At 61.1% G+C, this 110,799-nt stretch carries 116 protein-coding genes (2 of these 116 cut by a window edge); 53 read left to right on the top strand and 63 right to left on the bottom strand.

The features are described from left to right. The 4 genes in view from dapE to rnr are tightly spaced (at most 46 nt apart) and all read left to right on the top strand, a layout consistent with a single transcriptional unit that may run on beyond the window. Positions 1–138: the 3' end of a succinyl-diaminopimelate desuccinylase gene (dapE, locus tag Q5Y75_RS13855; protein WP_306198329.1), read on the top strand. Its footprint begins 1,008 nt before the window's first position; 138 of the gene's 1,146 nt are visible here — the last part of the coding sequence; the start codon falls outside the window, past its left edge; the stop codon is at positions 136–138. Continuing rightward, positions 135–560 (top strand): GNAT family N-acetyltransferase, encoded by a 426-nt coding sequence (locus tag Q5Y75_RS13850; protein WP_306198327.1) that lies wholly within the window; start codon positions 135–137, stop codon positions 558–560. The genes dapE and Q5Y75_RS13850 overlap by 4 nt, the downstream gene beginning before the upstream one ends. After that, on the top strand, positions 557–1,132 hold the full coding sequence (locus Q5Y75_RS13845; RefSeq protein ID WP_306198325.1) for a TIGR04282 family arsenosugar biosynthesis glycosyltransferase: 576 nt from the start codon (positions 557–559) through the stop codon (positions 1,130–1,132). The genes Q5Y75_RS13850 and Q5Y75_RS13845 overlap by 4 nt, the downstream gene beginning before the upstream one ends. Positions 1,133–1,178: 46 nt before the next feature. Next, entirely contained in the window at positions 1,179–3,437 is a 2,259-nt protein-coding gene (gene rnr, locus Q5Y75_RS13840; protein ID WP_306198323.1) for a ribonuclease R, read from the top strand. On the opposite strand, the gene Q5Y75_RS13835 is transcribed toward rnr, so the two are convergent. Next, entirely contained in the window at positions 3,428–3,814 is a 387-nt protein-coding gene (locus Q5Y75_RS13835) for a DUF1801 domain-containing protein (protein WP_306198321.1), read from the bottom strand. The two genes, rnr and Q5Y75_RS13835, sit on opposite strands and share 10 nt — an antisense overlap. Beyond that, positions 3,811–4,509, bottom strand: coding sequence for a glutathione S-transferase family protein (locus Q5Y75_RS13830; protein WP_306198319.1), 699 nt, complete (start codon positions 4,507–4,509; stop codon positions 3,811–3,813). Before Q5Y75_RS13830 ends, Q5Y75_RS13835 begins: the two co-directional genes overlap by 4 nt. Positions 4,510–4,622: 113 nt before the next feature. Between Q5Y75_RS13830 and Q5Y75_RS13825 the strand changes: the two genes are divergently transcribed. Next, positions 4,623–5,342, top strand: a complete 720-nt coding sequence (locus Q5Y75_RS13825; RefSeq protein WP_306198318.1) for a helix-turn-helix transcriptional regulator — start codon at positions 4,623–4,625, stop codon at positions 5,340–5,342. 62 nt (positions 5,343–5,404) lie between these two features. Beyond that, on the top strand, positions 5,405–6,715 hold the full coding sequence (locus tag Q5Y75_RS13820; RefSeq protein ID WP_306198316.1) for a lytic murein transglycosylase: 1,311 nt from the start codon (positions 5,405–5,407) through the stop codon (positions 6,713–6,715). Between the two features lies 1 nt (position 6,716). Here the strand turns inward: Q5Y75_RS13820 and Q5Y75_RS13815 are convergent, their stop codons facing one another. From Q5Y75_RS13815 to Q5Y75_RS13780, 8 genes are all read right to left on the bottom strand, one after another. Further along, the gene (locus tag Q5Y75_RS13815; RefSeq protein ID WP_306198313.1) at positions 6,717–7,925 is read right to left on the bottom strand and encodes an ABC transporter permease; all 1,209 of its coding nucleotides are present in this window, start codon (positions 7,923–7,925) and stop codon (positions 6,717–6,719) included. Between the two features lie 5 nt (positions 7,926–7,930). Beyond that, complete coding sequence (locus Q5Y75_RS13810; protein ID WP_306198311.1) at positions 7,931–9,202, bottom strand: ABC transporter permease; 1,272 nt, start codon at positions 9,200–9,202, stop codon at positions 7,931–7,933. Further along, on the bottom strand, positions 9,199–9,489 hold the full coding sequence (locus Q5Y75_RS13805) for a DUF1330 domain-containing protein (protein ID WP_306198310.1): 291 nt from the start codon (positions 9,487–9,489) through the stop codon (positions 9,199–9,201). Before Q5Y75_RS13805 ends, Q5Y75_RS13810 begins: the two co-directional genes overlap by 4 nt. A 49-nt stretch (positions 9,490–9,538) precedes the next feature. Further along, complete coding sequence (locus Q5Y75_RS13800; RefSeq protein ID WP_306198309.1) at positions 9,539–10,642, bottom strand: extracellular solute-binding protein; 1,104 nt, start codon at positions 10,640–10,642, stop codon at positions 9,539–9,541. A gap of 112 nt (positions 10,643–10,754) precedes the next feature. Further along, positions 10,755–11,855 carry an ABC transporter ATP-binding protein gene (locus Q5Y75_RS13795; protein ID WP_306198307.1) on the bottom strand — a complete coding sequence of 367 codons (1,101 nt, stop codon included), beginning with the start codon at positions 11,853–11,855 and terminating at the stop codon, positions 10,755–10,757. 165 nt (positions 11,856–12,020) lie between these two features. Next, positions 12,021–12,884: a phosphotransferase family protein gene (locus Q5Y75_RS13790; RefSeq protein WP_306198305.1), complete on the bottom strand. Its 864-nt coding sequence runs from the start codon at positions 12,882–12,884 to the stop codon at positions 12,021–12,023. Positions 12,885–12,932: 48 nt separating this feature from the next. Further along, positions 12,933–13,616, bottom strand: coding sequence for a flagellar hook capping FlgD N-terminal domain-containing protein (locus Q5Y75_RS13785; protein ID WP_306198303.1), 684 nt, complete (start codon positions 13,614–13,616; stop codon positions 12,933–12,935). Then, positions 13,613–14,980, bottom strand: coding sequence for a flagellar hook-length control protein FliK (locus Q5Y75_RS13780; protein WP_306198301.1), 1,368 nt, complete (start codon positions 14,978–14,980; stop codon positions 13,613–13,615). The genes Q5Y75_RS13785 and Q5Y75_RS13780 overlap by 4 nt, the downstream gene beginning before the upstream one ends. Positions 14,981–15,091: 111 nt before the next feature. Between Q5Y75_RS13780 and Q5Y75_RS13775 the strand changes: the two genes are divergently transcribed. The 6 genes from Q5Y75_RS13775 (at position 15,092) to Q5Y75_RS13750 (ending at position 18,819) form a co-directional block, all read left to right on the top strand. Further along, entirely contained in the window at positions 15,092–15,376 is a 285-nt protein-coding gene (locus tag Q5Y75_RS13775) for a rod-binding protein (RefSeq protein WP_306198298.1), read from the top strand. Between the two features lie 4 nt (positions 15,377–15,380). After that, positions 15,381–15,728, top strand: coding sequence for a flagellar biosynthesis protein FlgN (locus tag Q5Y75_RS13770; protein WP_306198296.1), 348 nt, complete (start codon positions 15,381–15,383; stop codon positions 15,726–15,728). 202 nt (positions 15,729–15,930) lie between these two features. Continuing rightward, positions 15,931–17,184 (top strand): flagellin N-terminal helical domain-containing protein, encoded by a 1,254-nt coding sequence (locus tag Q5Y75_RS13765; protein WP_306198294.1) that lies wholly within the window; start codon positions 15,931–15,933, stop codon positions 17,182–17,184. 69 nt (positions 17,185–17,253) lie between these two features. After that, positions 17,254–17,625 carry a flagellar biosynthesis regulator FlaF gene (gene flaF / locus Q5Y75_RS13760; RefSeq protein WP_306198292.1) on the top strand — a complete coding sequence of 124 codons (372 nt, stop codon included), beginning with the start codon at positions 17,254–17,256 and terminating at the stop codon, positions 17,623–17,625. Position 17,626: 1 nt separating this feature from the next. Next, positions 17,627–18,031, top strand: a complete 405-nt coding sequence (flbT, locus tag Q5Y75_RS13755; protein WP_306198291.1) for a flagellar biosynthesis repressor FlbT — start codon at positions 17,627–17,629, stop codon at positions 18,029–18,031. 47 nt (positions 18,032–18,078) lie between these two features. Next, positions 18,079–18,819, top strand: coding sequence for a DUF1217 domain-containing protein (locus tag Q5Y75_RS13750; RefSeq protein ID WP_306198288.1), 741 nt, complete (start codon positions 18,079–18,081; stop codon positions 18,817–18,819). Between the two features lie 46 nt (positions 18,820–18,865). On the opposite strand, the gene Q5Y75_RS13745 is transcribed toward Q5Y75_RS13750, so the two are convergent. From Q5Y75_RS13745 to Q5Y75_RS13735, 3 genes are all read right to left on the bottom strand, one after another. Next, positions 18,866–20,443 (bottom strand): DUF427 domain-containing protein, encoded by a 1,578-nt coding sequence (locus Q5Y75_RS13745; protein WP_306198287.1) that lies wholly within the window; start codon positions 20,441–20,443, stop codon positions 18,866–18,868. An 83-nt stretch (positions 20,444–20,526) separates the two neighbouring features. Next, positions 20,527–21,228 (bottom strand): winged helix-turn-helix domain-containing protein, encoded by a 702-nt coding sequence (locus tag Q5Y75_RS13740; RefSeq protein WP_306198286.1) that lies wholly within the window; start codon positions 21,226–21,228, stop codon positions 20,527–20,529. Continuing rightward, entirely contained in the window at positions 21,200–21,490 is a 291-nt protein-coding gene (locus Q5Y75_RS13735; RefSeq protein WP_306198284.1) for a hypothetical protein, read from the bottom strand. The genes Q5Y75_RS13740 and Q5Y75_RS13735 overlap by 29 nt, the downstream gene beginning before the upstream one ends. 175 nt (positions 21,491–21,665) lie before the next feature. Between Q5Y75_RS13735 and Q5Y75_RS13730 the strand changes: the two genes are divergently transcribed. The 4 genes from Q5Y75_RS13730 to Q5Y75_RS13715 all read left to right on the top strand — a co-directional run bounded on the left by Q5Y75_RS13730 (position 21,666) and on the right by Q5Y75_RS13715 (position 25,604). Continuing rightward, the gene (locus Q5Y75_RS13730) at positions 21,666–22,118 is read left to right on the top strand and encodes a hypothetical protein (RefSeq protein WP_306198281.1); all 453 of its coding nucleotides are present in this window, start codon (positions 21,666–21,668) and stop codon (positions 22,116–22,118) included. Positions 22,119–22,234: 116 nt separating this feature from the next. Then, positions 22,235–22,852, top strand: a complete 618-nt coding sequence (gene rnhB, locus Q5Y75_RS13725; RefSeq protein WP_306198756.1) for a ribonuclease HII — start codon at positions 22,235–22,237, stop codon at positions 22,850–22,852. 107 nt (positions 22,853–22,959) lie between these two features. Next, the gene (locus Q5Y75_RS13720) at positions 22,960–24,063 is read left to right on the top strand and encodes a site-specific DNA-methyltransferase (RefSeq protein WP_306198279.1); all 1,104 of its coding nucleotides are present in this window, start codon (positions 22,960–22,962) and stop codon (positions 24,061–24,063) included. A 158-nt stretch (positions 24,064–24,221) separates the two neighbouring features. Then, positions 24,222–25,604: an adenylate/guanylate cyclase domain-containing protein gene (locus tag Q5Y75_RS13715; protein ID WP_306198278.1), complete on the top strand. Its 1,383-nt coding sequence runs from the start codon at positions 24,222–24,224 to the stop codon at positions 25,602–25,604. 6 nt (positions 25,605–25,610) lie between these two features. Here Q5Y75_RS13715 and Q5Y75_RS13710 read toward each other — a convergent pair whose 3' ends face one another. Then, entirely contained in the window at positions 25,611–26,744 is a 1,134-nt protein-coding gene (locus Q5Y75_RS13710) for an alkane 1-monooxygenase (RefSeq protein WP_306198277.1), read from the bottom strand. 58 nt (positions 26,745–26,802) lie between these two features. Next, complete coding sequence (mutY, locus tag Q5Y75_RS13705) at positions 26,803–27,861, bottom strand: A/G-specific adenine glycosylase (RefSeq protein ID WP_306198276.1); 1,059 nt, start codon at positions 27,859–27,861, stop codon at positions 26,803–26,805. 81 nt (positions 27,862–27,942) lie between these two features. On the opposite strand from mutY, the gene Q5Y75_RS13700 reads away from it, so the two are divergent. Further along, positions 27,943–28,449, top strand: a complete 507-nt coding sequence (locus Q5Y75_RS13700) for a DUF721 domain-containing protein (RefSeq protein ID WP_306198274.1) — start codon at positions 27,943–27,945, stop codon at positions 28,447–28,449. Positions 28,450–28,464: 15 nt separating this feature from the next. Further along, a complete protein-coding gene (locus Q5Y75_RS13695) occupies positions 28,465–29,112 on the top strand; it encodes a DsbA family protein (protein WP_306198272.1) in 648 nt (215 codons plus the stop codon). A 59-nt stretch (positions 29,113–29,171) separates the two neighbouring features. Here Q5Y75_RS13695 and lpxK read toward each other — a convergent pair whose 3' ends face one another. From lpxK to Q5Y75_RS13665, 6 genes are all read right to left on the bottom strand, one after another. Further along, positions 29,172–30,170, bottom strand: coding sequence for a tetraacyldisaccharide 4'-kinase (gene lpxK, locus Q5Y75_RS13690; RefSeq protein WP_306198270.1), 999 nt, complete (start codon positions 30,168–30,170; stop codon positions 29,172–29,174). Beyond that, positions 30,157–31,386 carry a 3-deoxy-D-manno-octulosonic acid transferase gene (locus Q5Y75_RS13685; protein ID WP_306198268.1) on the bottom strand — a complete coding sequence of 410 codons (1,230 nt, stop codon included), beginning with the start codon at positions 31,384–31,386 and terminating at the stop codon, positions 30,157–30,159. The genes lpxK and Q5Y75_RS13685 overlap by 14 nt, the downstream gene beginning before the upstream one ends. A 4-nt stretch (positions 31,387–31,390) precedes the next feature. Beyond that, positions 31,391–31,633, bottom strand: coding sequence for a DUF4170 domain-containing protein (locus Q5Y75_RS13680; RefSeq protein WP_306198267.1), 243 nt, complete (start codon positions 31,631–31,633; stop codon positions 31,391–31,393). 92 nt (positions 31,634–31,725) lie between these two features. Then, positions 31,726–32,511, bottom strand: a complete 786-nt coding sequence (locus Q5Y75_RS13675) for an inositol monophosphatase family protein (protein ID WP_306198265.1) — start codon at positions 32,509–32,511, stop codon at positions 31,726–31,728. Beyond that, positions 32,498–33,844: a TldD/PmbA family protein gene (locus tag Q5Y75_RS13670; protein WP_306198263.1), complete on the bottom strand. Its 1,347-nt coding sequence runs from the start codon at positions 33,842–33,844 to the stop codon at positions 32,498–32,500. Before Q5Y75_RS13670 ends, Q5Y75_RS13675 begins: the two co-directional genes overlap by 14 nt. A 124-nt stretch (positions 33,845–33,968) precedes the next feature. Then, positions 33,969–35,495 carry a DUF2125 domain-containing protein gene (locus Q5Y75_RS13665; RefSeq protein WP_306198261.1) on the bottom strand — a complete coding sequence of 509 codons (1,527 nt, stop codon included), beginning with the start codon at positions 35,493–35,495 and terminating at the stop codon, positions 33,969–33,971. A gap of 141 nt (positions 35,496–35,636) precedes the next feature. On the opposite strand from Q5Y75_RS13665, the gene Q5Y75_RS13660 reads away from it, so the two are divergent. The 3 genes from Q5Y75_RS13660 to Q5Y75_RS13650 are packed head-to-tail and all read left to right on the top strand — an operon-like array spanning position 35,637 to position 37,710. Next, entirely contained in the window at positions 35,637–36,380 is a 744-nt protein-coding gene (locus Q5Y75_RS13660) for an SDR family oxidoreductase (RefSeq protein WP_306198754.1), read from the top strand. Continuing rightward, complete coding sequence (locus Q5Y75_RS13655) at positions 36,377–36,985, top strand: enoyl-CoA hydratase/isomerase family protein (protein WP_306198259.1); 609 nt, start codon at positions 36,377–36,379, stop codon at positions 36,983–36,985. Before Q5Y75_RS13660 ends, Q5Y75_RS13655 begins: the two co-directional genes overlap by 4 nt. Continuing rightward, a complete protein-coding gene (locus tag Q5Y75_RS13650) occupies positions 36,982–37,710 on the top strand; it encodes a VOC family protein (protein WP_306198257.1) in 729 nt (242 codons plus the stop codon). The genes Q5Y75_RS13655 and Q5Y75_RS13650 overlap by 4 nt, the downstream gene beginning before the upstream one ends. Here Q5Y75_RS13650 and Q5Y75_RS13645 read toward each other — a convergent pair whose 3' ends face one another. Next, positions 37,711–38,001 carry an HNH endonuclease gene (locus Q5Y75_RS13645; RefSeq protein WP_306198255.1) on the bottom strand — a complete coding sequence of 97 codons (291 nt, stop codon included), beginning with the start codon at positions 37,999–38,001 and terminating at the stop codon, positions 37,711–37,713. Positions 38,002–38,069: 68 nt separating this feature from the next. On the opposite strand from Q5Y75_RS13645, the gene Q5Y75_RS13640 reads away from it, so the two are divergent. After that, the gene (locus Q5Y75_RS13640) at positions 38,070–39,254 is read left to right on the top strand and encodes a TIGR03862 family flavoprotein (protein WP_306198253.1); all 1,185 of its coding nucleotides are present in this window, start codon (positions 38,070–38,072) and stop codon (positions 39,252–39,254) included. Here the strand turns inward: Q5Y75_RS13640 and Q5Y75_RS13635 are convergent. From Q5Y75_RS13635 to Q5Y75_RS13615, 5 genes are all read right to left on the bottom strand, one after another. Continuing rightward, a complete protein-coding gene (locus Q5Y75_RS13635) occupies positions 39,251–39,841 on the bottom strand; it encodes a glutathione S-transferase family protein (protein WP_306198251.1) in 591 nt (196 codons plus the stop codon). The two genes, Q5Y75_RS13640 and Q5Y75_RS13635, sit on opposite strands and share 4 nt — an antisense overlap. A gap of 66 nt (positions 39,842–39,907) precedes the next feature. After that, entirely contained in the window at positions 39,908–40,936 is a 1,029-nt protein-coding gene (gene holA / locus Q5Y75_RS13630) for a DNA polymerase III subunit delta (protein ID WP_306198249.1), read from the bottom strand. Further along, on the bottom strand, positions 40,933–41,418 hold the full coding sequence (locus tag Q5Y75_RS13625) for a hypothetical protein (protein WP_306198247.1): 486 nt from the start codon (positions 41,416–41,418) through the stop codon (positions 40,933–40,935). Before Q5Y75_RS13625 ends, holA begins: the two co-directional genes overlap by 4 nt. After that, positions 41,405–43,957 carry a leucine--tRNA ligase gene (gene leuS, locus Q5Y75_RS13620; RefSeq protein ID WP_306198245.1) on the bottom strand — a complete coding sequence of 851 codons (2,553 nt, stop codon included), beginning with the start codon at positions 43,955–43,957 and terminating at the stop codon, positions 41,405–41,407. The genes Q5Y75_RS13625 and leuS overlap by 14 nt, the downstream gene beginning before the upstream one ends. A gap of 75 nt (positions 43,958–44,032) precedes the next feature. Next, positions 44,033–44,527: a DUF3576 domain-containing protein gene (locus Q5Y75_RS13615; RefSeq protein ID WP_306198243.1), complete on the bottom strand. Its 495-nt coding sequence runs from the start codon at positions 44,525–44,527 to the stop codon at positions 44,033–44,035. Positions 44,528–44,806: 279 nt separating this feature from the next. On the opposite strand from Q5Y75_RS13615, the gene Q5Y75_RS13610 reads away from it, so the two are divergent. Then, complete coding sequence (locus Q5Y75_RS13610; protein WP_306198240.1) at positions 44,807–45,772, top strand: porin; 966 nt, start codon at positions 44,807–44,809, stop codon at positions 45,770–45,772. Positions 45,773–45,879: 107 nt separating this feature from the next. Next, positions 45,880–46,539 (top strand): YggS family pyridoxal phosphate-dependent enzyme, encoded by a 660-nt coding sequence (locus tag Q5Y75_RS13605; protein ID WP_306198238.1) that lies wholly within the window; start codon positions 45,880–45,882, stop codon positions 46,537–46,539. Here the strand turns inward: Q5Y75_RS13605 and Q5Y75_RS13600 are convergent. Both Q5Y75_RS13600 and ribA read right to left on the bottom strand, forming a co-directional pair. Next, positions 46,523–47,023, bottom strand: coding sequence for a L,D-transpeptidase family protein (locus Q5Y75_RS13600; protein WP_306198236.1), 501 nt, complete (start codon positions 47,021–47,023; stop codon positions 46,523–46,525). The two genes, Q5Y75_RS13605 and Q5Y75_RS13600, sit on opposite strands and share 17 nt — an antisense overlap. Then, the gene (gene ribA / locus Q5Y75_RS13595) at positions 47,020–48,114 is read right to left on the bottom strand and encodes a GTP cyclohydrolase II (RefSeq protein ID WP_306198234.1); all 1,095 of its coding nucleotides are present in this window, start codon (positions 48,112–48,114) and stop codon (positions 47,020–47,022) included. Before ribA ends, Q5Y75_RS13600 begins: the two co-directional genes overlap by 4 nt. Before the next feature lie 162 nt (positions 48,115–48,276). On the opposite strand from ribA, the gene Q5Y75_RS13590 reads away from it, so the two are divergent. Then, positions 48,277–48,963 carry a response regulator transcription factor gene (locus Q5Y75_RS13590; RefSeq protein WP_249710740.1) on the top strand — a complete coding sequence of 229 codons (687 nt, stop codon included), beginning with the start codon at positions 48,277–48,279 and terminating at the stop codon, positions 48,961–48,963. 172 nt (positions 48,964–49,135) lie between these two features. Here Q5Y75_RS13590 and Q5Y75_RS13585 read toward each other — a convergent pair whose 3' ends face one another. Beyond that, positions 49,136–49,447: an NHLP leader peptide family RiPP precursor gene (locus Q5Y75_RS13585; RefSeq protein WP_306198230.1), complete on the bottom strand. Its 312-nt coding sequence runs from the start codon at positions 49,445–49,447 to the stop codon at positions 49,136–49,138. A gap of 167 nt (positions 49,448–49,614) precedes the next feature. Between Q5Y75_RS13585 and Q5Y75_RS13580 the strand changes: the two genes are divergently transcribed. The 4 genes from Q5Y75_RS13580 (at position 49,615) to Q5Y75_RS13565 (ending at position 52,284) form a co-directional block, all read left to right on the top strand. After that, a complete protein-coding gene (locus Q5Y75_RS13580; protein ID WP_306198228.1) occupies positions 49,615–50,403 on the top strand; it encodes an exodeoxyribonuclease III in 789 nt (262 codons plus the stop codon). A gap of 97 nt (positions 50,404–50,500) precedes the next feature. Then, positions 50,501–51,418 carry a thioredoxin gene (gene trxA / locus Q5Y75_RS13575; RefSeq protein ID WP_306198226.1) on the top strand — a complete coding sequence of 306 codons (918 nt, stop codon included), beginning with the start codon at positions 50,501–50,503 and terminating at the stop codon, positions 51,416–51,418. A gap of 27 nt (positions 51,419–51,445) precedes the next feature. Further along, the gene (locus tag Q5Y75_RS13570) at positions 51,446–52,087 is read left to right on the top strand and encodes an LON peptidase substrate-binding domain-containing protein (protein ID WP_306198224.1); all 642 of its coding nucleotides are present in this window, start codon (positions 51,446–51,448) and stop codon (positions 52,085–52,087) included. Further along, positions 52,084–52,284 (top strand): Trm112 family protein, encoded by a 201-nt coding sequence (locus Q5Y75_RS13565; RefSeq protein WP_306198223.1) that lies wholly within the window; start codon positions 52,084–52,086, stop codon positions 52,282–52,284. Before Q5Y75_RS13570 ends, Q5Y75_RS13565 begins: the two co-directional genes overlap by 4 nt. A gap of 3 nt (positions 52,285–52,287) precedes the next feature. Here Q5Y75_RS13565 and Q5Y75_RS13560 read toward each other — a convergent pair whose 3' ends face one another. Both Q5Y75_RS13560 and Q5Y75_RS13555 read right to left on the bottom strand, forming a co-directional pair. After that, entirely contained in the window at positions 52,288–53,070 is a 783-nt protein-coding gene (locus tag Q5Y75_RS13560) for an SDR family NAD(P)-dependent oxidoreductase (RefSeq protein WP_306198220.1), read from the bottom strand. 49 nt (positions 53,071–53,119) lie between these two features. Next, positions 53,120–53,422 (bottom strand): DUF1330 domain-containing protein, encoded by a 303-nt coding sequence (locus Q5Y75_RS13555; RefSeq protein ID WP_306198218.1) that lies wholly within the window; start codon positions 53,420–53,422, stop codon positions 53,120–53,122. A gap of 132 nt (positions 53,423–53,554) precedes the next feature. Between Q5Y75_RS13555 and Q5Y75_RS13550 the strand changes: the two genes are divergently transcribed. Together Q5Y75_RS13550 and Q5Y75_RS13545 are read left to right on the top strand one after the other, a co-directional pair. Then, the gene (locus Q5Y75_RS13550) at positions 53,555–54,475 is read left to right on the top strand and encodes a LysR family transcriptional regulator (protein WP_306198217.1); all 921 of its coding nucleotides are present in this window, start codon (positions 53,555–53,557) and stop codon (positions 54,473–54,475) included. Positions 54,476–54,536: 61 nt separating this feature from the next. Continuing rightward, positions 54,537–56,063 carry an MFS transporter gene (locus Q5Y75_RS13545; RefSeq protein ID WP_306198215.1) on the top strand — a complete coding sequence of 509 codons (1,527 nt, stop codon included), beginning with the start codon at positions 54,537–54,539 and terminating at the stop codon, positions 56,061–56,063. Between the two features lie 10 nt (positions 56,064–56,073). On the opposite strand, the gene Q5Y75_RS13540 is transcribed toward Q5Y75_RS13545, so the two are convergent. Beyond that, positions 56,074–57,300: an FAD-dependent monooxygenase gene (locus tag Q5Y75_RS13540; RefSeq protein ID WP_306198213.1), complete on the bottom strand. Its 1,227-nt coding sequence runs from the start codon at positions 57,298–57,300 to the stop codon at positions 56,074–56,076. Positions 57,301–57,384: 84 nt separating this feature from the next. Between Q5Y75_RS13540 and Q5Y75_RS13535 the strand changes: the two genes are divergently transcribed. The 4 genes from Q5Y75_RS13535 to Q5Y75_RS13520 all read left to right on the top strand — a co-directional run bounded on the left by Q5Y75_RS13535 (position 57,385) and on the right by Q5Y75_RS13520 (position 63,536). After that, positions 57,385–58,713 (top strand): amidase, encoded by a 1,329-nt coding sequence (locus tag Q5Y75_RS13535; RefSeq protein WP_306198212.1) that lies wholly within the window; start codon positions 57,385–57,387, stop codon positions 58,711–58,713. 108 nt (positions 58,714–58,821) lie between these two features. After that, complete coding sequence (locus Q5Y75_RS13530) at positions 58,822–60,003, top strand: aminotransferase class I/II-fold pyridoxal phosphate-dependent enzyme (protein ID WP_306198210.1); 1,182 nt, start codon at positions 58,822–58,824, stop codon at positions 60,001–60,003. Between the two features lie 15 nt (positions 60,004–60,018). Then, positions 60,019–62,898: a DNA translocase FtsK gene (locus tag Q5Y75_RS13525; RefSeq protein WP_306198208.1), complete on the top strand. Its 2,880-nt coding sequence runs from the start codon at positions 60,019–60,021 to the stop codon at positions 62,896–62,898. A gap of 38 nt (positions 62,899–62,936) precedes the next feature. Then, positions 62,937–63,536 carry a LolA family protein gene (locus Q5Y75_RS13520; RefSeq protein ID WP_306198206.1) on the top strand — a complete coding sequence of 200 codons (600 nt, stop codon included), beginning with the start codon at positions 62,937–62,939 and terminating at the stop codon, positions 63,534–63,536. Positions 63,537–63,546: 10 nt separating this feature from the next. Here Q5Y75_RS13520 and Q5Y75_RS13515 read toward each other — a convergent pair whose 3' ends face one another. Beyond that, the gene (locus Q5Y75_RS13515) at positions 63,547–64,125 is read right to left on the bottom strand and encodes a transglycosylase SLT domain-containing protein (RefSeq protein WP_306198204.1); all 579 of its coding nucleotides are present in this window, start codon (positions 64,123–64,125) and stop codon (positions 63,547–63,549) included. A 365-nt stretch (positions 64,126–64,490) separates the two neighbouring features. Here Q5Y75_RS13515 and hspQ point away from each other — a divergent pair, with 365 nt between their 5' ends. Beyond that, a complete protein-coding gene (hspQ, locus tag Q5Y75_RS13510) occupies positions 64,491–64,817 on the top strand; it encodes a heat shock protein HspQ (RefSeq protein WP_249710719.1) in 327 nt (108 codons plus the stop codon). Positions 64,818–64,838: 21 nt separating this feature from the next. On the opposite strand, the gene Q5Y75_RS13505 is transcribed toward hspQ, so the two are convergent. Then, the gene (locus Q5Y75_RS13505) at positions 64,839–66,416 is read right to left on the bottom strand and encodes a gamma-glutamyltransferase family protein (protein ID WP_306198201.1); all 1,578 of its coding nucleotides are present in this window, start codon (positions 66,414–66,416) and stop codon (positions 64,839–64,841) included. 35 nt (positions 66,417–66,451) lie between these two features. Next, a complete protein-coding gene (locus Q5Y75_RS13500; protein ID WP_306198199.1) occupies positions 66,452–67,477 on the bottom strand; it encodes a LacI family DNA-binding transcriptional regulator in 1,026 nt (341 codons plus the stop codon). Positions 67,478–67,614: 137 nt separating this feature from the next. Here Q5Y75_RS13500 and Q5Y75_RS13495 point away from each other — a divergent pair, with 137 nt between their 5' ends. The 11 genes from Q5Y75_RS13495 to Q5Y75_RS13445 all read left to right on the top strand — a co-directional run bounded on the left by Q5Y75_RS13495 (position 67,615) and on the right by Q5Y75_RS13445 (position 76,635). Next, positions 67,615–67,800: a hypothetical protein gene (locus Q5Y75_RS13495; RefSeq protein ID WP_306198197.1), complete on the top strand. Its 186-nt coding sequence runs from the start codon at positions 67,615–67,617 to the stop codon at positions 67,798–67,800. A gap of 23 nt (positions 67,801–67,823) precedes the next feature. Continuing rightward, complete coding sequence (locus Q5Y75_RS13490) at positions 67,824–68,969, top strand: TRAP transporter substrate-binding protein (RefSeq protein WP_306198195.1); 1,146 nt, start codon at positions 67,824–67,826, stop codon at positions 68,967–68,969. A 113-nt stretch (positions 68,970–69,082) separates the two neighbouring features. Beyond that, positions 69,083–69,595, top strand: coding sequence for a TRAP transporter small permease (locus Q5Y75_RS13485; RefSeq protein ID WP_306198192.1), 513 nt, complete (start codon positions 69,083–69,085; stop codon positions 69,593–69,595). Positions 69,596–69,606: 11 nt separating this feature from the next. After that, entirely contained in the window at positions 69,607–70,935 is a 1,329-nt protein-coding gene (locus Q5Y75_RS13480; RefSeq protein ID WP_306198190.1) for a TRAP transporter large permease, read from the top strand. 12 nt (positions 70,936–70,947) lie between these two features. Next, positions 70,948–72,255: a histidinol dehydrogenase gene (hisD, locus tag Q5Y75_RS13475; RefSeq protein WP_306198188.1), complete on the top strand. Its 1,308-nt coding sequence runs from the start codon at positions 70,948–70,950 to the stop codon at positions 72,253–72,255. Next, a complete protein-coding gene (locus Q5Y75_RS13470) occupies positions 72,248–73,009 on the top strand; it encodes an SDR family NAD(P)-dependent oxidoreductase (protein ID WP_306198186.1) in 762 nt (253 codons plus the stop codon). Before hisD ends, Q5Y75_RS13470 begins: the two co-directional genes overlap by 8 nt. Next, a complete protein-coding gene (locus Q5Y75_RS13465) occupies positions 73,006–73,986 on the top strand; it encodes a zinc-dependent alcohol dehydrogenase (protein WP_306198184.1) in 981 nt (326 codons plus the stop codon). Before Q5Y75_RS13470 ends, Q5Y75_RS13465 begins: the two co-directional genes overlap by 4 nt. A 30-nt stretch (positions 73,987–74,016) precedes the next feature. After that, entirely contained in the window at positions 74,017–74,433 is a 417-nt protein-coding gene (locus Q5Y75_RS13460) for a universal stress protein (RefSeq protein WP_306198182.1), read from the top strand. 44 nt (positions 74,434–74,477) lie between these two features. Next, positions 74,478–74,984, top strand: coding sequence for a sulfopyruvate decarboxylase subunit alpha (locus tag Q5Y75_RS13455; RefSeq protein WP_306198180.1), 507 nt, complete (start codon positions 74,478–74,480; stop codon positions 74,982–74,984). Further along, positions 74,981–75,535, top strand: a complete 555-nt coding sequence (comE, locus tag Q5Y75_RS13450) for a sulfopyruvate decarboxylase subunit beta (protein WP_306198179.1) — start codon at positions 74,981–74,983, stop codon at positions 75,533–75,535. The genes Q5Y75_RS13455 and comE overlap by 4 nt, the downstream gene beginning before the upstream one ends. Continuing rightward, entirely contained in the window at positions 75,535–76,635 is a 1,101-nt protein-coding gene (locus tag Q5Y75_RS13445; protein WP_306198177.1) for an alpha-hydroxy acid oxidase, read from the top strand. The genes comE and Q5Y75_RS13445 overlap by 1 nt, the downstream gene beginning before the upstream one ends. A gap of 15 nt (positions 76,636–76,650) precedes the next feature. Here the strand turns inward: Q5Y75_RS13445 and Q5Y75_RS13440 are convergent, their stop codons facing one another. From Q5Y75_RS13440 to Q5Y75_RS13410, 7 genes are read right to left on the bottom strand one after another with little or no spacing between them, the layout of a single operon-like run. Then, positions 76,651–78,282, bottom strand: coding sequence for an alpha-D-glucose phosphate-specific phosphoglucomutase (locus Q5Y75_RS13440; protein ID WP_306198175.1), 1,632 nt, complete (start codon positions 78,280–78,282; stop codon positions 76,651–76,653). After that, positions 78,279–80,270: a 4-alpha-glucanotransferase gene (gene malQ, locus Q5Y75_RS13435; RefSeq protein ID WP_306198173.1), complete on the bottom strand. Its 1,992-nt coding sequence runs from the start codon at positions 80,268–80,270 to the stop codon at positions 78,279–78,281. Before malQ ends, Q5Y75_RS13440 begins: the two co-directional genes overlap by 4 nt. Then, positions 80,267–82,372, bottom strand: a complete 2,106-nt coding sequence (gene glgX, locus Q5Y75_RS13430) for a glycogen debranching protein GlgX (protein WP_306198171.1) — start codon at positions 82,370–82,372, stop codon at positions 80,267–80,269. The genes malQ and glgX overlap by 4 nt, the downstream gene beginning before the upstream one ends. Continuing rightward, entirely contained in the window at positions 82,369–83,805 is a 1,437-nt protein-coding gene (gene glgA / locus Q5Y75_RS13425; protein ID WP_306198170.1) for a glycogen synthase GlgA, read from the bottom strand. The genes glgX and glgA overlap by 4 nt, the downstream gene beginning before the upstream one ends. Position 83,806: 1 nt before the next feature. Beyond that, entirely contained in the window at positions 83,807–85,066 is a 1,260-nt protein-coding gene (gene glgC / locus Q5Y75_RS13420; protein WP_306198168.1) for a glucose-1-phosphate adenylyltransferase, read from the bottom strand. Between the two features lie 24 nt (positions 85,067–85,090). Further along, positions 85,091–87,307, bottom strand: a complete 2,217-nt coding sequence (glgB, locus tag Q5Y75_RS13415; RefSeq protein WP_306198165.1) for a 1,4-alpha-glucan branching protein GlgB — start codon at positions 87,305–87,307, stop codon at positions 85,091–85,093. Further along, a complete protein-coding gene (locus tag Q5Y75_RS13410; RefSeq protein ID WP_306198163.1) occupies positions 87,304–89,679 on the bottom strand; it encodes a glycogen/starch/alpha-glucan phosphorylase in 2,376 nt (791 codons plus the stop codon). Before Q5Y75_RS13410 ends, glgB begins: the two co-directional genes overlap by 4 nt. A 429-nt stretch (positions 89,680–90,108) precedes the next feature. Between Q5Y75_RS13410 and Q5Y75_RS13405 the strand changes: the two genes are divergently transcribed. Beyond that, positions 90,109–91,215: a mandelate racemase/muconate lactonizing enzyme family protein gene (locus Q5Y75_RS13405; protein WP_306198161.1), complete on the top strand. Its 1,107-nt coding sequence runs from the start codon at positions 90,109–90,111 to the stop codon at positions 91,213–91,215. A 36-nt stretch (positions 91,216–91,251) separates the two neighbouring features. Here the strand turns inward: Q5Y75_RS13405 and Q5Y75_RS13400 are convergent, their stop codons facing one another. Then, positions 91,252–91,707 carry an Lrp/AsnC family transcriptional regulator gene (locus tag Q5Y75_RS13400; protein WP_306198158.1) on the bottom strand — a complete coding sequence of 152 codons (456 nt, stop codon included), beginning with the start codon at positions 91,705–91,707 and terminating at the stop codon, positions 91,252–91,254. A gap of 115 nt (positions 91,708–91,822) precedes the next feature. Here Q5Y75_RS13400 and Q5Y75_RS13395 point away from each other — a divergent pair, with 115 nt between their 5' ends. After that, positions 91,823–93,022 (top strand): methionine gamma-lyase, encoded by a 1,200-nt coding sequence (locus Q5Y75_RS13395; protein ID WP_306198156.1) that lies wholly within the window; start codon positions 91,823–91,825, stop codon positions 93,020–93,022. 14 nt (positions 93,023–93,036) lie between these two features. Continuing rightward, positions 93,037–95,430, top strand: coding sequence for a thiamine pyrophosphate-binding protein (locus Q5Y75_RS13390; protein ID WP_306198154.1), 2,394 nt, complete (start codon positions 93,037–93,039; stop codon positions 95,428–95,430). A gap of 103 nt (positions 95,431–95,533) precedes the next feature. On the opposite strand, the gene Q5Y75_RS13385 is transcribed toward Q5Y75_RS13390, so the two are convergent. Beyond that, positions 95,534–96,343, bottom strand: coding sequence for a division plane positioning ATPase MipZ (locus Q5Y75_RS13385; protein ID WP_306198152.1), 810 nt, complete (start codon positions 96,341–96,343; stop codon positions 95,534–95,536). 339 nt (positions 96,344–96,682) lie between these two features. Between Q5Y75_RS13385 and Q5Y75_RS13380 the strand changes: the two genes are divergently transcribed. Continuing rightward, a complete protein-coding gene (locus tag Q5Y75_RS13380) occupies positions 96,683–98,122 on the top strand; it encodes an alanine/glycine:cation symporter family protein (protein ID WP_306198150.1) in 1,440 nt (479 codons plus the stop codon). A gap of 24 nt (positions 98,123–98,146) precedes the next feature. Here the strand turns inward: Q5Y75_RS13380 and Q5Y75_RS13375 are convergent, their stop codons facing one another. The 6 genes from Q5Y75_RS13375 to trmD form a co-directional block, all read right to left on the bottom strand. After that, positions 98,147–99,130 carry a bestrophin family protein gene (locus Q5Y75_RS13375; protein WP_306198148.1) on the bottom strand — a complete coding sequence of 328 codons (984 nt, stop codon included), beginning with the start codon at positions 99,128–99,130 and terminating at the stop codon, positions 98,147–98,149. 247 nt (positions 99,131–99,377) lie between these two features. Then, positions 99,378–99,599, bottom strand: a complete 222-nt coding sequence (gene rpmE / locus Q5Y75_RS13370) for a 50S ribosomal protein L31 (RefSeq protein ID WP_249710580.1) — start codon at positions 99,597–99,599, stop codon at positions 99,378–99,380. An 11-nt stretch (positions 99,600–99,610) separates the two neighbouring features. Next, the gene (gene rplS, locus Q5Y75_RS13365; RefSeq protein WP_306198144.1) at positions 99,611–99,994 is read right to left on the bottom strand and encodes a 50S ribosomal protein L19; all 384 of its coding nucleotides are present in this window, start codon (positions 99,992–99,994) and stop codon (positions 99,611–99,613) included. A 273-nt stretch (positions 99,995–100,267) separates the two neighbouring features. Continuing rightward, complete coding sequence (locus Q5Y75_RS13360) at positions 100,268–100,600, bottom strand: YegP family protein (RefSeq protein WP_306198142.1); 333 nt, start codon at positions 100,598–100,600, stop codon at positions 100,268–100,270. A gap of 129 nt (positions 100,601–100,729) precedes the next feature. Then, on the bottom strand, positions 100,730–101,146 hold the full coding sequence (locus Q5Y75_RS13355; protein ID WP_306198140.1) for a hypothetical protein: 417 nt from the start codon (positions 101,144–101,146) through the stop codon (positions 100,730–100,732). A gap of 151 nt (positions 101,147–101,297) precedes the next feature. Further along, entirely contained in the window at positions 101,298–102,092 is a 795-nt protein-coding gene (gene trmD / locus Q5Y75_RS13350; RefSeq protein WP_306198138.1) for a tRNA (guanosine(37)-N1)-methyltransferase TrmD, read from the bottom strand. Between the two features lie 56 nt (positions 102,093–102,148). Here trmD and Q5Y75_RS13345 point away from each other — a divergent pair, with 56 nt between their 5' ends. After that, positions 102,149–103,177, top strand: coding sequence for an aminoglycoside phosphotransferase family protein (locus Q5Y75_RS13345; protein WP_306198136.1), 1,029 nt, complete (start codon positions 102,149–102,151; stop codon positions 103,175–103,177). Here Q5Y75_RS13345 and rimM read toward each other — a convergent pair. From rimM to ffh, 10 genes are all read right to left on the bottom strand, one after another. After that, entirely contained in the window at positions 103,169–103,672 is a 504-nt protein-coding gene (rimM, locus tag Q5Y75_RS13340; protein ID WP_306198134.1) for a ribosome maturation factor RimM, read from the bottom strand. The two genes, Q5Y75_RS13345 and rimM, sit on opposite strands and share 9 nt — an antisense overlap. Beyond that, positions 103,665–103,814, bottom strand: coding sequence for a hypothetical protein (locus tag Q5Y75_RS13335; RefSeq protein WP_306198133.1), 150 nt, complete (start codon positions 103,812–103,814; stop codon positions 103,665–103,667). Before Q5Y75_RS13335 ends, rimM begins: the two co-directional genes overlap by 8 nt. A 6-nt stretch (positions 103,815–103,820) precedes the next feature. After that, positions 103,821–104,456: a 5,6-dimethylbenzimidazole synthase gene (gene bluB, locus Q5Y75_RS13330; protein WP_306198131.1), complete on the bottom strand. Its 636-nt coding sequence runs from the start codon at positions 104,454–104,456 to the stop codon at positions 103,821–103,823. Between the two features lie 11 nt (positions 104,457–104,467). Continuing rightward, positions 104,468–104,845: a 30S ribosomal protein S16 gene (gene rpsP / locus Q5Y75_RS13325; RefSeq protein ID WP_306198128.1), complete on the bottom strand. Its 378-nt coding sequence runs from the start codon at positions 104,843–104,845 to the stop codon at positions 104,468–104,470. Positions 104,846–104,927: 82 nt separating this feature from the next. Then, positions 104,928–105,224, bottom strand: coding sequence for a chorismate mutase (locus Q5Y75_RS13320; RefSeq protein WP_306198126.1), 297 nt, complete (start codon positions 105,222–105,224; stop codon positions 104,928–104,930). Between the two features lie 40 nt (positions 105,225–105,264). Next, entirely contained in the window at positions 105,265–105,843 is a 579-nt protein-coding gene (locus tag Q5Y75_RS13315; RefSeq protein ID WP_306198124.1) for a GNAT family N-acetyltransferase, read from the bottom strand. Further along, complete coding sequence (locus tag Q5Y75_RS13310) at positions 105,840–106,382, bottom strand: GNAT family N-acetyltransferase (protein ID WP_306198122.1); 543 nt, start codon at positions 106,380–106,382, stop codon at positions 105,840–105,842. The genes Q5Y75_RS13315 and Q5Y75_RS13310 overlap by 4 nt, the downstream gene beginning before the upstream one ends. Continuing rightward, the gene (locus Q5Y75_RS13305) at positions 106,379–106,927 is read right to left on the bottom strand and encodes a GNAT family N-acetyltransferase (RefSeq protein ID WP_306198119.1); all 549 of its coding nucleotides are present in this window, start codon (positions 106,925–106,927) and stop codon (positions 106,379–106,381) included. Before Q5Y75_RS13305 ends, Q5Y75_RS13310 begins: the two co-directional genes overlap by 4 nt. Continuing rightward, the gene (locus Q5Y75_RS13300) at positions 106,924–107,445 is read right to left on the bottom strand and encodes a GNAT family N-acetyltransferase (protein WP_306198117.1); all 522 of its coding nucleotides are present in this window, start codon (positions 107,443–107,445) and stop codon (positions 106,924–106,926) included. Before Q5Y75_RS13300 ends, Q5Y75_RS13305 begins: the two co-directional genes overlap by 4 nt. A 1-nt stretch (position 107,446) precedes the next feature. Further along, the gene (ffh, locus tag Q5Y75_RS13295; RefSeq protein WP_306198116.1) at positions 107,447–108,955 is read right to left on the bottom strand and encodes a signal recognition particle protein; all 1,509 of its coding nucleotides are present in this window, start codon (positions 108,953–108,955) and stop codon (positions 107,447–107,449) included. 266 nt (positions 108,956–109,221) lie between these two features. Here ffh and Q5Y75_RS13290 point away from each other — a divergent pair, with 266 nt between their 5' ends. Further along, positions 109,222–109,752, top strand: a complete 531-nt coding sequence (locus Q5Y75_RS13290) for a prolyl-tRNA synthetase associated domain-containing protein (RefSeq protein ID WP_306198114.1) — start codon at positions 109,222–109,224, stop codon at positions 109,750–109,752. Here the strand turns inward: Q5Y75_RS13290 and Q5Y75_RS13285 are convergent. After that, positions 109,749–110,504, bottom strand: coding sequence for an aspartate/glutamate racemase family protein (locus Q5Y75_RS13285; RefSeq protein WP_306198111.1), 756 nt, complete (start codon positions 110,502–110,504; stop codon positions 109,749–109,751). The two genes, Q5Y75_RS13290 and Q5Y75_RS13285, sit on opposite strands and share 4 nt — an antisense overlap. Before the next feature lie 108 nt (positions 110,505–110,612). After that, positions 110,613–110,799: the 3' portion of an FMN-dependent NADH-azoreductase gene (locus tag Q5Y75_RS13280; RefSeq protein WP_306198109.1), read on the bottom strand. It continues 395 nt past the right edge of the window; the window shows 187 of its 582 coding nt (coding positions 396–582); its start codon lies off the right edge, out of view — the gene reads right to left on this strand; it ends in the stop codon at positions 110,613–110,615.

Raw genomic sequence — 110,799 nt, 5'->3', positions numbered from 1 at the left:
ATCAAGGACCACTGCCCGGTGGTTGAATTCGGCCTTGTCGGGCGCACCATGCATCAGGTGGATGAATGCGTCGAGGTGGCGCAGATCGAACAGCTCAAACAGGTCTATGCGCGTATCCTGCGGGATTATTTTGCATGAGTTTCCAATTAGAGGTGGTCGAAAACCCGGCCCCCTGTTTCGCGCTGCGCCATACGGTCTTTGTTGAAGAGCAGGGCATACCGGTCGATCTGGAACAGGACGAACTGGATGCGGTTGCCGTGCATTTGCTCGCCCGCGAGGGCGCGCATCCCATCGGTGCGGCGCGCGTGGTCTTCAAGGATGACCTCGCCAAGATCGGGCGGCTTTGTGTGCTGGCACAGGCACGCGGCACCGGGCTTGGCGCGGCGCTGGTCCGGCACGCCGTCAAGGTGGCACAGGCGCAGGAGCGGATCACCAAGGTGAAGTTGGGCGCGCAGGTCACGGCCATCGGGTTCTATGAAAAGCTGGGGTTTAGCGCCGTCGGGCCGGTCTATCTCGATGCAGGCCTGGATCACCGCGACATGGTAATGGAACTCCCGTGAGGCCTACTCTGGTCATCATGGTCAAGGAACCGCGCCCGGGCCGGGTCAAGACCCGGCTGGGTCGCGATATCGGCATGGTCGGCGCGGCATGGTGGTTCCGGCATCAAACGCGCCGCCTGATCCGCCGCCTGCGCGACCCGCGCTGGCGGATCGTGCTGGCAGTCTCGCCGGACCGCGAGGGCATGCAAAGCCGTATCTGGCCCGCTGATCTGTCGCGCGCGCCGCAGGGGCGCGGCGATCTGGGCGTGCGGATGGGGCGCATGCTCCGAGTGATGCCGCGCGGTCCAGTCTGCGTGATCGGCGCTGATATTCCGGGTATAGACCGCGCTCATATTGCCCGTGCCTTCCGCGCGCTGGGCCATCGGGACTGGGTTTTTGGTCCGGCCCCCGATGGCGGCTACTGGCTGGTGGGCGCGCGGCGGGTGGCGGCGATTCCGCCCACGGTTTTTGATGGTGTCCGCTGGTCCAGCGCTGATGCGTTGCAGGACACGCTCGCCACGCTGCCGGGTCAGCGCATTGCACTGATCGACAGCTTGCGCGATGTGGATACGGTGGCTGATCTGACAGGCTGATCGTTTTGTCCATGACGTTGCCATCTGGCCGTGCTAGGCCGAGGGCATGACGCGAATTCCCTCCAAGCAGGAGATCCTCGACTGGATCTCGGCGCATCCGACCCTCACCTCGAAACGCGATATCGCCAAGGCTTTTGGCATCAAGGGAACTGATCGGATCGACCTCAAGCGCGTGCTGAAAGAGCTTGAGGCCGAGGGTCATCTGGAGAAGCGCAAAAAGACCTATCGCGACCCTGACCGGCTGCCCCCGGTCAGCGTTCTGCAGGTCAAGGCTCCGAACCACGATGGAGACCTTTTTGCGCGCCCGCTGGAATGGCATGGCGAAGGGGTCGAGCCAGTGGTTCTGATCCTCCCGCGCGCCTCTGATCCGGCGTTGGGCGAGGGTGATCGCATTCTGGCGCGGTTGAGCGTCGTGCATGAAGAAGACCACAACTACGAGGCCCGCCTGATCCGCCGGATCGGTACCAACCCGCGCCGGGTTCTGGGCGTCTTCTGCAAAGGTGCCGAGGGCGGGCGGATCGTGCCGATCGACAAGGCGTCGGGCACCGATTGGCTGGTGTCCGATGGTGCGACGCTCAGCGCTAAGGATGGCGAACTGGTCGAGGCCGAACAGGCCGGTCCAAAGGGGCGGCTGGGTCTGCCCAGGGCGCGTATCGTCGAACGGCTGGGCGACCCCAGCGCACCCAAGGCGGTGTCGCTGATCGCAATCCACCAGCATGGCATCCCTGATGATTTCCCCGATGCGGTGATCGCCGAGGCCGACAAGGCCAAACCCGTGGGCCTGAGCGGGCGCGAAGATCTGCGCGACATGCCCCTGTTAACCATCGATCCGGCGGATGCGCGCGATCATGACGACGCCTGCTATGCTCATGGTGATGATGATCCCGAGAATCCCGGCGGCCATGTGATCTGGGTCGCGATTGCCGATGTGGCGGCGTATGTGCGCCCCGGCAGTGCGCTGGATCGCGAGGCGCGCAAGCGCGGCAATTCCAGTTATTTCCCCGACCGCGTCGTGCCGATGCTGCCCGACCGTCTGTCGGGTGACCTCTGTTCCCTGCATGAAGGCGTTCCGCGTGCCTGTATCGCGGTGCGGATGCAGATCGATGCGGAGGGCAACAAGATCGGGCACCGCTTCGTGCGTGGGCTGATGCGCTCTGCCGCCTCGCTGCATTACGGCGAGGTGCAGGAGGCCATTGATGGCGATCCCAATGGCCGCACTGGGCCGCTGCTGGAGCCGGTCCTGAAACCACTCTACGCCGCCTACAAGGCGCTGGTCGCGGCGCGTCAGGCGCGCCAACCGCTGGATCTGGACCTGCCCGAACGCAAGATCGTGTTGAATGACGACGGTCAGGTGGAAAGCGTGGCCTTCCGCGACCGGCTGGACGCACATAAGCTGATTGAGGAATTCATGGTTCTGGCGAACGTGGCCGCCGCCGAAACGCTGATCGACAAACGCGCGCCTCTGCTGTTCCGGGTGCATGAGGAGCCCGCGCCCGAAAAACTGGAATCTTTGCGCGAAACGGCGCAGGCGGCGGGCTTGAACCTAGCCAAGGGGCAGGTGTTGCAGACGCGACATCTGAATGCGCTTCTCAACGCTGCTGCGGGAACCGAAGACGCGGAACTGATCAATCTCAGCACGCTCAGATCGATGGCGCAGGCCTATTACAGTCCTGAAAATTTTGGGCATTTCGGCCTCGCGCTCAGGAATTACGCGCATTTCACCTCGCCGATCCGGCGCTATTCCGACCTGATCGTGCACCGCTCGCTGATTTCGGCCCATGGCTGGGGCAAAGACGGGTTGCAACTGGACGAGATCGACCGGCTGGAAGAGACCGCCAACCACATCTCAGACACCGAGCGCCGCTCGATGATGGCCGAGCGCGACACCACCGACCGCTACCTGGCCGCCTATCTGAGCGAGCGGGTGGGCAATGAATTCACCGGTCGGATCAGCGGTATCGCGCGGTTTGGGGCGTTCGTGAAGCTGGATGAGACCGGCGCGGACGGGCTGGTGCCGGTGCGCTCTCTGGGGCGCGAGTTTTTCCATTTCGACCGTGAGGCGGGGACGCTGATGGGGTCGGATACCGGGCTGATCATCGCCATCGGCCGGCGGGTGAGCGTGCGACTGGCGCAAGCCACACCGGTGACCGGCGGGCTGGAGCTGGAACTGCTGTCGATCGAGGATCAGGCGATGCCGCGCACGCGGGCTCCTGTCGGGCGTGGCGCGCGGCGCAATGCAGTCAAGAGCAAGAGAAAGCGCGACAAGCTGGAGCGTAAACTGACCCGCAAACGCCGTCAGACGTGATAGGTCAGCGCGCGGGCGATCAGCCAGCCATGCCGTTCGGGTGAAATCTCACCCACCTCATCAAACAGCACTGCGCGGGTGCCCTCAATCCGGTCGGTGCCCGGAAAGGTCTGGGAAAACTCCGAAATCAACCGCGTCTGGCAGTGTACAAACAGCCCGAACTGCGCCTGTTTCGGGACGCCAAGCCGGATCGTTGTGCCTTTGCGTGTGAGATAGGCGGGCTGACCCCATTTCAGCTCTTCGCTGAGCGTCGCAGGCTCCGGCAGTTGTGCCGCCGTATCAAAGATCAGATCACGCAGCCGCAGCAGGCCGTCCTGCGCCGATGGGGGGAAGGCGGCAAAGGCATCCTCGACCTTGGGGGATTGAAATTGTGTCACGGCAAGCCAATCGTCTGATCCACACGATCCACATATCCCGCAAGAAGCGGGTCATTGGCAATGCGCAGACGCAGTTTCGTTTCGATAGGCGTGGCGCGCATGGCGCCCAGAATGGGTGCAACGCTCAGATCGGCGGAACTGGGCGCCTCGCCCAGCAAAAAGGGGCTGTCCGCCAGAAACACGCTGATCGCCTGCAGGTCCTGTTCGACCCGGTCCAGCCGCTCCGGCTCGGAAAAGCGGGCGACGCCCTGACTGTCGAGCCCTTTCAGTACCGACTCGCGCACCGCGCCCGAGACAAGGCCCCGGATCAGGGCCGGAACTTCGCCGAAGAAGGTCTCGCGTAGGATCGGCCAGACCTGATCATTGCCCCAGCGGTCCAGCACGATGTGAAAGTAGATGTGATCTTCGGCCATCCGGCACAGGGCGCGGGACTGGCCTTTTTGCACATCGCTCAGCCCGGCGTCGAAATCTGTGCCCTGCGTTTCGAGCCAGCCACGGATGCCGTCACTGTCGGGCAGCAGCCGCTGCGGCGTGCGCAGCACCGGCAGCTTGCGGTGGGGCATCTTGCCAGGGTTCAGCAGATCAGAGCGCTGCCAGCACTGCCCCGAAAGGTGCAGCATATAGGCTGCCTTGACGCAGAACGGGCTGGCGCTGAACTGGCCGAACGCGGCGGGGTAGGTGAGCAGGGTCAACATCGAGGCACTCCAAAACGGGTCATACCGGCAGGTGTAGAGTAACCTGATGACAGTTTCTGACATCAGGCATAAGGTAATCTCGATCATCCCAGCATGCGGAGTTGCGCAGCCCGATGTCCCGAACTGCCCGCCTTTTTCAACTGATGCAGGCTCTGCGCTCTGGCCCGGCGCCTCGGACATCGGTGCAGCTCGCTCAGGATCTGGACGTGTCGCCGCGAACCGTGCATCGCGATATCGACGCGTTGCGTGGGCTGGGGGCGGTGATTGATGGCGAGGCGGGGTTCGGCTTTACCCTGATTGAGGACGCGACCCTGCCGACGCTGGGCTTCACCGATGACGAACTTGAGGCGTTGGTTCTGGGGCTGCGTGAGGTCGAACAGATCGGCGATCCGGCGCTGTCCTCGGCTGCCTCACACGCGCTGCGCAAGCTGCAGGGCCGTCTGCCCGCGCGGCAATCCCATCGACTGAGCCATGCGGTGCTGACGGCGACCCGGTTCGACCGGCCAGCACCGCCCAGCATCGACGTGGGCATCCTGCGGCAAGCCACGTGGGACGAGCAATCGGTGGCGTTCGGCTATACGGATGTGCATGGCAGTCAGACCGAGCGCAGCGTCGACCCTTTGTCGATCGTCTATATGGACCGCTCCAGCGTGTTGATCGCATGGTGCCACCTGCGCCGCGACTTTCGGGTCTTTCGGCTGGACCGCATGCGTGATCTGGTTTTGACTGGCCAATCCTTCCGTCCCAGGCGCATTGCGTTGTTGCGCGATGCGCTGGCGTATCTGCGTGCCCAGCCCTTCCAGACAGCGGAAGATTGCAAAACCGCAGACTGATGCTTTGTCCATGGCCGGTTTCGCGGTACACTTCTCGCGAGCAGGCAAACGGGATAATTCAGATGATAAACTGGAAATCGGGCGCCGTCGGAACCATTATGGCGGCATTTGGGTCAACACATGCGTCGGCGGAAGCGCCACATGACCCCGACAAACAGGCATCCTTTCAACTGGCCTCGGTTACCACATCGCTGCGGCCCGTGGCCCGACCCGCGCCCGAGATCGGGCGGGAGGTTGTGCAGGTGGCCGCGTCAAATGATCCCTTCGCGCTGTGGTTATCGGGCTTTCGTGGCCGGGCGCTGGAGCAGGGTATCAGTGCCGGAACGCTCGACGTGGCGTTTGCCAATGTGACCATCGACCCGGATGTGGTGCGGCTTGACCGCAACCAATCGGAATTCAGCAAAACGATCTGGCAGTATCTCGATAGCGCGGTCTCGACCTCGCGGGTTAAGAACGGGCGCGCGGCATTGGCCAAACACGCGACAGCGCTATCGCAGATCGAAGCGCATTATGGCGTCGAGAAAGAGGTGGTTACCGCGATCTGGGGGCTGGAAAGCTCGTTCGGCGCGTTTCGCGGTAGCAACAACACGATCCGCTCGCTGGCCACGCTGGCCCATGACACGCGCCGATCGGCGTTTTTTGAGGCAGAGCTTGTGGCGGCGCTGCAGATTCTCGAAGCCGGCGATGTGTCCGCGCGCGGTATGAAAGGCAGTTGGGCCGGAGCGATGGGGCATACGCAATTCATGCCCAGTTCCTACCATCGCTACGCGGTGGATTTCACCGGTGACGGCAAACGCGATATCTGGTCCGACGATCCGCGTGATGCGCTGGCCTCGACGGCAGCATATCTGGCCGGGTTCGGCTGGACCGAGGGGCAGCCCTGGGGTGTCGAGGTGCGTTTGCCCAAAGGGTTCGACTATGCCCAAGCGCGCCGCGACCTGACCCGGTTTCCGTCTGACTGGGCGGCGGCAGGTGTGGTGGATGTATCCGGCAAGCCGGTGCCCGATCACGGCGAGGCGTCGATCCTGCTGCCTGCGGGGTCTCAGGGCGCGGCCTTTATGGTCTTTGACAACTTCGCGGTGCTCGAGAAATACAATACCGCCGATGCCTATGTGATCGGAGTCGGGTATCTGGCGGATCGTATTGCAGGTGGCCCGGTGATCGCAGCAGACTGGCCGCGCGGCGACCGCGCGCTGACTTTCTCGGAACGTAAGGAGTTGCAGCGCCGTCTTACCGGGGCAGGGTTCGACACGCAGAAGATCGATGGGCGGGTTGGGCCGCTGACCATCAATGCCGTGCGGTCCTACCAGACGGCCAATGGGCTTGTGCCGGACGGCTACGCCTCACCCCGGCTGCTGGAGCGCCTGCGCTAGTTCAGCTTGGGGTGATGCCACGCAGCCGTTCAGACCGGCGGCGTAGCAGTTCGACCGTGGTCAGCAGCGCGATGGAGATCACGACAAGGATCGTCGCCACCGCGAGAATGGTTGGTGAGATCTGCTCGCGCAGGCCAGTGAACATCTGCCAGGGCAGCGTTTTTTGCCGGGCCGAGCCGACAAACAGCACCACGACCACCTCGTCAAATGAGGTGATGAAGGCAAAGAGTCCGCCCGAGATCACGCCCGGCAGGATCAACGGCATCTGCACCCGAAAGAAGGTGGTGACAGGCCCTGCACCCATATTTGCGGCTGCACGCGTCAGCGACCGGTCAAAGCCCACCAGCGTGGCGGTCACGGTGATGATGACGAAGGGGATACCCAGTACCGCATGGGCCAATACGACTTTCACATATCCAACAAATGTCTTGGAAAGGCCCAGATTGTTCTCAAGAACTTGACCGATCTGCGAGTAGAAAAAGAACATTCCGGTGGCCGAGATGATCAGCGGCACGATCATCGGCGAAATCAGGATGGCCATGATCGCGCGGCGTCCGGGCACATGGCTCTGGCTGAGGCCGATGGCGGCTAGCGTGCCCAGCGTGACCGAGATCACTGTCGCGATGGGCGCGATGATGAGCGAATTGCGGAACGAACGCTGCCAGTCCTGATTAGTGAAGAAATCGCGATAGTGCTTCAGCGAATAACCTTCGGGGTCGAGCCGCAGCATCTCGGGCGTAAAGGTAAAGAAATCCTGCGCGTTGAAGGACAGCGGCAGCACCACCAGAATGGGGGTGATCAGAAAGACAAAGATCGCGCCGCAGATCACTCGGAAGCCGTAATGCCACAGCACCTGCCCCGGTGTCAGATAGGGCACCAGCGTCGCGCGGTAGCGGGTTTCGCCGATCCAGAAGATGAACCAGCCAAAGAACCAGCCGAACAGCACGCCGATGATCCCGGCGGACAGCCCGCCCATGAGGAACCCGGCCAGCGCGAACCCGGTGAGGATGATCCAGCGGACGGGTTTTTCGCGCTCACGCATCTGCAGCGCCACAAAGGTAACTGCAGCCAGCAGTGCCGCGCCGATGACAACGCCCAGAAACGCATTGCCCTGGGAGGTGCCGACAAGCAAGCCCGCAATGGCACCGGCGACGGCGGTTGTGCTCGCGGTGAACGAGGTCGAGCTTGGTGTGACGGGGGTAAGTGCCATTCCGGTTATCCCAGCTTTACGTTGTCGATGCCGACGATCTTGTCATAGGCCCAGTAGAGGATCAGGACCGCGACCAGCAGGATGGTGCCAAGCGCGGCGGCCAACCCCCAGTTCAGCGATGACGAGATGTGGAAGGCGATCCGGTTCGAGATGAAGACACCTTTGGTGCCGCCAACCAGTTCGGGCGTGATATAGTAGCCAATGGCCAGAATGAAGACCAGGATCGAGCCCGCCCCGATGCCCGGCACCGATTGCGGGAAATAGACCCGCCAGAAGGCGGTCCAGTTGGTGGCGCCCAGCGACTTTGCCGCGCGCAGGTAGGAGGGCGGGATGGTCTGCATCACCGAATACATCGGCAGGATCATGAAGGGCAGCAGGATATGGGTCATCGCCACGATCGTGCCGAACTGGTTGTTGATCATCACCAGCCGTGACTCGTCGGCCACAAGGCCCAGCCAGACCAGCGTGTCGTTGATCACGCCCTGCTGCTGCAACATCACTTTCCAGGCCGATGTCCGCACCAGCAGCGAGGTCCAGAACGGCAACAGCACCAGGATCAGCAACACATTTGCCTTGGCAGAGGGCAGGTTTGCCAGCAGCCAGGCCACCGGGTAGCCCAGCAGGATGCATGCCCCCATGATGACCAGCGACATGAACAGCGTTCGTTTGAACAGCGTGATATAGATCTGCTGGTTTTCGGGCCGGAACTCGACACCGTCATCGCCCAACTGCATATCGGCGGCATTCAGGAAATACCCGCTGGTGACCGGGGGTGAAAATTTCTGGATCGTGCGCCATATTGCGGGGTCACCCCAATCCTCGTCGATATCAAGGAACTGTTCCTTGAAGGGCCCATCGGTTTCGAGGTCCCATCGCTTGGCTTTTCGTCCGGCCTTTCTGAACAGCGACGAGATACCGGGGGTCTCATAGTTCAAGCGACTGCCCACACGGGTATGGGTCTTGTTTTCAACGGCGATCTTGAAGTCGGCGGCAAGGGCGGCAAAGGCGGCCTCGTCGGGGGCTTCGCCGCTGGTCGCATCCCAGTCCTGGATCGCGATCACCGTCTGCGGCAGCGTATTTTGCACGATATCGTTTTGAACCGAGCGGAACAGCATCTGTCCGATCGGTACGATGAAGGTGAGCAGGACAAAGGCCAGCAGCGGCAGGATCAGGGCCATCGCCCGCATTTTCTGCCGCCGGAGCGCACGGTTCAGACTATGCTTGAGCGGCTTGCCATCGGCTGCAAGGACGGGACCTGATTGGGTGATATCGCTCATTCTGCACCTTCGACCAAAATGACGACGCTCTCGGCATTGGCGCGCCGGATCTCGGCCACTTTCTGATATTCGGGGTCGTTATAGGCGGCTTTAGCAGCCTCGTAAGAGGGGAACTCGATCACCACATGCCGGTCCAGACTAGACCCTTCGGATGTTTCACTCTGCCCGCCGCGCACCACGAACCGCCCTCCCAGACGGTGCAGGATCGGCGTGTCCAGACGGACGTATTCCTGATAGGCGTCCGGGTTGGTGACCGTTACATGGGCGATGAGGTATCCTTTGGGCATAGTCTTTCCCCTGATCGGCAAAGCGGGCCTTGTCAGGCCCGCTTTGGATTTACTTGGCTAGCCAGGCCTGGAATTTGGCTTCGATATCGTCGCGGTAATCCGCCCAGAATTCGTAATTGTAGAGGAACGTATTCTTGGCGTTCTCGGGATCAGTCGGCATATGCGGTGCCATGTCGATGCCCAGATCGGCATGCTGACCGACCAAAGGCGCAGACGAGGCGCGCGCCGGACCGTAGGAGATCCATTTGGCCTGATCTGCCAGACGCTGGGTGTCGGTCGCGAACATGATGTAATCAAGCGCGCGTGCCTGACGCTCTGGGCTCAGACCTGTCGGGATGATCCAGCCATCCAGATCAAAGATCTGCGCGTCCCACAGCATGGCAACGGGCTGTTTCTGCTCTTCGATCACGCTGAATAGTCGGCCATTATAGGTCGAGCCCATGACCACTTCGCCATCGGCGAGCAGTTGTGGCGTATCGGCACCGGCAGACCACCAGATCACATCATCCTTGATCGTATCGAGCTTGGCGAGAGCCTGTTCTTGTCCTTCGGGCGTTTCCAGCACGTCGTAGACGTCTTCCTTGGCAACCCCGTCACACAGAAGCGCCCATTCCATATTGTTGATGGCGCGCTTTTCCAGGCTGCGCTTACCCGGATAGGTCTCGGTGTCAAACACCGCGCAGATCTCGGTGGGCGGGGTGTCTCCCACCAGGTCGGTGCGATAGCCGAAGGTGGTCGAATAGACGATCTGCGGGATGAAGCAGTCGCTGACCAGCAGGTCGCCGAAATCTTCGGAAGCCGGTGTTCCGTCGGGGGCTGCCGCCAATTGCGTGTCGGGATCGATTTCCAGCGCGAGGCCTTCGTCACACAGACGAATTGCGTCGGCGGCGACAACATCGACCACATCCCAAGTCACATTGCCCGCCTCATTCATGGCGCGCAGCTTGGCAACCGCTTCGGCCGAGCTTTCATCATTGATGATGGTCACGCCGGTATTCTCGGAATAGGGCGTATGGTAGGCGTTTTGCTGTGATGCGGAATAGGCACCGCCCCAGCTTACAATCGTCATCTCATTCGCCATGTCTTCCGCCGAGACCAGACCAGCGGTCATGCTCAGGGCTGTGGTGGCGAGAAGAGTTCTCGTGAGTGTCATTAGTCTCTCCCAGTTTTTCCCGTTCTTGCTCTGGAGGAACCGGCCGCACGGGGTCTCGAATTCCGGCTTCCATGTTCATCGCTCCGGATGCCCGGATACGACAAAAGGGGTGTCACGCGTCCAGCGCGCGACAATCTTCGGGCAGCCAGCCGATTTCGATCTGCTGTCCCGGCTGCAAGCGGACCTGATCGGGCGCGTTGCGGGTCTTGATGATGAATTCGTCATTTCCGGCGACCCGTAACCGGGTGCGGAAGATGTCGCCCATATAGATGAATTCAAGTACTTCGGCTTTTAGGGTATGGGCACCGTCGCTCAGGCGGTCCTTGTTGTATTCGACGCGTTCGGGCCGGATCGACACCCGCGTCCGCTCGCCGGGTTTATCGACATTGACCGGCTTGCAGTCGATCAATTCTCCATCGTCTAGTTGAACCACCGCAATGCCGTTGGCGATTTCCTTGACCTGCCCCTCAAGCGTGTTGTTCTCGCCGATGAACTGCGCGACGAAGCTGTTATCGGGCGATTCATAGAGCTGGTCGGGTGGCGCCAGTTGCTGAATCACACCATCGTTGAACACGGCAACGCGGTCTGACATGGTCAGCGCTTCGGTCTGGTCATGGGTCACATAGACCACGGTGATCCCGAGATTATGCGCCAGATGGGTGATTTCGAACTGCATCTTTTCGCGCAATTGCTTGTCCAAAGCGCCCAGTGGTTCATCCATCAGAACCAGTTCCGGTTCGAACACCAGCGCGCGCGCCAAGGCGACACGCTGCTGCTGACCCCCCGATAGCTGGGCCGGTCTGCGACCGCCAAAAGCGCCCATCTCAACCATGTCCAGCGCGCGTTTCACCTTCTCTTCGCGCTCGGATTTGCCCAATTTGCGCACTTCCAACGGAAAGCTGAGGTTTTCTGCGATGGTCATATGCGGAAACAGGGCGTAGTTCTGAAACACCATCCCGATGCCGCGTTTGTGCGGGGGGATGTTGTTGATCGAGATTCCGCCCAGCCGGATATCGCCATGGGTGGCGGTTTCAAATCCGGCCAGCATCATCAGGCAGGTGGTCTTGCCGGACCCCGACGGCCCTAGCATTGTCAGGAATTCGCCTTTCGGCATGGTCAGGTTCAGGTCTTTGACGACAAGCGTTTCGCCATCATAGCTTTTCTGGACGCGTTCGAATTCAACGAACGCGTCGTTGCTGTTTGATGCAGCCAAAGCAAACTCCCCAGTTTTTTGCGGTCTTTGCCGCCTTTCCCGCAAGGTTAAGCGGGCAATCCCGCTTTATGCAACACAATTGCGACAGAGTGCGGGTGGATTGATTGGATTTGCATCGCCTTGCAGCAGGTCGCAGGTCGGGTCGTCGGTTTTGGACGTGCAGGGTCAGTCCGTGCCCAAATTGGCGCATTCAAGAGCCAGGCCCTGCGCATATTCCTGCGAGCCGTTTTCAGCGCGCCACAGGCAATAGGCAGCCATGCGCCAGGCGAACCAGGGCTTCAAAGCCGCATATCGCTCGGTGGTTTGCTGGTGCGGATAGGCTGCGAGAAAGGCGCAGGTTTCATCCGGACTGAGCGGTGCGCCGCGATAGACCTGCATCATGGCGGGCGACAGGAACAACGCGAGATCCTCGGTTGGGTCACCGATGGCCGGGCATTGCCAGTCGATCAGAACCAGCGACGCGCCGTTCACAAGAATGTTTCCAGCCACCGGATCGCCGTGGATCAGGCAAGTGGCGGCGGTGGCGCGCACGTTCCCAGACGGTTTCAGGTCCAGAAGCCGCGCGCGCTCGGACGAGTGGCAGAGTGACAGAATTCTCTGCGTGGTCGCGTCAAGATCGGCGCTGCCATTGCACCCTTTAGGCAAAGCAATCGGAGGGCGGAGCGTGTGAAGTTTGGCAAGCAACCCGGCGACCGAGGCTGTATCCGAGGTCCATGGGGTTCCCGCCGCATGTTCATAAAGCACCCACACAGCATTCGGGATGTCGCCCGAAGCACGGAATTTCGGGCTCAATCCGGTTGGGGCCAGGGCGTTCAGACACAGCGCTTCAAGCTCTGGATCATTGCCGAAAAGCGGGTTGGGACGCGTCCGCTGATAGAGCTTCAGCACCCGGTCCGGCCCCGGCCCGACCAGCTTCCACACCTTATTCGTACGCCCACCCTGCAAAGGCTCGAACCTGACTGAGCGTGCCATCAGCCCACGGCGGAGTAGATCGGCCTGTAGGTCTTGGGGCGGGTCGTCTCGTGGCATCGGGTGGGCGAACTCCGGCAAGAGGGGCGCGCCCGGTCACGACGAACCCTAGAGAGGTTGCGGGTCGCCGGATCGAACCGCGGTGACCAGTGGCGCCAAAATCGCCTGTCCGCCCTCAAGGATCAAGATCACATCGTCACGTTCAAGCTGCGCTTCGCTCACCCGGTTATAGGTCGCCGCGCTCTCCTCGCTCAGCAGGTCCACACCTCGATAGTGTTCGACCGAGAAAGAATACTGCCCGGCTGCCATCGGCAGGCCATTCGAATCCAGACCGTTCCAGATCGCGGTTCGGTGACTCACGGGCAGCGATTGCCGGTCAACAATGTCCCCCGATCCGTTGCGCACAACCAGAATGGCGCTATCTGCCTGATCATTCTGCGGGGGTGAGACCCGCACCGGATCGCCATCAAAATATGCCGGAGCCAGTGCGCGAACCTCTGACCCGATCCACCCGGACAGCTGCGACATCTGTGGCCCGCCAAGAAGTGCGGATAACTCCGATAGCGTCTCATTGGTGCGCACCTGCTGTTCGACCATCGAAAACTGTGCTAGCTGGGCAGCGTATTCCGAGGAATTTATCGGCTCCAGCGGATCTTGATTGCGGGCCTGCGCGGTCAGCATCTTGAGAAAGGTCTCAAAGTCGGACGCCAGCGCCGAGGGGTCGCTCGCCGTGCTGGCCACCGGTTTGTTCTGCGATGACGAGGCGTTTGAAATGGGTGTGGTTTCGGTCACAGTCTCATATCCAATCCGATTGCAAGATCATGGATCATCGGCGTAGACGCGTTGGCTTCGGGCGCTGGCGCAGCCAGATCACCGTCATCACCTGATGCGCCTGCATCCGGGCCATGTCCGGTCTGGTTGTCGCCCTTGCCATCCCCAGCCCCGGACAGATCGACATGCACGGCGCTATAGCCCATGTCCCGAAACTCCGAGGCAAGCTGGTCGATGTGGCGTCGCATCAGGTCGAGCGTTTCGGGTCGTTCCGCGATGATTGTCAGCGTCATGGCACCCTCGATGGGCTTCATCAGGACCCGCACGCGACCCAACTCTTCGGGGCGCAGCGCAAGTTCGAAGCTGCCATTGCCGCGTCTTATCAGGACATCGTTGATTTGTGCGGCGATTGCCCGCGCAGTCTCAGCCTGGGCTGGCTTTGGCATGTCGCGCGCAAGCTCTAATCCAAGGCTCGCGGCCTCCAGGCGGGTTTGGGCCGGAAACAGGTCCTCACGCACAGATGAGATCGGCCTGGTTGGCAAATCACCGTCCGGTGACATGGCTTCGGACGGGGTCGGGAACGCCGGGCCGGATTGGTCAGCCACCATCTCGCCCGGGTTCTGAGCGGCCTGCGAGACCTGAGCCTGGCGCAGGGCAATCTGAGGGGCCGGGGCGTTTGCCGCCTCGCGCGGTGTCTGGGCCCCGCTGCCCGCCTCTGGAACCGGCGCAGGTTTTGCGGTCTGCGCAAGCCAGATTGCGCTATTTGATCCTGATGCGGTTCCCGTCAAAGCCGACACACGCTGCTTGTCCAAGCTTGCGCTATGTGGCGCGCGCGCTTCCTCCGTCGGGACCCTGGCCAAAGCTGCTTGCGCGGTTTCATCAGACTTTCCGAAAGCTGGGTTTGTCAGGCGCTCACTCCCGGTTTTTCGAACTGCATCAGGGTGAACTTGCGCCCTAGCTGTGGATGCGGGGTCATGAGGGGAGAGTGGCGCGGTTCCGCCAGTGACAGCATCCCGTCCGGTTGCCCCTGGCTTGGTGTCGGTCCGGTCGGGCGCGATGTCGTGGCGCAGACGCAGCTCGGCCTTTGCGTCTTCTGCTTGCGAGGCGGCAAATGCCGCTTCCGGTTCTGAACCCGCGTGCGTGGGTTCGCTCTGCTCCACCGTTGCTGCTGTATCTTCCGGTCTCGCTTCGGCTTCGGGGTCGCTATCCGGTGGCGTATCTGGGTTTGAGGTAGCCTCTGGGCTCTCTTCGCCAGCCTCGCCATGAGGCACCGAGGCCACCGCATCGGCAAAATCTGCCGCACCCGAGTTGGGTGAACCAGAGCTGTTAACTCCGGCCCTTGCGGGAGTGCCAGCGGTGAGCGACGTCAGACTTTCTATCAGCATGTTGCACCAGACCCTTGTTGTCGCCGACGACAGTGAACTGGATTCGGTTGCGTTTTTTTTAACGCTTTCGCGCCAGTCTGGAAAAGACGCTGTCAATTTGAGGGAATGAAAATGGACGCTGCAAATCTGCACACCGTTCGGCACGACTCGTCGAGACCACCGCAGTCACGCGCCTCGGCGAAAGAGGCGGCGGTACAGATGGAGGCGACGTTTCTGGCCGAAATGCTGAAATCGGCGGGCTTTGGGTCTGCGCGCAAGTCCTTTGGTGGCGGTGCGGGCGAGGATCAATTCTCGTCGATGCTGGTGCGCGAACAGGCGCTTCAGATCACGCGCGCTGGCGGGATCGGCCTGACGGAGATTCTGCTGCAGGGATTGGTGGCCGATCATGAGGGGTAAGCAAATGCGGAAATCAGCCCTAATGAAGCTGAATGAACTGCTGGATCAGGAGCGTCAGTTGCTGATCTCGGGGGCGCTTGATCAGGTGGCCGCTTTGGTGCCCGAAAAAGAATCACTGCTGGACGAGGTCGCGCGAGAGGGTGCAGCAGCGGTCGCGGATCTGGATATCATCAAACACAAGGCGGATCAGAATCGGGCCCTTTTTGATGCGGCGCTGGCTGGACTGAAGTCTGTTGTCGAGCGTCTGTCAGAGCTTAAGCGGCTTCAGTCGGGCTTTGATACTTATGACAAGGCCGGGCAGCGCCTGCAGCACGAACCGGGCGAGGCCTCGAAAATGGAGAAACGGGCTTGAGGCAGGTTTGTCTCAAAGTCGATCCATTCCGTGTGCCGGGTTTAGCAAAGCATTAGGACATCCCGGGCGAATGTTGCAGCGCACCTTCCGAAGGTGGCGCGACACTCCGGTTCCCGGATGCCGCACCCGTCAGAAAGACGTTTTCAAACCACCCGCAAGGGTGACGTGAACCGGGCAAATGCCCGCATAGAGAGGATATGCTATGTCCAGCATTCTGACGAACAACGGCGCAATGGTTGCGCTGCAGACCCTGAAAATGGTCAACAAGAACCTGGGTGCCACCCAGAACGCTATCTCGACCGGCAAATCGGTCGCCAATGCCAAAGACAACTCGGCGGTCTGGGCGATTTCGAAGGTCATGGAATCTGATGTACAGGGCTTCAAGGCAATCAAGGACAGTCTGAGCCTTGGTGAATCGTCGGTGTCCGTTGCGAGGAACGCGTCGGAGACCATTACCGATCTGCTGACCCAGATGAAGGGGAAGATCGTTGCGGCCCAAGAAGAGAACGTTGATCGGGCTAAAATCCAGGCCGACGTTGTGGCGCTGCGCGATCAGATCGGCACCGTAGTTGGCGCAGCTCAGTTCAACGGGCTGAACCTAGTCGATGGCTCGACCACTTCTACCTCGTTTCTGGCGTCTTTGGATCGCGATTCGACGGGTGGTGTGACGCCATCATCGATCAATGTGGCAGGACAGAACCTGTCGACAGGTGGATATGCGGCAAAGAACGTTTTCGCCGGATCGCAGGGTGTGTCGGGGCTTGGTGATGTCGCTGCATTCAGCCTCAATGGCGGCGGCGGTACAGCCGACCTTGTCACAGATGAGGCTGGCGCTGCAGTTGCTGGTCCTCCTGCTTCGGCGGCCGGTACCTTTGCTGCCGGTGATCAGATTACGGTGAACATCAACGATCAGTCCGTTTCCTATACCGTGACGGCAGAAGATGCGGCGTCGACCACCACAGGTGACATCGTTGCCACGGCGTTGAAGACCCAGATTGATTCGCTGGGGATTGCGGATGCAGGGGGCACGTTGGACGTTGATTATGATTCCGGCACGGCTGGCACGATCTCGTTTACCAACGGCACCGATCAGGATCTTGTGATCACCGCGCAATACACCAATGCCGGATCCGGTGGGCTGGGCGCACTCTCGTCGATCGATGTCTCGACCGGTAGCGGGGCAAGCGCGGCTCTTGGCACCGTTGAAACCCTGATCGGGACCGCCATCGACGCATCGGCGGCCTTTGGTTCGGTCGAGGGGCGGATTTCCACCCAGAAGGACTTCATCAGCAACCTGTCCGATTCGCTGAAATCGGGAATCGGCGCGATGGTGGATGCCAATATGGAAGAAGTCTCTGCCCGGCTGCAGGCGCTGCAAACCCAGCAGCAATTGGCGGTTCAATCGCTGTCGATCGCCAACCAGGCGCCGCAGACGATCCTGTCGCTGTTCCGTTAAACCTCTGACGGCCGGGGCGGCTTCCGCCCCGGTCGCTTTTCTCAGAACATCATCAGGTAAGGATCGACAGTGAACGCGCTTGCAACTGCCCAACAGGCCTATTCGAGCAATTCGGCCGCGACCCGCACTCCGAGAGATACGGAATATGAAACACTCGCACGGATCACGCACCGCATTCGCGCCGCTGCGGAAGGTGACGCCGCGGATTACCCCAAGCTTGCTCATGCCTTGCATGACAACAAGCGGCTCTGGACGGTTTTCGCCAGTGATGTGGCCAGCCCCGAAAATGGCTTGCCCACCGATCTGCGGGCGCGTCTGTTCTACCTCGCCGAGTTCGTGGACCATCACACCAGCCTTGTCCTGGTCCGAAAGGCGAGCGTCGTGCCGCTACTTGAGGTCAACACGTCCATCCTGCGCGGGCTGCGCAGCGGGGCGTCCTGATATGGCGGGCCTTGTTTTGAAACTCGCCCCCAAGGAAAGGGTGCTGATCAACGGTGCGGTGATCGAGAATGGGGACCGGCGCGGGCGGCTTTCCATCGTCACGCCCGATGCGAATATCCTGCGCCTGCGGGATGCGATCCACCCGACTGATGCCACGACCCCGGTCCGGCGGGCCTGTTACGCGTTGCAACTGGTTTTGTCCGGCGATTGCGATCCGGATGACGCAAGACAGGCATTGCTGTGCCGGATCGAGGAATTGAGCCAGGTCTTTACCGACCATGACAGTCGCTCGGCCCTGGCCGAGGCCACGGATGCGCTGATCGGCGAGCATCATTACCGCTGTCTGAAGGCCTTGAGGGCGCTGTTGCCACGTGAAGACCGCGTGCTGGCGTTGCGCCAGCAGTGAGCTTTCGCCCGGTCGTTCCCCTAGGCGGGATTGCCGGATGGCAGTTCTTGCAAAGAACGCAGACGCAGCAGCGCGAGGCCCTTTCTGCCTCGCCGCTATTGCAGCGGGAAACGCAGCACTTTCTGAAGGAAATCGGTAATGTAACCTCAGCGCAGGAACTGGTTGCGGATCGAACACTGCTGAAAGTAGCGCTTGGTGCCTTCGGACTCGAATCCGACCTGAACAACCGGTTTTTCGTGCAGAAGATCCTCGAAGATGGGACCTCGGCCCAGGATGCTCTGGCCATTCGTCTGGCAGATAAACGCTACCGCGCTTTCAGCGATGCCTTTGGTTTTGGACCCAATGATTTTCCGAAAACCTCGTTGCCAGCTTTCATGGAAGATGTGGTGGGAAAATATCAAACCCAGGCGTTTGAGACCGCGATTGGCGAAAGTGACGAGGCCATGCGCATCGCGCTTTATGCGCAACATGAACTGGCCGAAATTGCCAGTGGCGACGGGTCCGACACCACAAAATGGCTGAACATCATCGGGTTGCCACCATTGCGGACGATGTTCGAAACGGCGCTGGGCCTGCCCCGCAGTTTTGCCTCGGTTGATCTCGACAAACAGGTCGAGGTGTTTCGGGACCGGTTTTCTTCGGCAACCGGGTTGAGTGATCTGTCCGAGCTTTCAGACCCCGGTGCGATGGAAAAGACAACGCATCTTTATCTGGCGCGGTCGCAGATCGCGTCTTTTGCCAGCCAGCAATCCCCGGCTGCAATCGCGCTCAGCCTGCTGCAGTCCTGACCGGGCCGCCGCCATCCTCCGCCGCCTGTTCGCGCCAACCCGCAGCCTATGCCTGTGCGCAGCAGGCGGCCGCGTCCTCCGGCGCGTAGGCATAAGACACCACCGGCTGGGACACATTATGCAGTTGCAGCGCACCCAAAGGCTGGCAATCCGAATCTGGCACCAGCATATCTTCGGCGACCACGATGCGATGACCGATGGTCTTGCCGTGATCCCCCAGCCGCGCAGCGACATTGGCCGCCTGTCCGATAACCGTAAAATCCAGCCGCTCGCGCGAGCCGACATTGCCATAGGTCACCCGCCCATAGGCCAATCCGATGGCACAATCATAGGTGAGGTCGGTCTCGGCAACGCTGTCGCGGGTCACGCAGCCGACAATCTCGGCCGCAGATCGCAGCGCGTTGCGGCGCGCAAGTTCGGCGTCGTCGCCTGCGGGAAACACCGCCAGTACAGCATCGCCGATGAATTTCAGAACTTCGCCACCCTGTTGATGCACCACCCCCGAGACGGTCTCGAAGAAGGTGTTCAGCAGTGCAATATAGGCGTCCCGCTCCATCTGTTCTTCCAGCCGGGCAGAGCCGCGCAAGTCGCAGAACATGATCGCCGCATCAATCTCGTCACCATCACCGCGCCGGATCTCGCCGCCCAGCACACGTGCGCCCGAGCGTTTGCCGACATAGGTTTCTAGCAGCGCCTGTGCATTTTCGCGCTGCATGAAGACTTCGTAATAGCGCCCGATCACCGTCGAACATTCGAACACCAGCCCGAGATTGGCGGTGGTCAGGCCATCGGGATGATCGCTGGTCAGGGTCAGCACATTGGTCCGACCATCCGAAAACGGCATCGGCATTGCCACATAATCGGTCGCGCCCTTGCTGCGCAGATCCTCCATGATCGGGAATGAGTTTTCCAGATGGGTATCGGTCAGCCGCTGACGCACCCCGCCCGCCCCGTTGGACACATGGCGCAGCGGGCTGTTCTGATAGGCGGGGTGGTCGTAGATTTCATAGGTGGGCGCATAGGTCGAGATTTCGTCCTCGTCCTTGTCCCAGATGTAATGTTTGCAGGCGATCAGCGGATGCAGCGACCAGACGAGGATGCTCAGCCGCGAAACCGCGATACCGTGTTCGCACATCTTTTCCGCCAGTTCGCGAGTGAAATCCTCGGGCGTTTTCAACGTCGAAGCCCCGCGCATCAACCAGTCGATCAGCGGCCCGCTGATGTTGCCATCGTTGTTATTGCTAAGGCTGTTGTCACCTAGATCGACCTTTGTATAGGCCTCGGGCATGAAGCCAACGCACCCCTGAATGTCCCGGCTTTCGGGCAGCGCATCCTCGTAGGCCCAGACCGAATTGAGCAGTGTCTCGCCAGGCAGCAATATGTCGTTATAGGTGGCGGTTCCCTTAAAGGGGCAGAATGTCTGCAACGTGGTTGTAGCGCTCAGCGGCACCTTCACATCTTCGCGCGGAAAATAGATCGTCGGCGGCAGGCGCGTTTCATACATCACCCTGGCGCGGGTGCTTGACGCTAGTTCGACATCGTCACGCCAGAGGGTGACCCGGCCCGACAATTCCTGCAACTCGATGCGGTATCCGTCAACTTGCGGCGAGGCATGCACGTTCATAATTCGTTCTCCCTGTCGCCTAGGCCCATAAGGATGGGGGCAGACGGGCGGGAATCCAAGTGCGAAGACCGGTTTTTTGTCGCTCAGACCATCTGGATCACGTCTTTTTCGATGGCCAGCATATAACCGCGTCGCGCGATGTTCTTGACCAGCAATGCGCTGACCATCTGGTTGCCCAGCGTATCGCGCAGCCGCTTGATGCGGGTGGCGCCGGCGGCCTCTTCGCAATCGCTTGCGTCGCGGCCCGAAATCACCGCCTCGATCTCGGCACCTGACAGCACGTCGTCATCCAGCCGCGCCTCGGCCAGTACCGACAGGGTTTCGATGGCTGCGGCGGTCAGTTTGAAATCCATGTTGTTGAGGTAAACGGTGTTTTCCTCGCGGCTGATCAGCAGCGAATTGACCTGGATGCCCGCCCGCTCGATCTGCACCATGCGGCGATTGAACTGGGTCAGCATGACCAGAAAGACCAGTGCGGCGATCAGCATGGCGCTGGCGAACACAAGTAGCACAAAAATCACCACCCGGTAGCTGGCCAGCGTGTCGCCAAAGGCTGTGCCGGATTGCGCCAGTATTTCGAGCAATTTGATCTCGGCCTGCGTGGTCAGATCGTTTTCGACAAAGACCCTCTCAACCCGCGCGTTGAAGGCGTTGGCATCGGGCAGGGTCAGGATCAGGAAGAGCGCGGCGGTGGCGAGGATCACGACGATGGCGGCGATCCCGAACCCGACGAGGCGTGCCCCCGATCGCCGAGTTTCAGAAACGGAGATAGTAGGGTCCGGCATCAGCCTTCCTTTGTTGCAGCCCATCGGGGCCGAAAACGGATATCACGTTGAGCAGCGTCCAACCATTGGCGGACAGGCGCTGCGACAATTCACTCTGTGCCTGCGCGGCAGAACAGGCGCCACTAACCTGCATCACACCGTAATGCAGCTTCAGCGGGGCGTCCTGCTTGGCTTTGTAATCCGCATAACATTCAGCGGCGAGACCATACCGGGGCAGGGTGGTCAGGGCCAGAATGAGGGTCAGGAATGCAATCTGTTTCATGAGGCTCATCCTGCGTGCGACCGTGCGGTTATTCAATAACAACAAGGCGCTGGGCCCAATGATATCGGATAACACGCCAGCGATATTGCTTGGCCGCGCCCACCCGCCCCAGTTTCAGGACATCACAGCCCGCACCTGCCGGTATGGGCATGGACATACTGAAAGGACCCCTCTTATGCACCGCAAGTTCATTGCCCTGATCGTTTCGCTCGCCATCGCCATTACCGCAATTTCCGCCGCCCCTGCCCGAGCCAACGACACCGCAAAGATCCTCGGCGGGCTGGCTGCGCTGACCATTTTGGGTGTGGTTGTGCATCGCAACAACAAGAAGAAACGCGAACGCGCTCAGGTCACCCGGAGCCATATCCCTCAGGCTCCGCAGATCCATTCGGTTCGACCCCTGCCGCCGCAGGTGGCGAAATACGATTTGCCACGTCATTGCCTGAAGGCGGTCAAAGGCTATCCCGCGAGCGCCCCGCTGATGAAACGGAAATGTCTGAAGCGCCACTATAAGCACGCGGACACGCTGCCGCAGCAATGCCAAATCACCTATTGGAACGGCGAGCGTTCCCGCAGGGCTTATGAGCCGCGCTGCCTGCGCCGCAACGGGTACCGCTTTGCAGGCTGACTCAGGGTTATCGAGCAGTGACGGTCTGGAACAGTGGGCCGCACAGGTGGAGAGAGGGGGCGACCCCTCTCTCCATTTTGCTTGCGTCCGGGGGACAAACGCGCTTTTCCATGGGCATGTCATTGCCGGATTATCAGTTGGAAGAGTTCCTGCGTGGGCGTGGATATCGCCGCATCGCGGGTGTGGATGAGGTCGGGCGCGGCCCGCTGGCCGGGCCGGTCATGGCCGCTGCCGTGATTCTGGACCCATCAGACATTCCCGAGGGGTTGAACGATTCGAAGAAACTGACCGAAAAGCGCCGCGCTGTGCTGGAGGAACAGTTGCTCGCCCGCGCCGAAGTTGCCATCGCAGAAGCCAGCGTCGAAGAGATCGAGCAGCATAACATCCTGCGTGCGGCGCATTTTGCGATGATCCGCGCGATTGCGGTGCTGGACCCGGCGCCCGACTATCTGCTGATCGACGGCAATCTGGTCCCCAAGGGCCTGGACTTGCCCGCGCAGCCGGTGATCAAGGGCGATACCCGCTCGGTGTCGATCGCCGCTGCCTCGATCGTGGCAAAAATGCACCGCGATCGGATCATGGTGGATTTGGCGCAACAGCACCCGGAATACGGGTGGGCGCGAAACAAGGGATATCCGACGCTGGAGCACAGAACGGCGCTCCGAAATCTTGGGCCAACCCCACATCATAGACGTTCCTTCAAGCCGGTACACAATATCTTGTATCAAGAGTAAATCGTAAGCTCTTGATTCAAAAAAGAATTTGACGCCGAATCCGCTTTGACTCATCCTGATCACAACCAGATGAGCGCAAAAATGCGCCGCGGAACTTGAGGCAGAAAATGACGAAAACCAAGACGAAGGGCGCAGTTGCGCTCCCTTTAAACTCGATCATTGCCGGGGACTGCATCGATGTGATGAACAGTCTGCCGGAGGGGTGTGTCGATCTGATTTTTGCAGATCCGCCCTATAACCTGCAGCTCAAAGGGCAGCTGCACCGCCCCGACAACTCTCAGGTTGATGCAGTCGATGACGATTGGGACCAGTTTTCCAGCTTCAAGGCCTATGATCAGTTCACCAAGGCCTGGCTCAAGGCAGCGCGGCGTCTTTTGAAACCCAATGGCGCGATCTGGGTGATCGGGTCGTATCACAATATCTTCCGCGTCGGCGCAACGCTGCAGGACGAAGGCTACTGGATTCTCAACGACGTGGTCTGGCGCAAGTCGAACCCGATGCCGAACTTTCGCGGCAAGCGTTACACCAATGCGCATGAGACGATGATCTGGGCCTCCAAGGCCGAGGGCGCGAAATATACCTTCAATTACGAGGCGCTGAAGGCGCTGAACGAAGGCGTGCAGATGCGCAGCGACTGGGTGCTGCCGATCTGCACCGGGCATGAACGGCTGAAGGACGACAAGGGCGACAAGGCGCACCCGACGCAAAAGCCGGAATCGCTGCTGCACCGGATTCTGGTCGGCTCCACCAACCCCGGTGATGTGGTGCTGGACCCGTTCTTTGGCACGGGCACGACCGGGGCCGTGGCCAAGATGCTGGGCCGTGAATTCATCGGGATCGAACGGGAAGAGGCCTATCGTAAGGTGGCCGAGAAACGCATCGCCAAGGTGCGCAAGTTCGACCGCGACGCCCTGCAGGTCAGCGCTAGCAAACGCGCCGAGCCGCGCGTGCCCTTTGGCCAACTAGTCGAACGCGGCATGCTGCGCCCGGGTGAGGAGCTGTTTTCGATGAACCAGCGTCACAAGGCCAAGGTGCGGGCTGATGGCACGCTGGTGGGTGACAATATCAAAGGCTCGATCCATCAGGTCGGGGCCCATCTGGAAAACGCGCCCTCCTGCAATGGCTGGACCTATTGGTGTTTCCGTCGCGAGGGCAAGACCGTGCCGATCGACGTGCTGCGCCAGCAGATCCGCGCCGAGATGCAGAACTGACCAATCCACACAGATAGAATACCGCCGGTGCCTGTGGCCTGACACGAGGCACTAAACCTTGCCCCGCCGTTCCCGGCGGGGCCTTTTCTTTTGTCGCAGAGACCATCGGCTGGCAGGATGGTAGCCATAATTTGGCCCGACGTGAGGAGCCCGGAAACATGAGCCAGAGCAGTGCCGACATAACGGGTTTGAGGCGCTTGTCCTTCACGCTTCCAGATGAGGTGGAGCTGGACAACAAATACACGCAGGCGGCATTGGAACGGCACAAGCGCGAAGGGCTTGAACTTGCGGTCCGCGCCCGTTGGATCGCTATGGCGCTTACAGCAGTGCTGCTTGTGTTTCTGAATCCGAATTGGGATGTCCTGTATTACCACTTCATCCTGCTGCTGATCTGCGCCAATGGCTGGCTGATCCGGCGCGCAGGCCGGGTTGGACAATCGCGAACCGAATTGCTGCTGATATTCGTCGATCTTCTGATCATGACGCTGGGGATGGTGGTCCCCAACCCGTTCAGCGATGATGTCCGGCCGTTGGCAATGCAGTATCGGTTCGACAACTTTCAATATTTCTTCATCATCCTTGCGGCAGGGACGCTGGCCTATTCGTGGCGCACGGTTGTCGCAATCGGGACGTGGACAGCGGGGATTTGGACGGTTGGCTGGCTGGTTGCCTGGTGGGTCGCGAAGCCGATACCCGGATTGACCGAGCGCGTGAACGAGGCGCTGGCAGGATTTCCCGACGTGGCCGAACTGCTTGATCCCAACAGCTTCATGATCCCGCAGCGCATTCAGCAGGTCATCGTATTTGTGATGGTTGCCGTGACCCTTGGGGTGTCGATGCGGCGTCTGAACCGGTTGCTGATGACAAATGCGGGTCTGGAACGTGAGAGGGCCAATCTGTCCCGCTACTTCTCGCCCAATGTTGTCGACCAGCTTTCGCAGAATGATGAGCCGCTGAAACAGGTGCGCAGCGAGGATATCGCGATCCTGTTTGTGGATATCGTCGGCTTCACCCGGTTTGCCGCATCGCGGGACGCCTATGAAGTGGTGGAGATGCTGCGCGCCTTTCACGCAAGGATGGAGACCGAGGTGTTCCGCCATCACGGCACGCTGGATAAATATCTGGGCGACGGGCTGATGGCGACCTTCGGCACGCCGGTTGCGGGGGAGCGGGATGCAACCAACGGCTATCAATGCGCCATGGCGATGCTGGCAGAGATGGACCGCTGGAACATCCAGCGGCGCCGGTCCGGCTTGCCGGAGATCGAGATTGGTATCGGGCTGCATTACGGCCCTGTGGTGATGGGCGATATCGGGGCGAACCGCTTGGAATATGCGGTGATCGGGACAGCGGTGAACGTGGCGTCGCGGCTTGAGGCGCTGACGCGTCAGCTGCCCAAACCCTTTGCGCTCAGCGAAGAGGCGCGCGCGCAGATCATCGCGGAAACCGGCGGATCAGAACGGGTCGTCGAGGGATTGGTGGAATACCCAGATCAGACCATCCGGGGTCTCGACGGGCCGGTCACGGTCTGGGCGTGTTGATCTGCCTCAGCGCGGCAAGGGGTTCTGCCCTTTGTTATAGGGTGTCCAATCGGTGATCTCAGGGTAGTGCCGCCGCCGCCAGGCCCGCACGCGCGGGTTCATCACGCGCCGCCAGAGTGGCGGGATCATTGCGGCAAGTGTCATCACCGGATAGCCATAGGGCAATTGTGGCGCATCATTATTGTCGTAGTTTTGCAATAGCGGAAAGCGGCGGTCGGGTTTGTAGTGATGATCCGAATGGCGTTGCAGGTTGATCAGCAACCAGTTGGAGGCCTTCTGCGCCGCGTTCCAGGAATGGCGCGGTTTGACATGTTCGTACTTGCCGTCACCCAGATGCTTTCGCGTCAGACCATAATGTTCCACATAATTGACCAGCTCCAGCTGCCAGATCGCGACCCCGGCCTGCAGCAGGAACAGGCCCAGACCTGACCGCCCCCCCAACAATAGCGCCAGCAGCAGCATGCCCGCCTGCAAACCCCAATAGCGAAAGAACGGGTTTTTGAGGTTGGTCCAGGGCTGCCCCCTACGGGCAAGCTGGGCCTTTTCCGCACCAAAGGCCGATTTCAGCGATTGCAGCAAAACGCGCGGATAGAAACGGTGAAACCCCTCGTTGTAACGCGCGGTGACCGGATCGCGAGGGGTGCCCACATGGCGGTGATGGACCAACAGATGCTCGGAGCGGAAATGTGAATAAAGCACCATCGCCAGCAGCAGATCACCGAGCCAGCGCTCACCCCGGCTTTTCTGGTGCATCAGCTCATGGGAATAATTGATGCCGATCGTGCCTGTGATCACGCCCACCCCGATGAACAGCGCGATTTTGCTGCCACTGCCCAGATGGTCGCTATGCGCACTATAGGCGATCAGGCCAAAGAGGGTGAGAAACTGCAGCGGCACCCAGATCTGGGTCAGCACGATGTACCAGCGCAGATCGCCATCCCCGGTTTGCGGGTCGGCATTTTCCAGGTTGAGGCCCAGAACCCGGTCCAGCACTCCAAAGGACCACCATGTAGCCAGAGGAACCGCCAACAGCCACAGGCCACCCTGAATCGCCGCCACCCAGACCAGCGGGATCAAAAGGAAAGAGATCCAGAAGGGCAGGGCACTTTGCCAGCGCGACAGGGTTTCGTTTGGGATCATCATCGCCTCCGAACTTATGGGCAAAAACTAGCGTTTTGGGCGCGACCCGCAACTCCCGCTATTGCGCCTGCCAGAGGGCATGCGCCTTTCGCATCACGGTAGGCAAGTCGCCGGGACGGAACTGGTTCTTGGCAATCACCTCGATCCCTTCGACGGAGGGGGCTTGTGCAAGCGTGGCGGTGCGCAGACGCAGGATCAGGTGGAAATGGGTGAAGGTGTGGCGCACCTCGCCGGGCAGGTCGATCCATGTACCCGCAAAGGGCGGCGCGTCATTGGGTGCCTCTGACCAGTCGGGTCCAGGCCAGCCCAGCATGCCGCCCAGTAACCCCTTGTCGGGACGCCGTTCTAGCACCCATGCGCCATCCTCAAGCCGTGCAAGATAGGCGTATCCGTAACGCGTTGGTTTCGCCTTCTTGGGGGATTTGCGCGGTAGGTCAGCCGCCGTCCCGGCGCGGCGGGCAGCGCAGGCATCCATCACCGGGCAGATGCCGCAGGCAGGTGATCTGGGCGTGCAGATGGTGGCCCCCAGATCCATCACCGCCTGCGCATAGTCCCCAGGCCGCTCGCCCGGGGTCAATGCGGTTGCATATGCCTTCAGGGCGGGTTTGGAGCCCGGCAGCGGGTCATGCAGGTCATGCAGCCGCGCCATGACCCGTTCCACATTGCCGTCCATGACGGTTTCAGGTTGGTCGAATGCGATCGAGGCGATAGCGGCCGCTGTATACGGCCCGATGCCCGGTAGTTTCAGCAGATCGTCATGGAAATCCGGAAAAACCCCGCCCAGCTCGTCGGCGACAACGCGCGCGCATTTCAGCAGGTTGCGGGCCCGCGCGTAATAGCCAAGCCCGGCCCATTCACCCATCACATCGCCATCCTCGGCAGCGGCCAGATCGCGTATCGTGGGCCAGCGTCGCGTAAACCGCTGGAAATAATTGGTAACGGCGGCCACAGTGGTTTGTTGCAGCATCACCTCGGACAGCCACACCCGATAGGGATCGGGCCGGATACCCGCCGCCCGGTCCGCAGGGCCGACCCTCCAGGGCATCTCGCGAGCATGGATATCATACCAGTCGAGCAGCGCGCGGCTCAGCTCTGTCTGTGGCTTTAAGTCACGCAAGTTTTATGCCTCCGAATGTCCGGTTTCGCTGGCGCGCCCACGCGCGGGCCTTACAATAGGTCACAAGGAGGCGGATACCAGATGCCGGCCAGACGTTCCACGACCCGTGGCTTCAAACGCACTTCCAACCTGCTCAACGACCAGATTCGCCGGGCAGGCGAAAGCCGTGGTTTTGCCGTCTCGCGGGTAATCACCCATTGGGCCGAGATTGTCGGACAGGATATCGCCGCAATCTGCCGTCCGGTGAATGTCAGCTATGGGCGCGGTGGCTTTGGCGCGACGCTTTCGGTGCTGACCACGGGCGCGCAGGCGCCGATGCTGGAGATGCAGAAAGAACACCTGCGCGAAAAGGTGAACGCGGTCTATGGCTATAACGCGATTGCCCGCATCCGACTTACCCAGACCGCGCCGACCGGATTTGCCGAAGGGCAGGCCAGTTTCGCACATCAGCAGACACCAAAGACCAAAGAAATCCCCGCCGAGATCGTCACTAAGGCGAGCAAGGCCGCGCAGGGCGTCAACAATGACGATCTGCGCGATGCGCTCGAACGGTTGGGGCGCAACGTATTAACCAGGCAAAAACGCTAAGGAAGGGCCTAAAAAATGACCCGTATCGCACCCGCAATTTGCGCCGCTGTGGCGCTGGCCGCCGGAGGGCTGTTGCTGAGCCAGACATCAAATGTCTCGCTGATCGGCGCCGCCGAGGCGCAGGAGGTCGACACATCGACCATCGTCGAGATGGTACAGGGGGCTGAGGACGCGCCCGTCGAGATCATCGAATACGCCTCTTATACCTGCCCGCATTGCGCCAGTTTTCACGAGGGGCCATACAAGCAGCTCAAGAAGGACTTCATCGATACCGGCAAGGTCAAGTTCGTCTATCGGGAGGTCTATTTCGACCGTCCGGGACTCTGGGCCTCGATGGTTGCGCGTTGCGGTGGGCCCGAGAAGTTCTTTGGCGTCACCGATCTGATCTTCGAGCGGCAATCGGGCTGGGCACGAGCAGGGGGCCCGTCTGAAATCGTCGAGGAACTCAGCAAGATCGGGCGTTTGGCTGGCCTCGAAGACGCGCAATTGCAGGCCTGTTTGCAGGATGCCAACAAGGCGCAAACGCTTGTTGAATGGTATCAGGAAAATGCCGAGCGCGACGATGTCCAGGCCACGCCCAGCTTCGTTGTGAACGGCAAGAAGGTGAGCAATCAATCCTATTCCAGTTTTAAGCAGCTGATCGAAGAAGAACTGGGAAGCTGAGCGCGCCCCCTTCGCGGTATGAACGCAAAACCCCGGCGATGGTCCGGGGTTTTTGTCATTCAGGGGCGCGGGGCCTTTTCCAGCATCCGGTCGCGCACCTCTTGGCCCGCCTCCACCTGCAGCCGGACCGGCAGCGTGATCACCTTGCGACGAAAGGCAGCGGGCAGCCGCGCGGCGTCTTTTTCGGTGGTGACAAGCTGCGCACCCAGATGCCGCGCCTCTTTTTCCAGCCGGGTCAGCAGGGCCATGGTGAGCGGCTGATGATCGTCCAGCGCCTCGCCGCGTTTCAGGTCGGCACCCTGCGCGCGTAGCGAGCGAAAGAACTTCTCGGGATGCCCGATACCCGCAAAGGCCAGTACTGGCAGCGCGGTCCAGTCCATGCCGGTCTGCAGCGGCTTCAGTACACCGCGCGCATGTGGCACGCTCACGGCCGCGCCCCAGTTGGCAGTGAACCGGTGCTGCGCCACTGCCTCGCCGATCGACAGCACCAGATCGGCGCGCTTCAACCCCTCAGCAACCGGTTCGCGCAATGGCCCGGCAGGCAGGCAGAGGCCGTTGCCAAAGCCGATGCCGGCATCCACCACCATGATTGAGAAATCCTTGGCCAATGCCGGGTTCTGGAACCCGTCATCCAGCACGATGACGGTGGCCCCGGCAGCGGCAGCTGCCTGTGCCCCGGCGACCCGGTCGCGGGCGACCCAGACCTCGGCAAAGGCGGCAAGCAGCAGCGGCTCGTCGCCCACCTGACGCGCATGATGGCGGGCAGGCTCGACCCGGATTGGTCCGGTCTCGCTGCCGCCATAGCCCCGGCTGACCACATGTGGTTCGTGCCCGGCATCGCGCAATTGTTCCACAACCCAGATCACAGTCGGTGTCTTGCCGGTGCCGCCTGCATTCAGATTGCCGACGCAGATCACCGGGACACCGGCGGTCTTACCCTCGTTCTGGGCCAGACGACGCGCGGTCATCCCGCCGTAAATCGCACCCAGAGGTGACAACAGCCGGGCCCGCCAATCCAGCGCGTCAGGGCGCGTGTTCCAAAACTCAGGCGCTCGCATGGTCGGGTCTGCTTTCGTCCAGCTTGTCTTCGATCAGGTCGATCAACTGATCGGTCAACTGTGCCCCTTCGGTGACCACCTGCCACCCGGCCAGCGCCATTTCAGCGGCTTGATCGGGTGCCAGCAGTCGGACAATGCCATCGGCCAGCGCGGTGGCATCCTTTACAGATTGCGCGGCACCCGCTGCGGCCAGCCGGACATAGCTGCTGCGCTGGGTGCCGATATTTGGGCCGTGTAAAACGGCGGATCCAAGCGCCACCGCCGTCAGCGGGTCGCGCCCGCCCGCGCCAGAGACCAGCGAACTGCCCATGAAGGTCAGCGGTGCGATCCGGTACCATAGACCCAGATCCTCGGGTTCCGAAGTCAGGATGACCTGCACGTTGTCTTCGATCTCGTCGCCCGCATCCCAATCGGCGCAACGCAGGCCTGCCGCTTCGAGTTGGGCGCGCAAGGCTGGCGTTTCTTTCGGGTTGGCCAGATGCAGAACCAAAAGCAGCCGGTGCAGCAGTCGCAGCGCGTTGCGATGGGCGGTTTCAACATAGGGAAACTCGCTTTTCTGGGTCCAGGCCGACAACCAGATCGGGCGCCCGGCCAGGGTCTGCGTGGTCTTGACCAGTTCCTCTTCGGGCCAGGGGCTGGGGTTGGGGCTGGCGCGCAGTTCGGCTGAGACCGATACTTTCGACCCGGCGACACCCAGCTTTCGGATATCACGCGCGGCGCGTTCCCCGTTGGCCAGGATACTGTCAAAACATTCCAGTGTGGTGCGCATCAGGTCGGGCACCCATTGGTGCTTGCGTAGGGTCAGTTCGGCCTCGTTGACATCCAGCAGCACCAGCGCCACCTGGCGCGTGGCGGCGAGGCTGATCAGGTTGGGCTGCAACCCGCCCCCGGACCAGAGGCACATATCCGGCTGCCAATGGTCCAGAAACGCGCGCGCCGCCGCAGGTTGGTCGGAAGGCAGTGCGATCATATTCGCGCCGACACCGCCCCAGGCGCGAATCTCGTTCTCGGTGGGGGCGGTGAACAGCACATGCAGTTCCGGCCGCTGCGCCAGCAGCCTGCGGCACATCTCTGCCAGCACCGTAAAGCGGTTGCGTGTCGTGACATGCACCCATAACAGCTCACCTCGGGGCCGGGGCGGCAATTCACCCTCGGGGACCGGTCCGCCGCGCCAGGACAAGACGCGGTAGGCTGCAAGGCTGAGCGAGCGGGCCAAGAACTTATCCCAGTTCTTCCGTTGACGAGGCCTCGGCTGCTTCGTCGCGCAGGCGGTGAATATGGGCGATGAAATAGCGCATATGGGCATTGTCCACGGTGCGCTGTGCCTCGGCCTTCCAGGCGTCATAGGCGCTTTGGTAGTCGGGGAACATGCCCACGATATGAATGTCGTCGACATCCTTGAAGACGCTTTTGGTGGGGTCGACAAGCTCGCCGCCAAAGACGAGATGCAGTCGCTGAGCCATGCGGAATTCCTTGTGTCATGGTCACGGGGTCGCCCGGCAACCTACGGAAATCATGCTGCGGGTCAAGCGGATGGCCCGTTTACGGGCAGGCGTCAGGTTACCGGTTTCAGCGCGCCGGTCAGTTGTTGCTGCACCGCGATGCCGCCTGCGACAACCCCGTCAACTTGTGCTGATGGGTTGTTGAACCGAAGCGGCGCACCATTGCGGTCGGTGCAGCCGCCACCCGCTTCGCGCAGGATCAGATCGCCTGCCGCGATGTCCCATTCCCAGCTGCGGCGCAGGGTCAGCATCCCGTCAAACCGCCCCTGTGCCACCAGTGCCAGACGATAGGCCAGCGAGGGGCGATAGCTGCGCCTGAACCCCGGCGGCTGGCCCTCTTTCCAATGCCGGCCGTCCATGTTCGGGCGCGCCGACAGGATCTCTGCCAAATCCAGCATTTGTGTTTGAGATGCTGAGATCTGCTCACCATTGAGCGTCGCGCCATGACCGGCGGCGGCGCAATACATCAGGTCGCGCAGCGGCAGGTAGATCACCGCCGCCGTGATGATCCCGTCCCGCGCGACCGCAAAGGAATGCGCCCAGGTGCGCGAGCCTTCGGTAAAGCTGCGCGTACCGTCGATCGGGTCGAGGATGAAGACATGCGACTTGTTCAGCCGGTCGCTGCTATCCTCGCTCTCTTCGCTCAGCCAGCCATAATCGGGCCGGGCCGCGGGCAGGGTTTCCTCAAGCATCTTGTTGACGGCCAGATCGGCCTCGGTCACCGGCCCGGCACCACCGGGCTTGTCCCAGCTTTGATGGCCGCGCCTGAAAAAGCGTGTCGCGATCTGCCCGGCCTCGCGGGCGGCGTCCATCAGCAGCGGCAGGTCAGTTCCCGGCAAGGGTCATCCCTTCGATCAGCAGCGAGGGCACCACGCGCGACAGGTAGGTGCGCGCGTCATTGGCCGGGATGATCCGCAACAGCATGTCGCGCAGGTTGCCCGCAATCGTGCATTCATTGACCGGATAGGCAATCTCGCCATTCTCGATCCAGAAGCCTGACGCGCCGCGGGAATAGTCGCCGGTATTTGGATTGATGGTTGAGCCGATCATCGAGGTCACCAAAAGGCCCGTGCCCATATCGCGCATCAGATCGGCGCGGCTGGCTATCCCTTGCGTCAGCGACAGGTTCCAGCTGCTGGGCGAGGGCGGTGACGATACACCGCGCGTGGCATTGCCGGTGGAGGGCATGTCGAGCTTGCGCCCGCTGGCCAGATCAAGCGTCCAGCCCATCAGAACGCCCTTGTCAACCACCACGCGGCGGCGCGTGGCCAGACCTTCGGCATCAAAGGGGCGCGAGCTGGAGGCGCGGGGCCGATGGGGATCTTCGATCAGCGACAGGCCCTCGGGTAGCACCTGCGTATGCAGCCCGTCGCTGAGCCATGAAGAGCCGCGCGCCACAGACGCGCCGTTGCAGGCCGCCATCAGATGCCCGATCAGCGAGGATGAAATCCGCTCATCAAACAGAACCGGGAACGTGCCGGTCTGCGGCTTGCGCGCGCCCTGGATGCTGACCGCGCGCTCAGCGGCAAGACGCCCGATCTCTTCGGGCTTGCGCAGATCGCTCTGGTGGGTGCGGCTGTCGCCATCATAGTCGCGCTCCATCCCGGTGCCGCTGCCCGAGATCGCCACGCAGGACAGTGAGCGGCCGGTGCGGGCATAGCCACCGGAAAACCCGTTGCTTGCGGCGAGATGCACGTAATGCTCGCCATAGCCTGCCGCCGCATCCGAGACCTGAGTAACGCCTTCGACAGCCATCGCGACGGCCTCAGCGGCCAGCGCGTCCTGCATCAGCGCTTCTGGCGTCGGAGGATCGGTGGGATCGGCCAGATCGAGCGCCTCTGCCGAAACGTCCGCCGCCAGCTCGCTTGCCTCTGCCAACCCGCAATAGGGGTCTTCGGGTGCTTCGCGGGCCATGGCAACCGCGCGTTCGGCCATCTCTGTCAGCGCTTCGGGGCGCATGTCCGAGGTTGACACCAGCGCCTGGCGCTGGCCCAGCAGAACCCGCAGGCCCAGATCGGTATCCTCGGAACGTTCCGCATGTTCCAGCGCACCCTTGCGCACCTCGACCGAGACCGAGCTGCCCTGCAGCACGATAGCATCCGCCGCATCGGCACCGGCGGCGCGCGCGGCTTTCAGCAGGTCCTGGCAGATATCTCCGGGATGGTGTGTCATGCGGGTCTCAATTCCTTTTGTCTTCCCCGGACCTAGCCCTGCGGTCGTTCCGCTTCAAGGCGGGCCGGTGTCCGGAACAAGAAACGGGCCGCATATGCGGCCCGTCCGGTGTCTTTATGGCAGGTTACTTGATGCGCTGCCCATTGGCCGTGATATGGCCCTGCTTGTTGATCTCGATCTCGGAGGTCAGCGTATCGGGCGCATCGCCGGGTACGGCCAGCATGCCCATCATCATTCGCGCACCCATGGCGTCGGAATCGGCCATCAATCCCATGCCGATCAGCTTGTCGATCAGAGCGTTGGCGCCGGTCAGTTCCAGGTTGGCCACACCGGACGGCGCGGGCATACCGCCAAATTCCTCGGTGTTTTCGTTGTCAAACGCAAACGCACCGGTGCCCGAGAGTTTGGCGCCGACCATCGACACCAGCAACTGCTTGATGTTCAGCGTCTCAAGCTGACCCGGCATCGCTTCGGTCGCCTCCAGGGTTTCCGCCACAGCCGGGTCCATGAAGTCGACCAGAACCGTTGCCGTGCCTTCGGTGTCCAGAACCACGGTGGCAGGGTCACGAGGCAGGGCGCCGGCAGGGTCGAACATGCTCCACAGAATGTCGGACATGGTGAAATCGGTGAGGCTCATGCCAAAGGCGAAGGGCTGCGGCGTGTCGCCAGCCTGAACCGGGAATTCAAAATTCACTCCGGCCCCGGTCATTTCCATTTCCAGCGGGAAGGGCAGATCGCCGGATGTGACGGCCAGTTTCGTATCATTCTGCTTCACGTCATATTTGACCTGCGAACCCGTCATCGCGATATCGAATGCGCCGCCCTGAGAGCTGCTGGCGAGCGTGAACGGGCTGCCTTCGGCGACGCCGCTGATATTGGTGCTGCCCTTCGCAAAGGTGAAGCCGCCCGCGAAGTTGAACCCCGATTCCATGAGGCTCTGGTAATCCGCCGCGTCCCATTCCTTGGGCAGCACACCGCTGCCGGTAAAGCCCAGCCCCTCCATCTCACCGGCGATCAAGGCATTCTCGCCATTATCGGGGTCTTCGAACTCGATATTGTAGCTCAGCGTCGCCGCTTTCATGGTTTGAGCGACGTCGCGCATCTCGCCGATCTTCATCTGGGAGGTGCCAGTGACGCCGCTGACCGTCATCAGCATCTTGAGCGCATCGGGGGGCAGGGCCTCGTCCGCGTCGGTCAAGGATGCCAGCTCAACCGTGACCGAGTCGGCGGCATAGTCGTAATTCATGTCATCGGGATCGCCGGACACCGTCATCGCCAGATTGTCATGCGAATAGGTCAGCTCGATCCGTACATCGCCCGCATCGGGGCCGTCGAAATCCACGGTCAGCGGGAAAGAGGCGGGCAAGTCGACCGCAACCGTGCCGTCGCCGTTTTCGGTCAGCGTCATCTCAGGGATGGTCATGACGACGCTGCCCTCTTCTTCGGGCAGCTCCATCGTCATTGCCAGGTCCGTAATGGTCGTCACGTCACCGGAGGTCGCCTCGGAGGCGTTCACCTCGTAGCCCATGCCGCTCATATAGGCCTGCCAGTCGGACCAGACGTCCTGAGCTGTCAGATCCGCCGCCGCGCCCTGCACGGCGATGACGTAAACAAAAGCGGCTCCGCAGGAGCGGCGCAAAAAAGTAGACATCGGGGAACCTTTCCAAATCAAATTTGCGCGCATCGTCCGTTCTTGTCGGGCGGGCGTCAAGGGGGGCTGGGGCTGGACCGTCCGGTGCCGGTCACGTAAGTGTGCGTCAGACGTCGCGAGCAGGAGGATAGCGTGCCCGAAATGCAGGACAAAACCGTTTTGATAACTGGTGCCAGTAGGGGCATCGGCGCTGAAACTGCGCGTGTTTTTGCCCAAGCGGGGGCCAATCTGGTGCTGGCGGCGCGGACCGGCCAGCATGTCAACGAACTGGCCGCTGAAATCGGTGAACAGGCAGTGCCGGTGGTCTGTGATGTGTCGGATTATGCGCAGGTTCAAATGGCCGTGAACACGTGCATGCAAAGCTTTGGTCGGCTGGATGTCCTGATCGGAAACGCTGGCGTGATCGACCCGATCTCACACCTTGCCGGGGCCGAGCCCGCGGCCTGGGGTCACATGATCGACGTCAATCTCAAGGGCGTCTTTTACGGTATGCGAGCAGCGGTTCCGGTGATGCGCCAGACTGGAGGCGGTACGATCATCACGGTCAGTTCGGGGGCGGCGCATAATGCGATCGAAGCCTGGAGCCACTACTGCGCCTCCAAAGCGGGCGCTGCAATGCTGACCAGTTGCCTGGATCTTGAGGAGCGTCACAACGGCATCCGCGCCATGGGTCTTTCGCCGGGCACAGTGGCCACTCAGATGCAGCGCGAAATCAAGGCCTCGGGCATAAACCCGGTCAGTCAGTTGGACTGGGACGTGCATATTCCCCCGGACTGGCCGGCACGTGCGCTGCTTTGGATGTGCTCGACCGACGCCGACGAGTTCATGGGGGCCGAGATTTCGCTTCGGCAGGAGGCGATCCGAAAGCGGGTTGGTTTGATATGATTGAAGTCGAGCGCAATGACGGGCTCTGGACGGTCACGCTGGACAGGCCGGAAAAGGCCAACTCTCTGACCACTGCGATGCTGGTTGATCTTGTGGAAATTGCCGAGGCCGCGCGTGACGCGCGGGCACTGATCCTGACCGGCAAGGGCAAGGTCTTTAGCGCGGGCGCCGATCTGGACGAGGCCAAGGCCGGGCTGGCCACCTCTGATCTGTGGGAAAAGCTGTCGGGCGCGGTTGCGGCGCTGCCCTGCCTGACGGTGGCGGCGCTTAACGGTACGCTGGCGGGTGGAGCCAACGGGATGGCGCTGGCCTGCGATCTGCGCATTGCGGTTCCATCGGCCAAGTTCTTTTACCCGGTGATGAAACTGGGCTTCAAACCTCAGCCTTCTGATCCCAAGCGCATGGCGGCGCTGATCGGCCCGGCCCGCACGCGGCTGATCCTGATGGCCGGGCAGAAGATCACCGCGCAGGAGGCCTATGCCTTCGGGCTTGTGGACCGGATCGTTGAGCCGGATGCGCTGATGCAGACCGCGCAGGATCTGGTGGCCGACAGTGTGGCGGCGGACCCCGCCATCGCCGGGGCTATTGCAGAGCTTTGCCCATGAGGCTGTCGGGCCTGCATCTGCGCTGCGCTGATCCTGCAGCTCAGGCCGCGTTCTATACTGATGCGTTGGGGATGCAGACACTTGACGGCAGTCGCGTCGGCTATGCCGGGCAGGATGCTGATCTGGTGCTGCACCCCGGCGGCGGTGGCTACGCCCATGACCCCGCCCAGCGCTATTGGAAGATCGGGATCACCCTGCCCAATCTCGACCACGCCGTGCGTGCACTCAGGGACAAAGGCGTCGCGGTGAGCGAGCCCAAACAATTCCTCGATATCGGCTACATGGCGCATCTGAGCGACCCTGAAGGCTTTGTAATCGAATTGCTGCAATGGGACTTCGAGGATAACAGAGTGTCGGATGCAGGCGATGCGGATGCGCCCCTTGCTGAGGCGCGGATCGGCCAGATCACCCTGCGCAGCGGCGATATTCAGGCCGATACCGCCTATTGGAAAGAGCAGGGCATGCAACTGCTGTCGCTACAGGATGTCAGCGCCTACGGGTTCGATCTGCATTTCCTGGCCTTTACCAATGAACAACCGCCGCTGCTCGATCTCTGGGCGGCGGGCAATCGCGAATGGCTGTGGCGGCGGCCCTATACGCTGCTTGAATTCCAGCATATCGAACAGGCGGTTTTTGCGCCGGTGCCCGATCTGCTGGGGATCGAAGTTTCGGGGCAGGACAGCGCCGAAACCGATCCCTCGGGCATACCTGTCCTGCCGGGTTGATCAACGCACCCGGCGCTTGCCCGGCACTTTTGAGCGAAAACCGGGCGGGCGTTTGCCCACCCAGTTGATGAACCTGGCCAACCGTGGATGGGCGCGCAGAGCGGCGATGGTGTCAAAGGAGCGTGCGAGTTTGGCTTCGCTCAGCGTAGCGTGGATTTCGCGATGGCAGATATCGTGCAGGAAAACCGTCGGTCCGCCCTTGCCCCCTTTCAGTTTTGGGATCAGATGATGCAGGCTGCCGGAACCGGGTGGTATCGGACGCGCGCACAGGGGACAGACGGGATCAGACATGAAGGCTCAACTGACTGGCTTTGAACATGCAGCATCCGCGAGCCGGGGATATCGCGCAAGGGGGTGGCATGGCTGACGCCGTGGTGATTGGAGCGGGTCCTGCCGGGCTGATGGCGGCCGAGGAACTGGCGCGCGCGGGCCATGCAGTGCTGCTGGCTGATGCCAAGCCCTCCTTCGGGCGCAAGTTTCTGATGGCGGGTAAATCGGGCCTGAACCTGACAAAGGACGAACCACTGGAGACGCTTTTGGCGGCCTATGGTGAGTCAGCGGGCTGGCTGCGCCCAATGATCAGCGAGTTCGATGCTGCATGTGTAATCGAATGGGCTCGGGGGCTGGATCAGGAGGTCTTCACCGGCTCCACCGGTCGCGTCTTTCCAACCGCGATGAAGGCCTCGCCGCTGTTACGGGCCTGGCTGGCGCGGCTGGACGGGCTGGGCGTGACCCGCCGCACCCGCTGGCGCTGGACCGGATGGCAGGACGGGCAGGTTGTTTTTGAGACATCGGACGGCCCGCAGATGGTCCCAGCTGATGCGGTAGTCCTGGCGCTGGGCGGGGCAAGCTGGGCACGGCTTGGCTCTGATGGCTCCTGGGCGGATATTTTGCGAGACCATGGTGTCGCGCTCAGCCCCTTTGCACCGGCAAATGCCGGGCTGCGGGTAGACTGGTCGCCGCATATGGCCGCCGTCCTGGGGCAACCCTTGAAAGATGTGGCATGGCAAGCGGGTGAGACCATCTCGCGCGGCGAAGCGGTTCTGTCGGCGCAGGGGCTTGAGGGTGGTGGAATCTACACAATCTGCAAACCGGTGCGCGAGGGCGCCGCGTTGCGTGTCGACCTGTTGGCGAATTCCCCTTTAGAGGCCATTCAAAAGCGGCTTTCGGGGCCGCGCGGCAAAGCCAGCCTTCGCAATCACTTGCGCAAACGGCTGGGGCTGGACGCGGCCAAGCTGGCGCTGCTGATGGAATTCGGACGCCCGCTGCCGGATGATCCGCAGCTGCTTGCGGGGTTGATCAAGGCGTTGCCGATCCGGCATGCGGGGCTGCGGCCCATGGATCAGGCAATCTCCACAGCCGGTGGGGTGCGCCGCGATGCTCTGGACGAAACGCTAATGCTGACCCGCATGCCCGGCGTTTATTGTGCCGGAGAAATGCAGGATTGGGAGGCCCCCACGGGCGGCTACCTGCTGACCGCCTGCCTTGCCACGGGGCGCTGGGCGGGCTGCGCCGCTGCCGCGCAGCTTGATGCGCAGGCTTAAGAGACCACCGCCTTGACCCGCTGAAAGGCAGCCCGCGCGCGGATAGGTTCGGCATAATCCGCGAGTATCTGGTTCTCGAACGGGAATTTCGCGCTTACCGCCCAGTCCAGGCAATGCACGCAGATGATATCGGCAATCGTCATCTGATCCCCGCAGAGATAGGTACCATTGATCCGTTCGGCCAATCGGGTCGTATTGCGCTCGAACTCCCATTTCAGACTGTCCTTGACCTCCGGGGTCCGCCGCTCTTGGGGCAAAACGAAGGAGTGCCGTGCGGCGGTCCAGAGAACCGCGTCCAACTCATCGAGCAGTAAATGCGTCACCGCATCCTGCTTGGCTCGTTCAATCGTGCCTGCCGGGTGAGTCAATGCGCCATGCCGATCCGCCAGAAAGGTCAGGATCGCTGCGGAGTCGCTGATAAAAGCCCCGTCGACCCCAAGAACCGGCACCTTGCCGGACGGGTTCACCGCCGTGACCTCGGGGCTGCGGGATGGGGCGGGGATCAGCTCATAATCTGCGCCGATCTCTTCCAACATCCACAGAACCCGGAAGGCTCTGGTCGTCGGTTTTCCATAAACCTTGTACATGTCGGTTCCTATTTTCAGTTGAGCCGATTCTGGCCTGTTCCGGGCCGGATCATGCCTAAATCCGATTTATCGCGCCCGCGCTAGCATCGCCAGCCGGATCAGGGCACGTTCCACCAAGGCCATGGCCGGGGCTGTCTGCCCGGCTGAGCGCAGCTGCAGATCGGTATCAGTCAGCAGCGTCAGCGCGGTTTCCAGCCTCGGCGCACCCCAGCTCTGGGCCTGCCGCAGAATGCGATCGCGACGCTTGCCATAAACCGGCGGGCGCAATCGACCAATCCCTTGCGCGGGGCCTCCGGGATCGGCGGCGCAGGTATAAAGTGTGCGGAAATGCCGGGTCGCTCCAATGCACAGCGAAACAGCGGTGGTTCCCTGCGCGACAAGCCGCCGCATCAAAGGGCCGATCTCGCCCGGGCGCCCTTCGGCCACAATATTGAGCACATCATCCAAACCCGCCTCGCTGGATTGCGGCGCGCAGGTCTGGATATCGTCCAGCGACAGCTCAGCCTCGTCGCCGCGTTTGTAAAGCGCCAGCTTTTCCACGGTGCGGGCAAAATCGCCGGGTCCGAGCTCGCCCGCCAGATCGACCAGCGCCGACATCGGTTCACGCGGGACGTTGCGAATCCCGGCCTCGGACAGGATGCGCTCGATCTCGGAGCGTGTTGGCGGGTCGTCATAGATGCCAACCGCATAGGCGTTGGGATGGGTCTCAAACGCCTTGCGCAGCTTGGAGGACGGCTTCAGCTGCCCCGCCGTGACGATGATCTGGGCATCGCCCTCGGCCCAATCCGACAGCGCCGACAGTACAGCAGGGGCGGCGGCATCCGTTGCCTCTTCGACAAATGCGCTGCGTGGTCCGGGGAAGAACCCCACCGCTTTGATTGCATCCCGCAGCAGGGTCGGGTCCGACCGCAGATCGGAGCCGGACAGACGCGTCAGCCGCATCTCTTCGTCGGCATTGGGTCCCAGCAGGGCGGCCAGAATCTGCTGACGTTTCAGCGCCACCCGCATGGCATCCCCGCCATAGATCAGAATCCCGGTCTTGGTCGCGTCGGGACGTGAGAAATAGCCCTCGGCGTCGCGCGGGCTGAGCTTCATGTGGTGAGGTCCGGCAGGCTGTAAAGCTCTGTCGTCAGTTGATCGGCCAGAATCACCATCAGGCGTTTGTTTGCGTCCTTTTCGCTGGCCAGCGTCTCGACCGTCGAGCCGGTCGCCGAATAGCCCACGAAATTCGACACATCGCCCGAGGACATGACATCCCCGGTGGCAACCCGGATCAGCGCATAATTCACGCGCCCCACAATCGCATAACGCAGGATTGAGTTGTCGGCGGTGATCGCCTGACCCTGGGTTCGCGTCGAAAGCGAGACATTCAGCTTATATTCCGGGTTCGCCGCGCGGCCCAGATTTCCCTCAAGGTTGCGCACCAGCAGGTAAGTGTTCGGTGAATCGGGGGCCGACACCTCAATCTTGCCATCCAGCACGTCACCATTGCCGCCCGGTGCATAGACGGGAGAGAATCCGCAGGCGGCAAGCGCCAGCGGCAGCATCAGCAGGGTTCTGCGGTTAAATGACGACATTCACGATCCGGCCCGGGACAACGATAACCTTCTTGGGCGTGGCTCCGTCCAGCACCCGTTGCACAGCATCTTCCGAGAGGGCGCGCTTTTCAACCTCTGCCTTGTCCATATCCTTGGGAACGCTGATTTCCGCGCGGCGCTTGCCGTTGACCTGAATCGGCAGGGTAACTGTATCATCGATCAGCATGGCTTCATCTGCCACGGGCCAGGGGGCAGTCGTCACCAGACCCTCGCCGCCGAGCATTTGCCACAGCTCCTCCGACAGGTGGGGCGTCATCGGCGACATGAGCTGCGCCAGCACCTTGGCCGCATTTGCCTTCGCGGCGGTTCCGGCCTTGGATTTGGCCAGCGTGTTGGTAAAGGCATAGAGCTTGGCGATGGAGGCGTTGAAACCGAAGCTTTCCACACCAACCGTCACGTCATGGATGGCCTTGTGCATCTCGCGCAGCAGCGTCTCGTCCTGGTCATTTGCCGGGTCGTTCGCCTCGGCAATCTCCGAGGCGATCCGATAGACGCGGGACAGGTGCTTATGCGCAGCCTCGGCGCCCGCTTCGGTCCATTCCACGTCACGCTCCGGTGGAGAATCGGACAGCACGAACCAGCGCGCGGTATCTGCGCCGAAGGCCGAGATGATGCTGACCGGGTCGACCACGTTTTTCTTGGATTTCGACATTTTGGCCGAGGGGATGATCTCGACTTCGGTGCCGTCGGCCAATTTGCCGTCAGTCACATCCTCGGGCAGGTGATAGACCGGGCGGCCATTGGCGTCGCGGGTCTGGTAGATTTCATGCGTCACCATGCCCTGCGTGAAGAGCGCGTCGAAGGGCTCGATGGCTTTCTTGGGCAGGTGGCCGGTGATGTTCATCGCCCGCGCAAAGAAGCGCGAATAGAGCAGGTGCAGAATCGCATGCTCGATGCCGCCGATATACTGATCGACATTCATCCAGTATTCCGCCTCTTCCATCACCGTGGGTGTGTCCGCGCGCGGAGCGGTGAAGCGGGCGAAATACCAGGACGAATCAACGAAGGTATCCATCGTGTCGGTTTCCCGCTTGGCCGGGGCGCCGCAGGACGGGCAGGGCGTGTCACGCCAGTTGGGGTGGCGGTCCAGCGGGTTGCCGGGGATCGAGAAGTCAATGGGTTTGCCGTTACCATCGTCGTAAGGCAATTGGACCGGCAGATTCTCTTTCTTTTCGGGCACCGTGCCGCATTTTTTGCAGTGAACAACTGGGATTGGGCAGCCCCAATACCGTTGGCGGGACAGCCCCCAGTCGCGCAGGCGGAACTTGGTGACGCCCTCGCCCCAGCCAGCCTTTTCGGCAAAGTCGATGGTGGCGTCGATGGCCTCTTGCCCGGTTGCTTCGGTCAGACCGGCGAAGTGATCGACCCAGCGCACTTTCTGTTCTTTCGGAGGAACGAAAGCCTCGTTCGCGACGGGCGTGTCATTGTCCAGCGCAAAGAAGGTGTCGATCACCGGCAAGTCGTATTTGCGACAGAAATCGAGGTCGCGCTGATCATGGGCCGGGCAGGCAAAGATCGCGCCAGTGCCATAATCCATCAGGATGAAATTGGCGATCCAGACCGGCAATTCCCAATCCGGGTTCAGCGGGTGTTTGACCCGGATGCCGGTGTCATAGCCCAGTTTCTCGGCGGTTTCGATGGCTTCCTCGGTGGTGCCGCCCTTGCGGCATTCAGCGACAAAATCAGCAATATCCTGATTCTCGGCCTCCAACGCACGCGCGATGGGATGGTCGGGCGAGATGCCGACAAAGCTCGCGCCCAGCAGCGTGTCGGGCCTCGTGGTGTAGACAGTGATAGGCTCGCCACCATCGGTGCGTTCAAAGGCGAACTGCAGCCCGCGCGACTTGCCGATCCAGTTCTCTTGCATCAGGCGTACTTTCGCGGGCCAGTTTTCAAGCGTGTCCAGCGCGTCGAGCAATTCCTCGGAATAGTCGCTGATCTTGAAGAACCATTGCGTCAACTCGCGCCGCTCGACCAAAGCGCCCGAGCGCCAGCCGCGACCGTTTTCAACCTGCTCATTGGCCAGAACCGTCATATCGACCGGATCCCAGTTCACCACCGCATTCTTGCGATAGACGAGGCCCGAATCGAGCATGTCCAGGAACAGCGCCTGCTGCTGGCCGTAATATTCCGGATCGCAGGTGGCAAATTCACGCGACCAATCGATGCTGAGGCCCAGCGGCTTCATTTGGCCGCGCATGTCGGCGATATTGCCATAGGTCCAGTCCTTGGGGTGCCCGCCGATCGCCATGGCGGCGTTTTCAGCGGGCATGCCGAAAGCATCCCAACCCATCGGGTGCAGCACATTATGGCCGGTGGCAAGCTTGTGGCGCGCGATCACGTCGCCCATCGTGTAGTTGCGCACATGCCCCATGTGGATACGGCCCGAGGGGTAGGGAAACATCTCAAGCACATAATATTTCGGTTTGTCCGCGCTGCGTTTGGCGGTGAAGATACCGGTCTTGTCCCAGGCGTTTTGCCATTTTGCTTCGATATCAGAGGCGGAATAGCGCGACATGTGGTGCGGTCCTTGGTCAATGAAAACGCCGGGCGATTGGCCCGGCGCGTTGATACTGTCTATGGGGCCGAGTTTCTAGAGCCTGCCATCGGCAACGCGTAGCTGACGCGCCCGCGATAGAATCGCATCCTCGACCGCGCGGGCGGTGGCCTGACTAACCGGACCGTTCCGGGTTTGCAGAGCCACGTTCAACGAGCGCGCATCAAGCGCGGGATCGCTGATGTGGACTGTCGCGCGATAGGCGCGCCCGCCACCGGGCGGCGTTCCGTAACCGGTCGAGATCACACCTGTGAAGGGATCAACGGCTTCGACGGGTAGAAAGTTGAGCACATCCAGCGACGCCGCCCAGAGGTATTTGTTCACATCGACGATGTTTTCGGTGTTGGCAGGCTTGAAGACATCCCAAATCGTAGAGCGGTTGGGATCGTTCAGCGCGACGTCGTCAGGGTCACCTCCAACAAAGCGGTCATTGCTTGATGTATTTGAATCTAGCGCAGATGGCCCACCGCAAGATGCTAGGGCCAAAAGGCTTGCGCCAAGCACTGCAAATCGAAAAGGGCCACTGGTCATTGAGCTAAGTCCTGATAATCCGGTTGGCAGAGTTTTAGACAAGCCGCCGCGATGCAACAAGGCTGTATTTTAAGTGGTTATTTCAGTCTTTTTGCTTTGGCGTTGCTGGCACGCCGCGATCACTGTGGCATCCTTGCACCACGTCGGGGGACATTTGGTTAAACGTACGCCGCGATACTTGCGCAATCAGGTCAAAACGGGCGACACGATGCCCATGCTCAGGCCAAAGCTATGGTTGCGATGAGCTTGAGGCACTAAAGGAAACCCGAGGGAAAAACGATGAAAAAGATTCTCTTCGCAACGACTGCGCTTGTCGCGACCGCCAGTGTCGCAGCCGCAGACGTGAACTTCAGCGGTTATGGCCGCTTTGGTATCCAATACAACAGCGGCGCCGACGAAGCCGATGGTGAAAAAGAAACCCGCCTGAGAAGCCGTTTCCGCTTTAACATCGACGCCAACGCGACCACCGACGGTGGCGTTGACTTCTCGGCTCGTGTTCGTCTTCAAGCCGACGACAATGCCGACGGTACTGCCGGTGCTGCTTCGCTGAGCGGCGCACGTTTCACCACCCAGTATGAAGGCCTGCGTGTTGACGTTGGCAACATTTCGGGCACGGTCGACAACCTTCCCGACTTCTACGGTTTCGAGCCCGGCCTGACCGCGTTCACCGGCCAGACCTCCGGCTTCAACTTTGATGACGACGCGTTCTCGTCGACCGGCGCTGGCGTGAACGGTGTTTTCGCTCAGTATGCAATCGGCGACTTCGCCGTTTCGGGCTCCTTCTCGCCTGAGGAAACCGGTGCTGGTGAGCAGTGGGGCATCAGCGGTGCATATGCTGGCGATACCTTCGCTGTCGCGGTCACTTACTCGGAAAACGATCCTACTGGCGGTCCTGACGCCGACCAGATCGCTCTGGGTACCACATCTGTTGTTGCTCTGACTGCAAGCGCAACCTTCGGCGCCTTCAGCGGCACGCTGCTGGTTGGTAACGAAGATGCCGACAACGACAACGGTGCGTTCGACACGTTCTGGGGTCTGTCCGCCAACTACGAGCTTGGCACGGCAACCGACATCCAGTTCTCCTATGGTGACGGTGCTGGCGATGCTGATACCCAAGCCTTCGCACTTGGTTTCGTTCAGGATCTTGGTGGCGGTGTTGACCTGAAAGGTGCCGTTGGTACCTTCAAGCCCGGCGGCGAGTCCAGCGAGACATTTGCTGACCTGGGTGTTCAGTTCAACTTCTAAGTTGATCACGACCTAACGGTTACAGATTTGGGCAGGTCTTTGGACCTGCCCTTTTCTTTTGCGCCCACATGGTGTTTCTCGGTGCCAGCAACGGATCGGGGACTCGCATGTCACTTCAGGAAATCACCGGCAGAATTCACGCATCCGAGCGTGCGGCAGGGCGGGCCGAGGGGTCGGTCAAGCTGATCGCCGTGTCCAAGGTGCAACCCAATGACCGGGTCGCGGCGGTGCTGGAGCAGGGACACCGGGTCTTTGGCGAGAATCGGGTGCAAGAGGCGGCTGGCAAGTGGCCCGCTTTCATCGGGCAGTATCCGGATATCGACCTGCATCTGATCGGCCCGCTGCAGACCAACAAGGCCCGTCAGGCGATGGAGCTGGGCCATACAATTCATTCGCTCGACCGGCCCAAGCTGGCCAAAACCATCGCGCGGCTGGCGCAGGAACTGGGCAAGTGCCCGGACCTTTTCATTCAGGTGAATACCGGCGAGGAGGATCAGAAAGCAGGTGTGCTGCCCGGCGAGGCGGATGCGTTTGTGGCAGAGTGCAGGGCGCTCGACCTTCCTGTGCGAGGCCTGATGTGCATCCCGCCCATTGATGAGGAACCGGCGCTGCATTTTGCGCTTCTGGCCAAGATCGCAGCACGCAATGGTCTTGAGGGCTTGTCGATGGGCATGAGCGAAGATTTCGAAACCGCCATTGCGCTGGGCGCCACCCATGTCCGGGTCGGGTCGGCGATCTTTGGCGAGCGGGTCAAGCCGCAGGGATGATCACGCGGGTCCCATAGTCGACCCGCTGGGCGATCCAGTGCAGATGCTGACGGCGCAGGGCGATGCAACCCTCGGTCGGATAGCCCGGACGTCGCCACTGATGGATGAAGATGGCAGAGCCATGGCCCGGCGCGGCATCGGGCCAATTCCAATCCATCACCAGAACCAGATCATAAAGCGGATCGGCGCGGCGCAGCGCCTCGTGGCTGAACCCGTGCGGCGTGCGGACCCACATATTATATGCTGGATCATTCACATCATCAGACCACAGGTCGTGCGGCCCCACTGCTTGTGACCAGGAGGCGGGCGCACTCATGCGGTCGGGGCGATAGAACATGCCTACAATTCTGTGGGTTCCAACCGGCGTAGCGCCATCGCCCTCTCGCTTTCGCGCGGTCAAGCCACCCCGTCCGATCGAGCAGGGAAACCGCCGCTCACGAAAGCGCAGTCCGGTAGGTGTCAGAACAAGATCATGCGGGCTCACAGCAGATGACCGGATTTTGCCGCCTTGGTGGCCAGATAGCCCCGGTTATGGGCGGTTTCGCCCACTTTGAGCGGCACGCGCTCGGTCACCGCGACGCCCGTCCGCTCCATCATGGCGATCTTGGCGGGGTTGTTGGTCAGCAGCCGGACCGAGGAGAATCCAAGCGACTTGAGAATATCCGAGCCCAGCCGGAAGTCGCGCTCGTCATCCTCAAACCCCAGCCGGTGATTGGCCTCGACCGTGTCAAAGCCCTGATCCTGCAGCGAATAGGCGCGCATTTTATTGGCCAGTCCAATGCCGCGGCCTTCCTGATTGAGGTAGAGCAGCACGCCCGCCCCCTCGGCCCCCATCTGCGCCAACGCCCCGCGCAGTTGCGGCCCGCAATCGCACTTCAGGCTGCCCATCAGGTCGCCGGTAAAACAGGCCGAATGCAGCCGCGACAGAACCGGTGCCTGTCGATTCGGGCGCCCGATCTCCACGGCGTAATGCTCCTCGCCGCCATCCTCGGGGCGGAAGATGTGCAGACGCCCTGCCTCAGAGACCTCCATCGGCAGCCGGGCCGCGACCACCTCGCGCAAGGGACTGCGTTCGGCCATAAGGCGGGCTGCGGCATTGTGATCGATCCGGGTCAGGCCCTCGGCAATTGCCGTTACCTGTCCTTTTGGAATCTGGGCCACTACGGCTGCGGGCAAAAGGCGCGCGGCTTTCATCAGGACGATCGCCAGCCGATGCAGATCGGCCTGCCCGTCGCGCACCGAGCGCAACGGCCCCTTCATCGGCGTGTTCAGATCGTCTGCGGGGTCGGCAATGGCGGCGATCCAGGTCAGATCGGCATCGTCGGGCACCGCGATCCGGGCCAGATCGCCATCATAGGCCCGAGCCTTGAGCGTCTCGGCCCGGCGCGCAGTGATGGCAATGCACAGCTCGCCGCCTAACGCGCGCAGACCCGCCAGCCGCGCAGGGCTCAACGTCTCGGTCGAGGCCACAAGGACACTTCCACGCGCTGGGTCCGAGATCACGACCGGTACGCCCATACGCAGATCCGCGCGGGCGCGCGCCATCAGTTCGGTGATATCTGGGCGAAGACTCATCGGTCATTTCCTGTAACGTTTGATGCCCTGCTTAGTCGTGCTTGCTGCAAATGTGAAACATTTCCCCGGTGTCGGACACGAGGGCGTGAAAAAAAGGCGCCATATCTTGTCGTTGCGCCGCTGCGGTCTCAAGTTCAGAGAAAGTTCAAGGAGGACAGCGCGATGGCACAGCTCAAGAAAATCCTGTTGGTCGATGATGATGAAGACTTGCGTGAAGCGCTCAGCGAACAATTGGTCATGACCGAGGATTTCGATGTGTTCGAGGCCAGCGATGGCCAGAACGCGATGGAGCGGGTGAAAGAGGCGCTGTATGACCTTGTCATTCTGGATGTGGGCCTGCCTGACACAGATGGTCGCGAGCTGTGCCGTCTGATGCGCAAGCAAGGTGTGAAAAGCCCGATCCTGATGCTGACCGGCCATGATGGCGACGCTGATACTATTCTGGGGCTCGATGCCGGGGCCAATGACTACGTTACTAAGCCCTTCAAATTCCCCGTTCTTCTGGCACGCATCCGCGCGCAGCTGCGCCAGCATGAGCAATCCGAGGATGCGGTGTTCCAGCTTGGGCCTTACACGTTCAAACCGGCGATGAAGATGCTGATCACCGATGATGAGCGCAAAATCCGTCTGACGGAGAAGGAAACCAATATCCTCAAATTCCTCTACCGCTCCACCGATGGGGTCGTGGCGCGTGACGTGCTGTTGCACGAGGTCTGGGGTTATAATGCCGGGGTTACCACCCACACGCTGGAAACCCACATCTATCGCCTACGCCAGAAGATCGAGCCCGATCCGTCCAATGCCCGCCTATTGGTTACCGAATCCGGCGGGTATCGGCTGGTGGCCTGATTTCCCGGGTCTTGTGTGACAAATGTCATATTGAGAGACCGGCGAATCTGTTAATGTTAACTCAGCCCGCGCATGTCCGGGTTACGACATGCATCCTCCCTGTTGGACTGGCCGGGCCTTGCGCCCGGTCTTTTTTTGTCTGCAACCTTGGGATGGTTACGGAGACAGCTGCTCAGACATGCGCCGTGACGGAAATTGCAATATGGGTTGTTACGATGGTCACGGATGCCGCGCAGATCGGGGTGGTGCCGCCCTGTGCGTCGAGCAGATCACGGTCCGAGATTTCGCCCTGTTGTGGCGGGGTCGGGATGTGAAGATACCGGACTCGGTCGCAATCCATTACGAGCTTTATCTGGATGCTGTTCGGAACCTGTACGCCGACCTCCGCAAGGGCTGCATGCGGATTGTCATGCAACCGGGCGCGATAGGCCTTATCTGTCCAGACCCTGTTCAGCAGGTCCGATTTCAAGGGCGGCTTTATCATCTCAATTTCTGCTCTCATGAAGAGAAGGTGGGGGTGTAACCTGATCTTGCGGCCAAAGCCGGGTTAAACCGGCTTAATAGGGCAGCAACTGTCCGGGCGGTTGGGGATGGCGCAGGGTCGGGCAGCGCGATAGGGTGCGCCGAAATCGTCCTGTCGAGAGTTTTCCCATGTCCTTTACCCTTGCTACCTGGAACATCAACTCGGTCCGGTTGCGCGAACCGATCGTGCAACAATTGCTCAAGGAAGAAGGGCCTGACGTGCTCTGCCTGCAGGAGTGTAAATCCCCGGTCGAAAAGATCCCCACCGAAGGTTTCGCTGCGCTGGGGTATCCACACCTGATTGCGCGCGGGCAAAAGGGTTACAACGGGGTTGCGATCCTGTCGCGCCTGCCGATCGAGGATATCGGCGACAAGGATTTCGCCGGTCTTGGTCACGCTCGCCATGTGGCCGGGCGGCTGGAAAATGGCACCGTGATCCACAATTTCTATGTCCCCGCAGGCGGTGATGTGCCGGATCGCGAGGTGAACGAGAAGTTCGGGCAGAAACTCGACTATCTCACCGATATGCGCGATTGGTTTCGCGCCGAGACGCCCGAGAAATCCATTCTCGTGGGTGATCTGAATATCGCTCCGCAAGAGGATGACGTCTGGTCGCATAAACAACTGCTCAAGGTTGTCTCGCACACACCCATCGAGGTCGAACAACTGGCCGAGACACAGGAGGCCGGTGGCTGGATCGATATCACCCGCCGCGACATCCCCGAGGGCAAGCTCTATAGCTGGTGGTCTTACCGCGCGAAAGACTGGGATGCCGCAGACAAGGGGCGCAGGCTGGATCATGTCTGGGCCACGCCCGATATCAGCAACGCGGCTCATTCCAGCCGCATCCTGCGCGACGCGCGCGGTTGGGAAAAACCCAGCGACCACGCGCCGGTCTTTGCCACGTTCGATCTCTGAGGGCAGCAGGTGAATCGGGCGAATTGCCAAATCGGCACTTGGCTTTCGCTGCTTTGATTCCATATAGATGCGGCAAGAAGGACAGGAGCACTGAGCCATGGACATTCTGAACGGGGCAGGCGCAGCGCCTGCGGGCGATCTGATCAAGGACGGGTCCGAGGCGACCTTCATGGCGGATGTGGTCGAGGCGTCGCAGCGGACCCCGGTCATCGTTGACTTCTGGGCGCCCTGGTGCGGGCCCTGCAAGACGCTCGGCCCCCTGCTGGAAGAGGCGGTAACCGCTGCGCGCGGCGCCGTGAAGATGGTCAAGATCAACGTGGACGAGGCGCAGATGATCGCCTCGCAACTGCGGGTTCAGTCCATTCCGACGGTCTATGCGTTCTATAAAGGCCAGCCGATCGACGCGTTTCAGGGCGCTTTGCCAGCGTCTGAGATCAAGGCTTTTGTTGATAAGGTGATTGCGGCTGCGGGCGGCGAAAGCCCGGGTGGTCAGCTGGACGACGCGGTCGAGGCCGCCGAAGAGATGCTGGCGCAGGGCGCAGCGGTGGATGCCGCCCAGACCTTTGCGGCGATCCTGGGCGAAGACCCCAATCACGCTGCGGCTTATGGCGGGCTGGTACGGTCGCATATCGCACTGGACGATCTGGATCAGGCCGAAGCCATCCTGAACGGCGCCCCGGCAGAGATTTCCACCAGCCCCGAGCTTGAGGCCGCCTTTGCCCAGCTGGAACTCGCCAAGCAGGCCGCTGATGCCGGTCCCGTTGGAGACTTGCAGGCCGCGGTCGAGGCCAATCCGGACGACCATCAGGCCCGGTTCGATCTTGCGCAGGCGCTGCATGCGGGCGGTCAGGTACAAGAGGCGGTGGACCAGTTACTGGAACTGTTCCGCCGGGATCGAGAGTGGAATGACGGCGCGGCCAAGGCGCAGCTCTTCACCGTCTTCGACGCGCTCAAGCCCAATGACCCGGTGGTTCTGAACGGTCGCCGCAAGCTGAGCTCGATGATATTTGCCTGACGCGGGATCAGGGCTACACTTCTGGACATGATAAAATCCGCTGACCTGCCGGACACGATTGCCGTGTTCCCGCTTCCCGGGGCGCTTCTGTTGCCGCGTTCACGCCTGCCGCTGCATATTTTCGAACCGCGCTATCTGCAGATGCTGGACGATACACTCAAATCCTCGCATCGGGTAATCGGCATGGTGCAGCCCAACCCCTGCGCCAGAGACGACAGCAAGCTGCACAGCATCGGTTGCGCGGGTCGGGTGACCCAGTTTTCCGAAACCGAGGATGGTCGCTATATGATCACGCTGTCGGGCGTGTCGCGCTTTCGCATCCGCGAAGAGATCGAAGGGTTCACCCCCTATCGCCGCTGCGCGGTGAACTGGACTGGGTTCGACCGCGATCTGGGCCGCCCCGAATCGGATGACCAATTCGACCGCCCTGGTTTTCTGGACTTGCTGCAGCGCTTCTTCAGCGCTCGGGAGTTGTCGACCGACTGGGACACGCTGAAGGATGCGGAGGACGAATTGCTGGTCAACTCGCTGTCGATGCTGCTGGATTTCGACCCGGAGGATAAACAGGCCCTGCTGGAAGCACCTTGTCTGGCCACGCGTCGGGAAACGCTTGTCACCTTGATCGAATATTCGCTAAGGGGCGGGACAAGCGAGGAGATCCTGCAATGAGTAACGCCAGCACAGACCGCCCCGAGCCCGGTTTCGACCCCCACATGCTCGAAGCGCTGGTCTGCCCGCAGACCCAGACCACCCTGCACTATGACGCCGAACGCCAGGAACTGGTGTCAAAACCTGCGGGCCTCGCCTTTCCGATCCGCAACGGTATTCCAGTGATGCTGATCGACGAGGCGCGCGAGCTGGACTAGCGCCTATTTCGCCAGAGCAGCCTCGATCGCTCGCACCACTGCCGCGGATTTCGCCGCATCAAGCGCATCGGAATGCGGGGTGGCGAACCGGCCCGCATCATTGTCGAAATAGGTCCCGGTCGCGCTTGCAAACTCCTCTGACAGCGCCGCGCGGTGCAGAATATCGGCTCCGATGCCAATGTCGTTCCCGGCCACCCCGAAGCCCTCTTTCACCATCTTGCTGGCCAGCAGCGAGCCGGGATTGACCGCCACAACCACCGGCCCCTCGATCAATTCGCCCGCCAGTTCCCGCGACCACATGGTGATGGCCAGCTTGCTTTGGGCATACGCCTCCATATCCGTCAGACGGGTCGCCCCTGCCAGGGCCCGCAGGTCCACCGATGCCTGCGCCGCCGAGGACAGGTTGATGATCCGGCCGCTGCCCTGCATCAGGGGCAACAGGCGGCGGGTCAGCACATAGGGTGCCAGCGTGTTGACGACAAAACGTATGTCCATGCCGGCTTCGGTGATGGGATCGGCGGCTTTCAGGATACCGGCATTGTTGATAAGAACGTCCAGACGGTTGTGTTTCTCAGTGATCGCCTCGGCAAGTGCCTCGACCTCGGCCATGCGCGACAGATCGGCGATATAGCTTTCTGTCTTGCCACCGACCGCCGCGGCTGCGGCGTCGAGTTTCGCTGGGTTGCGCCCGTGCAGCAGCACGTGATGCCCCTCAGCGGCCAGTTTTTTGGCGGTTTCCAGCCCGATCCCGTCGGTCGCCCCTGTGATCAGAATTGTCTTTTGCATATATGGTATCCTCAATCCTCGGCGATGGTCCTGCGCTGGGTCTTGCGGGTCAGGCCAGATCGTCCTTGCCTTCAATCAGGAAGTGAACGCTGGTCGAGCCAGCCGTGCGCGCCTTCAGATGCGGCACGTAGCGTGGGTCATTCATAAAACCAGAAGCGGCCTCGCGCGAGGGCCATTCGATGACGATGCGCAGGGCGGAGGGCTGGTCATTGCCTTCCAACTGCTCATGGCTGGCGGTTCGGGCAAGATATTTGCCGCCATGTTCTGCGACCAGAGCGTTTGCGGGCCCAATGTAATCAGGAATCCAATCTTCGGTGGTGGGTGTCACGGCGAGCACGGAGTAGAATGCCAATTTACGCGTCCTTTTTGTTGGTGTGGTCTTCGCAGGCAAGGCCCTTGAAAGGTATCACCCATATATTTGCGGGTAATATTGTGGTAAACAGTCCAATACTGACTTCAGAATTCAGATAACGGATATAATTGAATGGATACTGACGGCCTGCGCCTGTTTGTCCTTGCCGCAGAGAAGCTCAACATCAGCGCTGCGGGCCGCGCTCTGGGGCTTGCCCCAGCAGTGGCGAGCGGCAAACTGGCAAAGCTGGAAAAGGCGCTGGGTGCCGATCTGCTGCATCGCTCGACCCGCAAGGTCTCGCTATCGCTGGAGGGGGCCGAGTTCCTGCCTTTCGCGCGCGAGATGCTGGCGCAGGAGGATGCAGGGCTGGCGGCGCTTGGCCAGCGAACGCCGCAGGCGACCGGCACGCTGCGCTTTACCGCGCCCAGCAGTTTTGCGCAGCTCTATATCGCCCCCTTGTTGCCGGTGTTTCTGGCGGCCCATCCCGGTGTTTCGCTGGACCTGCGCCTGTCGGACAAACCTTTCGATCTGATCGAGGGCAGCTTCGATCTGGCGCTGCGCAATTCCGCGCTTGAGGATACCAGCCTCAAGGGTCGCAAGCTGGCCGAGGACCGGCGCATCTTATGTGCCGCGCCCGGATATCTGGACCAGCATGGCATTCCGCAACATCCAGACGATCTGAGTGCCCACCAGTTGATAGCTTTCGTAGGGCGATCCCCGCGCCCATTGATCGGACCACAGGGGCAGGAGGGCAGCTTTGACCCGCGCGGCACGTCCTGTCGGCTGATCCTGGATGATGGATCGTGCCAAAAACAGGCGACGCTGGCTGGCGCGGGCATTTCGGTTAACTCGCTCTGGAGCGTGCATGATGAGATCGCGCAAGGCAGGTTGATCCGCGTGCTGCCCGAGCATGAGGTGGCGGATCGTTCGGTTCTCTGGCTGGTGTATCCCAAGGCCAATGTCCTGTCGGCGAAAGTACGCGTTTTCATGGATTTCCTGTTGAACCGGATCGGCAAGGCGCCTGTCTGGGAGTCGCGCGGACCAGCCCCGTGATTCCGTTTTCCTTGCAAAGCAGGCAGCGCGGCTAAACGATTGAACCCGCAGGAGGATCAGGATGGATCAGAAAAGCACATTGAGCATTGCCGCCCTGATGGTGACGGCCTTTGCGATCGGGATCGATTTCACCGGCGCGATGCTGCTGGTCCCGGCGATCGAGCTGTCCTTTGATACCGACATCACCTCGACCCAGTGGGTGCTGAACATCTATGCGCTGTTCTTTGCCATGACCATGGTGACGGGTGGGCGGCTGGGCGACATGTATGGCCACCGCCCGGTGATGATGATCGGGTTGGTGATCTTCCTTCTGGCCTCGGTCCTGTGCCTGGTCGCACCGGATCTGACGGTTCTGATTGGTGCCCGCGCCCTGCAAGGCATCGGTGCGGGGTTGATCTGGCCCTGCATGCTGGCCTTCGGCGCAACAAGGATCGCAACCGAAGAGGAACAGGGCTTCGTGATGGGGCTGATTTTGGGTGGTGTGACCATCGGCAATGTGATTGGTCCACTGATCAGCGGCATCGCGATCAGTTTTGGGGACTGGCGGTACTTCTTTGTCGCTAACGTTGTTCTGGCCATTGTATCGACGATCGCCATTCGTGCCACGATGCCCAAAGAAGACACCCACAAACCGGAGGAGCATCTGGACCTTCTGGGCGTGGCCGTGATGGCCATCGCCGTGCTCTTGTTGCTCTACAGCCTCGATGTTGGGGCCGATTTGGGTTGGACCTCGACCCCGATTTTGGTGATGATCGGGGTCAGCATCCTGATGGTATTGCTGTTTCCGGTCATCGAAAACCATGTGAAAGAGCCGCTGATCATCCCGCAGATGATGCGCAACCGCGAGTTCATGATCACCCTGTCACTGAACGCGCTGCAGGTTCCCGCAATTTTCATCGGATTTCTTTATTTCCCTCAATTCATGCAGAAAACGCTGGGTTGGTCGTCGCTACAATCCGCTCTGGGACTGCTGCCTTTGACGGTCCTGCTCTGTGTCGGGTCGGTTCTGTCCGGCAGGTTTTACAACGATTTCGGGCCCAAGCGGCTTCTGCTTATCGGCTTTGCCCTTTGTGCTGCGGGTGCGGTATCTATCGCGCTGCTTCCCAATGCGCTGGGGTATTTCCAGATTCTGCCGGGGATGATTCTGATTGGGATAGGCGCAACCTTATCGATTGGTCCTGCGGGGACAGCGGCCATGTGCGCGGTGAAGTCAGAGCGGGCGGGGCTGGTGGGCGGGCTAAGTTTCATGGTCCATCTCGTCTATGGCGCCATCGGTGTCGCCCTCGCAACGGCGCTGATGTACACGTCCAGCCTGTCCCGGCTGGCGCAGCAACTGAGTGCCGACAAGATCGACATGTCAGAGGCGGATCAGCGGGTGATTAATGGCGGTGCCTTGGCGACCGACCAGGCGAAGGCGGTGCTAAGCCACTTTGACACCGCGCAGGCCGTTCAGATCAAAGAGGCGCTGGGCGCGGCCTTTGGCAGCGGGATGGATATGGCCTTTGTCTTTGCCTGCCTGTCCGCGCTTGTCGGATTGCTGCTGTCAGCCCTGCTGGACGAGAAAAAGCTGCAATCCTCGAAGACCTGATCGGATCAGCCTAGATTTGCCGCCCCTGCAATAGCAGCGGCAGATCGCCGGACAGCCCCGCCGCCTCGCGGATGAAGCCACGGCGCAGGCCGGGGATGGAGCCAACCAGTCCCATGCCAACATCGCGGGCCAGTCTCAGCGCGGGATTGTCATTCGAGAACAGCTTGTTGAATGCATCGGTCGCCATCGCCAGGGTCGCGGTATCGAAGCGCCGCCATTGCTGATAGCGCTCCAGCACCGGAGCGAAGCCGATATCCTCGCCCCGGCGGCGCGCTTCGGTCAGCACTTGCGCCAGCGCACCGATATCGCGTAGGCCGGCGTTCAGGCCCTGGCCGGCGATCGGGTGCATGCCATGGGCGGCATCGCCCACCAGCGCCATCCGGTCCCCAACAAAGGAATTGGCAATGGTCAGGTTCAGCGGATAGGTGAAGCGGCCGCCCCGCAGCCGGATATCCCCTAGAAAGTCGCCAAAGCGCGGGCGCAGGACCTGCAGATAGTCTGCCTCAGGCAGGGCATTGATGCGCTTGGCCTGTTCGGTGCGTTCGCTCCAGACGATGGAGCTGCGGTTACCGGTCAGTGGCAGGATCGCCAAGGGGCCTGGCGGCATGAAGAACTGATGCGCGATCCCGTGATGGGGCAGTTCGTGTTCGATGGCGCAGACCAGCGCGGTCTGGCCGTAATCCCAACCGGTGCGTTTGATGCCCGCACGCGCAGCCGTACCGCTGGCGCGCCCATCGCAACCGACCAGCAGTTCACCGCGCAGCTCGGAACCGTCGTCCAGAACGGCGACGGCCCCGGTGTGATCCGTGCTCTGGGCAACAACACGGCGTTCATTGATGATGTCGATCCCGTCAGTCTCGCCCATCGCGGCCAGCAGGGCGGGGCGCAGATGACGATCCTCGACCATGTATCCCATCGGGCCTTCTTCGATCTCGGCATGATCGAAATGCAGGAAGAATGGCGATGGCCCGGCACCAGCATGACCGTCAGTGACCTTGATTTCCAGCATCGGCTGGGCGTGATCGGCGACGCGGCCCCAGACACCGATGGCGGCCATTAACCGCTGCGAGGCCAGCGCCAGCGCATAGCCGCGCCCGTCAAAGCCTTCCTCGGCGCGGGCTTGCTCTGGCAGGGCGTCGATGACCGCCACCTTGTGCCCGGCTTGTGCCAGCGCAAGCGCCAGAACCGGGCCGTTCAGCCCGCCGCCCACGATCAGGATATCTTGCGTCTTTGTCATGCGTTGCACTATGCGCGCCTGATCGGGATTGTCCATGTGCGGTCCTGTCGCTACCGTCACGTTCACCACGAGAAGGAGCACGCGATGCAGGACTGGCTTACGATGACGGCAAGCGATCTGGGGCGAGGCATCGCCGCGGGCGAGATCGACCCGGTGGCGCTTGCGGAGTGCTATCTGGAGGCCATCGACGCGCATCCCCATCGCGACCGGATTTACACCTGCGTGACCCATGACCGGGTGCGGGCCGAGGCCGAAGCCGCCCGCAGGCGCGCCCAATCCGGCCAGCGTCTGTCGCAGCTGGACGGGGTGCCGATCAGCTGGAAAGATCTGGTGGATAGCGCGGGCGTCGCGACCGAATCCGGCTCCGCGTTGCTCAAGGGCCGGGTGCCCGATCAGGATGGCGTGGTGCTGGCCAATGCCACCGCCACGGGCAGCGTCTGTCTGGGCAAGACGCATATGAGCGAGCTTGCCTTTTCCGGTCTTGGCCTGAACCCGATCACCGCAACACCGCCCTGTGTGAATGTCGAAGCGGCGGTGCCGGGCGGCTCTTCGTCGGGTGCTGCTGCCTCGGTCGCGTTCAATCTTGCGGCCTCTGCCGTCGGCTCGGATACTGGCGGTTCCGTGCGTATTCCGGCGGCCTGGAACGATCTTGTGGGGCTCAAGACCACATCCGGGCGGCTGAGCCTTGAAGGCGTTGTGCCGCTCTGTCTGAAGTTTGACACAATCGGGCCGCTGACCCGCTCGGTCGAGGATGCGGCGCAGATGCTGGCGTTGCTGGAGGGCGGGCGCCCCGCCGATCTGCGCGGAGCCACCTTGCAGGGTCGCCGCTTTGCGGTGCTGCAGAATGTTGTCATGGACGATATCCGCGATGCGCCCAGCAAGGCGTTTCACGGCGCATTACAGGCCCTGTCGAAAGCTGGTGCGCAGCTTGTGCCACTCGAAGTGCCTGAGTTGACCGACGCGATGGCGTTGAGCGGCGTGCTCTATACCACCGAGGCCTACGGGCTGTGGCGCGATGTGATCGAGGCGCGCCCGGATGCGATGTTTCCAGAAATCCTAGAACGCTTCCGGCAGGGCAAGAGCTTCTCCGGCCCTGATTACGTCGCCGCCTGCGCCAGGCTTGAGGCTTGCCGCGCCGCCTGGGATGCGGCCACAGCGGGGTTCGATGCGGTGCTGGCCCCGACCGCGCCGATCCTGCCGCCGGATCGCGAGCGATTGCTTTGTGATCGCGACTATTACATCACCGAGAACCTTCTGGCCCTGCGCAACACGCGCGTTGGCAATCTGATGGGGCTTTGCTCGCTGACCCTGCCCACCCGGACGCCCAGTTGCGGGCTGATGATTATGGCACCGCCGAACCAGGAAGAGGCGCTGTTGCGGGTGGGAGCGGCGGCTGAGGCGGCCCTGACCTGAATGCCACAATTTCCAGCCCGGGCAATGCTTTGTCTGGACGGGCATGCGCCACATCTGTAACTTGGCTTCAAAACGGGACGCCAATGATCCCGTGTTGAGGCAGTTGATATGAATTTCCCCGAGCGGTTTTCGAACCTACCGGCTTATGCATTCCCGCGCCTGCGCGCCTTGCTCGACCATCACACGCCGGGCGGTGAGCCTGTGCATATGACCATTGGCGAGCCGAAACATGCCTTTCCCGATTGGGTCACGCAAGTCATCATCGACAACGCCCATACGTTTCAGGGCTATCCGCCCAATGAAGGCTCACCCGAACTGCGCGGGGCAATCACCGATTGGATTGCGCGGCGCTATGGGGTGACGCTGGATGCCGATACCCATGTGATGTCGCTGAACGGCACGCGCGAGGGGCTCTATAATGCGGCCATGGCGCTGTGCCCGGAAGAGAAGAATGGTCAGAAGCCGATCATCCTGACCCCGAACCCGTTTTATCAGGTCTATATGGTGGCGGCGATTTCGGTGGTGGCGGAGCCGCATTTCGTGGCGGCCACGGCTGCGACCGGGCATTTGCCGGACTACACCAGCCTGCCCGCGGACATCCTGAACCGCACCGCTGCGGCCTATATCTGCTCGCCCGCGAACCCGCAGGGCGCGGTGGCGAGCCGGGATTACTGGGCTGATCTGATCCGTCTGGCCGAGCAATATGATTTCCGCATCTTCGCTGATGAATGCTATTCCGAGATCTACCGGCATGAGGCCCCCACCGGCATCCTGACCGTAGCGCAGGAGCTTGGTGCGGACCCTGAACGCATCACGTTGTTCAACTCGCTCTCGAAACGGTCGAACCTGGCCGGGTTGCGCTCGGGTCTGATCGCGGGCGGGCCGGAATCGATCAAGCGGGTCAAACAGTTGCGCGCCTATTCTGGTGCACCTTTGCCGGGGCCGCTGCAGGCTGCCGCCGCGCGGGTCTGGGCCGATGAGGCACATGTGGAGGAAAACCGCGCGCTTTATCGCGAGAAGTACAAAATCGCGGATGAGGTCTTTGGCAATGTGCAGGGCTACATGTCGCCCGAGGCCGGATTTTTCCTGTGGTTGCCGGTCGAGAACGGGGAAGAAACGGCGCTGAAGCTCTGGCAGGAAACCGGCGTTCGGGTTTTGCCGGGTGCCTACCTGTCACAGGACGGGGTCGGGGGCAATCCCGGCACATCATATATCCGGGCCGCTTTGGTGGCCCCAAAAGAAGAATTGCAGCGCGGGCTGATCACGCTTCGCGACTGTGTGTACGGATGAGGGTACGAGGGTAGCATGGCATATAACACGCGGGGCCGCGATCCGTTGCTGGACAGCAATATGCAGGCAGCGATCGAGAAACGGGGCAAGGAGTTGATCGGAATCGCGCTGATCGCGCTGGGGCTGCTGGCCGCGGCGATGATCGGGTCCTATACGCCTGAAGATCCCAACTGGATGGTCTCGACCGACGCGCCGGTGCAGAACTGGACTGGTCGTCTCGGGGCATCGATCGCCGCGCCGCTGTTCATGATCGTGGGCTGGGGCAGTTGGGGGATCGCGCTGGTGTTGATCGTCTGGGGCCTGCGCTTTGCCATCCATTCCGGCGAGGATCGCGCGCTTGCGCGGCTGATCTTTGCGCCGATCTGGATTGCCGTGGTCTCGATCTATGCGGCAACCCTTGTCCCCGGGGCCGAATGGAAGGCCACGCACAGCTTTGGTCTGGGCGGCCTCTTTGGCGATACGGTGATGGGGGCGTTGCTGACGCTCCTGCCAATCGGTTCGCATTTCATGGTCAAGCTGATGTCACTGGTGATGGCATTGGGCATGGTGACTTTGGGCGCATTTGTGATGGGCTTTACCGGGCCGGAGGTCAAACGCGGCCTGCGCTTTGTCGGGATCAACCTGATCATGGGGTATGGCGCGCTGATGACGCTTCTGGGCCGGGGGACCGCCGCGACCATGCAGGCGGCGCGCAACCGTCAGGCCCTGCGCGCTGAGCGCAAGGCCGATGCGCGCCTGATGGCTGATTATGCCCCCGACGCCGCCTATCCGGATCAGCTTGACCCGGTGCTGGAAGAACCTGTTTTCGAGGATCCTGCACCCGAGCCTAAAGGTGGTTTGCTGGCCCGTATGCCCTCGCTGATCCGCCGGGCCGATCCGATGCCGGAACCCGAACTGGTCGAGGCGATGCCGGTTGCCGAGTTCGACAACATGCCGGGCGACGACCGGATCAGTGCCAAGATCGCTGACGCCGTGCGCAGCCGTAAAGAGGCCGCCGGTGCACCGCCACCGCCCGACCCGACCCGCCCGCTGACCAAGGGCCGTGGCCGTGGTCCCGATCCGCTTGTGCTCGACAGGGGGGAGCCGAATGGCCTGCCGCCGGAGCCGCCGCTGACCGCTAGTATGGGATTGCCGCCCGAGCCGCCTCTGATGGCGCCGCAGGGTGTCGATACCTTGCATGACATCCCCGGCGACATGGACGCGCATGACCCGATCGAAGCCTTGCCCTTGGCCGAACCCGCGCCTATGGCTCCGCAGATTCCGGTTGCCGAACCACGCAAGGCGGTTGTTGAGCAGCCCGTGCGCAAGGCGCCGCAACCCTCGCGCCGGGCTCAGGCCGAGGCGCAGCCGACGCTGGCCTTTGAGGAGGATGGTGGCGAGTTTGAGCTGCCGCCGCTCAATCTGCTGACCAATCCTGCCGGTATCCAACGCCATCATCTGAGCGGTGAGGCGCTGGAAGAAAACGCGCGAATGCTGGAAAACGTGCTGGATGATTACGGCGTGAAGGGCGAGATCACCTCGGTCCGTCCCGGCCCCGTGGTCACCATGTATGAGCTGGAGCCTGCCCCCGGCCTCAAGGCCAGCCGGGTGATCGGCCTAGCTGACGATATCGCCCGCTCGATGGCGGCCCTTTCGGCGCGGGTGTCGACCGTGCCGGGCCGTTCGGTGATCGGTATCGAACTACCCAATGAAAACCGAGAAAAGGTTGTACTGCGCGAAATTCTCGCCAGCCGCGGTTTCGGCGACAGCAACCTCAGCCTGCCTTTGGCGCTGGGCAAGGATATCGGCGGCGAGTCGGTTGTGGCCAACCTGGCCAAGATGCCTCACCTGCTGATCGCGGGGACCACCGGCTCGGGTAAATCGGTGGCGATCAACACGATGATCCTGTCGCTGCTCTACAAGCTGACGCCGGATGAATGCCGGTTGATCATGATCGACCCCAAGATGCTGGAACTTTCCGTCTATGACGGCATCCCGCATCTGCTCAGCCCTGTTGTGACCGACCCGAAAAAGGCGGTTGTCGCCCTGAAATGGGTCGTGGGCGAGATGGAAGACCGCTATCGCAAAATGTCCAAGATGGGCGTGCGCAATATCGAAGGCTTCAACGGCCGCGTCAAAGAAGCGCTGTCCAAGGGCGAGATGTTCTCCCGTACCGTGCAGACCGGATTTGACGACGAGACCGGCGAACCCGTGTTTGAGACCGAAGAATTCGCGCCCGAGAAGCTGCCCTACATAGTCGTCATCGTCGACGAGATGGCCGACCTGATGATGGTCGCGGGCAAAGAGATTGAGGCATGCATCCAGCGCTTGGCGCAGATGGCGCGGGCCTCCGGCATCCACCTGATCATGGCCACGCAGCGCCCCTCGGTCGATGTGATCACCGGTACGATCAAGGCCAACTTCCCAACCCGGATCTCGTTCCAGGTCACCTCCAAGGTCGATAGCCGCACCATTCTGGGCGAAATGGGGGCCGAGCAACTGCTGGGCATGGGCGACATGCTTTATATGGCGGGCGGGGCCAAGATTACCCGCTGTCACGGCCCGTTTGTGTCGGATGAGGAAGTCGAAGAGGTGGTCAATCACCTCAAACAGTTCGGTCCTGCGGATTATGTTGGTGGCGTGGTTGAGGGGCCTGCTGACGAGAAGGCTGACAATATCGATGCGGTGTTGGGTCTGAACACCGGCGGCAATACCGATGGTGAGGACGCGCTTTATGACACCGCTGTTGCGATCGTGATCAAGGATCGTAAATGCTCGACCTCTTACATCCAGCGGAAACTGGCCATCGGGTATAACAAGGCCGCGCGTCTGGTTGAACAGATGGAAGATGAAGGTGTCGTGTCGCCCGCCAACCATGTTGGCAAACGTGAAATCCTCGTGCCCGAACAGCAATAGGTGTTCACATCAGGGCCAGAGCCCTTATCTGTGGTGGTATGAAACAGATTGCCTTTGCCCTCGCACTCGCCCCGATTCTGGCCCTGGCCGCGCCAGCGGCCTGGGCGGTGGAAAAACTGCCGCTGAACGCGATATCGAACTACCTCAACGGATTGAAAACCGTCGAGGCGAGCTTTTCCCAGATCAACGACGATGGCTCGCTGAGCACCGGCAAGGTCTGGATCGATCGCCCCGGCAAGATGCGGTTCGAATATAACCCGCCCGACAGCGCGCTGGTTCTGGTGCGCGCGGGTACGGTGTTTGTCGATGACAAGAAATCCAATCAACCGCCCGAGCAATACCCGCTCAGGAAAACCCCGTTATCGCTTATCTTGGCGCGCAACGTGGATCTGAGCCGCGCCAATATGGTGGTGGGTCACGGGTTTGACGGAACCGCCACGGTGGTCACGGCGCAGGACCCCAAAAACCCTGAATACGGCAAGATCGAGCTGATGTTTACCGCCGACCCGGTGGAACTGCGCAAATGGGTGGTGCATGACAGCAGCGGCGCCAAGACCACCGTGGTGCTGGGCGAGTTGGAGAAGGGCAAGAAGCACAATACGCGCTTCTTTTCGGTGACCTCTGACAATAACCGCTGAGCCTGATGGCTCAGCGACAGAAGGCCAGTTGTTGGCGATACATCTCGCCGCGCGCATCCACCTTGTTGGCCACCCGCAGCAGCCAGGATTTGGAGTTGTGCGACCCGCGCGCATAGCCGGTATGGCCTTCGTGATAGGCCAGATACTGGTTGCGCGTGTCATGTAAGGGGATGCCGTTGCGGTTCAGGCTTTTGTTCATGTACCAGCCGATGAAATCTGAGGCGTCGCGCATGCGGTTGCGTTTGGCGCTGCGCTTGCGGGTTTCGCGTTTGTACTCGTCCCACGTTCCGTCCAGCGCCTGGCTGTAGCCATAGGCGCTGCTCTGGCGACCCATCGGGATCACGCCCAGCGCGTATTTATGCGGCGTGCGCGCGTTCGATTTGTAGCGGCTTTCCTGATAGATCGTCGCCATCTGCACATGCACCGGCACGCCCCATTTGCGCTCGGTCTTTTTGAACGCCTTCATGTATTCCGGGCGCTGCTTCGCGATGCTGCAGGCGTTGTCGAGATTGCGCGGCGGAGTCGAGGACCCACCCCCGCAAGACGCCAAAAGAAGCGCCAGCATCAATGCGCTGAGATATCTGCTCATCTGCTCTTGCCTATTTTTTTGGGCAATCATACCGCAAAACGTGCGCATGGGAAATCACATTCGCCATGAAATCGTTGGGGGATTCAACAAGCTGGCGGTTTTGGGACCTTTTCTGTCCTGATCTGCGACCTAAAGCGCGCAGGCGGGGTGCCGCCGAGTTCAGGAGTGATGCGGCGTCAGTCGGATTTTTCGCTCGATTTCCGCGCGCAAGGGCGTAAAACCCGGTCCAAGCAGGACGAACAATGCCGGAAATCCGGTCACTGTCCGAATGAAGTTCACAGTCTGTTTCCTTGCTAAACCGGGACTTCTGTTGGACAAAACGCGCCGGTTTCGGGATACTGGAACGCAGTAGGGGCAATAGTACAATGTTAAAGACACGCGCCAGATATCATTTGGGCCAGGTCGTGCGTCACAAAAAACACCCGTTTCGTGGTGTTGTTTTCGACGTTGATCCGGAGTTTTCAAATACCGAGGAGTGGTATCTCGCCATTCCCGAGGACAGCCGTCCGCGCAAGGAACAACCGTTTTATCACCTTCTGGCCGAGAATGACCAAAGCTACTATGTAGCTTATGTCTCGGAACAGAATCTGGTTGCCGATTACTCCGGAGAACCGGTGCAACATCCTGATATTCCAGACATGTTTGGCCCGTTCGAAGACGGTTCTTATCCGCTGCATTTTCAGTTGAACTAGGCGCATAGGCGCCCAATCCGGTCAGTATCCCAGGGCGCAGCCATCCTTTCTTGGATCGCTTGCGCCTTCCAGCACGCCATCATCCCTGATCCGGATCGCTTGCGCGCCGCCGATGGCCACGTCGGGGAGGGTGACGCTGTGCCCCAGCTCGGCCAGTTCCTGCCGTACCGCGTCCGAATAACCACGCTCTACGAGCAGCTTACCCGAATCGGAAAAGCAGCGTGGGGCGTCCAGAGCGGCCTGCAATCCCATGCCGTAATCGACCAGATTGGAAACAAAACGCGCGTGTCCGGTCGATTGATAGGCCCCCCCCATGACGCCAAAGGGCAGGGTGATCCGCCCATTCTGGCGCAGCATTCCGGGAATGATCGTGTGCATCGGTCGTTTGCCGCCGCCGAACTCGTTCGGATGGCCGGGTTCCAGCGTGAAGCCCGATCCGCGGTTCTGGAACAGGATGCCGAACTTTTCGGATGCGATGCCGGACCCGAAGCCGCGGAAAATTGAATAGATCAGCGATACGGCCATCCCGTCCCGGTCCACGACAGTGATATAGATGGTGTCCTTGTGCACCTCTTCGCTCAATGGTGCAGGGTCGGGCATCGCCCGCTGCGGATCAATCAGCGCTGCCAGCGCCCGGGCGGTGTTGGGGTCCAGCATGTGGTCGAGGCGGTGGCTGTGGTTGGGATCAGCCAGAAACCGGTTGCGCGCGTCATAGGCTAGCTTCGTGGCCTCTGCCTCGATATGCGCGCGCTGGCTGCCCAGCGGGTCCATGGCCGGCAGGTCGAACTGGCTCAGGATGTTGAGCAGCAGGATCGCCGTGGCGCCCTGGCCGTTTGGCGGATGTTCGACCAGTTCGACGGATTTATATTCGCCGTCGATGGGGGTTGTTTCCGTGCAGCCAGTATCGGCGAAATCCGCCATGTCATGGGTGCCGCCGAGCGAGCGCAGCGTTGCCACCATATCCTCAGCAACCTCGCCGGAATAAAACGCATCGCGTCCAGAACGCGCTATCCGGCGCAGCACCTCGGACTGTTGCGGGGCGCGGAATATCTGGCCGGGTTGCGGGACGTCGCCCGCCAGCAGATAGTGGTCGCGCGCGCTGCCTTGCAGATGGGCGGCGTCGCGTTGCCAATCGAACGCCACCCGCGCCGCCACTGGTATGCCGGTTTCGCCATAGTGGATCGCCGGTTGCAGGATCGTGTCCAGACCGATCTGGCCTTCGGTCTCTGACAGGTGGCAGAACGCGTCGATCGCGCCGGGGATCGTGACCGCTTCGGCGCTGCCCGGATCGACCTTGTCCACGCCAGTCGCGCGCAAGGCTACCGGGTCCGCCGCACGGGGGGCGCGACCCGAGCCGTTCAGGGCATGGACCTGCTGCGATCCGGGGCGGGTATAGAGTACAAAGCAATCGCCACCGATACCGGTCATCTGCGGCTCGCATATGCCCAGCAGCACCGCCGCCGAGATCGCTGCATCCATCGCGTTGCCGCCGCGCTTGAGAATGTCGATGGCGGTTTGTGCCGCCAGCGGGTGCGACGTTGCGCACATGCCGTTTGTCGCCAACACCTCGGAGCGGCCCGGCACCTGAAAGTCACGCATATGATCTGATCCTCTTACCCGCGCGAAGCGAAGCCTCAGCTTTTGTTTGCCGGGCCCAGCGAGTGGCGCTCGACAATGTCTGTTTGCAGGCGGATGGTACTTCCCGGAATGCTCTTTTCAACCATTTCGACCAGTTCAAGCGCCGCTTTTCCGCCCATCTCGCGATGCGGCACGTGTACGGTGGTCAGGGCAGGGCTGACAATTTGGGCAAGTTCGATGTCGTCAAATCCGGTGATAGAGACATTTTCGGGCACACGCATCCCCATGTTTTGGGCTTGCCGCAGCGCCCCGGCGGCCAGCACGTCGTTGCCGCACAAGATCGCGGTGGTGCGCGGGTTCTGTGACATGAGCTGAGCAAATGCATCGGCCCCGCTTTCGACCTCGTAGGAGGTTTCGACCACGGTCAGAGCATCGGGCTGCAAGCCCCCCCTTCGCAGGGCATCCCGCACGCCTTCTATCCTAAGCCGTGCACGGTCATTGCCCTGGCTGAAGCCTGAGATCATCGCGATCCGGGTATGTCCCAGCCCGATCACCCGATCTGCCAAGGCCTGCATCGCCTGCCGGTTGTCAAATCCGATCGAGGGCGCGCGCGCGTTGGGAATGTAGGACCATGCCACCATGGCAGGTACTTTCTGGCGCTCAAGATAGTCATAGATTTTCGGATCACGGTCGTGTCCGATCAGCAAAAGCCCGTCGGCGCCGCGCGCGACCAGGGTGCGTATCTGCTCTTCTTCAACTTCGGGGCGATAGGCCGAACTGGAGACTAGCAGGGTATAGCCGCGCTGATGCAACTCTTCCTGAAAGGCCTGCAGGCCGCGCGCAAAGATCGCGTTTTCCATGGTCGGGATGATCGCGCCGATGGTAAAGCTGCGCTTGGCCGCCATGACACGGGCCGCGAAGTTCGGCGTATATCCAAGCGTGTCGACGGCGGACATGACGCGCTTGCGCGTGGCTTCCACAACCCGGTCCGGGGCGTTGAGGCACCGTGACACCGTGGCCGTCGAGACGCCCGCTTTGCGGGCGACATCGTCCAACGTGGGCGCGGATCTCAGTTTCGACATTTCAAAACCTGTGCTTTGCATTTGCTTAACTTCTAACACATTGCGGCAGGTTTGAAAGTTGTCGATGTAAGCGCTTGCATTTTCAATGTAAGCGCTTACAAAGTAGCATAGAGCCGAATCCATCTGGAGCCCAGGATATGTATCTCGTCGCATCGATCGTCGTGTTTGCCATCTATTTCGGGAACGTGGCGCTGGGTGCCTTCGCGGACAGCGCCATTCTGGGCGACGTGGGGGAAATGCTGGTTCTGTTCGCGGCGTCGATCCTGTTCGTTGTCGCAATCTTAAAGAAAGAAGCTGACCGCAACGCCAATGACGGAAGCTGATTTGTCCAATGGGAGGACAATTGATGGACAACGAAAAACAAAACCTTGCTTCGGCTGAACGCCGGAACTTTCTGAAACTCAGCGCGGGTGGTGCGTTCACCGCGGCGCTCGTGGCGGGGGCGGGCGGCGTGCTTTGGTCGTCTGAGGCAGCGGCGCAGACGGCGAAAGAGGAAAAGGATCGCGAAAAGGCCGCCGATCACATCATGACGGTTGCGACCGCTTATGTTCTGGGCGCCTCGCGCAGCTATCCGATCATGCAACTGGACCTCAAGGAAAACATCCAGAACGCCACCAACGGCAAGGTCTATGTCAAGCTGGCGCCGGGCGGGCAGTTAGGGGCCGGCGGTTCGCTGGTTCAGAAAGTGCAGGGTGGGACCATTCAGGCGGCGCAGCATTCGCTGTCGAACTTCGCGCCCTTTGCCTCGACCGTCGATCTGATCAACATGCCTTATCTCTGCGGCTCAAACCAGCGCTTCACCAATCTGGTGCATTCGGACACCTGGAAGAATGAGGTGCATCCCAAGGTCGAGGCGGCGGGCTTCAAGGCGTTGTTTTATGTGGTCATTGATCCCCGCGTCGTTGCGGTGCGCCAGGGCGGAGACGCCATCCTGACGCCGTCCGATATGAGCGGCGTGAAGTTCCGTGTTCCGGGCTCGAAAATGCTGCAGCAGTATTATCGCATGGTTGGCGCGAACCCGACGCCGGTCGCCTGGGGCGAGACGCCGTCGGCCATCAAGCAGGGCGTGGCCGACGCGCTCGACCCCTCGGTGGGCGCACTTTTTGTCTTTGGTTTCAAGGATATCCTGAGCAACGTGACCTTCACCCAGGCAGTGCCGGATAGTCAGGTCTATTCCTGCAATCTGGAATGGTTCAACTCGATGCCGGCGGATGTGCAGGACGGGATTATGTGGGCGGCGGAAATGACCAGCCACCAGAACCTATCCAAAGTGCCCTCGGCGCGGGCTTATGCGATGGCTGAACTCAACAAGGCGGGCGTCCAGTTCCATTCGCTGAGCGATGACCAGCTGGCGGAATGGAAAGACGCCGGTGGCTATCAGCGGTCGGAATGGGACCCGTTCAAGACCGAACTGGCCGGGTCGATGGAGGCGTTCGACAAGTTGGTCGAAGCGGCTGACACGCAGGGCAAATATTACGTCCACGACGCCTGACGCCATCCGGGCGGGTGCCGATTGCGCGCCCGCTCCTACCACCATCAGCACCACCAAAGATCGGCCGCATCTCGGGTCGAGCCGTGAGGTGTTGCCAGGATTCGAGGCAGAAGATGACTCTATTTCAGAAAATAGACCGCGATGCCGAACGTTGGCTGCTGCTGGTGTTCTACGTCATGCTGGTCATTACCATGGCGATCGAAGTGCTGCGGCGCGAAATCTTCGCCTACTCCTCGATCTGGGGAGAAGAAATCGTTCGCTATTCCTTCATTTACCTCGCCTGGATCGGTGCGGCGGCTGCGGTCAAGGAACGCGCGCATATCCGCATCGATGTCGTAATGCACTATCTGCCGCCCCGACCCAAGGCGCTGCTCTACATCTTCGGCGATCTGGTAATGTTCGTGGTCGCGATCATCGCGCTCTACTGGTCTTACGAGGCGGTGCATGTCTCGGCCAAGTTCGGGTCGGTCACCGACGGGCTGCGGGTGTCCAAGGTCTGGTTCCTGATGGCGGTGCCCGCCGGATTTGCCCTGATGATATGGCGGCTGATCCAGTCTTTCTTACGTGATTTCAAGTCCTTGCGAGACGGTACGCCCGTTTTCGAAGGCGACAAGCTGTTTGATTGAGAGGATAGGCAATGCTTTGGAATTCTCTGAATCAGACGGTCGAGCTCGGCTGGGATTTCTATGTGCCGGTCATGATGTTCGTGGCGCTGATCGCACTGGCCGTGCCGGTCTGGGCTGCTATCGGCTCGGCGGCGATTGTTATGCTGATCATGTCCGGCGATCTGCCGCTCAGCCTTGTGGGCGAGAGCTTGTTCACCGGCATCGACGCTTTTGCGCTGACCGCCGTGCCGCTCTTTATCCTGACCGGCGACGTGCTGGTCCGCACTGGGCTGTCGCGCAAGTTTCTCGACGTGGCTGAGGCGCTGACCTGCTTTGCCAAGGGCGGTTTCGGTTCGGCCACGGTTCTAGTCTGCGGCATGTTCGCCGCCATCTCGGGCTCTGACGCGGCAGGCGCTGCCGCCGTGGGTCGCATGACCATCGACCGTCTGGTCGAAAGCGGCTATCCGCGCCCCTATGCCTGCGCATTGGTGGCGGCGGGGGCCTGTACCGGCATCCTGATCCCGCCGTCGATCGCCTATATCATCATCGGTCTGGTTCTGGGCATCTCGGCTTCGACATTGTTCCTCGCGGCGCTGATTCCCGGTCTGGCCATTCTGGTATCGATCCTTGTGACCAACATCATCATGAACCGTCTCTACGCTTATGAGGGTGGTGGCATGATGACCTGGGGCGAATGGCTGGCCAATCTGGGCAAGGCGCTGAAATCCGGATGGTATGCCTTCATCGTGCCGGGCATCATTTTCTACGGTATCTTCTCGGGCCGCCTGACCCCGACCGAAGCGGGCGCCACGGCGGTGGTCGTCACCATCGCGATGGGTTTCATCCTGCGCACGCTGACGCTGGCGGATTTCCCCTCGATGCTGGTGAGCTCGGCCAAAGTGAACGGCGTCATCCTGCCGATCATCGCATTCTCGGCCCCGCTGGCTGAAGCACTGGCGATCATGGGTGTGCCGCAGGGCTTCGTGGCCTCGATCACATCGCTGACCGATGATCCCTATCTGTTGATCCTGCTGATGATCGGTATTCTGATCGCGGCGGGCTGCGTGATGGAGACGACGCCAAACATCGTGATCCTGGCGCCGATCCTGAAACCTCTGGCGGACAATATCGGCATGAACGAGATTCAGTTCTGCATCATGATGATCACCGCACTGGGCGTTGGCTTTATCACACCACCGCTGGGTCTGAACCTGTTTGTCGTATCTGGCATTACCGGCGAGTCGATTCTGAAGATTGCCGCCCGGGCCGTGCCCTTCGTATTGACTATGCTGATCGTGGTGCTTCTGATCGCCTATATTCCTGCGGTTTCGACCACCTTGCTTCCAGAAATCTACCAATAGGACCTGTTGAATATGCCTCGTGAATACCTGAAAAAGGCAACCCTGACCGCGCAATCCCATGCGTCCGAAGTCCATGAGACAGTGAAGACGATCCTCGAAGAGATCGAGGCGGGCGGCGATGATAAGGCGTTGGAATATGCCAAGAAATTTGACCGTTATGAGGGCAGCGTCCTGCTTTCGCCCGAAGAGATCGAGGCCGCCTGTGCGCTGGTGCCCGAAAAGCTGAAGGCTGACATTCGCTTTGCCCATGACAATGTCCGTCGCTTTGCCGAAACCCAGAAGGCAACGCTGTCGGATGTCGAACTGGAAATCGTGCCGGGCTTTGTCGCGGGTCAGAAAGCCATCCCGGTGGATGCGGCGGGCTGCTACGTGCCCGGCGGGCGTTATAGCCATATCGCCAGCGCCATCATGACGGTGACCACGGCGAAGGTTGCAGGTTGTCGCCATATCACCGCCTGTTCGCCGCCCCGGCCCGACGTCGGGGTTGCCCCGGCGATCGTCTATGCCGCGCATATCTGCGGCGCCGACAAGATCCTGGCGATGGGTGGCGTGCAGGGCGTTGCCACAATGACTTATGGTCTGTTCGGGCTGCCCAAGGCCAACATCCTTGTCGGTCCCGGAAACCAGTTTGTCGCCGAAGCCAAGCGCATCCTGTTCGGCCGCGTCGGCATCGACATGATCGCAGGCCCCACCGACAGTCTTGTTCTGGCCGACGGAGCTTCGGACCCGTTTGTGGTGGCGACCGATTTGGTCAGCCAGGCCGAACATGGCTACAACTCGCCGGTCTGGCTGGTGACCGATGACCGGGCAGTGGCCGAGAAGGTCATGGAACTGGTGCCGACGCTGATCCACGATCTGCCCGAGGTGAACCGCGACAACGCCTTTGCCGCCTGGCGCGACTATGCCGAGGTGATCCTGTGTGGGGATCGCGAGGAAATGGCGGCCTGTTCGGATGACTACGCGCCCGAGCATCTGACCGTGCAGGCCGAGGATCTGGATTGGTGGCTGGACCGTCTGACCTGCTATGGCTCGCTGTTTTTGGGCGAGGAGACGACGGTGTCTTATGGCGACAAGGCCACGGGAACCAACCACGTGCTGCCGACCTCGGGGGCGGCCAGCTATACTGGTGGTCTGAGCGTCCACAAGTATATGAAGATCGTCACCTGGCAGCGCGCCACGCGCGAAGGCTCGAAGTCGGTCGCCGAAGCCACCGCGCGTATCTCGCGGCTGGAGGGCATGGAAGGGCATGCCCGCGCGGCTGATGTGCGGCTGGCCAAGTATTTTCCGGACGAGCAATTCGACCTGTCCGCAGATGGCTGACCCGAGGGCGCTCTTTGATCTGACCGGTCGGGTGGCTCTTGTGACCGGGGCAAGCTCGGGCCTGGGGCGGCGCGCGGCGCTGGTTCTGGCACGGGCCGGGGCGCGCGTCGTTGGCCTCGCCCGGCGGCAGGATGCGCTGGATGGCCTCTGCGCCGAGATTGGCCCGGATGCCGCCGGCGTTGTCGCGGATGTGTCTGATCGGGACGGGCTGGATGGGTTGGTGGCGAACGTGGACGCAAACTTCGGCCCGCCGGATATCGTCATTCATGCGGCGGGGGTGAACACGCGCGAGATGGCGGATGAGGTGAGTGCGAAAGGCTGGGATCAGACGCTGGCGCTGAACCTCACCGCACCGTTTTTTCTGAGCCAGGCGCTGGTGCCTGCGATGAAAGAAAAAGGCTGGGGCCGGATCGTCAACTTCGCCTCCTTGCAGACCACACGGGCCTTTCCTGGCGGCGTGGCCTATGGCGCCTCCAAAGGGGGCATCGCTCAACTGACTCGCGCCATGGCCGAGGCCTGGTCAGGCGACGGCATCACCGCCAACGCAATCGGCCCGGGGTTCTTTCCGACCGAGTTGACGCAGGCGGTCTTTGACGACGCGGACCGCGCGGCACGCAACGCGGCGCAAACCTGCGTGAAGCGCAACGGGCGGATGGAGGATATGGATGGGCCGATCCTGTTCCTGTGCTCGGACGCCTCCAGCTACGTGACCGGGCAGGTCCTGATGGTTGACGGGGGGTTCACCGCGAAATGAAGGCGCTTGTGTATGATGGTGTGGAACAGATGGGCTATCGCGAGGTGCCGGACGCAGTTCCGCGTGAGGCAGAGCATCTGATCCGGGTCGAGGCTGTTGGCATCTGCGGCTCGGACATGCATGCTTACCTGGGCCATGACGCGCGCCGCCCTGCGCCGCTGATACTCGGGCATGAGGCAGCGGGGGTCATTGTTGGCGGTGCGCGCGATGGCACCCGTGTCACGATCAACCCGCTGGTCTGCTGCGGCATCTGCGCTGCGTGTCGGTCGGGGCGTGAGAATATCTGCCCGGACCGCCAGATCATCTCGATGCCCCCGCGCGAGGGGGCGTTTGCGCAATACGTTGCCATGCCCGACACCAATCTGGTCGAAGTGCCCGAAGGGATTTCACTGGCCAAGGCCGCGCTGGCAGAACCACTGGCCGTCAGCTGGCACGCGGTCAGACTGGCTGTGGAGAGCCTGCACCGCGGCGCGCAGGCCCGCGCACTGGTGATCGGCGGCGGGGCGATCGGCCTTGCTGCTGCGCTGGCGTTGAAAGCGATGGGGATCGAGGATGTGGTGATCACCGAACCCAACGAGATGCGCCGCGCCTATTTGCAGGATCACTGCGGACAGGATGTGCTGGCCCAGCCCGAAGGACTCTATGAGGTGGTGATTGACGCGGTGGGCTATTCCGCGACGCGTGCGGTGGCCTCGGAACATACCGCACCGGGCGGTGTGATCGCCCATGTGGGCCTTGGCGAGGATCGTGGCGGGCTCGACATCCGCCGGATGACCCTGCAGGAGATCCGCTTCATCGGCACCTATACCTACACGGCGCAGGATTTTCGCGACACCGCGCAGGCCATCTTTGACGGTCGGCTCGGCGCGCTGGACTGGATCGAGGAACGCCCGCTCTCCGACGGGTTCGAAGCGTTCCAGAATTTGCGCGCCGGTGCGGTCGCTGCCCCGAAAATCGTGTTAACACCATGGGCATAGAGAACACCGAACACCCGATGGAGACAGGACATGTATAGTAAAATTCTGGTCCCGATGGCGCTGGATCACGACATTTCGCAACATACGCTCAAGGTGGCGCGGGCCCTTGGTGGCAGCGCCTGCGAAATCATCGCGCTGCATGTCTATGAGACGCCGCAAGGCTCGGCGAGCGCCTATCTGGACAAGACCCTCGTCAACGAGGGCTTTGCAAAGGCAAGACTACTGCTGGAGGAAAAACTTGGCGGCGCGGAAGGGATCACGCCCGAGATCATCAAGGGTCACACGGCGCGCACCATCATCGACTACGCCAACGCAAATGAGGTCGATTGCATCGTGATCGGCTCGCATAAACCCGGCCTGAGCGACTATTTCCTCGGCTCCACCGCCGCGCGCGTGGTTCGGCACGCCCATTGCGCGGTGCATGTCCAACGCAATTCTCAACCCTGAAGAAGGCGCGATTTGCGCCTCGAACCGAAAAGGCAAACCAGACAATGAATATCGACAAGAAGATCGCCGATGATCTTGTCGCCAATGACATCTCGTTCGTGACCACAGTGCCGTGCAAGCAACTGGCTGGCGTGATCGAAGAGATTGATCAGCGCGACGACATCTATCATATCCCCTCGAACAAGGAAGACGAGGGTATGGGGCTTTGCGCCGGGGCCTGGATGGGCGGCAAACGCCCAGCGATCATCATGCAGAACACCGCTATTGGGGTGACGTTCAACACGTTGGCGACGCTGATCCAGTATTATCGCATGCCCCTGCCGATGCTGATTTCCTATCGCGGAGAGCTGCGCGAACCGGTTGCCTGTCAGGTCGAGATGGCGATCCACACAAAGGCGCTCTTGGCGCAGATGAATATCCCGACCTATCACTTCCACTGGCAGAAGGACGTCGAGGAACTCGACAACATCCTGAAATACACCTTTATGTGCAACAAGCCCGTGGCGATCCTGACCGATGCCAATTTCTGGGGAGGCTATGGCGACCAATGATCCGTTCCGAGATTTTGAAAGAAATTGCTCCGATCCTGCGCGACCAATTGGTTGTCTGTAACATCGGTATACCGAGCCAAGAGTTGCACGCCATCGACGATCAGCCCACAAACTTCTACATGCTGGGCACGATGGGGCTGGCCTCGTCTATCGGGCTGGGGCTGGCGCTGGCGCAGCCCAAACCGGTGATCGTCATCGATGGCGACGGTTCGATCCTGACCAATATGGGTACCCTGCCGACCATCGCGAACAATGTGGCGGACAACTATATCCTGATGATCATCGATAACGGGTCTTATGGCTCGACCGGCGATCAGCCGACCTATGCGGGCCTCAAGACCTCGCTCGCCAAGGTGGCCGAGGCCTGCGGTTGCGAGAATGTCATCGAATGCCGGGATGTGGACACCGGTGAGGTTCTGCAAAAGGCGCTGGAGAGTGGCAAGATGCATGTAATCGTCGTCAAATGCGATAGCGGCAACGCCAAGAACCCGGTGATCACCATGGACCCGGTGGTGATCCGCGACCGCTTCATGAAGGCCGTTCAGGCCTGATGTCAACCAGCGCTATCCACAGCGCCGAAGACGCCCGCCGTCTTGCACGGCGGCGTCTGCCGTGGATGGTGTTTGACTATATCGACGGTGCCGCAGGGGCAGAGGCGGGCGCAGCCCGCGACCGCGCGGCGCTGGATGCCCTGACCCTGCGCCCGCGCATCCTGCGCGATGTCAGTGACAGATCGCTGTCGACGACCCTGTTTGGTAAGCCCGCGCAGCGCCCGTTTGGCATCGCGCCCATGGGCATGTGCAACCTTGCCTCCCCGGGTGCCGATCTGATGCTGGCCCGTCTGGCGGCGCGGTATTCGGTGCCGCTGGGGGTGTCGACCGTTGCCTCAACCCCCATGGAAGAGATGATCGAGGTCGCGCAGGGCAATGCCTGGTTCCAGCTTTATTTCAGCGGCGATGGCGCGGGCACGTTCAAGCTGGCGGAACGGGCGCGGGATGCGGGATATGAAACGCTGGTCCTGACAGTGGATGTACCGGAGGTGGGTCGCCGCCCGCGCGAGTTGCGCCACGGGTTCACCATGCCCTTCCGCATCGGTCCGCGCCAGTTTCTGGATTTCGCCCTGCATCCCCGCTGGTCACTATCCACGCTGGCGCAGGGGCGTCCCCAGATGGCGAATTTCCAGATGGCGGGCTACAGCTTCGACCGGACCGAAAGCCGGGCCAAAGCGAATTGGGACACGCTCGCGCGGCTGCGCGATATGTGGCGCGGCAATCTGGTTGTCAAAGGTGTGCTTGATCCCGAGGATGCCGTGGCCCTGAAAGAGGCGGGCGTCGATGCCATTCAGGTCTCAAGCCATGGCGCGCGCCAGTTGGATAGCGCGCCAGCACCCATTTCGGCCCTGTCTGATATCCGCAAGGCGGTCGGGGCCGGGTATCCGTTGTTTTACGACAGCGGGCTGCGCTCGGGCGAGGACGCGCTCAAGGCCCTCGTTACCGGTGCGGATTTCGTCTTTTTTGGTCGTATCATGCAATTCGCGATTGCGGCGCGGGGAGAGGCGGGGTTGGGCCAGCTCTGGGATGTATTGAGCGATGAGATGTCCATCGCCCTAGCCCAGATCGGGGCCACCTCGGTGGAAGCCGCAAAGGTCTGAGATGGACCTTCCCCCTCAGGTCACAACATCGGGTTCGGTCCGGCCTGTGCGCTCGGTCAACTGGCACAGCATACGGGTAGCTTGAGAGATGCCCCAAAGCGCTTCTTGTGGCTCCATGTCCAATTTGCCCGATGGCGGTTCGTAAAGCTCAAGGTAAATGCGCAGGGTCGCGCCTTCGGTCCCGGTTCCTGAAAGCCGTAGCACGGCGCGCCCGCCGCCCGCGAAGGTAATTCGCAGCCCCTGATTGTGGCTGACAGACCCATCGACGGGATCGTGATAGGTGAACTGATCGGCGTCTTCGACAACCAGTGACCCTGCGGCCTTGCCCGGCAAATCCGCCAACCTGTCCGACAGGTTCTGCATCAGATCCTGCGCGGGGCCTGTGGCGATCGCTTCGTAATCGTGGCGCGAGTAATAGTTCCGACCATAGGTTTGCCAATGGTCCCGCAAAATCTCTTGCACGCCGATTTTCCGCACTGCGAGGATGTTCAGCCAGAGCAGGACCGCCCAGAGTCCGTCTTTCTCGCGCACATGATCGCTTCCGGTGCCGGCGCTTTCCTCGCCGCAAAGTGTGGCGCGGCCCGCATCCAGCAGGTTACCGAAGAATTTCCAGCCGGTTGGGGTTTCATAGCAGGCAATGCCCATGGCCTCGGCCACGCGATCGCAGGCGCGGCTGGTCGGCATGGAACGCGCCACGCCAGCCAGCCCATCGGAATATCCGGGTGCCAGATGGGCATTGGCCGCCAGTATCGCCAGACTGTCGGACGGGGTGACATAGATACCGCGCCCAAGGATCATGTTGCGGTCGCCATCGCCATCCGAGGCGGCGGCGAAATCGGGCCCATCTTCGGCCATCACCATATCCACCAGCGGTTTCGCCCAGATTGGGTTTGGGTCGGGATGGCCCTTGCCGAAGTCCACCGAGGGCACACCGTTGAGCACGGTGCCGACCGGTGCGCCCAGCATGCCCTCCAGAATGGTCTTGGCATACGGTCCGGTGACCGCGTGCATCGCATCAAAGCGCAAGGTGAAGCCCCCATTGATCAGCCCGCGAATGGCGCTGAAGTCGAAAAGCTCCTGCATCAGTTCGGCGTAGTCCGAAACCGGATCGACAATTTCGACCCGCATATCCCCCAGTGCCAGGTCGGCCACGGTGCCCAGGTCGATATCGTCACTGTCCAGGGTCTTGTAACTGCTGAGCGATTGGGTTTGCTCAAAGATCGCGTCGGTCACACTTTCCGGTGCGGGGCCGCCGTTAGAAATGTTGTATTTCAGTCCGAAATCCGCGTCGATTCCACCTGGATTGTGACTGGCTGACAGGATCAGGCCACCATCGGCTTTGCGTTTGCGGATCAGGTTCGACGCTGCCGGCGTCGACAATAGCCCGTCGCGCCCGACGATGATCTGGCTAGCACCATTGGCCGATGCCATGCGCAGAATGGTCTGGATCGCTTCGGCGTTGAAGTACCGCCCATCGCCGCCCACGACCAGCGTCTTGCCCTCAACACCGCCGATTGCATTGAAAATCGACTGCACGAAACATTCGACATATCCGGGCTGCATGAACACTTTCGTCTTCTTGCGTAAACCGGAGGTGCCGGGTTTCTGCCCTTCAAACGGCGTGCAGACATGGGTCAGAATGGTCATACTGAGGCCTCTTCTTCTTGCTGGGCTGGTTCGGGCGGACGGTAGGTTTTCATCGTGTCAGCAACATGTCGCAGCGCCATCGATGTTGCAAACCCGTCAACGGAGACAGGCAAGCGGCGGCGCCAGTTGGGGTGTGCGTCAATCGTGCCCGGCAGGTTCTGTGCTTCGGTCACTGCAAGCGCGTCGTCCAGCTGAACCGATACAAGCTCGGACGGTGCGGTGGCCAGTTCTGCGTGAACCTCATCGATGACATCCGCAATCCGGGCCTCCGGCGCAATGTTGCAGTTCTTGCGCAAACTATGGCGTTGACGGGCGCGATGCCCATGCTGGCTGGCGCGCGCCGGGGCGTTCAGCCATCCAACACGGTGCCACCATTCGATATCGATACCATGCCAGAATCCGCTTAATGTTGGGGTGTCGTGGGTGCCAAAACAGGCCAGCCCATAAGATGCAAGGTTGCCTGCGGTCAGGATGGAGCCATCCGGGCGGGTTTCGAACTGCCAGACTGCGTAACTATAAAGCCCGGCTGCGTTCATCTGTTCGCGAAACCCCGCTGGTACAAGGCCCAAATCCTCGCCGATCACAACACAGCCCGCGCGCGCGGCCTCGATCTGAATCACTGCCAGAAGCGAGGCGAACGGCTGGGTGACATATCCACCTGCGCTGCCATCGTCTGGCAACCAGTAGCTGCGGGCGAGGCCAAGCGCGTGGTCAATCCTGAGCAGGCCGCATTTGTCCATCAGCGTGCGCAGCATAGCGCGGAACGGAGCGTAGTTGGCGGCGGCCAGAGGGCCGGGCGCATGGGCAGCAAGTGCCCAGGACTGGCCTTCGGGGCTCAGGTGGTCCGGCGGCGCGCCGATGGTCACGCCCCGCGCAATGGTGGCGGCGTTCATCCAGACCTCGGCCCCGTCGGGGCGGGGCCCGACCGCCAGATCGAGGTAGAGCCCCAGCGACATGCCCGCCGCCTGCGCCGCCCGCTGGGCTGCGCCGATCTGCATGTCCGCCTGCCATTGCAGCCAGGCGTGGAATTCAGTGCGTTCCCCTGCGGCCCTCTCGGCCTCCGGCCCGGGCTGCCGGAGCTTTTGCGGCCAGCCTCGGAAATCAGGCCCATATGTCTCGCTCAGGGCCTCGAACAGGGCGAATTCGGCAAGCTCTGACCCGGCATGGTCTTGCCAGTCAAGAAAGGCAGATGTGTCTGCGCGGCCTTTGAACTCCGCGTAAGCTTGTTCCAGTGCCGCCGCGTGACGCTTGCGGAACGCGGCATAGTCAATCAGAGGCGCCTCTGGCGTTGGCCCCAGACCACCCCGGATTGCGATGTGATCGGTGTTGAAAAACCCCCGGTGGGAGGGTGAATAGGGGCTTATGATCTCGCTATTCGCCCAGCCCAACGCGTGCACCGGGTTGATGCCAAAAAACTGCGTGCCCAGCGCCCCAAGTGAGGATACCGCCGCGCTCAGGTCGGCATAGTTTCCAAGCCCGCCATTGTCCGCGCTGCGCAACCCGTAGAGTGCGCCGGTCATACCCCAGCTGCGGTGTTGCGTGGTGCGGGATTGCAGGTCCGGCGCTTTTGCGGGGCGGGCGAGGATACGAGTGATCTCGCTATGATCCGCAAAACTGGCGTGCAGATGATGGTAACCGATACGCAGGCCCGGCAGGTTCAGCACCCCATCCGCTCTCCCTTCGGCAAGCACCGAGCCGGTTTCACCGGTCACGCACCACTCGCACGGCACGCGCAGGGGCAGGGAACTGGTCTGTTCGGCTTCTACGATATGTTCGAGGGGCAGATGGCGATTGCGTTCCTGGTTCCGACCGTGGTGCAGCGCGTCGCGCAACTCGCTTTCCGATCCGGCCTCAACGCCGAGCGCGCGAAGCAACGCGCGCAGCGTGTCCGGACCGGCCAGATGTTGCTGGCCATGCAGATCGGAATATTCGGTGTAAACCCCATGCGCGCGTGCCAGATCGCGCAAATCCGTGTCGGTCTGGCTCATTCCGCTGTCTCTTCGGACAGACAAAAGGCAGCAATCGCGTGGGGCGGAACCACGATTGAGGCACCCGGCACGGACAGTCGCCGCTGCTGCATCACCGAGGTGTCAATCTCGCGCACCCAGCTTCGTGGGGCAGGCGGCAGGATTAGCTCCTGCGGATCGTCGGTCCGGTTGAAGGCCAGCAGGACCTCATCCGTTTCGGCGGCGCCGTGCAGGGTTTCGGCATTGCCACGCAGGTGCAGGCACAGGCAGGCCAGCCCCGGATCGCGCCAGTTCAGCGCGCTGCCGTCAAAGTCGCGCCACTCCACATCGGGTTTGCTGTCCGAGGTTCTGGTGGCCCCATGCAGGAAGTTACTTTGCCGCAGCACCCGATGGTCGCGGCGAAACCGGGTCAGGGCGGCGGTGAAGGCGATCAGATCAGTGTCCAGCGTGTTCCAGTCGATCCAGTTGACCTCGTTGTCCTGACAATAGCTGTTGTTGTTGCCACGCTTGGAATGACCGCCCTCATCCCCAGCCAGCAGCATTGGCGTGCCCTGCGACAGCAGCGTGGTTGCGAGCAGGTTGCGCTGTCGCCTGAGCCGCGCTGCGGTGATGCCGGGGTCGTCGGTTGGGCCCTCAACGCCGAAATTCTCGCTGAAATTGGCATGGTGGCCATCGTGGTTGTTTTCACCATTGGCATGATTGTGGCGCTGCACGTAACGGGTGGTATCGGTCAGGGTAAACCCATCATGTGCAGCGGCGAAATTGATCGAAGACCAGACCCGCCTGCCTTGGGTATCGAAGATATCGGCCGAGCCCAGCAGTGCCGATCCCAGATCCTGTGCGCCCTGCCGGTCGCCGCGCCAGAACCGGCGCACAGTATCGCGGAACCGGTCGTTCCACTCGGCAAATTCGGCAGGGAAACTGCCGAGCTGATACCCTCCGGGGCCGATGTCCCAGGGTTCGGCGATCAGCTTGACGGCGCTCAGAACAGGGTCCTGACGCAGCGCATCCAGAAACCCGCCGCGCCGATCAAAACCGTGATCCTCGCGGCAGAGCGTGGTGGCCAGATCAAAGCGGAACCCGTCGACCCCCATGACCTCAACCCAGTGCCGCAGGCTGTCAAGGATCAGGCGTGTCACGATCGGGTGGCGCACATCCAGCGTGTTGCCGCATCCGGTGTCGTTGACATAATAGCGCGGCTGGCCGTCCAGCAGCCGGTAATAGGCAGCATTGTCGAGGCCCCGGAACGACAGCGTCGGGCCAAGGTGATCGCCCTCGGCCGAGTGGTTATAGACCACGTCCAGGATCACCTCGATCCCGGCGGCGTGGAACCGCTCTACCATCGCGCGGAAGCCGCGCACACCGGCAGGTCCAAGATAGCGCGGCTCGGGCGCGAAGAAGTTGATCGTGTTGTAGCCCCAGTAATTGATCAACCCGCGCCGGATCAGTGCGTTTTCGGATTTTATGGCCTGCACCGGCAGTAGTTCGATTGTGGTGATCCCCAGCGCGGTCAGGTGGTCCAGCATCTGCGGTGAGGCGAGCCCGTCAAACGTGCCGCGCAGCGTTTCCGGGACTGCGGGATTGCGGATTGTGCTCCCTTTTACATGTGCCTCGTAGATCACCGTGTTGTCCCAGCCACGTGCAAGTGGCTTGGCATCGGGCGTATAGATCGCAGGGTCGGTGACAACCGATTTGGGCACATAGGCCGCGCTGTCGCGGGAGTCGAAAGACAGATCGGCCTGCGGCGCATACAATTGATAGCCGAATGTTGCTTCATGGTCGGTGAAGCGACCTGACATCTCGCGCGCATAGGGATCAAGCAACAGCTTGTTGATGTTGAACCGATGCCCATGATCGGGATCATAAGGGCCTGCAACGCGATAACCGTATAGCGCCCCGGGTTGCAGGCCCGGCAGATAGCCGTGCCAGATGCTGCCCGTGCGCTCAGGCAGCGGCAGTCGGTGTTCATCACGGCGCCCGTCAGCCGAATAGAGACACAGAAAGACTTGCTGCCCGTTCTCGGAAAACACGGCGAAGTTTGTGCCGCCACCATCGAAATGCGCGCCCAGACGGTGCGGGTTGCCGGGCTCAAACCGGGTGGAAATAGGCGCCTGAAATGTCATGCGACCAACGCGGAATAGAGGTCGGCATAGCCTTTGGCACTATCGTCCCAACCGACCGGATGGCGCATCGCGGCGCGCTGCATGTTTTGCCAGAGATGGGGATCGGCATGGGTATCAACCACCCGATCGATCACCTGCGCCAGCCCTTCGGCGCTGACATTGTCAAAGACGAACCCGGTTGCTGCCTTGGCCGCGATGGCTGCGACATTGGCGTCGATCACGGTGTCGGCAAGTCCGCCGGTGCGTGCGACGACTGGCAAGGTGCCATAGCGCAGGCCGTATAGCTGGGTCAGCCCGCAGGGTTCGAACCGCGAGGGGATCAGGATCGCATCGCTACCCGCCTGCAGCAGATGCGATAGGGGCTCATCATACCCGATGAACGCGCCGACACTGCCAGAATGGTCTTGAACCGCTTGTCTGAACCCGGCTTCCAACTCGGGCTCTCCAGATCCCAGCACGGCAAGCTGCGCACCGCACGCGACCAGATGCGGCACAGCGCTCAGCAGGGCGTCCAGGCCCTTTTGCTGGGTCAACCGGCTGATCACGCAGAACAAGGGGCCGCTCGCGTCAGGGGCAAGCTCCATCCGGTCGCAGATAGTCGCCCGGTTTTCCGATTTGCGCTTCAGGCTGCGGGCGTTGTAGGGGCGGGTGATCTTGTTGTCGTCAGCGGGGTTCCAGCTGTTCAGGTCGATACCGTTGAGTAATCCGCTCAGCACGTCTTTGCGGACGCGCAGCACACCGTCGAGACCCATGCCGAATTCCGGTGTCAGGATTTCGCGTGCATAGCTCGGGCTAACGGTGGTGATGCGGTCGGCGAACATCAGCCCGCCCTTGAGAAAGCTCAGATCGCCGTGATACTCGAGCGCTTCGGGATGGAACCAGTCGCCTTTGAGGCCCAATAGGCCAAGTGCCTGCGGGCCGTAGCGGCCCTGAAATGCGATATTGTGGATGGTGAGGACCGTGCGAGGCTCTGGGCGGCCTTCCATTTTCAGATAGACCGGCGCAAGAGCGGCCTGCCAGTCATGTGCGTGCAGGATGTCGGGCCGGTATCCGTCGATGGCCCTCATGCAGATCCGGGCTGCCGCCTGTGATAGCGCGCCAAAGCGCAGATCGTTATCTGGCCAGTCCTGTCCGCTTTCATCGACATAAAGCCCACCGGGCCGGTCGAAGAGCTGCGGTGCATCAAGCAGCAGCAACGGCACACCTTCGGAGGTGACCCGGATCAGACGCCCGGTGCCGCCCGGCAGGTCGTCAAATCTTGCCACCTCTTCGCCCTGAGGCAGCAGCGGGAACAGGGCCGGGTAAGCGGGCATCAGAACCTGCGCTTCGACGCCAAGGGGTGCGAGTGCGGCGGGCAGCGCGCCCACAACATCTGCCAGCCCGCCGGTTTTGGCAAAAGGCGCGCATTCGGATGCGACCATCAAGACTTGCATGTCACCCTTCCAGCTTGTCGATCATGTCCTGCGTGATCAGACATATCCCGTTATCCGAGCGCCGAAACCGCTTTGCATCGCTTTTTGCGTCCTCGCCAACAATCAAGCCGGGGGGTATTTTCACTCCACGGTCGATCACGACGTTCTTCAAATAGGCGCGGCGCCCGACCTCGGCATAAGGAAGCGCCACGACACCTTCAAGCTGTGAATAGGAGTGGGTTCTGACACCCGTGAACAAAAGGCACCGATAGAGCGTCGAACCTGAGACGATGCAGCCACCCGACACCATCGAAGACACAGCCTGTCCCCGTCGCCCTTCTTCGTTGTGGATGAACTTTGCCGGTGGGGTCAGTTCCGAATAGGTCCAGATCGGCCAGTCGGTGGCATAGATGTCCAGCTCGGGCTTGAAATCGGTCAGGTCGATATTGGCCTGCCAGTAAGCATCGATCGTGCCGACATCGCGCCAATAGGGCTCGGTCTCTAGTCCCGACATCACACAAGAGCGGCTGAACGGATGGGCCTGCGCACCGCCTGACGCAACAATTTCAGGGATGATGTCGCTACCGAAATCATTGCTTGAGGCCGGGTTTTTGGCGTCCTTTTTCAGAACCTCATAGAGATACTCGGCCTCAAAAACATAGATCCCCATACTGGCAAGCGATTTGGTCGGGTCGCCAGGCATGGTCGGCGGTTCGGCGGGTTTTTCGACGAAGTCCAGAATCTTGTCGTTTTCGTCCACAGCCATCACGCCGAACCCTTTGGCTTCGTCGCGCGGAACGGCAATGCAGCCCACGGTCACTTTCGCGCCTGAGCGCACATGCTGCTCGATCATCAGCGAATAGTCTTGCTTATAGATATGGTCGCCCGCCAGGATCAGGACGTATTTTGGACCATAACCTTCGATGATCTTGATGTTCTGGGTCACCGCATCGGCGGTTCCCTTGTACCAGTTGTTTTCGTCCAACTGCTGCGACGCCGGCAGGATATCCAGGCTTTCGTTGCGTTCAGCGCGAAAAAAGCTCCACCCGCGCTGGATATGGCGGATCAGGCTGTGCGCTTTGTATTGCGTCGCCACACCGATGCGGCGGATGCCGGAATTGACGGCGTTTGACAGGGCAAAATCGATGATCCGTGTCTTGCCGCCGAAATAGACGGCCGGTTTGGCGCGAATATCTGTCATCTCCTTGAGGCGACTGCCACGCCCCCCGGCCAGGACAAAGGCCATGGTCTGTCGCGCCAATGCGAGTCTGTCTTCTTTCATGATCGCCTCCCTCCGGCTTGTGGTTCAGGCGTGCCGGTTCTCCGCCAATTCAAAAAATACCGTGGCCAGTGGCGGCACGGTGATCTCGATGGAATGTGAGAACCCATGTGCTCCAATGTCCTGCGCGGACCTGCCGCCCGGGTTGCCGATATCGCTGCCGCCATAGATTGCAGCGTCAGAGTTCAGGCGCTCCTCCCAGTGGCCCGCATGCGGTACGCCCAGACGGAAACCCTCGCGCGGGACGGGGGTAAAATTGGCCACCACAAGCACCGGGCGAACGCCCTCCTTGCCGAAACGCAGCCAGGACAGGATCGAATCCGCCTGATTGCCGCCATCGACCCATTGGAACCCTTCGGGATCGCTGTCGCGCTGATAAAGTGCCGGGGTTTTGGCATAAAAGTGGTTCAGATCGCACACCAGAGCCTGCATGCAGCGATGGGGCTCTTGATCAAGCAGGTGCCAATCAAGGCTTGTCTCGTTGTTCCATTCCTGCGCCTGGGCAAACTCGCCGCCCATGAACAGTAGCTTCTTGCCCGGATGCCCCCACATGAAGCCGAAATAGGCGCGCAGATTGGCAAAGCGTTGCCAGTCATCCCCGGGCATCCGGCCCAGAAGCGAGCCTTTGCCATGCACGACCTCATCATGGCTGAGCGGCAGGATGAAGTTTTCCGAGAACGCGTAATGCAGTCCAAAGGTCATCTTGTCGTGGTGATATTTCCGGTTGATCGGATCCTCGGACATGTAGCGCAGGGTGTCGTTCATCCACCCCATGTTCCATTTGAAGCCAAAGCCAAGTCCGCCGCTATCCGTAGGTGCGCTGACCCCCGGAAAGGCGGTGGATTCCTCGGCAGCAGTCAGGATGCTGTCATCAGCCCCGTAGACCACCTCGTTCATACGCTGCATGAAGGCAATCGCTTCGAGGTTCTCGCGCCCGCCATGCTGGTTTGGAACCCATTCGCCCTCTTTGCGGGAATAGTCGCGATAGAGCATCGAGGCCACCGCATCCACCCGCAATCCGTCGATATGATATTCCTCGAACCAGAACCGCGCATTGGCGATCAGAAAGTTCTGCACCTCGCTGCGCCCATAATTGTAGACCAGCGTGTTCCAGTCCGGGTGATAACCTTCCTTGGGGTCGGCATGTTCATAAAGCGCGGTACCATCGAAGCGGGCCAAGCCATGTTCATCAGTTGGGAAATGACCCGGCACCCAGTCGATGATCAGCCCCAGTCCCGCGTTGTGGCAGGCATCGACGAAGGCGCGAAATTCATCAGGCGTGCCAAACCGCGAGGTCGGGGCAAAGAGCCCCACCGGCTGATAGCCCCAGGACCCGCCGAAGGGATATTCGGAAACTGGCGTCAATTCGATATGGGTAAAGCCCATGTCGCTTGCATACCCAACCAGTTGTTGGGCATGTTCCTGATAGGTGAGCGAGCGGTTGCCCTCTTCGGGAACGCGACGCCAGCTTTCCAGATGCACCTCGTAGATCGAGATTGGCTGGTCGATCTTCTGCTTCGCGCCGCGTGCCTGCATCCAGCCTGCATCGGACCAGTCATAACCGCGCAGATCCCGCACGACCGAGGCGGTTTTTGGCGGATGCTCGGCGCCAAATCCAACCGGGTCCGCCTTAAGGGGCAGCAAGCCGTGATCGCCACTGAGAACTTCGTATTTGTAGTTCATCCCGTCGGTGATGCCTGGCAGGAAAATCTCGTGTGTTCCGGTCGCTCCGCGCCGCCGCATTACATGGCGCCGCCCGTCCCAGCCGTTGAAATCGCCGACAACAGACACCCGCGCCGCGTTGGGCGCCCAGACCGCAAAATGCGTGCCCTCGACCCCTTCATGGGTTCCGACATGGGCACCAAGCGCGCGCCAGAGTTCGCCATGAGTGCCTTCACCCAGCAGGTGTTCATCAAGATCGCCCAGCCTGGGTCCAAAGCCATAGGCGTCATATTCTTCCCAAACGTCGCTGCCCCGGCTCAGGCGCAGCTTGTACGCAAAGCGGTTCTTGCGGCGCGGGATCACCGCGGCAAACAGACCCTCCGCCACCGGGTCAAGAGTGCAGAGCTTACGGCCCGTCTTTGCATCCAGAACATCGACCCCGTCCGCTTCTGGCCGCAACGCGCGTAGAACCAGCCTGTTATCCTGCCGGTGCAATCCGAGCACGGCAAACGGGTCACCATGTTGCCCCGCCACCAGCGCGGTTGCGTCGGCCGGGTCGACAAGCTCTGCCGCAATGTTCATGCGGAACGCTCCAGCGCCGAGCTTGGTGCGTCCGCCTGCCAGATGTCCCTGGCATATCCCCGGATCGTCCGATCCGACGAGAACCACCCCATGCTGGCGGTGTTCATCAGCGCCATCGACGCCCAGTTCTGCGGGTTCTGAAAAACGATATCGGCGCGGCGCTGGGTGTCGTAATAGCTGTCGAAATCACAGGTCACCAGGAAATGGTCATGATCATACAGCATCCCGATCAGGCCATGATAGCGATAGGGGTCTTCGGGCGAGAAGAGGCCCTCGAATATCTGTCCCAGCACCCGTTGCAGGCGTGGGCTGGCCTCGATCGCGTTGCGTGAGAATCCGTGCTGACGGCGGCGATCCACCACCTCGCTGGCGGTCAGTCCGAAGAGAAAGAAGTTCTCGCTGCCGACATGATCGCGGATCTCGACATTTGCGCCGTCCAGTGTGCCGATGGTCAGAGCGCCGTTCAGGGCAAATTTCATATTGCCCGTGCCCGACGCCTCTTTGCCGGCTGTCGAGATTTGCTCTGACAGATCGGCGGCGGGGATCAGACGTTCCGCCATCGTAACGTTGTAATTCGGCGGAAATACGATCTTGAGCCGACCCTTCGTGGCTGGGTCGGCGTTCACCACGCGGGCGACATCGTTGATCAGATGGATGATCTGTTTGGCCAGGACATAGCCCGGTGCCGCCTTGCCGCCAAAGATCTTCACGCGCGGCGTCCAGTCCCTGTCGGGATCGTCGCGCATCTCGTTCCAAAGCGCGACCGTTTCCAGCAGGTTCATCAGCTGCCGTTTGTATTCGTGAATACGCTTGATTTGCACGTCGAACATCGCGTCGGGGTCCAGCGCGACGCCGCAGGTCTCGCCAATCCAGTTGGACAGCGCCACCTTGTTGCTGCGCTTAGCCTGCTGGAATGCCGCAATGAACTCTGAATCCGTGCGCTTGGCCTTTAGCGCCGTAAGCTGTTCCAGATCGCTAACCCAGGCCTCGCCAAGCTGGTCATTGATCAAGCCGCGCAGCGCCGGGTTGCAGCCATGCAGCCACCGACGCGGCGTGATGCCGTTGGTCTGGTTCACGATGCGCTTGGGGTGGATGCGGTGCAGGTCGGCAAACACCGTTTCCTTGACCAGCTCTGTATGCAAGGCCGAGACGCCATTAACCTTATGCGCCATGACAAAGGCCAACTCTCCCATGCGTATTTCGCCATGCTCCAATATGCAGGGACTGCCGGGGAATTCGGTCTGCTGCGCCTCTTCGATGACACGGATGATCTCCAGATGTCTAGGTAGAACGCGCGCGAACAGTGACTCAGGCCAGCGTTCCAGTGCCTCGGGCAGCAGCGTATGATTTGTGTAGGCAAGGCAGCGGCGCGCCAGTGCGATCGCTTCGGGCAACGGCACCCCGTGTTCGTCCACTAATAGCCGCACGAGCTCCGGCCCGGCAATGGCGGGATGGGTATCATTGAGCTGGATGGCAACATGGTCGGGCAGGGCGCGAATGTCGTATTGCTCGTCCATATGGCGCCGCAACAGATCCATGATCGACGCCGCAGTAAAGAAGTATTCCTGCTTCAGCCGCAGCTCCTTACCATTCTCTGTCGTATCATCGGGATAAAGCACCCGCGAAATTGTGCGCGCCAATGCCTCCGACCGGCTGGCGGCGAGGTAGTCGCCCCGGTTGAAGCTGTCCAGATCGAAAGGGGTGATCGGTTTTGCGGACCAAAGCCGCAATGTGTTGCCCCATTCACCCTTCCAGCCAACAACAGGCGTGTCGAACGCAGTCGCGACCACACCGCTGTCGGGATGCCAGGTGGCGCGCCCATCGCTGTGGCTGACATGGCCACCGAAGCCGATGGAATGATGCACTTCGGGGCGCTCGAATTCCCAGGCGTGGCGTTGGGACAACCATGTCTCGGGCTGTTCGGCCTGCTCGCCTTCGACAAAGCTCTGCTCAAACAGGCCATGCTCATAGCGGATGCCATAGCCAAAGGCCGGGATACCCAGCGTCGCCAGAGAATCCATGAAACAGGCCGCCAGACGACCAAGCCCGCCATTGCCGAGCGCCGCATCGGGCTCGTCATGAACGATCGTATCATATTGCTGGCCGAGCGCTTCCATGGCGTCTCGGGCCTCAGCTTCGAGTCCGAGGTTCGAGATCATGTCTTCGATCAGACGCCCGATCAAAAACTCCATCGACAGGTAATACACGCGCTTGGAGGAATTCGTTTCGGTTGTGCGGGTGCTGTCGATCCATACATCGACAAGACGGTCGCGCAGAACCAGTGACAGCGCCATGCGCCAGTCCTGGAGGGAGGCAGTCTGCGAGTCTTTCCCAAGAGAATATCGCAGTCGTTTAAGAATATCGTTTTTCATGCAGCCGAAGATGCCTCGCCCTTGCCCCCCGCCGCAACTCATAATCCACCCATTTGGCCGGTTTTAGCCCTATTTGCGTGCTGTATTTCCAAGAATTCGGAACGTTTTGGAGCCGCATCAGGGTTTTGTTCCCTGACCCATACGCACCGTGGATTTGCGTGGCTTCGAAAAATCTTCGCTTTTGATAGGACCAAAATGGCCGATGGGGCTTGAGACATCTCAAGTTCGGAGCGAAGATGTATGCATATTTTTAGAATATGTTGACATAGGGCTGTCCAACGTTGTTATTTTGCACGGTATTTTGTCGTACCAAAGTGGAAGAATTTAGATGTTTGGCCGCCTCTTGCACTCAGCTCTGCCCGGGCGAAGGGAACCGGCGGTTGGGAAAGTCGGCCTCAAAGCGCTTGATGCCATCCATAGACTGCCATCGTGACCGTCATCACCGCCATCGAAACGCGAATGTTTCACATTCCGTTGGCTGAGGTGCTGGTCGACGCGAAACACGGGGATCATCATTTTTTCGAGCTGATCACAGTGACGGTACGTCTTGCCGATGGCAGCGAGGGGACCGGCTATACCTATACCGGCGGTAAGGGCGGGCATGCTATTGTCGCGATGATCGACTACGATCTGACACCGTTTCTGATTGGGCAGCCGGCGGAGAATATCGAAGACCTCTATGAGGCGATGCAATGGCATCTGCACTACGTCGCGCGCGGCGGCATCGCCTCTTTTGCGATTTCCGCCGTTGATATCGCGCTCTGGGATCTGCGCGGAAAACGGACCGGCCAGCCGCTCTGGCGCATGGCGGGCGGGGCGGGGCGGTCCTGCAAGGCCTATTGCGGCGGCATCGACCTGGGGTTCGACCTGCCGAAGCTGCTGTCGTCGGTACAAGGATATCTGGATCGCGGCTTTAACGGGGTGAAGATCAAGATCGGGCAGCCGACCTTGGCCGAGGACGTGAACCGCATCAAAGCTGTACGCGACCTGATCGGTCCCGATATCGCATTCATGGTGGATGCGAATTATGCGATGTCGGTGCCACAGGCCATCGCGGCGGCCGAGGCGTTTGCCCCGTTCGACCTGCTATGGTTCGAAGAGCCGGCGATTCCGGATGACTACGCCGGGTATGGTCAAATCGCCGACGCGACCGGAATGCCGCTGGCCATGGGCGAGAACCTGCATACCATCCATGAATTCGACTACGCGTTTGCGCAGGCCAAGCTCAGCTATATTCAGCCCGACGCTTCGAATTGCGGCGGCATTACCGGCTTTCTTCAGGTCGCCGAGCGCGCGCTATCGCATGGTGTGCCCGTGTGCAGTCACGGCATGCAGGAGTTGCATGTTAGCCTGGTCTCGGCCCGCCCCAACGCTGGTTGGATCGAGGTGCATTCCTTTCCCATCGACAGCTATACGACGCGCCCTCTGGTCGTTGAAGATCATCTGGCAATTGCGCCAGATGTGCCGGGTATCGGCGTCACATTCGACTGGGCGAAACTCGACGCTGCGAACCAACTGCCGGAGGCCAAGGCGTAGATTCGCGAGGCATGGCGCTCAAGACGTGAGGCGTCATCAACCGGCTGGGAAAACGGCTGTCTTCTTGACTGTCCCGTAAACAAAACTGGTATCGATGGAGGCGATTCCTCCAATCGGATGAATGCGATTTCGGATGAAGCCCTCATAGGCCTCAAGGTCCGACACGAGCACCCGCAACTGGTAGTCCATGGCCCCGGTCAGTACATGGCATTCGAGAACCTCATTGATCATTCGAACCCGCTTTTCGAAATTCTGAACATCCGTTTCATTGTGGCGTTCCAGCCGAATGCGCACGAAGACGGTAATGGCCATCCCATAAGCGGCAGGGTCCACGTCGGCGCAGTATCCCTTGATGACCCCCTTGGCCTCCAGATTCTTGACCCGGCGCAGGCAGGGCGAGGGTGACAGGTTTACAGCATCAGAAAGATCCTGATTGGTCATGCGGCCGTCCCGCTGAAGGGCGCGTATGATCTGTCTGTCTTTGTCGTCCATGACATCCCCGATGTGGCAGATTATGCTAATCATTAGACCGCTTGTGGTATGATTGGCAATTAAATGCTCGGCGTAAGGGCGTAAATTGGTCTTCAACAGGATTCAGGAGACAGCCATGACCCGTTCCACCGGCTTTGCCACCCGCGCCATCCATCATGCCTACAACCCGCTGGAAAATGGCGGCGCTCTGACCCCGCCGTTGCATTTGACCTCGACCTTTTCGTTCGAAACAGCCGAGGCCGGTGGCGAGATGTTCGCGGGCGAACGCGAAGGACATATCTACAGCCGCATATCGAACCCCACCTGCGATCTTCTTGAGCGTCGCATTGCCACGCTTGAGGGTGCCGAGGCCGGGTTGGCCCTTTCCAGCGGCATGGGGGCGATCACTGCCGTGTTGTGGACCCTGCTGTCGCCCGGGGATGAGGTGATCGTCGACAAGACACTCTACGGCTGTACCTTTGCCTTCATGCGCCACGGTCTGGCGAAATGGGGTGTCACGATCACACATGTCGATATGACGGACCCCGAAAACCTGCGCGCGGCGGTGTCGGACAAAACCCGCGTGGTCTATTTCGAAACCCCGGCCAACCCGAATATGCGACTTGTCGATATCGCCGCCAATGCAGAGATCGCGCATTCGGTCGGGGCGCAGGTCGTTGTCGACAATACCTATGCCAGCCCCTATCTCACCCGCCCGATCGAACATGGTGCGGATATCGTTCTGCATTCTGCCACCAAATATCTCGGTGGGCACGGGGATGTGGTTGCTGGCCTTGTCGTAGGCACCGCAGAGCAGATTGCCGAGATCCGTCTTGTCGGCATGAAGGACATGACCGGGGCGGTGATGGCGCCCTTCAACGCGATGCTCATTCTGCGAGGGTTGAAAACGCTCAATCTCCGCATGGACCGCCATTGTGCCTCAGCCAGGGTCGTGGCCGATTTCCTCGAAGCTCACCCCGCCGTCGAAACCGTGTCTTTCCCTGGGCTTGAGAGCTTTGCGCAGCACGATGTCGCGTTGCGGCAAATGTCCCAATCCGGCGCGATGATCGCGTTTGAGGTTAAGTCCGGCCTGACCGGTGGGATCGCCCTCATGAACGGTCTCAGCATGATCCAGCGCGCCGTCTCGCTGGGCGATGCAGAAACCCTGATCCAGCATCCGGCGTCGATGACCCACTCCACCTATACGCCCGAGGAACGGGCCGAGCATGGTATCAGTGATGGCCTGATCCGCCTGTCGGTCGGGCTTGAGGATGTCGAGGATATCCTCGCAGATATGGAACAAGCCCTGCCTTACCCCGCGCGCAACGCCGCCTGAACCCGGAGATCACCATGCATCCTGACTCCGCCCAACTGAAGATTGTCGAGCAGCGGCTGCTGTGGTTGTCGCATTGGATGATCCACCATGCCAACCATGTCCGGCCCAAGGTGGACGGGATCAAGATCGGCGGGCATCAGGCGTCCTCGGCGTCGATGGTGTCGATCATGACGGCCCTGTATTTCTCGGCGCTGCGGCCAGAGGACAGGGTGGCGGTCAAACCCCATGCGTCGCCGGTCTTTCACGCCATGCAATACCTCATGGGCAACCAGACCCGCGAGAAGATGGAGAACTTCCGCGGGTTCGGCGGGGTGCAGAGCTATCCCAGCCGCACCAAGGATATCGACGACGTGGATTTCTCGACCGGGTCAGTGGGGCTGGGCGTAGCGATCACCTCATTTGCGTCGATCATCCAGGATTACATCAAGGCCAAAAGCTGGGGCGCCGATGCCCCGATGGGGCGCATGGTGGCGCTGGTCGGGGATGCCGAACTGGACGAAGGCAATATTTATGAGGCGTTGCAGGAAGGCTGGAAGAATGGCCTGCGCAATACGTGGTGGATCATCGATTACAACCGCCAGTCACTGGACGGCATCGTGCGCGAAGGGTTGTTTGAGAGGATCGAGAAGATCTTTGATGCCTTTGGCTGGGACGTCGTGCGCGTAAAATACGGCGTGCTGCAGCGCGCCGCATTCGAAGAACCCGGAGGGGAGCAACTGCGCGACTGGATCGACGCCTGCCCCAACCAGGACTATTCAGCGCTGACCTTCATGGGCGGTGCAGTCTGGCGTCAGCGCCTGATGGATGATCTGGGCGATCAAGGGGACGTAACAGCCCTTATTGAACGGCGCACGGATACCGAACTTGCGGCGCTGATGGAAAATCTTGGTGGCAACTGCGTCGAGACCATGGCCCAGGCATTTGCTGCGATTGATCATGATCGCCCGACCTGTTTTCTGGCCTATACGGTAAAAGGTTGGGGTACACCCATTGCCGGCCACAAGGACAATCATGGCGGGCTGATGAATAGCAGCCAATTTGCTCAGTGGCAGGCTCATATGGGGGTGGCCGCAGGCGACGAATGGGAGCCTCTTGCCACGGTGCCTGATCCCGAGGCGTTCACGCGCTTTCTTTCGAGGGTCCCATTTTTTGCCGAAGGGCCGCGGCGCTATCAAGATGACAAGCTGGACGTACCATCCATCGGGATCGACACAAGCCGTGAGGTTTCGACCCAGATGGCTTTTGGCAAGATCCTGGATGATCTGTCCAAAGGGGATAGCGCACTGGCCGTGCGCATCGTGACCACATCACCCGACGTCACCGGCACAACCAGCCTTGGCCCTTGGGTGAACCGACGCAAGCTGTTTTCCCGATCCGAACAGGCCGACGCTTTCATTGAGCATCGCATCCCATCGACCGCAAAATGGGAGTTTACGCCCAAAGGGCAGCATATCGAACTTGGCATCGCCGAAATGAACCTGATGCTGCTTCTGGGCGCAGCCGGGCTGTCACATTCCTTGTTCGGCAAGCGGCTGATCCCTATTGGTACGGTCTATGATCCCTTTGTCTGCCGCGGGCTCGATGCGCTGAACTACGCCTGCTATCAGGATGCGCGGTTCCTGTTGGTGGGCACGCCTTCGGGTGTGACGCTGGCCCCGGAAGGCGGTGCGCACCAATCCGTCGGCACCCCGCTGATCGGCATGAGCCAGGACGGGCTGGCCGCCTTTGAACCCGCCTTTGCCGATGAATTGGCCGTGATCATGGAATGGGCCTTCAACTATCTTCAGCGCGACGGTGAGGGGCAACCGGACGAACGCACCTGGCTGCGAGACGAAACCGGTGGTTCGGTTTATCTGCGCCTGACCACCAACCCGATCGAGCAACCGGGCAAGCGCGTTGACGATGAATTCCGCCAGGGGGCCATCGATGGGGCCTATTGGCTGCGCAAGCCGGGCCCGAATTGCGAAGTTGTGATCGCCTATCAAGGCACCGTTGCGCCAGAGGCAATCAGGGCCGCCGGAATGATTGGGGAAGGCCGCCGGGATATCGGTGTGCTTGCTGTCACCTCGGCTGATCGGCTGAACGCCGGATGGACGGCCGCTCAACGCGCACGCTCGCGCGGCAATCAGGCGGCACGATCCCATATCGAAACGTTGATGTCGGACCTCGCGCCTCACTGCAAACTGATCACCGTCATCGACGGGCATCCGGCGACACTTTCGTGGTTGGGCGGCGTGCATGGGCATCAGACTATCTCAATGGGTGTCGAGCACTTTGGTCAGAGCGGCACGATCGGCGATCTTTATCGCCATCATGGTATCGATGCCGACGCCATCGTCGAGAAAGTGAACGCACTGACGATCGGGAAACAGGTATTCCGTCGAGACCTCGGTCTCGTCAAACCTTAAAAATCACTTCCAAATGGTCGGATCTTGCCGGTGAGGCACCGTGTTTAGAGGCGGCAAGGGCGCAATCTGGTCCAAATACCGCATGACACTTTTCGGACCGCGCTCAGAAGTCGATCTCGACGCCGGGCAGGCTGAGGGCTTTCATCATGTCGCGCAGCTCCTGCCGGGCGGCGACATTCGAGATGTTGAGCTGCTTGACGCCGATATCCTTGAGGTCCAGCAGGGTCAGGCCGCGCGGGAACAATTCGCGGAAGATAACCCGCTCGGAAAAGCCCGGCGCGATGCGGAAACCGATCCGGTCGGACAGCATCTTGAGCGCGCGTTCCATCTTTTCCTTGTTCACCATGCGCTGGGTGCCGACACGGTTGCGTAACACGACCCAGTCGATCGGTTTCAACCCGGCCTGCGCGCGCAACTGGCGGGCGTTCCAGACCATCTCGGAATAGACCGAAGGACCGACGATAGCCTCGCCCTTGGAATCCGTGCGCGCCAGCAGATCGAAATCGATGAAGCTGTCATTCAGCGGCGTGACCAGCGTATCGGCCAGCGAGTGCGCCACCTGACTGAGCCGTGTATGCGAGCCGGGACAGTCGATCAGGATATAGTCGCTGTCGGTTTCAAGTGAGCCAACAGCGGCGGACAGGCGGTGGTCATAGATGTTCTCGCCCGGTTTCAGCGTCTGCGGGTCGATCTCGGGCAGGTCGTGGTTAACCGGGCCGGGCAGGTCGATCTCGGCATCGCGCAGAAAGCTGCGGCGGTTTTCGAAATAGCGCCCGAGGCTGCGCTGGCGAAGATCAAGGTCCAGCGTGTTGACCTTGTATCCCATCCGCGCAAGGGCGGTGGCCACATGCATCGATACCGTCGATTTCCCCGCGCCGCCTTTTTCGTTTCCGACGACAATGATATGTGCCATGCCTGTGTGTCCCACATTCCGCGCGATTGTCTCCGCGCTGTTGGGCCGCACTATATGTTGTGTGCCTTGCAAAGGGAAGCGGTGTCGCACCTGTTTGTATCGGCAATGTTGCTTGGCGAACAATCAAGGCATCCGGCTTGTCGAAGGGCAAACTGCACCCGCCATTCACCCCACAGCCAGAGCGATACAAAAGTTTTATAATTCATGCGAAACTGGTAACCTCATGGGCTTACAAGAAATTGTATTTCAGTGCCGGGTGAGTTGGGACGGCAATGATCCGTGCCCCTCCTCGCTCCTTCAGCGCGCAATGCGTGCGTTCTGCCTAAGAGGAGACGCCTCGTGTCGATTTTTCATAATATCTTCGGACTGATCGGTGATCTGACCTGGGGATTTGCCCTGATCCCGATGCTCGTGGTGTTTGGTGTGTTCATCACCCTGATGACCCGCTTTGTGCAGCTCGAATACTTCACTCGCATGTTCCGCGTGCTGTCAGGCAAGAATAAACCCGGCGACCCCAATGCGATCTCGGCGCGCGAGGCGCTGCTGTTGTCGGTTGGGGGGCGCGTCGGTGGCGGCAATATCGCGGGCGTCGCCGTGGCGATCAGCCTTGGCGGGCCGGGCGCGGTGTTCTGGATGTGGGCGATTGCGCTGCTGGGCATGGCGACCAGTCTGGTGGAATGCTCGCTGGCGCAGCTTTACAAACAAAGGCAACCCGACGGGATGTTCCGGGGCGGCCCGGCGCGCACCATCATCCATGGGTTGGGCCGCGAGTATCGCTGGCTGGCGCTGGTCTATGCGGTCTGCCTGATCGCGTCTTTTGCATTTGGCTTCAACGCGTTTCAGGGCAATACCGTGGCCGGCGCGGTGCAGGACAGCATGGGGATCGACCGGGTTTGGACCGGGCTGCTGCTGGCGGGGATTTCGGGCTTTATCGTATTTGGTGGCATTCACAGGATCACCAAGGTTGCCGATGTGGTGGTTCCGATCATGGCCGTGGCCTATATCGCGATGGCACTGGTGGTGATCCTGCTCAATATCGGTGAGGTTCCGGGCGTGATCGTCTCGATCGTGGCAAATGCCTTCGGTATCGAAGAAGCGGTCAGCGGCGGCATGGGCGCGGCACTTGCGCAAGGCTTGCAGCGCGGGCTGTTTTCCAACGAGGCGGGGCTGGGTTCGGCCCCAAACGTGGCGGCGACAGCGGATGTGCGTCACCCGATCAGCCAGGGCATCACCCAGTCCTTCTCGGTGTTCATCGATACGATCTTCATATGCAGCTGCACCGCTTTTGTGGTGCTGTTGGGCGATATCTATGTGCCGGGTGCGGAAGGGGTGGACGGCATTGCCCTGACCCAGCAATCGCTGGCGTCGCATCTGGGCGCATGGTCGCAATATCTGCTGTCCTTCATGCTGCTGCTCTTTGCCTTCAGTTCGATCATCTACAACTACTATCTGGGTGAAAACGCGCTGAGCTTCATCACCAAGGCGCGCAACTCACTTCCCATCCTGCGGGTCGGAGTGATCCTCGTGGTGCTGCTGGGGGCGATTGCACCCGGCGCCACGGCGGTCTTCTTCTTCTCGGATCCGCTGATGGGGCTGCTGGCGGTGGTCAATCTGGTGGCGTTGATGATGCTGATGCCCATTGCACTGCGACTGCTCGGGGATTTCCGCAAGCAGTTGAATTCCGGGGTAGAGCGACCGGTTTTCGATCCCGAGGCATTTCCCGATCTCGATATCGACCGCGCTGCATGGTCAGGCGTGCGCGATGCGGATGGCGGCTGATCCTTGGCCAAGGGGACGGGAAGGTTAGTAAAGCGCCCTTTCAATCGGCTGGGTCGGGCTGGGCACCATACCCCAGCCGGTCATCTGGCGCAGGTCGATCTCAATGTTCCGGCAGAGCGTTGAAATCGGCACATCGGTCACGCCGCCGTCAAACGGGTCTTCCATCGAGGCGCTGACCTGCTCTGTCACGTAAAACACCCAGCAGACCAGCCCGCCGATAGGTGCAAGGCTCAACCAATCGTGGAATGCCGAAAGCAGGAACGTGACGTTGAACTCCCACCCTATGTCTCGTTGATCATGAAAGGCAAACGGGAGCAAAAAAATGAAAATCCAGCTGAAAATACGCCCAACCTCGGCGATTTGGCGCGGGAAAGGTGTGTTCTTGATGCGCTCACATCGACCTTGGGCATCTGCAAGGCGCGCCAAACGTTCCATCAACGCCACTTGCCAATAGGGTTCAATTTTTCCGGTCTGGGCAAGCGATGAAACCATCTCGCCTTGCCGCTTGAGCAGGAAAACCGCCTTGTTGTCTTTGTCTACCAAAAGCGGCAGGTCTTCGCCCAGCTGCTTTGCGCGCCAGCTTTCGGTCGTTTGATGTAATTCGAGGCGATTGCTCTGCCACTCGTGGCCAAACATCCAGGGTTTTCGGCCACGACTAACGCGAGAGGAGGTACGGAGCTGGTAGGCCAGCATATTCAGCCAGGCGATATGTCGTTCGATCAGTGCGCGCCGGATTTCCTCGTCGACCGGCGTGCCATCTTTGCCGACCAGATTTGAGATCACATTACCCCAATCTCGACTTGCGTTGACAACCTCACCCCAAATATTTCGGGCTTCCCACCACCGGGCGAAGGCGGACGTGTTTTTGAACCCGAGGAAGAAGGCCACCGTCAAGCCAAGCACGGTGACAGGCGGGCTGAGATCGACCGTAACAAAGTCATCGACCATCACCACAATTGCGGTCCAAGCGAGCACTACGAAAATGAACCCGCGAGAGTCTTTCAGCATGCGTCTGACGCTGATGCCGTTATGCAGTATCATGACTGGGAAGTGCCCCGCCCGAGACGTGCCAGAGTACTCCCGCTCAGATTGCTATTTCTCCGCACTCTTGCCAGCTCGCTTTTTTGGTCCACTGCTGCGAAAACTAGTAGAGCTCTGTGTCAATGTCACGGCTCAACTCCACAAGGCAGTCAACGACACGAAATGAAAAAGGCCGCCCCGAAGGACGGCCTTGAATCTGCGAGGCGGTGAGCGTTTAGAAGCCCAGGCCTTCGTATTTCTTCTTGAACTTCGATACGCGGCCGCCGGCATCCATCAGGCGGGTGTTGCCGCCGGTCCAGGCCGGGTGCACCGAGGGGTCGATATCCAGCGCCATCTGGTCGCCTTCTTTGCCCCAGGTCGAGCGCATCTGCACAACCGTGCCGTCGGTCATTTTGACGTCGATCACGTGATAGTCGGGATGAGTGTCTTTTTTCATGGGTCCGCTCCTTACGCCTGGGCGCCAGCCTTGGGCTTGTAGTGGGTGTCTTCTGCGATACGGGCGGATTTACCGCGGCGCGAGCGCAGATAGTACAGTTTGGCGCGACGGACGCGGCCACGGCGAACAACAGTGATGCTGTCGATATTGGTCGAGAACAGCGGGAACACACGTTCCACGCCTTCGCCAAAGGAAATCTTGCGAACGGTGAACGACCCGGCAATGCCATTGCCGTTCTTGCGGCTGATGCAGACGCCTTCGTAGTTCTGCACGCGCGAGCGTGTGCCTTCGGTCACCTTGTAGCCGACGCGAATGGTGTCGCCGGGTTTGAAATCGGGAATGTCCTTCCCAAGAGCGGAGATCTGCTCCGCTTCAAGCTGTGCGATCAGGTCCATCTGATCTACTCCTATCTGCTCGTGGTTGATCCACGAAGGTGGTGTCGCCTCAGAGCTCTTGGTCTTCACCGAGTCCGCCGTAGCGCCCGCCAGAGATCAGGTCGTCATTTCTTCGGTTTTCGGATCTGTGGCCATCGACCTGTCGAAGAAACAGGCAAACCAATAAACCCAAGCCGGGCGACTCGTCTCTGAGCCCCGGCCAGCGGTGTATAAGAGCAGATGCGCCACAGATCAAGAGGCCCCGACCATGGCAGGGCCCGCATGATTGACGATTCAGGTCTGGTCGTCGGTATCGGCCTCAGGCGCGTTCTTTTTGACCGACTCGATGCCATTGTCGCGCCCCGAGGCGCTGGCATAGCTTTGCGAGGTGCCGATCACCTGACCGTTGCTGGCCTTGAGATTGAACATATGCTTGCCGGCGGCGGTTTCCTTGCGCTCATAGCGCCCATCGTCACCGGCGTTTTCTTTGACCGATTTGATGCCGTTTTCAGCGCTGGCCTTTTGCTTATAGCCCTCGCTGGCCAGAATGTTTTCGCCATTGCCCGCCTTCAGTCGAAAACGGAATTCACCGGATTTGTCAGTGTAGAGTTCGAATTTTGCAGCCACGGCTTCCCTGTCCCTCGGTTATTTCTGTGGGCTGAGCTTACACAGCCGTGGCGTTCTGCGGCAACAGGCGATTTTGGCATGGCCAGTCGCGCGCGGTTGGCGCGTCCGGCCCTATCCCTGGCGCTGTAATCAGAACGAATTTGCCTCCGTCTGCTGCAACCCGCCGCCGACCAGCTGATCCAGCAGAACCCACCGTTGCTCGGGGCTGCTGGTGTTGAGCTGCTGCAGCTCGGCTGCCGTAAGCTCGCGCCGCTCGAAGCCGCGCCGCGACAGGCACCGGTCGATGCCGTTATATTCGCCATTGGTCCGGATATCCTGCTCATTGGCGGCAACGATGACGACACCAACGAGCCCGCCCAGAACGAACCCTCCGGCATATCCACCCACAACGGCGTTGCGCCCCGATTGTGGCGCGGTTGGTGCGCAAGCCTGGAATGCGGCGCGCGCGCTGTCGAGGTTTTGACCCGGCTGGTAAGGCACAGAAGGTCCCGGCAATTGGCCACAGGCCGACAGCAGCGTGACCGCAGCCAAAGCAATCCGTTTCATGGAAGAGTCCCCAGATAGTTATTTCAGTAAATGCAGCAGACGACTCTCCTTTAACGGGTAGAATCGTTCAAAAAGATGGCACGAGGCCTAATCATGTGAATTTTCTTGGATGGCAGGTATCGAGACGCAAAAAAGAGGCCTTGGGCCCGCGTCAGCCCTCACTATCCGGTAGTTTGCGCCACAGGTCTGGGCGGCGGGTGCGGGTGATTTCCTTGCTCATGTCCCGCCGCCACTCTGCCACCTTGCCGTGGTGACCGGACATCAGCACATCGGGGATCGTGCGGCCCTTCCATTCGGCGGGGCGCGTATATTGAGGGTGCTCCAGCAGGCCCGAGGAAAAGCTCTCCTCCTCGGTCGAGGCCTGGTTGCCCAACACACCCGGGATCAGGCGGACCGTGGCGTCGATCAGCGCCTGCGCCGCGATCTCGCCGCCGGTCATCACGAAATCGCCCAGCGACACCTCCTGAATGCCGTAATGCTCCAGCACCCGTTCATCGACGCCCTCGAACCGACCGCAAAGCAGGGTAACGCCGTCAGCGCGTGCCAGCGACTGCATCATCCGCTGGTCCATGGGCCGTCCGCGCGGGCTGAGATAGATCATCGGCCAGTTGCCCTGAACCCCCGCCATTGTGTGTTCAATCGCGTCGCCCAGCACGTCCGGGCGCAGCACCATACCCGCGCCGCCACCGGCTGGGGTGTCATCCACGTTGCGATGCTTGCCGACGCCGAACTGCCGAAGATCAACGGTTTCCAACTGCCACAGCCCCTCCTGCAGGGCTTTGCCGGTCAGGCTTTCGCCCAGCACGCCGGGAAAGGCGCTGGGAAAGAGCGTGATGATCTTGGCTTTCCACACGCCATGCAGGTCTGGCGTGGCGGACATGAGTTCCTGAGGCCGCAGTGTCGGGCGAATCGCCTTGCGACCATGAGATTTGCTTGGCGCTGTCATGGGGTGCTTGTAAAACAAACCCAAGCCTAAGCAACCATAAGCATATTGAGGCGGCAGTGACACAGATTGAAATCAACCGGCCCGTTGCGGCCGGCCCTTCCCTGTTGGAGGATGAGACGGTCGCGTTGTGGCGCGATGTTGCGGCAGAAATAGGCTGGCCGGTGCGGCCGGTCTCGATGCGGTCGCTCAAGCTGGATTCCAGCCGGTCGGTGGCGGTTGTCAAAATTACCGGACCGGATGCAAAAGCAGTTGTTTTGAAGGGTGAATTTGGCCGGTTTCGCCCTGATCGTCTGGCCCGCGATCTGGAGGCGCTGGATCGGGCCCGCACCATACTCGCGCCGTTTCCGGACCTCGCCGTACCCAAGATAATGTGGCGCGATCCGGCGCGCGGCGTGTCGATCCAGTCTTTCGTGCCGGGCGATAGTGGTCGCAAGGCGCTGTCCTGGGCGCGGTTCGGTCTTGGTGATCGCGCCGCGATCCTGCGCCGGTGCGGACGCTATGCCGCAGCCCTGCATCGGGGCGGGATGGATCAGATTGGCGGCTTCCGGCCCGGTCGCTTTCTGGGTGGTGTGTCGGAACGCGCGGCAAAAGTTCGGCAAGGTGTATTGGCAATGCCCAAACCCAAGCGGTTTCTGGGCCTTTGCGCCTATCTGCACCGCGCCGGGCGTCGCTGCCGCAGTGCCCCGGCGCAGCTATGTCGCATCCATGGCGATTTCCATCTGCTCAACCTGATCGTTGCCGATGACCGGCTGACCGCGATTGATTTCCGCAGCCGCAAGCAGGGGTATGGCTATGGCGACCTGGCCCGGTTCTGGCTGAACGCCGGAGAGTCGTTCGATCCGCAGGATCGCGAAGCGCTGGGGTTTGCCGGGCTGCCTCTGGCCGATCTGCAGGCGTTGGAAGAAGGCTATGGGCATCGCGCCCATGAGGACCCGGTTTTTGTCTTTCTCTTTGCTCACCAGATGTACACGGAATGGAGCAAACTGGCCCGAACCGGCGGTAAACTGCGCCCCGATCAGCGTCAGCAACTGATCCGACTGACCGCGCGACTGGATGCGCTGCTGTCGGCTGAGGGTTCAGAATAACCCGTCTGGCGGGTCCGCCACGATACGGCCCTGCGCCAGATCGACGGTGGGCACGACAGAAAGCGTGAAAGGCAGCAAGACGGTGGCTTTCAGGCCGGACCCGTGGATTTCCAGCAAATCCGACGCGCCGTGGTTCAGCACCGATTTGACCTTGCCCAGCAACGTGCCGCCAGTGTCATAGACCTCAAGCCCTATCAGATCGGCGTGGTAGAACTCGTCATCGGGCAGCGACGGCAATTGGTCGCGCCGCGCAAACAGGCGCAAGCCGCGTGCGGCATCAGCCTGTTCCTTGGTCTCGATCCCGCCCAGCCGCGCGGCAAAGCCGTTCTTGATGGCGCGGGTCAGGGTCAGCGAATAGCTCTTGTCGCCCGCCTCGTCGGTCAGCGGCGAATACTGCTCAATATCTTCGGGGATGGCGCAAAAGCTCTTGAGGCGGACCTCGCCGCGCACCCCGAACGAGCCGGATATGGCCCCTACGCAGATCAACTCACTCATTTGCCAGCCCCGTTCCAAGACACAGACCATCACGCCAGTCGCCGCGTTCCTCACAGGCTGTGTGCTGGTTGTTGCGCTCATAAAGAACACCGGCCACGAAAGCGACCATCAAAAGCAGCGGCAGGCGGATCAAGCCGAACATGGGACCTCAGCGCGTTTCGAGCAGGGGCGCGGTGGTGCGGGTTTCCCAGCCGGCGCGCTCCAGTTCCGGGCTGTCAGATACCTCTTCGGGCCAGCCGATGCAAAAATAGCCGATCAGGCTCCAGCCTTCGGGTGCGTTCAGGTCGCGACAGAGTTGGGCGGGGTCGAGGATCGAAACCCAGCCCAGCCCCAATCCCTCGGCCCGCAGGGAGAGCCAGAAAAGCGTGATCGCGCAGGCCACCGAATAACGTCGCATTTCGGGCATGGTGCCTGCGCCCAGCCCGCGCCCCTTGTCGGTGCTGTCATCGCAGAACACCGCCAATTGCACCGGCGCGTCCTGCATGCCGGACAGTTTCAGCTTGCTGTAGAGTTTGGCGTCGTGGCCGGAATACCCCGCCAGAGCGGCGCTGTTGGCGGCGCGGAAATTGTCCAGCGCGGCGTCACGGGCCTGCGCGCTTTCGACACGCAGGATGCGCCAGGGTTCCGACAGGCCCACCGAAGGAGCCGTCGAAAATGCAGAAAGGCAGCGCATCAGCACTGCCTCATCCACCGGGTCGGTGCGGAACCGGCGCACATCGCGCCGGAGCCGCATCAACAGGTCAAGCTGCGCGCGGAAATCCTCGCTGAAACTCAGATCCCGCACGCGCTCCTCCCTTATTCTTCAGCAGCGGCTTCTTCTGCCGGTGCTGCGGCTTCGGCAGCTTTGGCGGCTTTTTCTTCCGCGCGCTCCTGAGCTTTCTTGCCGGGTGCGCCTTTCTTGGGGTTGTTGCGCTCGGCCTTGTCGCGGGTGCCGGCAGCTTCCAGCATGCGCGCGATCCGGTCGGTGGGCTGGGCGCCCTGATCCAGCCAGTACTGGATGCGCTCCATGTTCATCTTCACGCGCTCTTCGCTGTCTTTGGGCAGCAGCGGGTTGTAGGTGCCCAGTTTCTCGATGAAACGGCCATCGCGCGGCATGCGGCTGTCGGCAGCCACGATGCGGTAGAAGGGGCGTTTTTTCGAGCCACCACGGGCCAGACGGATCTTCATTGCCATTGTGTTATCTCCTTTGAATGGCTGTCACACCAAAGGTGTGCATTTGAGGGTATTTGGCGGGCAAACCCCGCCCAATTCGGTGTTATTCCTGTTGTTTCTTGTGATGCCGGATGACTTCCTGAATGATGAAATTCAGAAAGGCCCGGGCAAAGTCGGGATCAAGATCAGCTTCTTCGGCCAATTGTTCGAGCCGTTCGATCTGAGTCGCTTCGCGCGAGGGATCAGACGGCGGCAGGTCGTGCTGCGCCTTGAGGCGGCCCACGGCCTGTGTGTGTTTGAACCGCTCGCCCAGCGTATAGACGAGGATCGCATCGAGGCGGTCGATGCTTTCGCGGTGTTCCTTGAGCAGTTCCGCGGCGCGGCTGACGGGATCAGTCACGGGAGGATCCTTTCGCAGTGTCGGGCTGTTTGAGGGTGCATTAGGCCGCCTCCGGTTTGGGATGGCGGTAGATGATCGACGGGGCGGGGTCGCCTGCATAGGCCAGTTCGCCATCGGCAAAGGCGCCGATGCGTTCGGCCAGCGCGATGGATTTGTCATTGGCTGCATCAATATAGCTGACCAGCGAGGGCAGGCCAATATGCGCGAACCCATAGGCGCGGGCGGCTTCCGCGGCCTCGGCGGCGTATCCGTGACCTTCGGCGTCTTCTGTCAGCATAAAGCCCAGCTCCGGCTCTTCGTCGCCCGGTTCGAACCCGAGCAGAACAAAGCCCAGCACTGTGCCGTCTTGGCGCGCGGTGACGGTCCACAGCCCGTGGCCGCGCAGCAACCAGCCCGCGACCATGTTGGAGAAGTCATACCAGGCCTCGGCCCGGGTCGCGCAGCCCAGATGCGCCCCACGCGGGCTGAGCGCGATATCGGCATAGGCGCGGAAGTCCTTGATATGCGGCGCGCGCAGCACCAGACGGCGGGTCTCCAATTCCGGGATCCGGTCGGCCAACTGCCGTGCCTGCATTGCACCAGGACCTTTGGTGGGCAGTTCGCACATCATCAGGCTCATGCCGTGCCTCCGCTCGCATCAACGGCGGGATGACGGAACACCAGACAAGGATCGTCGGGCTTGGGTTGCGGGGCGTCCCGATCAAGTGTCGCGCCCAAACGTTCGGCCAGCGCGATCGAACGCGTGTTGCGGTCATCGATATAGCTGACGATCTGGGTCCAGCCCAAATGGTTGCGGGCATGATCACGCGCTGCGCGGGCCGCTTCAAAGGCGATGCCTTTGCCCTCGGCCTGTTCAAAGAGCACCCAGCCAAGTTCGGTCTCGGGGCGGCCATTGGGGAAGTAGGGGCCAACAAGCCCCAACGCTGTATCGTCGCCCTTTTTGGTGACGGTCCAAAGCCCGTAGCCGCGTGCCTCCCAGTGTCCGAGCATGGCCACCGCATTTATCCATGCGCGTGCATGCGGCACATGCCCGCCTGAATATTGCGACCGCTCGGAGCGATAGAAGGCTGTCAGCGCGGGAACGTCACGCGCTGCAGGACGCCGCAGCACCAGACGCTCGGTCTCCAGCGAGGCGATATCGGAACGCATCAGGCTCATGCGTAAGCCTCCATCCCGCCGTTTTCGATCTGATCGGGCGAGAGGTGGCGCCAGACCTGCATTTCGCCGAATACGGGATGCTGGATTGGCGCTTCCGGACACGCGCCCATCCGTTTCGCCACGGCGATCGAACGGGCATTATCTGACATCATGCAACTGATGACAGTTTCCCATCCCAGAACATCATAGGCATATGTCCGGCTGGCCAGCGCAGCTTCGGTTGCGATGCCGAGGCCCTCGGCTCTGGCAAAGACCGACCAAGCAATCTCAGGTTCCGGCCAGTCTTCACGATAAAACAGTCCCACGACCCCGAGGGGTTCATCATTTGCGTTATCCGCGATCATCCAGCGCCCATAACCCCGCAAATGCCATTGCCCAATCAAGGCCGACATCCGATCCAACGCCTGTACCCGCGTGAAGGGGCCGCCAACGCCAGCCGATCGGTCCGAACCGCAGAATTCAGCATATGCCTCGAAATCCGACATGCGCGGTGCCCGAAGGGTGAGACGCTCGGTCTCAAGCGTGGGGATGGTGAGCGTGGTCATGCGGCACCCGCGTGTGGTAGTTCGAACACGTCGCGCGTAACCCCATCCGGGAACGTGTCGCGGGCAATCTTGCGTCCGCCGAGCCGTGCCGCCAGACGGCGCGCAGGCAGGTTCTCGTCGCGCATATGGGTCTCGACCGCAGGCCAGCCCTGTTCGTCATAGGCCCAGGCGATCACGGCCCGGCTGGCTTCTGTGGCATATCCCTTGCCGCGTGCCTCGGGCATCAGCCACCAAGTCAGTTCATGACGTGGCCAGTCATCGGGATGCACCAGGCCACATGCGCCTAAGACCTCTTGCTCACCGACCCGGCGCAGCAGCCAAATCCCGAAGCCCTTGGTTTCCCAATGCTCAATATTGCGCTTCAGGATCGTAGTGACCTCATCCTTGTCGCGCCTGCCGCGATAGCCGCCCGACAGCTCGTTCGGAGCGGAATAAAACGCCAGATACGCGCCGAGATCATCGGGCGTGGGTGCGCGCAGTGTCAGGCGCGAGGTGGATATGATCGGAGCGGCGGTCACGTCACTTCTTCTTGCCGAATCCGCTCAGGCCGGGGGGCAGGCCCATGCCGCCGCCCAGACCGGGCAACCCGCCGGGCATCTTGCCTCCCATCGCTTTGGCCGCTTGTTCCAGCGCCTTGGGGTCCATGCCCTGAGCCATATCCTCGGGGCTGGGGCCACCCTTGCCGAACATGCCTTTCATGGCCTGTTTCAGCATCTTGCCTTTGCCCATCTTGCCCATCTTCTTCATCATGTCCGACATCTGCCGGTGCATCTTGAGCAGCTTGTTGAGGTCGCTGACCTCCAGACCCGAGCCCGCAGCGATGCGCTTCTTGCGGCTGGCCTGCAAGAGCTGGGGGTTGGCACGTTCGCGCTTGGTCATCGACTGGATCAGGGCGATCTGGCGTCGCAGAACCTTGTCATCAAGGCCCGCCTCGTCCATCTGCTTGGACATCTTGTTCATGCCCGGCATCATGCCCATGACGCCCTGCATGCCGCCCATCTGGATCATCTGTTCCAGTTGCATCTTCAGGTCGTTCATGTTGAACTGACCCTTCATCATGCGCTTCATAATGCGCTCGGTCTGCTCGATCTCGAGCGTTTCCTGCGCCTTCTCGACCAGCGCCACGATGTCGCCCATGCCCAGGATACGGCCCGCGATCCGGTCCGGCTCGAAGGTTTCCAGCGCGTCCATCTTCTCGCCCAGACCGACAAAGCGGATAGGCTTGCCGGTGACAGCGCGCATCGACAGCGCAGCCCCGCCGCGCCCGTCGCCATCCATCCGGGTCAGAACCACGCCCGAAATGCCGATCTTGGCGTCGAACTCCTCGGCCACCTCAACGGCGACCTGACCGGTCAGGCCATCGACCACCAGCAGGGTCTCGCGTGGGCTGACCACGTCGCGGACATCCTCGACCTCCTGCATCAGCACTTCGTCGATCTGCAAACGGCCCGCAGTGTCCAGCATGTAGACGTCATAGCCACCCAGTGCCGCCTGCTGCTTGGCACGCTTGGCGATATCGACCGGTTTCTGACCGGGCACGATCGGCAGCGTATCGACGCCGATCTGGGTGCCCAGCACCTTGAGCTGATCCATCGCCGCCGGGCGATATACGTCGAGCGAGGCCATCAGGACCTTCTTGCCCTCTTTTTCCGTCAGCCGCTTGGCGAGTTTGCCGGTGGTGGTGGTCTTACCGCCACCCTGCAGGCCGACCATCAGAATCGGCGCGGGCGGGCTGTCGATCTTGAGCGTGCCGGGGTCTTCTTCGCCGCGCAGCACGTCAACCAGCGCGTCATGCACGATCTTGACGACCTGCTGCCCGGGCGTGACCGATTTCGTCACCGCCTGCCCGGTGGCCTTGCCCTGTACCGTCTTGACGAACTCGCGTGCCACGGGCAGTGAAACGTCCGCCTCAAGCAGCGCAACGCGCACCTCGCGCAGGGCGGCCTTCACATCCTCTTCGGAGAGGGCACCCTGCTTGGTCAGACGATCAAAGACGCCTGAGAGGCGTTCGGATAGATTTTCAAACATGCCTCGGCCTCCTTCGCCGGTTGTCACGTGGCGCTTCCCAGATAAGAAACACCGGTTAAATACACAATTGCCCCCACGGGCGAAACTCGCTGGTGGGGGGCGATCCCTGAGAGTCAGGGACCGGAAGGTGTCACGCTTCCGGATGTTTGGAGCGGGCGATACTAGAGGTGCCCTTGATTGTCAACTCAGACGCGGGTCGTTTCAGCTGCTCTTGCCTCTGACGCCAATTCGTTTCAAGAGCGACACGTCGTCAAAGGAGCAGATTCATGGACGCTTCATCCGCCTTTCAGGACAGCTTGCCGATCTCATCCGATGCGCTTTTGGCGCAGCTGGATGCGTGGGGCTTGACCTATCGCTTGCATGAGCATGTGCCGCTGCGCACCGTGGAGGATGCCAAAGCAGTCGAAGACGATCTGCTGGTGCCGGGCGAGGAAGCGTTGCGGATCAAGAACCTCTATCTGCGTGATCGCAAGAAACGGAATTATCTGGTGACGCTGCAACAGGACCGGGAGATTGACCTCAAGGCGCTGGGCGCGGAGCTGGGGTTTGGCAACCTGTCCTTTGGTTCGCCGGAGCGGTTGATGGAGAATCTCGGCATCCGTCCCGGCGCCGTCAGCCCGCTCGCGATGATCACCGGGGTGGACAAGGGTGTGCGGTTCTTTCTGGACCAGTCGGCGCAAGAGGCGGATGTGATCAACATGCACCCGCTGGTGAATGACCGGACCGTGACCATGCCCCGCGCCGATGCGATGGCGTTCTTTGAGCGCGTGGGCTGTGAGGTCAATTGGCTGCCCTAACCGGCGATCCGCTCCTCCTCCAACGCCAGATCCAGCGCGGCAGCCACATGGGCGGCGGAGGGGTTCACGAAGAGGTGCCCGTCGGCCTGAAAACTCACATCATCCAGATGATCGGGATAGGCCAGCGGCAATTCCGTGCAGGCCAGCAGGATTGCGGTGCCAGGTGCCGCATGCCGGTTGCAATAGTCCAGAAGGCGCTGTCGGGCTGCGCCTGACGCGCCGCCATAGAAATCCTCATCGATCATTGCCTGCATCTCGGCAATTTCAGTTTCGGACAGTGGGTCATTGGCCGCGATGCCATGGCCCGAAAGCGTCTCTGCATAATCGCGCGCCTGCATGGTGACAGTGGTGCCCAGCACCAGTGCCGATTGCGCCCCGATTGCCGTGGAGGCCTGAGCGGCGGCGTCGAAAATACTGAGGATCGGGAGGGTCACACCCTCGCGGATGGCGTGTAGTCGTGCATGCGGCGTGTTGCTGGCGATCAGGGCGAAATCGCAGCCTGCGCGTTCCAGATTATGCAGCGCCTCGCGGAACACCGCGTCAAACCCGGCCCAGCTTGCCTCATCTCCGGGCACACCGCGCAGGGCGCGGGTTTTGGCCTGGGTGACGGATTCGATGCACATCGGCGGCACCGGCAAGGGCGATCCCGCCCCGCGCGCGGCAAAGAACCGGCCCGCGCCCTGGCAGAGCGCTCGGTAGTAATCCACGGTCGAGGCCCACCCGACGCCGCCAATGATCCCGATCTTTTTCATGAGCCTGCCTCCTCCGATGCGGTCATCGGGGCGACTCTGTGCTCTGACGGGGCGGATTTCCAGCCGAAAACCCGCCCCGTCCTGCCGTGAGTGGCGGCGGGGAGGGGGTCAGGCAGCGAGGGTCTCGATCGCCTGATAGGCATTGGCCAGCGCGGCATCGGCATTCACGGCCATCTGGTCGGCGGCGATGATGTCCACCTCGGTGATGCCAACAAAGCCCAGCACATGGCGCGCATAACCGGTGGCAAAGTCGAGTTCCGAGCCCACCGCCGTGCCGCCCGAGGCAACAGCCAAC

The organism is Ruegeria discodermiae (genome assembly GCF_030758345.1).
GTDB lineage: Bacteria > Pseudomonadota > Alphaproteobacteria > Rhodobacterales > Rhodobacteraceae > Ruegeria_C.
The sequence above is the reverse complement of the archived record's forward strand: the minus strand, read 5'-3'. Positions and strand labels throughout refer to the sequence as shown.

What these genes read in the sequence shown, in the direction of transcription:
- Q5Y75_RS13850 (WP_306198327.1), top strand. Translation starts at nt 135, where the DNA reads ATGAGTTTCCAATTAGAGGTGGTCGAAAACCCGGCCCCCTGTTTCGCG.
- rnr (WP_306198323.1), top strand. Translation starts at nt 1,179, where the DNA reads ATGACGCGAATTCCCTCCAAGCAGGAGATCCTCGACTGGATCTCGGCG.
- Q5Y75_RS13830 (WP_306198319.1), bottom strand. Translation starts at nt 4,509, where the DNA reads ATGTTGACCCTGCTCACCTACCCCGCCGCGTTCGGCCAGTTCAGCGCC.
- Q5Y75_RS13825 (WP_306198318.1), top strand. Translation starts at nt 4,623, where the DNA reads ATGTCCCGAACTGCCCGCCTTTTTCAACTGATGCAGGCTCTGCGCTCT.
- Q5Y75_RS13820 (WP_306198316.1), top strand. Translation starts at nt 5,405, where the DNA reads ATGATAAACTGGAAATCGGGCGCCGTCGGAACCATTATGGCGGCATTT.
- Q5Y75_RS13815 (WP_306198313.1), bottom strand. Translation starts at nt 7,925, where the DNA reads ATGGCACTTACCCCCGTCACACCAAGCTCGACCTCGTTCACCGCGAGC.
- Q5Y75_RS13810 (WP_306198311.1), bottom strand. Translation starts at nt 9,202, where the DNA reads ATGAGCGATATCACCCAATCAGGTCCCGTCCTTGCAGCCGATGGCAAG.
- Q5Y75_RS13805 (WP_306198310.1), bottom strand. Translation starts at nt 9,489, where the DNA reads ATGCCCAAAGGATACCTCATCGCCCATGTAACGGTCACCAACCCGGAC.
- Q5Y75_RS13800 (WP_306198309.1), bottom strand. Translation starts at nt 10,642, where the DNA reads ATGACACTCACGAGAACTCTTCTCGCCACCACAGCCCTGAGCATGACC.
- Q5Y75_RS13790 (WP_306198305.1), bottom strand. Translation starts at nt 12,884, where the DNA reads ATGCCACGAGACGACCCGCCCCAAGACCTACAGGCCGATCTACTCCGC.
- Q5Y75_RS13780 (WP_306198301.1), bottom strand. Translation starts at nt 14,980, where the DNA reads ATGCTGATAGAAAGTCTGACGTCGCTCACCGCTGGCACTCCCGCAAGG.
- Q5Y75_RS13775 (WP_306198298.1), top strand. Translation starts at nt 15,092, where the DNA reads ATGGACGCTGCAAATCTGCACACCGTTCGGCACGACTCGTCGAGACCA.
- Q5Y75_RS13770 (WP_306198296.1), top strand. Translation starts at nt 15,381, where the DNA reads ATGCGGAAATCAGCCCTAATGAAGCTGAATGAACTGCTGGATCAGGAG.
- Q5Y75_RS13765 (WP_306198294.1), top strand. Translation starts at nt 15,931, where the DNA reads ATGTCCAGCATTCTGACGAACAACGGCGCAATGGTTGCGCTGCAGACC.
- flbT (WP_306198291.1), top strand. Translation starts at nt 17,627, where the DNA reads ATGGCGGGCCTTGTTTTGAAACTCGCCCCCAAGGAAAGGGTGCTGATC.
- Q5Y75_RS13745 (WP_306198287.1), bottom strand. Translation starts at nt 20,443, where the DNA reads ATGAACGTGCATGCCTCGCCGCAAGTTGACGGATACCGCATCGAGTTG.
- Q5Y75_RS13740 (WP_306198286.1), bottom strand. Translation starts at nt 21,228, where the DNA reads ATGCCGGACCCTACTATCTCCGTTTCTGAAACTCGGCGATCGGGGGCA.
- Q5Y75_RS13735 (WP_306198284.1), bottom strand. Translation starts at nt 21,490, where the DNA reads ATGAAACAGATTGCATTCCTGACCCTCATTCTGGCCCTGACCACCCTG.
- Q5Y75_RS13730 (WP_306198281.1), top strand. Translation starts at nt 21,666, where the DNA reads ATGCACCGCAAGTTCATTGCCCTGATCGTTTCGCTCGCCATCGCCATT.
- rnhB (WP_306198756.1), top strand. Translation starts at nt 22,235, where the DNA reads ATGTCATTGCCGGATTATCAGTTGGAAGAGTTCCTGCGTGGGCGTGGA.
- Q5Y75_RS13720 (WP_306198279.1), top strand. Translation starts at nt 22,960, where the DNA reads ATGACGAAAACCAAGACGAAGGGCGCAGTTGCGCTCCCTTTAAACTCG.
- Q5Y75_RS13715 (WP_306198278.1), top strand. Translation starts at nt 24,222, where the DNA reads ATGAGCCAGAGCAGTGCCGACATAACGGGTTTGAGGCGCTTGTCCTTC.
- Q5Y75_RS13710 (WP_306198277.1), bottom strand. Translation starts at nt 26,744, where the DNA reads ATGATCCCAAACGAAACCCTGTCGCGCTGGCAAAGTGCCCTGCCCTTC.
- Q5Y75_RS13700 (WP_306198274.1), top strand. Translation starts at nt 27,943, where the DNA reads ATGCCGGCCAGACGTTCCACGACCCGTGGCTTCAAACGCACTTCCAAC.
- Q5Y75_RS13695 (WP_306198272.1), top strand. Translation starts at nt 28,465, where the DNA reads ATGACCCGTATCGCACCCGCAATTTGCGCCGCTGTGGCGCTGGCCGCC.
- lpxK (WP_306198270.1), bottom strand. Translation starts at nt 30,170, where the DNA reads ATGCGAGCGCCTGAGTTTTGGAACACGCGCCCTGACGCGCTGGATTGG.
- Q5Y75_RS13680 (WP_306198267.1), bottom strand. Translation starts at nt 31,633, where the DNA reads ATGGCTCAGCGACTGCATCTCGTCTTTGGCGGCGAGCTTGTCGACCCC.
- Q5Y75_RS13670 (WP_306198263.1), bottom strand. Translation starts at nt 33,844, where the DNA reads ATGACACACCATCCCGGAGATATCTGCCAGGACCTGCTGAAAGCCGCG.
- Q5Y75_RS13665 (WP_306198261.1), bottom strand. Translation starts at nt 35,495, where the DNA reads ATGTCTACTTTTTTGCGCCGCTCCTGCGGAGCCGCTTTTGTTTACGTC.
- Q5Y75_RS13660 (WP_306198754.1), top strand. Translation starts at nt 35,637, where the DNA reads ATGCAGGACAAAACCGTTTTGATAACTGGTGCCAGTAGGGGCATCGGC.
- Q5Y75_RS13655 (WP_306198259.1), top strand. Translation starts at nt 36,377, where the DNA reads ATGATTGAAGTCGAGCGCAATGACGGGCTCTGGACGGTCACGCTGGAC.
- Q5Y75_RS13650 (WP_306198257.1), top strand. Translation starts at nt 36,982, where the DNA reads ATGAGGCTGTCGGGCCTGCATCTGCGCTGCGCTGATCCTGCAGCTCAG.
- Q5Y75_RS13645 (WP_306198255.1), bottom strand. Translation starts at nt 38,001, where the DNA reads ATGTCTGATCCCGTCTGTCCCCTGTGCGCGCGTCCGATACCACCCGGT.
- Q5Y75_RS13640 (WP_306198253.1), top strand. Translation starts at nt 38,070, where the DNA reads ATGGCTGACGCCGTGGTGATTGGAGCGGGTCCTGCCGGGCTGATGGCG.
- Q5Y75_RS13635 (WP_306198251.1), bottom strand. Translation starts at nt 39,841, where the DNA reads ATGTACAAGGTTTATGGAAAACCGACGACCAGAGCCTTCCGGGTTCTG.
- holA (WP_306198249.1), bottom strand. Translation starts at nt 40,936, where the DNA reads ATGAAGCTCAGCCCGCGCGACGCCGAGGGCTATTTCTCACGTCCCGAC.
- Q5Y75_RS13625 (WP_306198247.1), bottom strand. Translation starts at nt 41,418, where the DNA reads ATGTCGTCATTTAACCGCAGAACCCTGCTGATGCTGCCGCTGGCGCTT.
- leuS (WP_306198245.1), bottom strand. Translation starts at nt 43,957, where the DNA reads ATGTCGCGCTATTCCGCCTCTGATATCGAAGCAAAATGGCAAAACGCC.
- Q5Y75_RS13615 (WP_306198243.1), bottom strand. Translation starts at nt 44,527, where the DNA reads ATGACCAGTGGCCCTTTTCGATTTGCAGTGCTTGGCGCAAGCCTTTTG.
- Q5Y75_RS13610 (WP_306198240.1), top strand. Translation starts at nt 44,807, where the DNA reads ATGAAAAAGATTCTCTTCGCAACGACTGCGCTTGTCGCGACCGCCAGT.
- Q5Y75_RS13605 (WP_306198238.1), top strand. Translation starts at nt 45,880, where the DNA reads ATGTCACTTCAGGAAATCACCGGCAGAATTCACGCATCCGAGCGTGCG.
- ribA (WP_306198234.1), bottom strand. Translation starts at nt 48,114, where the DNA reads ATGAGTCTTCGCCCAGATATCACCGAACTGATGGCGCGCGCCCGCGCG.
- Q5Y75_RS13590 (WP_249710740.1), top strand. Translation starts at nt 48,277, where the DNA reads ATGGCACAGCTCAAGAAAATCCTGTTGGTCGATGATGATGAAGACTTG.
- Q5Y75_RS13585 (WP_306198230.1), bottom strand. Translation starts at nt 49,447, where the DNA reads ATGATAAAGCCGCCCTTGAAATCGGACCTGCTGAACAGGGTCTGGACA.
- Q5Y75_RS13580 (WP_306198228.1), top strand. Translation starts at nt 49,615, where the DNA reads ATGTCCTTTACCCTTGCTACCTGGAACATCAACTCGGTCCGGTTGCGC.
- trxA (WP_306198226.1), top strand. Translation starts at nt 50,501, where the DNA reads ATGGACATTCTGAACGGGGCAGGCGCAGCGCCTGCGGGCGATCTGATC.
- Q5Y75_RS13570 (WP_306198224.1), top strand. Translation starts at nt 51,446, where the DNA reads ATGATAAAATCCGCTGACCTGCCGGACACGATTGCCGTGTTCCCGCTT.
- Q5Y75_RS13565 (WP_306198223.1), top strand. Translation starts at nt 52,084, where the DNA reads ATGAGTAACGCCAGCACAGACCGCCCCGAGCCCGGTTTCGACCCCCAC.
- Q5Y75_RS13560 (WP_306198220.1), bottom strand. Translation starts at nt 53,070, where the DNA reads ATGCAAAAGACAATTCTGATCACAGGGGCGACCGACGGGATCGGGCTG.
- Q5Y75_RS13550 (WP_306198217.1), top strand. Translation starts at nt 53,555, where the DNA reads ATGGATACTGACGGCCTGCGCCTGTTTGTCCTTGCCGCAGAGAAGCTC.
- Q5Y75_RS13545 (WP_306198215.1), top strand. Translation starts at nt 54,537, where the DNA reads ATGGATCAGAAAAGCACATTGAGCATTGCCGCCCTGATGGTGACGGCC.
- Q5Y75_RS13540 (WP_306198213.1), bottom strand. Translation starts at nt 57,300, where the DNA reads ATGACAAAGACGCAAGATATCCTGATCGTGGGCGGCGGGCTGAACGGC.
- Q5Y75_RS13535 (WP_306198212.1), top strand. Translation starts at nt 57,385, where the DNA reads ATGCAGGACTGGCTTACGATGACGGCAAGCGATCTGGGGCGAGGCATC.
- Q5Y75_RS13530 (WP_306198210.1), top strand. Translation starts at nt 58,822, where the DNA reads ATGAATTTCCCCGAGCGGTTTTCGAACCTACCGGCTTATGCATTCCCG.
- Q5Y75_RS13525 (WP_306198208.1), top strand. Translation starts at nt 60,019, where the DNA reads ATGGCATATAACACGCGGGGCCGCGATCCGTTGCTGGACAGCAATATG.
- Q5Y75_RS13520 (WP_306198206.1), top strand. Translation starts at nt 62,937, where the DNA reads ATGAAACAGATTGCCTTTGCCCTCGCACTCGCCCCGATTCTGGCCCTG.
- Q5Y75_RS13515 (WP_306198204.1), bottom strand. Translation starts at nt 64,125, where the DNA reads ATGAGCAGATATCTCAGCGCATTGATGCTGGCGCTTCTTTTGGCGTCT.
- hspQ (WP_249710719.1), top strand. Translation starts at nt 64,491, where the DNA reads ATGTTAAAGACACGCGCCAGATATCATTTGGGCCAGGTCGTGCGTCAC.
- Q5Y75_RS13505 (WP_306198201.1), bottom strand. Translation starts at nt 66,416, where the DNA reads ATGCGTGACTTTCAGGTGCCGGGCCGCTCCGAGGTGTTGGCGACAAAC.
- Q5Y75_RS13500 (WP_306198199.1), bottom strand. Translation starts at nt 67,477, where the DNA reads ATGTCGAAACTGAGATCCGCGCCCACGTTGGACGATGTCGCCCGCAAA.
- Q5Y75_RS13495 (WP_306198197.1), top strand. Translation starts at nt 67,615, where the DNA reads ATGTATCTCGTCGCATCGATCGTCGTGTTTGCCATCTATTTCGGGAAC.
- Q5Y75_RS13490 (WP_306198195.1), top strand. Translation starts at nt 67,824, where the DNA reads ATGGACAACGAAAAACAAAACCTTGCTTCGGCTGAACGCCGGAACTTT.
- Q5Y75_RS13485 (WP_306198192.1), top strand. Translation starts at nt 69,083, where the DNA reads ATGACTCTATTTCAGAAAATAGACCGCGATGCCGAACGTTGGCTGCTG.
- Q5Y75_RS13480 (WP_306198190.1), top strand. Translation starts at nt 69,607, where the DNA reads ATGCTTTGGAATTCTCTGAATCAGACGGTCGAGCTCGGCTGGGATTTC.
- hisD (WP_306198188.1), top strand. Translation starts at nt 70,948, where the DNA reads ATGCCTCGTGAATACCTGAAAAAGGCAACCCTGACCGCGCAATCCCAT.
- Q5Y75_RS13470 (WP_306198186.1), top strand. Translation starts at nt 72,248, where the DNA reads ATGGCTGACCCGAGGGCGCTCTTTGATCTGACCGGTCGGGTGGCTCTT.
- Q5Y75_RS13465 (WP_306198184.1), top strand. Translation starts at nt 73,006, where the DNA reads ATGAAGGCGCTTGTGTATGATGGTGTGGAACAGATGGGCTATCGCGAG.
- Q5Y75_RS13460 (WP_306198182.1), top strand. Translation starts at nt 74,017, where the DNA reads ATGTATAGTAAAATTCTGGTCCCGATGGCGCTGGATCACGACATTTCG.
- Q5Y75_RS13455 (WP_306198180.1), top strand. Translation starts at nt 74,478, where the DNA reads ATGAATATCGACAAGAAGATCGCCGATGATCTTGTCGCCAATGACATC.
- comE (WP_306198179.1), top strand. Translation starts at nt 74,981, where the DNA reads ATGATCCGTTCCGAGATTTTGAAAGAAATTGCTCCGATCCTGCGCGAC.
- Q5Y75_RS13445 (WP_306198177.1), top strand. Translation starts at nt 75,535, where the DNA reads ATGTCAACCAGCGCTATCCACAGCGCCGAAGACGCCCGCCGTCTTGCA.
- Q5Y75_RS13440 (WP_306198175.1), bottom strand. Translation starts at nt 78,282, where the DNA reads ATGACCATTCTGACCCATGTCTGCACGCCGTTTGAAGGGCAGAAACCC.
- malQ (WP_306198173.1), bottom strand. Translation starts at nt 80,270, where the DNA reads ATGAGCCAGACCGACACGGATTTGCGCGATCTGGCACGCGCGCATGGG.
- glgX (WP_306198171.1), bottom strand. Translation starts at nt 82,372, where the DNA reads ATGACATTTCAGGCGCCTATTTCCACCCGGTTTGAGCCCGGCAACCCG.
- glgA (WP_306198170.1), bottom strand. Translation starts at nt 83,805, where the DNA reads ATGCAAGTCTTGATGGTCGCATCCGAATGCGCGCCTTTTGCCAAAACC.
- glgC (WP_306198168.1), bottom strand. Translation starts at nt 85,066, where the DNA reads ATGAAAGAAGACAGACTCGCATTGGCGCGACAGACCATGGCCTTTGTC.
- glgB (WP_306198165.1), bottom strand. Translation starts at nt 87,307, where the DNA reads ATGAACATTGCGGCAGAGCTTGTCGACCCGGCCGACGCAACCGCGCTG.
- Q5Y75_RS13410 (WP_306198163.1), bottom strand. Translation starts at nt 89,679, where the DNA reads ATGAAAAACGATATTCTTAAACGACTGCGATATTCTCTTGGGAAAGAC.
- Q5Y75_RS13400 (WP_306198158.1), bottom strand. Translation starts at nt 91,707, where the DNA reads ATGGACGACAAAGACAGACAGATCATACGCGCCCTTCAGCGGGACGGC.
- Q5Y75_RS13395 (WP_306198156.1), top strand. Translation starts at nt 91,823, where the DNA reads ATGACCCGTTCCACCGGCTTTGCCACCCGCGCCATCCATCATGCCTAC.
- Q5Y75_RS13390 (WP_306198154.1), top strand. Translation starts at nt 93,037, where the DNA reads ATGCATCCTGACTCCGCCCAACTGAAGATTGTCGAGCAGCGGCTGCTG.
- Q5Y75_RS13385 (WP_306198152.1), bottom strand. Translation starts at nt 96,343, where the DNA reads ATGGCACATATCATTGTCGTCGGAAACGAAAAAGGCGGCGCGGGGAAA.
- Q5Y75_RS13375 (WP_306198148.1), bottom strand. Translation starts at nt 99,130, where the DNA reads ATGCTGAAAGACTCTCGCGGGTTCATTTTCGTAGTGCTCGCTTGGACC.
- rpmE (WP_249710580.1), bottom strand. Translation starts at nt 99,599, where the DNA reads ATGAAAAAAGACACTCATCCCGACTATCACGTGATCGACGTCAAAATG.
- rplS (WP_306198144.1), bottom strand. Translation starts at nt 99,994, where the DNA reads ATGGACCTGATCGCACAGCTTGAAGCGGAGCAGATCTCCGCTCTTGGG.
- Q5Y75_RS13355 (WP_306198140.1), bottom strand. Translation starts at nt 101,146, where the DNA reads ATGAAACGGATTGCTTTGGCTGCGGTCACGCTGCTGTCGGCCTGTGGC.
- trmD (WP_306198138.1), bottom strand. Translation starts at nt 102,092, where the DNA reads ATGACAGCGCCAAGCAAATCTCATGGTCGCAAGGCGATTCGCCCGACA.
- rimM (WP_306198134.1), bottom strand. Translation starts at nt 103,672, where the DNA reads ATGAGTGAGTTGATCTGCGTAGGGGCCATATCCGGCTCGTTCGGGGTG.
- Q5Y75_RS13335 (WP_306198133.1), bottom strand. Translation starts at nt 103,814, where the DNA reads ATGTTCGGCTTGATCCGCCTGCCGCTGCTTTTGATGGTCGCTTTCGTG.
- rpsP (WP_306198128.1), bottom strand. Translation starts at nt 104,845, where the DNA reads ATGGCAATGAAGATCCGTCTGGCCCGTGGTGGCTCGAAAAAACGCCCC.
- Q5Y75_RS13315 (WP_306198124.1), bottom strand. Translation starts at nt 105,843, where the DNA reads ATGAGCCTGATGATGTGCGAACTGCCCACCAAAGGTCCTGGTGCAATG.
- Q5Y75_RS13310 (WP_306198122.1), bottom strand. Translation starts at nt 106,382, where the DNA reads ATGAGCCTGATGCGTTCCGATATCGCCTCGCTGGAGACCGAGCGTCTG.
- Q5Y75_RS13305 (WP_306198119.1), bottom strand. Translation starts at nt 106,927, where the DNA reads ATGACCACGCTCACCATCCCCACGCTTGAGACCGAGCGTCTCACCCTT.
- ffh (WP_306198116.1), bottom strand. Translation starts at nt 108,955, where the DNA reads ATGTTTGAAAATCTATCCGAACGCCTCTCAGGCGTCTTTGATCGTCTG.
- Q5Y75_RS13290 (WP_306198114.1), top strand. Translation starts at nt 109,222, where the DNA reads ATGGACGCTTCATCCGCCTTTCAGGACAGCTTGCCGATCTCATCCGAT.
- Q5Y75_RS13285 (WP_306198111.1), bottom strand. Translation starts at nt 110,504, where the DNA reads ATGAAAAAGATCGGGATCATTGGCGGCGTCGGGTGGGCCTCGACCGTG.